Source organism: Pandoraea sp. (genome assembly GCF_004297875.1).
Classification (GTDB): Bacteria; Pseudomonadota; Gammaproteobacteria; order Burkholderiales; family Burkholderiaceae; genus Pandoraea.
Map to the genome: position 1 here is coordinate 115,344 of NZ_SCSK01000035.1, position 114,776 is coordinate 230,119.

General features: G+C 60.9%; 107 protein-coding genes, 2 tRNA genes and 2 pseudogenes (2 of these 111 cut by a window edge). 34 read left to right on the top strand and 77 right to left on the bottom strand.

Going from position 1 to position 114,776, the window contains the following annotated elements:
• Positions 1-31 carry the beginning of a lactate utilization protein B gene (locus EPN80_RS09725; RefSeq protein WP_293026208.1) on the bottom strand. Its footprint begins 1,391 nt before the window's first position, so the window shows 31 of its 1,422 coding nt (coding positions 1-31); the start codon lies at positions 29-31; the stop codon falls past the left edge of the window.
• Positions 32-109: 78 nt separating this feature from the next.
• Positions 110-841: a (Fe-S)-binding protein gene (locus tag EPN80_RS09730; RefSeq protein WP_293026210.1), complete on the bottom strand. Its 732-nt coding sequence runs from the start codon at positions 839-841 to the stop codon at positions 110-112.
• A gap of 186 nt (positions 842-1,027) precedes the next feature.
• Between EPN80_RS09730 and EPN80_RS09735 the strand changes: the two genes are divergently transcribed.
• Complete coding sequence (locus tag EPN80_RS09735) at positions 1,028-1,879, top strand: IclR family transcriptional regulator (protein ID WP_293026212.1); 852 nt, start codon at positions 1,028-1,030, stop codon at positions 1,877-1,879.
• Positions 1,880-1,989: 110 nt separating this feature from the next.
• Here the strand turns inward: EPN80_RS09735 and pbpG are convergent, their stop codons facing one another.
• Together pbpG and EPN80_RS09745 are read right to left on the bottom strand one after the other, a co-directional pair.
• Positions 1,990-3,048 (bottom strand): D-alanyl-D-alanine endopeptidase, encoded by a 1,059-nt coding sequence (gene pbpG, locus EPN80_RS09740; protein ID WP_293026214.1) that lies wholly within the window; start codon positions 3,046-3,048, stop codon positions 1,990-1,992.
• A 306-nt stretch (positions 3,049-3,354) separates the two neighbouring features.
• Positions 3,355-4,059 carry a nitroreductase gene (locus EPN80_RS09745; RefSeq protein ID WP_293026215.1) on the bottom strand — a complete coding sequence of 235 codons (705 nt, stop codon included), beginning with the start codon at positions 4,057-4,059 and terminating at the stop codon, positions 3,355-3,357.
• A gap of 431 nt (positions 4,060-4,490) precedes the next feature.
• On the opposite strand from EPN80_RS09745, the gene EPN80_RS09750 reads away from it, so the two are divergent.
• From EPN80_RS09750 to EPN80_RS09770, 5 genes are all read left to right on the top strand, one after another.
• Positions 4,491-5,048: a phasin family protein gene (locus EPN80_RS09750; RefSeq protein WP_047213000.1), complete on the top strand. Its 558-nt coding sequence runs from the start codon at positions 4,491-4,493 to the stop codon at positions 5,046-5,048.
• Between the two features lie 483 nt (positions 5,049-5,531).
• Positions 5,532-6,224: a DUF1120 domain-containing protein gene (locus tag EPN80_RS09755; RefSeq protein ID WP_293026217.1), complete on the top strand. Its 693-nt coding sequence runs from the start codon at positions 5,532-5,534 to the stop codon at positions 6,222-6,224.
• Between the two features lie 45 nt (positions 6,225-6,269).
• Entirely contained in the window at positions 6,270-6,980 is a 711-nt protein-coding gene (locus EPN80_RS09760) for a fimbria/pilus chaperone family protein (RefSeq protein WP_293026219.1), read from the top strand.
• A gap of 4 nt (positions 6,981-6,984) precedes the next feature.
• Positions 6,985-9,807: a fimbria/pilus outer membrane usher protein gene (locus EPN80_RS09765; RefSeq protein WP_293026221.1), complete on the top strand. Its 2,823-nt coding sequence runs from the start codon at positions 6,985-6,987 to the stop codon at positions 9,805-9,807.
• Positions 9,794-10,390, top strand: coding sequence for a hypothetical protein (locus EPN80_RS09770; RefSeq protein WP_293026223.1), 597 nt, complete (start codon positions 9,794-9,796; stop codon positions 10,388-10,390). The genes EPN80_RS09765 and EPN80_RS09770 overlap by 14 nt, the downstream gene beginning before the upstream one ends.
• A gap of 42 nt (positions 10,391-10,432) precedes the next feature.
• Here EPN80_RS09770 and EPN80_RS09775 read toward each other — a convergent pair whose 3' ends face one another.
• The 6 genes from EPN80_RS09775 to aceE form a co-directional block, all read right to left on the bottom strand.
• The gene (locus EPN80_RS09775; protein ID WP_293026225.1) at positions 10,433-11,140 is read right to left on the bottom strand and encodes a DUF1120 domain-containing protein; all 708 of its coding nucleotides are present in this window, start codon (positions 11,138-11,140) and stop codon (positions 10,433-10,435) included.
• Positions 11,141-11,515: 375 nt separating this feature from the next.
• On the bottom strand, positions 11,516-12,175 hold the full coding sequence (locus EPN80_RS09780) for a DUF1120 domain-containing protein (RefSeq protein ID WP_293026226.1): 660 nt from the start codon (positions 12,173-12,175) through the stop codon (positions 11,516-11,518).
• A gap of 396 nt (positions 12,176-12,571) precedes the next feature.
• Positions 12,572-14,323, bottom strand: coding sequence for a dihydrolipoyl dehydrogenase (gene lpdA / locus EPN80_RS09785; RefSeq protein ID WP_293026228.1), 1,752 nt, complete (start codon positions 14,321-14,323; stop codon positions 12,572-12,574).
• Positions 14,323-14,913, bottom strand: a complete 591-nt coding sequence (locus EPN80_RS09790) for an MFS transporter (RefSeq protein ID WP_293026230.1) — start codon at positions 14,911-14,913, stop codon at positions 14,323-14,325. Before EPN80_RS09790 ends, lpdA begins: the two co-directional genes overlap by 1 nt.
• 76 nt (positions 14,914-14,989) lie before the next feature.
• Entirely contained in the window at positions 14,990-16,636 is a 1,647-nt protein-coding gene (aceF, locus tag EPN80_RS09795; protein ID WP_293026232.1) for a dihydrolipoyllysine-residue acetyltransferase, read from the bottom strand.
• An 81-nt stretch (positions 16,637-16,717) separates the two neighbouring features.
• Positions 16,718-19,405 carry a pyruvate dehydrogenase (acetyl-transferring), homodimeric type gene (gene aceE / locus EPN80_RS09800; RefSeq protein ID WP_293026234.1) on the bottom strand — a complete coding sequence of 896 codons (2,688 nt, stop codon included), beginning with the start codon at positions 19,403-19,405 and terminating at the stop codon, positions 16,718-16,720.
• A gap of 308 nt (positions 19,406-19,713) precedes the next feature.
• Here aceE and EPN80_RS09805 point away from each other — a divergent pair, with 308 nt between their 5' ends.
• The 5 genes from EPN80_RS09805 to EPN80_RS09825 all read left to right on the top strand — a co-directional run bounded on the left by EPN80_RS09805 (position 19,714) and on the right by EPN80_RS09825 (position 26,552).
• Positions 19,714-22,194 (top strand): PAS domain-containing sensor histidine kinase, encoded by a 2,481-nt coding sequence (locus tag EPN80_RS09805; RefSeq protein WP_293026236.1) that lies wholly within the window; start codon positions 19,714-19,716, stop codon positions 22,192-22,194.
• Positions 22,191-22,817 (top strand): response regulator transcription factor, encoded by a 627-nt coding sequence (locus EPN80_RS09810; protein WP_047212993.1) that lies wholly within the window; start codon positions 22,191-22,193, stop codon positions 22,815-22,817. Before EPN80_RS09805 ends, EPN80_RS09810 begins: the two co-directional genes overlap by 4 nt.
• A 100-nt stretch (positions 22,818-22,917) precedes the next feature.
• Positions 22,918-23,769 carry a bifunctional methylenetetrahydrofolate dehydrogenase/methenyltetrahydrofolate cyclohydrolase FolD gene (gene folD, locus EPN80_RS09815; RefSeq protein ID WP_293026239.1) on the top strand — a complete coding sequence of 284 codons (852 nt, stop codon included), beginning with the start codon at positions 22,918-22,920 and terminating at the stop codon, positions 23,767-23,769.
• 165 nt (positions 23,770-23,934) lie between these two features.
• Positions 23,935-26,016, top strand: a complete 2,082-nt coding sequence (locus EPN80_RS09820; protein ID WP_293026241.1) for a M3 family metallopeptidase — start codon at positions 23,935-23,937, stop codon at positions 26,014-26,016.
• Between the two features lie 68 nt (positions 26,017-26,084).
• Positions 26,085-26,552, top strand: a complete 468-nt coding sequence (locus EPN80_RS09825; RefSeq protein WP_293026242.1) for an Rrf2 family transcriptional regulator — start codon at positions 26,085-26,087, stop codon at positions 26,550-26,552.
• 50 nt (positions 26,553-26,602) lie between these two features.
• On the opposite strand, the gene EPN80_RS09830 is transcribed toward EPN80_RS09825, so the two are convergent.
• The 18 genes and pseudogenes from EPN80_RS09830 to ndk form a co-directional block, all read right to left on the bottom strand.
• Complete coding sequence (locus EPN80_RS09830) at positions 26,603-27,916, bottom strand: hypothetical protein (protein ID WP_293026244.1); 1,314 nt, start codon at positions 27,914-27,916, stop codon at positions 26,603-26,605.
• Between the two features lie 122 nt (positions 27,917-28,038).
• A complete protein-coding gene (locus EPN80_RS09835; protein WP_293026246.1) occupies positions 28,039-28,587 on the bottom strand; it encodes a phosphoribosyltransferase in 549 nt (182 codons plus the stop codon).
• A gap of 26 nt (positions 28,588-28,613) precedes the next feature.
• Positions 28,614-29,954 carry an adenylosuccinate synthase gene (locus tag EPN80_RS09840; RefSeq protein WP_293026247.1) on the bottom strand — a complete coding sequence of 447 codons (1,341 nt, stop codon included), beginning with the start codon at positions 29,952-29,954 and terminating at the stop codon, positions 28,614-28,616.
• Between the two features lie 62 nt (positions 29,955-30,016).
• Entirely contained in the window at positions 30,017-31,165 is a 1,149-nt protein-coding gene (locus EPN80_RS09845) for an ATP phosphoribosyltransferase regulatory subunit (protein WP_293026249.1), read from the bottom strand.
• Positions 31,166-31,209: 44 nt separating this feature from the next.
• Complete coding sequence (locus EPN80_RS09850) at positions 31,210-31,398, bottom strand: DUF2065 domain-containing protein (RefSeq protein ID WP_293026251.1); 189 nt, start codon at positions 31,396-31,398, stop codon at positions 31,210-31,212.
• 74 nt (positions 31,399-31,472) lie between these two features.
• Positions 31,473-32,369 (bottom strand): protease modulator HflC, encoded by an 897-nt coding sequence (gene hflC, locus EPN80_RS09855; RefSeq protein WP_293026253.1) that lies wholly within the window; start codon positions 32,367-32,369, stop codon positions 31,473-31,475.
• A complete protein-coding gene (hflK, locus tag EPN80_RS09860; RefSeq protein ID WP_293026574.1) occupies positions 32,366-33,691 on the bottom strand; it encodes an FtsH protease activity modulator HflK in 1,326 nt (441 codons plus the stop codon). Before hflK ends, hflC begins: the two co-directional genes overlap by 4 nt.
• Before the next feature lie 247 nt (positions 33,692-33,938).
• Positions 33,939-35,018, bottom strand: a pseudogene (hflX, locus tag EPN80_RS09865) (GTPase HflX); the annotation flags it as partial.
• 74 nt (positions 35,019-35,092) lie between these two features.
• Positions 35,093-35,329, bottom strand: coding sequence for an RNA chaperone Hfq (gene hfq / locus EPN80_RS09870; RefSeq protein WP_047212979.1), 237 nt, complete (start codon positions 35,327-35,329; stop codon positions 35,093-35,095).
• Positions 35,330-35,455: 126 nt separating this feature from the next.
• Positions 35,456-36,796: a ribosome biogenesis GTPase Der gene (der, locus tag EPN80_RS09875; protein WP_293026256.1), complete on the bottom strand. Its 1,341-nt coding sequence runs from the start codon at positions 36,794-36,796 to the stop codon at positions 35,456-35,458.
• A 66-nt stretch (positions 36,797-36,862) separates the two neighbouring features.
• A complete protein-coding gene (gene bamB, locus EPN80_RS09880; RefSeq protein ID WP_293026258.1) occupies positions 36,863-38,002 on the bottom strand; it encodes an outer membrane protein assembly factor BamB in 1,140 nt (379 codons plus the stop codon).
• A gap of 123 nt (positions 38,003-38,125) precedes the next feature.
• Positions 38,126-38,755, bottom strand: a complete 630-nt coding sequence (locus tag EPN80_RS09885; RefSeq protein WP_293026260.1) for a tetratricopeptide repeat protein — start codon at positions 38,753-38,755, stop codon at positions 38,126-38,128.
• Between the two features lie 15 nt (positions 38,756-38,770).
• On the bottom strand, positions 38,771-40,045 hold the full coding sequence (hisS, locus tag EPN80_RS09890; RefSeq protein ID WP_293026576.1) for a histidine--tRNA ligase: 1,275 nt from the start codon (positions 40,043-40,045) through the stop codon (positions 38,771-38,773).
• Between the two features lie 103 nt (positions 40,046-40,148).
• Positions 40,149-41,420: a flavodoxin-dependent (E)-4-hydroxy-3-methylbut-2-enyl-diphosphate synthase gene (gene ispG, locus EPN80_RS09895; RefSeq protein WP_293026262.1), complete on the bottom strand. Its 1,272-nt coding sequence runs from the start codon at positions 41,418-41,420 to the stop codon at positions 40,149-40,151.
• Between the two features lie 22 nt (positions 41,421-41,442).
• Positions 41,443-42,474: a RodZ domain-containing protein gene (locus EPN80_RS09900; protein WP_293026264.1), complete on the bottom strand. Its 1,032-nt coding sequence runs from the start codon at positions 42,472-42,474 to the stop codon at positions 41,443-41,445.
• Positions 42,467-43,234 (bottom strand): type IV pilus biogenesis/stability protein PilW, encoded by a 768-nt coding sequence (gene pilW / locus EPN80_RS09905; RefSeq protein ID WP_293026266.1) that lies wholly within the window; start codon positions 43,232-43,234, stop codon positions 42,467-42,469. The genes EPN80_RS09900 and pilW overlap by 8 nt, the downstream gene beginning before the upstream one ends.
• Complete coding sequence (gene rlmN, locus EPN80_RS09910) at positions 43,231-44,358, bottom strand: 23S rRNA (adenine(2503)-C(2))-methyltransferase RlmN (RefSeq protein WP_293026268.1); 1,128 nt, start codon at positions 44,356-44,358, stop codon at positions 43,231-43,233. Before rlmN ends, pilW begins: the two co-directional genes overlap by 4 nt.
• A gap of 35 nt (positions 44,359-44,393) precedes the next feature.
• The gene (gene ndk / locus EPN80_RS09915; RefSeq protein WP_293026269.1) at positions 44,394-44,819 is read right to left on the bottom strand and encodes a nucleoside-diphosphate kinase; all 426 of its coding nucleotides are present in this window, start codon (positions 44,817-44,819) and stop codon (positions 44,394-44,396) included.
• A 267-nt stretch (positions 44,820-45,086) separates the two neighbouring features.
• Between ndk and EPN80_RS09920 the strand changes: the two genes are divergently transcribed.
• Positions 45,087-45,788 carry a Bax inhibitor-1 family protein gene (locus tag EPN80_RS09920; RefSeq protein WP_293026271.1) on the top strand — a complete coding sequence of 234 codons (702 nt, stop codon included), beginning with the start codon at positions 45,087-45,089 and terminating at the stop codon, positions 45,786-45,788.
• Positions 45,789-46,063: 275 nt separating this feature from the next.
• Here the strand turns inward: EPN80_RS09920 and EPN80_RS09925 are convergent, their stop codons facing one another.
• The 9 genes from EPN80_RS09925 to EPN80_RS09965 form a co-directional block, all read right to left on the bottom strand.
• Positions 46,064-46,447: a MerR family transcriptional regulator gene (locus tag EPN80_RS09925; protein WP_293026273.1), complete on the bottom strand. Its 384-nt coding sequence runs from the start codon at positions 46,445-46,447 to the stop codon at positions 46,064-46,066.
• Positions 46,448-46,489: 42 nt separating this feature from the next.
• Positions 46,490-46,882, bottom strand: a complete 393-nt coding sequence (locus tag EPN80_RS09930) for an integration host factor subunit alpha (RefSeq protein WP_293026275.1) — start codon at positions 46,880-46,882, stop codon at positions 46,490-46,492.
• Between the two features lie 69 nt (positions 46,883-46,951).
• Entirely contained in the window at positions 46,952-49,390 is a 2,439-nt protein-coding gene (gene pheT, locus EPN80_RS09935) for a phenylalanine--tRNA ligase subunit beta (RefSeq protein WP_293026277.1), read from the bottom strand.
• 17 nt (positions 49,391-49,407) lie between these two features.
• Positions 49,408-50,421: a phenylalanine--tRNA ligase subunit alpha gene (gene pheS, locus EPN80_RS09940; protein WP_293026279.1), complete on the bottom strand. Its 1,014-nt coding sequence runs from the start codon at positions 50,419-50,421 to the stop codon at positions 49,408-49,410.
• Positions 50,422-50,528: 107 nt separating this feature from the next.
• Entirely contained in the window at positions 50,529-50,888 is a 360-nt protein-coding gene (gene rplT / locus EPN80_RS09945) for a 50S ribosomal protein L20 (protein ID WP_047212956.1), read from the bottom strand.
• A 23-nt stretch (positions 50,889-50,911) separates the two neighbouring features.
• Entirely contained in the window at positions 50,912-51,109 is a 198-nt protein-coding gene (rpmI, locus tag EPN80_RS09950; RefSeq protein WP_047212955.1) for a 50S ribosomal protein L35, read from the bottom strand.
• A 127-nt stretch (positions 51,110-51,236) separates the two neighbouring features.
• Entirely contained in the window at positions 51,237-51,758 is a 522-nt protein-coding gene (gene infC, locus EPN80_RS09955; protein ID WP_293026578.1) for a translation initiation factor IF-3, read from the bottom strand.
• Positions 51,759-51,808: 50 nt separating this feature from the next.
• Complete coding sequence (thrS, locus tag EPN80_RS09960; RefSeq protein ID WP_293026281.1) at positions 51,809-53,716, bottom strand: threonine--tRNA ligase; 1,908 nt, start codon at positions 53,714-53,716, stop codon at positions 51,809-51,811.
• Positions 53,717-53,926: 210 nt separating this feature from the next.
• A tRNA-Val gene (locus EPN80_RS09965) sits at positions 53,927-54,003 on the bottom strand.
• Positions 54,004-54,251: 248 nt separating this feature from the next.
• On the opposite strand from EPN80_RS09965, the gene mutS reads away from it, so the two are divergent.
• Positions 54,252-56,909 carry a DNA mismatch repair protein MutS gene (mutS, locus tag EPN80_RS09970; protein ID WP_293026283.1) on the top strand — a complete coding sequence of 886 codons (2,658 nt, stop codon included), beginning with the start codon at positions 54,252-54,254 and terminating at the stop codon, positions 56,907-56,909.
• Between the two features lie 329 nt (positions 56,910-57,238).
• On the opposite strand, the gene EPN80_RS09975 is transcribed toward mutS, so the two are convergent.
• Positions 57,239-57,802, bottom strand: a complete 564-nt coding sequence (locus tag EPN80_RS09975; RefSeq protein WP_293026285.1) for a peptidylprolyl isomerase — start codon at positions 57,800-57,802, stop codon at positions 57,239-57,241.
• A gap of 63 nt (positions 57,803-57,865) precedes the next feature.
• Here EPN80_RS09975 and EPN80_RS09980 point away from each other — a divergent pair, with 63 nt between their 5' ends.
• The gene (locus EPN80_RS09980) at positions 57,866-59,053 is read left to right on the top strand and encodes a cupin domain-containing protein (RefSeq protein WP_293026287.1); all 1,188 of its coding nucleotides are present in this window, start codon (positions 57,866-57,868) and stop codon (positions 59,051-59,053) included.
• 263 nt (positions 59,054-59,316) lie between these two features.
• On the top strand, positions 59,317-59,607 hold the full coding sequence (locus EPN80_RS09985; protein ID WP_293026289.1) for a hypothetical protein: 291 nt from the start codon (positions 59,317-59,319) through the stop codon (positions 59,605-59,607).
• Here EPN80_RS09985 and EPN80_RS09990 read toward each other — a convergent pair.
• The 11 genes and pseudogenes from EPN80_RS09990 to EPN80_RS10040 all read right to left on the bottom strand — a co-directional run bounded on the left by EPN80_RS09990 (position 59,594) and on the right by EPN80_RS10040 (position 69,843).
• Positions 59,594-60,871: pseudogene (locus tag EPN80_RS09990) on the bottom strand (IS4 family transposase). The gene EPN80_RS09985 and the pseudogene EPN80_RS09990 overlap by 14 nt on opposite strands.
• Before the next feature lie 151 nt (positions 60,872-61,022).
• On the bottom strand, positions 61,023-61,793 hold the full coding sequence (locus tag EPN80_RS09995; RefSeq protein WP_293026291.1) for an MBL fold metallo-hydrolase: 771 nt from the start codon (positions 61,791-61,793) through the stop codon (positions 61,023-61,025).
• An 8-nt stretch (positions 61,794-61,801) separates the two neighbouring features.
• Positions 61,802-62,938 carry an outer membrane protein assembly factor BamC gene (gene bamC / locus EPN80_RS10000; RefSeq protein WP_293026293.1) on the bottom strand — a complete coding sequence of 379 codons (1,137 nt, stop codon included), beginning with the start codon at positions 62,936-62,938 and terminating at the stop codon, positions 61,802-61,804.
• 37 nt (positions 62,939-62,975) lie between these two features.
• Entirely contained in the window at positions 62,976-63,875 is a 900-nt protein-coding gene (gene dapA / locus EPN80_RS10005; RefSeq protein WP_293026295.1) for a 4-hydroxy-tetrahydrodipicolinate synthase, read from the bottom strand.
• 44 nt (positions 63,876-63,919) lie between these two features.
• Positions 63,920-64,498, bottom strand: coding sequence for a bifunctional 2-polyprenyl-6-hydroxyphenol methylase/3-demethylubiquinol 3-O-methyltransferase UbiG (locus EPN80_RS10010; RefSeq protein ID WP_293026297.1), 579 nt, complete (start codon positions 64,496-64,498; stop codon positions 63,920-63,922).
• A 1-nt stretch (position 64,499) separates the two neighbouring features.
• Positions 64,500-65,702 (bottom strand): tryptophan--tRNA ligase, encoded by a 1,203-nt coding sequence (locus EPN80_RS10015; protein WP_293026299.1) that lies wholly within the window; start codon positions 65,700-65,702, stop codon positions 64,500-64,502.
• 9 nt (positions 65,703-65,711) lie between these two features.
• Positions 65,712-66,380, bottom strand: a complete 669-nt coding sequence (locus tag EPN80_RS10020) for a site-2 protease family protein (RefSeq protein WP_293026301.1) — start codon at positions 66,378-66,380, stop codon at positions 65,712-65,714.
• Between the two features lie 61 nt (positions 66,381-66,441).
• Positions 66,442-67,071, bottom strand: coding sequence for an L-threonylcarbamoyladenylate synthase (locus tag EPN80_RS10025; protein ID WP_293026303.1), 630 nt, complete (start codon positions 67,069-67,071; stop codon positions 66,442-66,444).
• A gap of 48 nt (positions 67,072-67,119) precedes the next feature.
• The gene (locus EPN80_RS10030; RefSeq protein ID WP_293026305.1) at positions 67,120-67,953 is read right to left on the bottom strand and encodes a 3',5'-nucleoside bisphosphate phosphatase; all 834 of its coding nucleotides are present in this window, start codon (positions 67,951-67,953) and stop codon (positions 67,120-67,122) included.
• A gap of 63 nt (positions 67,954-68,016) precedes the next feature.
• A complete protein-coding gene (locus EPN80_RS10035) occupies positions 68,017-68,904 on the bottom strand; it encodes an alpha/beta hydrolase (RefSeq protein WP_293026307.1) in 888 nt (295 codons plus the stop codon).
• 90 nt (positions 68,905-68,994) lie between these two features.
• Positions 68,995-69,843: a ferritin-like domain-containing protein gene (locus tag EPN80_RS10040; protein WP_293026309.1), complete on the bottom strand. Its 849-nt coding sequence runs from the start codon at positions 69,841-69,843 to the stop codon at positions 68,995-68,997.
• Between the two features lie 41 nt (positions 69,844-69,884).
• Here EPN80_RS10040 and EPN80_RS10045 point away from each other — a divergent pair, with 41 nt between their 5' ends.
• The 3 genes from EPN80_RS10045 to EPN80_RS10055 are packed head-to-tail and all read left to right on the top strand — an operon-like array spanning position 69,885 to position 71,841.
• Positions 69,885-70,409, top strand: coding sequence for a gamma carbonic anhydrase family protein (locus tag EPN80_RS10045; protein ID WP_293026311.1), 525 nt, complete (start codon positions 69,885-69,887; stop codon positions 70,407-70,409).
• 58 nt (positions 70,410-70,467) lie between these two features.
• Positions 70,468-71,409, top strand: a complete 942-nt coding sequence (gene hslO, locus EPN80_RS10050; RefSeq protein WP_293026313.1) for an Hsp33 family molecular chaperone HslO — start codon at positions 70,468-70,470, stop codon at positions 71,407-71,409.
• Positions 71,410-71,460: 51 nt separating this feature from the next.
• Positions 71,461-71,841, top strand: coding sequence for a hypothetical protein (locus EPN80_RS10055; protein ID WP_293026315.1), 381 nt, complete (start codon positions 71,461-71,463; stop codon positions 71,839-71,841).
• A gap of 14 nt (positions 71,842-71,855) precedes the next feature.
• Here EPN80_RS10055 and ftsB read toward each other — a convergent pair whose 3' ends face one another.
• The 9 genes from ftsB to EPN80_RS10100 form a co-directional block, all read right to left on the bottom strand.
• Positions 71,856-72,269, bottom strand: coding sequence for a cell division protein FtsB (gene ftsB / locus EPN80_RS10060; protein ID WP_293026317.1), 414 nt, complete (start codon positions 72,267-72,269; stop codon positions 71,856-71,858).
• Positions 72,270-72,333: 64 nt separating this feature from the next.
• The gene (gene eno / locus EPN80_RS10065) at positions 72,334-73,617 is read right to left on the bottom strand and encodes a phosphopyruvate hydratase (protein WP_293026319.1); all 1,284 of its coding nucleotides are present in this window, start codon (positions 73,615-73,617) and stop codon (positions 72,334-72,336) included.
• Between the two features lie 139 nt (positions 73,618-73,756).
• Entirely contained in the window at positions 73,757-74,611 is an 855-nt protein-coding gene (gene kdsA / locus EPN80_RS10070; RefSeq protein ID WP_293026321.1) for a 3-deoxy-8-phosphooctulonate synthase, read from the bottom strand.
• Positions 74,612-74,633: 22 nt separating this feature from the next.
• A complete protein-coding gene (locus EPN80_RS10075) occupies positions 74,634-76,292 on the bottom strand; it encodes a CTP synthase (RefSeq protein WP_293026323.1) in 1,659 nt (552 codons plus the stop codon).
• 150 nt (positions 76,293-76,442) lie between these two features.
• Positions 76,443-77,270, bottom strand: a complete 828-nt coding sequence (locus EPN80_RS10080) for an alpha/beta hydrolase (RefSeq protein ID WP_293026579.1) — start codon at positions 77,268-77,270, stop codon at positions 76,443-76,445.
• A gap of 100 nt (positions 77,271-77,370) precedes the next feature.
• Complete coding sequence (locus EPN80_RS10085) at positions 77,371-79,689, bottom strand: DNA internalization-related competence protein ComEC/Rec2 (RefSeq protein WP_293026325.1); 2,319 nt, start codon at positions 79,687-79,689, stop codon at positions 77,371-77,373.
• A gap of 108 nt (positions 79,690-79,797) precedes the next feature.
• Positions 79,798-80,601 (bottom strand): TatD family hydrolase, encoded by an 804-nt coding sequence (locus tag EPN80_RS10090; protein WP_293026327.1) that lies wholly within the window; start codon positions 80,599-80,601, stop codon positions 79,798-79,800.
• A 91-nt stretch (positions 80,602-80,692) separates the two neighbouring features.
• Positions 80,693-81,403: a lipoprotein-releasing ABC transporter ATP-binding protein LolD gene (gene lolD, locus EPN80_RS10095; protein ID WP_293026329.1), complete on the bottom strand. Its 711-nt coding sequence runs from the start codon at positions 81,401-81,403 to the stop codon at positions 80,693-80,695.
• Positions 81,396-82,649 (bottom strand): lipoprotein-releasing ABC transporter permease subunit, encoded by a 1,254-nt coding sequence (locus EPN80_RS10100; RefSeq protein WP_293026331.1) that lies wholly within the window; start codon positions 82,647-82,649, stop codon positions 81,396-81,398. The genes lolD and EPN80_RS10100 overlap by 8 nt, the downstream gene beginning before the upstream one ends.
• Before the next feature lie 78 nt (positions 82,650-82,727).
• Here EPN80_RS10100 and EPN80_RS10105 point away from each other — a divergent pair, with 78 nt between their 5' ends.
• The 6 genes from EPN80_RS10105 to EPN80_RS10130 all read left to right on the top strand — a co-directional run bounded on the left by EPN80_RS10105 (position 82,728) and on the right by EPN80_RS10130 (position 89,749).
• Positions 82,728-83,810, top strand: a complete 1,083-nt coding sequence (locus tag EPN80_RS10105) for a regulator (RefSeq protein WP_293026333.1) — start codon at positions 82,728-82,730, stop codon at positions 83,808-83,810.
• A complete protein-coding gene (recJ, locus tag EPN80_RS10110) occupies positions 83,807-85,519 on the top strand; it encodes a single-stranded-DNA-specific exonuclease RecJ (RefSeq protein WP_293026335.1) in 1,713 nt (570 codons plus the stop codon). The genes EPN80_RS10105 and recJ overlap by 4 nt, the downstream gene beginning before the upstream one ends.
• Before the next feature lie 106 nt (positions 85,520-85,625).
• Positions 85,626-86,730, top strand: a protein-coding gene (gene prfB / locus EPN80_RS10115; protein WP_293026337.1) for a peptide chain release factor 2 whose coding sequence is annotated in 2 segments (ribosomal slippage) — positions 85,626-85,706 and positions 85,708-86,730 — 1,104 coding nt in all. Because the reading frame shifts where the segments join, the coding sequence is not laid out codon by codon here.
• Positions 86,727-87,248 carry an Ivy family c-type lysozyme inhibitor gene (locus tag EPN80_RS10120; RefSeq protein WP_293026339.1) on the top strand — a complete coding sequence of 174 codons (522 nt, stop codon included), beginning with the start codon at positions 86,727-86,729 and terminating at the stop codon, positions 87,246-87,248. Before prfB ends, EPN80_RS10120 begins: the two co-directional genes overlap by 4 nt.
• A gap of 17 nt (positions 87,249-87,265) precedes the next feature.
• Entirely contained in the window at positions 87,266-88,798 is a 1,533-nt protein-coding gene (lysS, locus tag EPN80_RS10125) for a lysine--tRNA ligase (protein WP_293026580.1), read from the top strand.
• 354 nt (positions 88,799-89,152) lie between these two features.
• Entirely contained in the window at positions 89,153-89,749 is a 597-nt protein-coding gene (locus EPN80_RS10130; protein WP_293026341.1) for a glycine zipper 2TM domain-containing protein, read from the top strand.
• Between the two features lie 82 nt (positions 89,750-89,831).
• Here EPN80_RS10130 and iscX read toward each other — a convergent pair whose 3' ends face one another.
• The 13 genes from iscX to uvrB all read right to left on the bottom strand — a co-directional run bounded on the left by iscX (position 89,832) and on the right by uvrB (position 101,099).
• Positions 89,832-90,026, bottom strand: coding sequence for a Fe-S cluster assembly protein IscX (gene iscX / locus EPN80_RS10135; RefSeq protein WP_293026343.1), 195 nt, complete (start codon positions 90,024-90,026; stop codon positions 89,832-89,834).
• A gap of 50 nt (positions 90,027-90,076) precedes the next feature.
• Positions 90,077-90,418, bottom strand: a complete 342-nt coding sequence (fdx, locus tag EPN80_RS10140; protein WP_293026344.1) for an ISC system 2Fe-2S type ferredoxin — start codon at positions 90,416-90,418, stop codon at positions 90,077-90,079.
• Between the two features lie 49 nt (positions 90,419-90,467).
• Positions 90,468-92,339, bottom strand: a complete 1,872-nt coding sequence (gene hscA / locus EPN80_RS10145) for a Fe-S protein assembly chaperone HscA (RefSeq protein WP_293026346.1) — start codon at positions 92,337-92,339, stop codon at positions 90,468-90,470.
• Positions 92,340-92,440: 101 nt separating this feature from the next.
• On the bottom strand, positions 92,441-93,007 hold the full coding sequence (gene hscB, locus EPN80_RS10150; protein WP_293026348.1) for a Fe-S protein assembly co-chaperone HscB: 567 nt from the start codon (positions 93,005-93,007) through the stop codon (positions 92,441-92,443).
• A gap of 87 nt (positions 93,008-93,094) precedes the next feature.
• Positions 93,095-93,319, bottom strand: a complete 225-nt coding sequence (locus EPN80_RS10155) for a DUF3565 domain-containing protein (protein ID WP_293026581.1) — start codon at positions 93,317-93,319, stop codon at positions 93,095-93,097.
• A 16-nt stretch (positions 93,320-93,335) separates the two neighbouring features.
• Positions 93,336-93,659 carry an iron-sulfur cluster assembly protein IscA gene (gene iscA / locus EPN80_RS10160; RefSeq protein WP_293026350.1) on the bottom strand — a complete coding sequence of 108 codons (324 nt, stop codon included), beginning with the start codon at positions 93,657-93,659 and terminating at the stop codon, positions 93,336-93,338.
• A gap of 19 nt (positions 93,660-93,678) precedes the next feature.
• A complete protein-coding gene (gene iscU, locus EPN80_RS10165) occupies positions 93,679-94,083 on the bottom strand; it encodes a Fe-S cluster assembly scaffold IscU (RefSeq protein ID WP_293026352.1) in 405 nt (134 codons plus the stop codon).
• A 41-nt stretch (positions 94,084-94,124) separates the two neighbouring features.
• A complete protein-coding gene (locus tag EPN80_RS10170) occupies positions 94,125-95,348 on the bottom strand; it encodes an IscS subfamily cysteine desulfurase (protein WP_293026354.1) in 1,224 nt (407 codons plus the stop codon).
• A 28-nt stretch (positions 95,349-95,376) separates the two neighbouring features.
• On the bottom strand, positions 95,377-95,898 hold the full coding sequence (gene iscR / locus EPN80_RS10175) for a Fe-S cluster assembly transcriptional regulator IscR (RefSeq protein ID WP_293026356.1): 522 nt from the start codon (positions 95,896-95,898) through the stop codon (positions 95,377-95,379).
• 65 nt (positions 95,899-95,963) lie between these two features.
• The gene (locus tag EPN80_RS10180) at positions 95,964-98,072 is read right to left on the bottom strand and encodes a site-specific recombinase (RefSeq protein ID WP_293026358.1); all 2,109 of its coding nucleotides are present in this window, start codon (positions 98,070-98,072) and stop codon (positions 95,964-95,966) included.
• A gap of 19 nt (positions 98,073-98,091) precedes the next feature.
• The gene (locus tag EPN80_RS10185) at positions 98,092-98,580 is read right to left on the bottom strand and encodes a low molecular weight protein-tyrosine-phosphatase (protein WP_293026360.1); all 489 of its coding nucleotides are present in this window, start codon (positions 98,578-98,580) and stop codon (positions 98,092-98,094) included.
• Positions 98,581-98,855: 275 nt separating this feature from the next.
• Positions 98,856-98,931 (bottom strand) — tRNA-Met (locus EPN80_RS10190).
• A gap of 83 nt (positions 98,932-99,014) precedes the next feature.
• The gene (gene uvrB / locus EPN80_RS10195; protein WP_293026362.1) at positions 99,015-101,099 is read right to left on the bottom strand and encodes an excinuclease ABC subunit UvrB; all 2,085 of its coding nucleotides are present in this window, start codon (positions 101,097-101,099) and stop codon (positions 99,015-99,017) included.
• 189 nt (positions 101,100-101,288) lie between these two features.
• On the opposite strand from uvrB, the gene EPN80_RS10200 reads away from it, so the two are divergent.
• Both EPN80_RS10200 and phaZ read left to right on the top strand, forming a co-directional pair.
• Positions 101,289-102,488, top strand: coding sequence for an amino acid aminotransferase (locus EPN80_RS10200; protein WP_293026364.1), 1,200 nt, complete (start codon positions 101,289-101,291; stop codon positions 102,486-102,488).
• A gap of 154 nt (positions 102,489-102,642) precedes the next feature.
• Positions 102,643-103,926, top strand: coding sequence for a polyhydroxyalkanoate depolymerase (gene phaZ / locus EPN80_RS10205; protein WP_293026366.1), 1,284 nt, complete (start codon positions 102,643-102,645; stop codon positions 103,924-103,926).
• On the opposite strand, the gene EPN80_RS10210 is transcribed toward phaZ, so the two are convergent.
• Positions 103,923-104,564 (bottom strand): TetR/AcrR family transcriptional regulator, encoded by a 642-nt coding sequence (locus EPN80_RS10210; protein WP_293026583.1) that lies wholly within the window; start codon positions 104,562-104,564, stop codon positions 103,923-103,925. The two genes, phaZ and EPN80_RS10210, sit on opposite strands and share 4 nt — an antisense overlap.
• A 138-nt stretch (positions 104,565-104,702) precedes the next feature.
• On the opposite strand from EPN80_RS10210, the gene rsxB reads away from it, so the two are divergent.
• Together rsxB and nth are read left to right on the top strand one after the other, a co-directional pair.
• On the top strand, positions 104,703-105,536 hold the full coding sequence (gene rsxB, locus EPN80_RS10215) for an electron transport complex subunit RsxB (RefSeq protein ID WP_293026368.1): 834 nt from the start codon (positions 104,703-104,705) through the stop codon (positions 105,534-105,536).
• Complete coding sequence (nth, locus tag EPN80_RS10220) at positions 105,533-106,180, top strand: endonuclease III (protein WP_293026370.1); 648 nt, start codon at positions 105,533-105,535, stop codon at positions 106,178-106,180. Before rsxB ends, nth begins: the two co-directional genes overlap by 4 nt.
• Before the next feature lie 22 nt (positions 106,181-106,202).
• On the opposite strand, the gene EPN80_RS10225 is transcribed toward nth, so the two are convergent.
• Together EPN80_RS10225 and EPN80_RS10230 are read right to left on the bottom strand one after the other, a co-directional pair.
• Positions 106,203-106,790 (bottom strand): malonic semialdehyde reductase, encoded by a 588-nt coding sequence (locus tag EPN80_RS10225; protein ID WP_293026372.1) that lies wholly within the window; start codon positions 106,788-106,790, stop codon positions 106,203-106,205.
• Positions 106,791-106,850: 60 nt separating this feature from the next.
• Positions 106,851-107,780: a DMT family transporter gene (locus EPN80_RS10230; RefSeq protein ID WP_293026374.1), complete on the bottom strand. Its 930-nt coding sequence runs from the start codon at positions 107,778-107,780 to the stop codon at positions 106,851-106,853.
• A 97-nt stretch (positions 107,781-107,877) separates the two neighbouring features.
• Here EPN80_RS10230 and EPN80_RS10235 point away from each other — a divergent pair, with 97 nt between their 5' ends.
• Positions 107,878-108,309 carry a DUF1841 family protein gene (locus EPN80_RS10235; protein ID WP_293026376.1) on the top strand — a complete coding sequence of 144 codons (432 nt, stop codon included), beginning with the start codon at positions 107,878-107,880 and terminating at the stop codon, positions 108,307-108,309.
• A gap of 65 nt (positions 108,310-108,374) precedes the next feature.
• Here EPN80_RS10235 and EPN80_RS10240 read toward each other — a convergent pair whose 3' ends face one another.
• On the bottom strand, positions 108,375-108,767 hold the full coding sequence (locus EPN80_RS10240; protein WP_293026378.1) for a c-type cytochrome: 393 nt from the start codon (positions 108,765-108,767) through the stop codon (positions 108,375-108,377).
• A gap of 24 nt (positions 108,768-108,791) precedes the next feature.
• Positions 108,792-109,139: a cytochrome c gene (locus EPN80_RS10245; protein WP_047212884.1), complete on the bottom strand. Its 348-nt coding sequence runs from the start codon at positions 109,137-109,139 to the stop codon at positions 108,792-108,794.
• Between the two features lie 259 nt (positions 109,140-109,398).
• Here EPN80_RS10245 and EPN80_RS10250 point away from each other — a divergent pair, with 259 nt between their 5' ends.
• Genes EPN80_RS10250 through EPN80_RS10260 form a run of 3 tightly spaced genes read left to right on the top strand, consistent with a single transcriptional unit; the run spans position 109,399 to position 112,656 of the window.
• Complete coding sequence (locus tag EPN80_RS10250) at positions 109,399-110,241, top strand: MoxR family ATPase (RefSeq protein WP_293026381.1); 843 nt, start codon at positions 109,399-109,401, stop codon at positions 110,239-110,241.
• A 14-nt stretch (positions 110,242-110,255) separates the two neighbouring features.
• Entirely contained in the window at positions 110,256-111,428 is a 1,173-nt protein-coding gene (locus EPN80_RS10255) for a VWA domain-containing protein (RefSeq protein ID WP_293026383.1), read from the top strand.
• Between the two features lie 22 nt (positions 111,429-111,450).
• Entirely contained in the window at positions 111,451-112,656 is a 1,206-nt protein-coding gene (locus EPN80_RS10260; RefSeq protein WP_293026386.1) for a benzoate/H(+) symporter BenE family transporter, read from the top strand.
• A gap of 30 nt (positions 112,657-112,686) precedes the next feature.
• Here EPN80_RS10260 and EPN80_RS10265 read toward each other — a convergent pair whose 3' ends face one another.
• The gene (locus EPN80_RS10265; protein ID WP_293026388.1) at positions 112,687-113,655 is read right to left on the bottom strand and encodes a threo-3-hydroxy-L-aspartate ammonia-lyase; all 969 of its coding nucleotides are present in this window, start codon (positions 113,653-113,655) and stop codon (positions 112,687-112,689) included.
• Positions 113,656-113,817: 162 nt separating this feature from the next.
• On the opposite strand from EPN80_RS10265, the gene EPN80_RS10270 reads away from it, so the two are divergent.
• Both EPN80_RS10270 and EPN80_RS10275 read left to right on the top strand, forming a co-directional pair.
• Positions 113,818-114,468, top strand: coding sequence for an FMN-binding negative transcriptional regulator (locus tag EPN80_RS10270; protein ID WP_293026390.1), 651 nt, complete (start codon positions 113,818-113,820; stop codon positions 114,466-114,468).
• 23 nt (positions 114,469-114,491) lie between these two features.
• Positions 114,492-114,776, top strand: the 5' portion of a protein-coding gene (locus tag EPN80_RS10275; RefSeq protein ID WP_293026392.1) for a DUF2322 family protein. Its footprint extends 48 nt past the window's final position; the window shows 285 of its 333 coding nt (coding positions 1-285); its start codon is at positions 114,492-114,494; its stop codon lies off the right edge, out of view.

The following is a 114,776-nucleotide window of genomic DNA, read 5'->3' on the forward strand; positions in this document are numbered from 1 at the left end:
GGGCCTTGAACTGCATCGACTGTACTTGCATCGCGTTTCACCAAAAAAGGCTATGGGGCTGTTCTGATTTCGTGCGGCGACGTGTGGCGCGCCGACGAATAGCGCTGAGTCATTTGTCCGCTCGGCCGGCGAGCACCTCGGCGATGTGCAGTACCCGCGTGGTACGGTCGCCCGTGCGGCGCAGCCGGCCCTCGATGTTCAGGATGCAGCCGAGATCGCCGAGCACCACGGCCTGGGCTCCGCTCGCTTTGATATTGGCGCATTTCTCGTCGACAATGGCCGTCGAAATATCGCCATACTTAAGCGCGAAAGTACCGCCAAAACCGCAGCATGCCTGGCAATCCTTCATCTCCGTCAAGGTCACCCCTGGCAGCAGGCCGAGCAAGGCGCGCGGTTGCGCCTGCACCCCCAGTTCCCGCAAGCCGGAACAGGAGTCGTGGTAAGTGACTTCGCCGCTGAAGGTACCGGGCACCTTGTCGAGCTTCAGCACATTGACCAGAAAATCCGTCAGCTCATACACGCGGGGTTGCAGCCGTTCGAAGCGCCCCATCAATTCGGGGTCGTCGCGCAGCAGGTCGCCGTAATGCGCCTTGATCATGCCCCCGCAGGAGCCCGAGGGCACCACCACGTAGTCGAATTCCTCAAACTCGTCCAGGAATTTTTGCGCCAGATCACGCGCGATGCTGCGCTCTCCCGAGTTGTAGCCGGGCTGACCGCAGCACGTTTGAGTCTCGGGCACGACCACCTCGCAGCCGGCCGATTCCAGTAAATCCAGCACTGACATGCCGATTTCCGGCCGCATCAGGTCAATCAGGCAGGTAACGAATAAGCCGACACGCATCGCAACATCCCGTGAGGAAAACAATGCGTCATTATAGGCTCCGATCCCCGGTACAAACATGCATTACGGCCGCAGTTTGGCCCGGCCACGGGCGCGCGGAGCCACGGCGGACGATTCCTTGCTTGGGCATTTTTCACAATATGATATAGAATGTCACGCATTATTTCTCGTCCTTCCCGGCTCCCCATGAAAGACGTCAGTCAAGAATCCCGCACATCCATTCAAGTGATCGAACGCATGATGCGACTGCTCGACGCGCTTGCCTCGCATGCGGACCCCGTCAGCCTCAAAGAACTGGCCCTGGCAACCGAGCTGCACCCGTCGACCGCGCATCGGATCCTCAACGATATGGTGACTTGCCGTCTCGTCGACCGTTCCGACCCCGGCACCTACCGGCTCGGCATGCGCCTGCTGGAGCTGGGCAACTTGGTCAAGGAGCGGCTGTCGGTGCGCGATGCCGCACTTCAGCCCATGCGCGGCCTGCATCGGCTGACCGGCCAAACGGTCAACCTTTCGGTACGGCAGGGCGACGAAATCGTCTACATCGAACGCGCATACAGCGAGCGCTCCGGCATGCAGGTGGTACGCGCCATTGGCGGTCACGCGCCGCTGCATCTGACCTCCGTGGGCAAGCTGTTTCTGGCCGCTGACGAAACCGCGAGGGTGCGCGCCTACGCCACGCGCACCGGGCTGTCGGGCCACACCAGCAACAGCATCACCGATCTCGGCAAGCTCGAGCGCGAACTCAGTTCCGTACGTAGCCATGGTTACGCGCGCGACAACGAAGAGCTCGAGTTGGGCGTGCGCTGTATCGCTGCCGGGATTTACGACGACGGCGGCAAGCTCGTCGCCGGCCTCTCGCTGTCGGCACCGGCCGACCGCATGCAGGACGCCTGGCTGGCCAGTCTCAACGAAACCGCCGTGCAGATCTCGCAGGCATTGGGTTTCAAGCGCCCCCCTGCCGGCGACGGCCAGGCAAAAACCGATTTCGCGGGCAGCACCTTGCGAACGGCTGCGGCAGCACAGGCCGGCGAGTAAAGCGCCGGTCGGGAATCTCTTTGCCGCCCGCGCGAAACCGTGCCCCGCGGCAAATGAAAAAACGCTCCCGAGGGAGCGTTTTTTCATGGCATCAGATGCCGGCGGCCGGCTTAGAGCGCGCGTTGCACATTCGCGACTTGAGTGGTCGTGGCGGCCGGCTGGTTGCCAGCGGTGCGCAGTGCCGCGCTGCCACCGCCGTCAAGCAGCCACTGGCGAACTCGCGCAGCGTCGGCAAAACGCGAATATCGGCCGGTCGAGTCAAGCAGCACGATAATGACCGGCCGACCGTGCACGACGGCCTGCATCACAAGGCACTGCCCCGCCTCATTGATGAAGCCGGTTTTCTGCAGGCCGATCTGCCAGCCCGGATGCCCCACCAGATGATCGGTGCTGACGTAGTGGAGGTTTTTCCTGCCGGTGTTGACGTCGTAGCTCTTGTCGGTCGAGAACTCGCGGATCAGCGGGTACTGATATGCGGCCTTGATCATCTTGACCAGATCGCGGGCGCTCGACACGTTCTGGCTCGATAGTCCGGTCGGATCGTTGAAATGGGTATCGTTCATCCCGAGTTCACGCGCCTTGCGGTTCATCGCCGCGATAAAGGCCGGGCGTCCGCCCGGGTAGTAGCGACTCAGCGCCGCCGCTGCTCGGTTTTCAGAGGCCATCAGCGCAATGTGCAGCATATCGGCGCGATTCAGGCGCGACCCGACCGACAGGCGAGAGCCAGTGCCCTTTTCGTAATCACGGTCATCGGCCGTGACTTCCATCGTCTGGGTGAGCGGAATGTGCGCGTCGAGCGACACCATGGCCGTCATCAATTTTGAGATCGATGCGATCGGCCGAACCATGGACGACTGCTTGTCATACAGCACTTCCGCGGTGTTTTCGTCGACTACCAATGCTTCCTGCGAACGCAACGCGAGAGCTTGCGGCAGCCCGTCATGCAAGCCGTAGGCACGGCCCGGCGAGAGGTGTTCCGGCCGGAAATTGACCTTGCGGTAGCTGGTCACGATATGGCGTTGCCCGCCGCGATAGACGACTCGCTTGACGGCCACGCGCTTGACGACGGTGGGGCGGCTCGACAGCGTGCGCTCGACGCGATGCTGTTTGAGCGTCGCGTGCTTGATGGCGGTGTGATGCAAGCAGGCCCGCTTCTGGGCAGGGCTCAAGCGGGATTGCTTGCTCGAGCATGCGACAGGCCGGGCGTACGCCGCGGTGCCGACAGCGAGTGTGGCCGCCACCATGGCAGCCCCCCACAGGGCGCGACGGCACAAACGAGAGAACAGGTCGAATGAAAACATTTTTAGCGGCTTTGGGTTGGCGGCGATACTTTGTTGGAAAGTGTAGTTAATGTCCAAAAAATTAGCAATATGAAATACTTAGATTCAATACTTAAACCCGCCTCTAGAAATTTTTGGCAAAGCGCCATGGCAAGCGGTCATTACGCCAATTCCGCCACAAAACGCCACATCCCGTCACTCCATAAACGTGACCCAGCCGGCCAGCGGCTCTCGTTCGGTCGCCAATTGGTTTTCCACCGCCGTTTTGTCTTCGTAGCCGAGCGACATTCCGCACACGACCATTTGCTCCGGCGGCAGCGCCAGGTATTCAGCGATGATGCGATGAAATTGCGTGAAGGCCGCTTGCGGGCAGGTATCGAGGCCGCGGGCGCGGGCCGCGATCATCAGATTCTGCAAAAACATGCCGTAATCGAGCCAGCTGCCCTGCTCCAGCACGCGATCGATCGTAAAAATCATGCCGACCGGCGCATCGAAGAAGCGATAATTGCGGCCGTGCTGACGATGCATTTGAAGTTTGTCGGCTTTGCCGATGCCGAGCAATCCGTACAAGTCCCAGCCGATCTTGCGCCGTCGCCCCTGATACGGTTCGACCCATTGGCGCGGATAATAGGCGTATTCCTCGACGTGCGACTTGCTCATTTCGGGGTCGTCGTGCGCCGCCTGCAGGCGCTTGACCAGTTCGTCCTTGGCCGCACCCTCGAGCACCGTCACCCGCCACGGTTGAATATTGCTGCCGGATGGCGCCCGGCTCGCCAGTTCCAGAATTTCCATGACCGTCTCGCGCGGCACGGGTGTCGGCAAAAAGGCCCGAACGCTACGGCGCGAACGCAGCGCATCATCCACGATACGGGTCATCTCAGGCGCAGGGATTTGAGTCATGGTCGTCATTGGTGGAAATATTGGAATTTTTGACGCGCCTATGCGGAATTTTCCAGGCGTGGCAGGTTTCGAGCCCGGTCTTCACGACGCTGCGGCCCACTGGCGGTCAGCCGCCAAGTTGCGATGTTATCACCGTCGTGCACCATCGACATGCACAGCACCAAGGATCGGCGTGCCACCGACAAATGCCGCGCTGCCACCGGGGCGCAGCAGCCCATGTTGCAATCAACTGATTATTAATGAATTTTAATCAATGTTGCTCTGCACAAAAAATACTTGACATCAGGAATCTTTACTATAAACTTGCATTTGTGCACTGCACCAATGCAGCACACAGCGAGATGGCCCGAACCGTGTTTTCACCCTTAAGTGAAAACCAAAGACCAGCAAACACGGAGTGGGACACAATTTTTCTGCCTCAGGAGAAAGCAATGTCATTTTTGACCCCGGAACAACTGGCCTCGGCTCACAAAGCCAACCTCGAAACCCTGTTCGGTTTGACCAACAAAGCCTTCGAAGGCATTGAGAAGCTGGTCGAGCTGAATCTACAAGTCGTCAAGACCACGCTGGAAGAAGGTGCGAGCAACGCACAGAAAGCCCTGACGGCGAAGGACCCCCAAGAATTCCTGGCCCTGCAGGCAAATCTGGTGCAGCCGGCTGCCGAGAAGGTTCTCGCGTATGGTCGTCACTTGTATGAGATCGCTTCGAACACTCAAGCCGAATTCAGCAAAGTTGCCGAATCGCAGCTGGCTGAAAACTCGCAGAAGCTGCAGTCGATGGTCGACAACATTGCCAAGAACGCGCCCGCTGGTTCGGAATCCGCCGTGGCCGTCGTGAAGTCCGCCATCAGTGCCGCCAACAGCGCCTATGACAGCGTTCACAAAGCGACCAAGCAAGCCGTCGAACTGGCCGAAACCAATTTCGCCGCAGCCACCAATGTGGCCACCAAGGCCGCCCAGCAAGCTTCTTCGCGCGCTGCCAAAAAATAAGCGCACGCACCCTTGAATTTGCGCTGCGCGCCTTCATCTGGGCGCCAGTCAGAGTTGTCTCCTCGGTACCTCACAGGTACCCTTTGAACCCGGCACATTGCCGGGTTTTTTTATGCCCGGCGTTATCCCGTCAAGTGGGACACAGTCCCGTCCCGCCTGTCCTTGTCATGCCTGCACGCTAATCTGGCCGTCGCACGAAACGCCTCCTCCCGTCTGAATCCGATGTTTGGGAGCAATCCCATATTTCAGCATCAAGCCAAAGAATATTCTTAACTCGCTGCCGGACTTCGGGGCACGAGTACACGAATAAATGACGCTTCGCACCATTCAAGTCTCTTGCGTCTTTTCTGTTTCTCGCGACCTCGATCCGGCACATCAGCCAATCCCCCGGGAGAGCAATACGTTTTCGCGGCATGGCTGAGGGCGCGGCCCCGGTCGATTGGGCGCCGCTTTCCTGGACCGTTGATTCACCCGACTCAACCCATGGCTCGTCTTCATCAAACGATCGCTCTTGCCTTGCTCGCGACAACGTGCGGCAGCCTGCATGCGCGCACCGCTGATTTCGATATCGGCGTTACTGTCGTGCCGTCGGCCTGCAGCATTTTGCTCAACCGCCAGGGAGTCATCAACTACGGTGATATTCCACGACATCGCCTCAACAAGACCCGCGTGACCGCACTGTACCCGCACGTGCTGAACGTGACGATCAGTTGCCAGCAACCGACGCGCTTCGCGGTAAGGCTCAAGGACGAACGGGCTGCTTCAGCGCTGCAATGCAATGCGGGTGACGGCTGCCCGGTTTTGCGCGACGACCAAAATGCAGTGATTCGCGATTACGTGCCATACGGTCTTGGTTTCGCGAACGGCAAGAAGATCGGCGGATTCGTCATGAGCATGGCCAATAACGGTTATCAGCGCACCGACAAACTGTGGGCGCAGATCCTCATGTCCAACAATAACGGCAGAACGTGGAGTGTCCCGCGCTGGGATCAAAAGCCCATGGCGAACGCGGCCGACTGGGTGAGCTGGTCGCTCGGCGCAGATCAGCCCTCGGCACAGCCGGGCGTGTTTCTCACGCTCAAGGTCGAGCCATTGATCAACCCGCTCGACTCCCTGCCTTCCAATCAGGTCATTGAACTCGACGGTTTGGCCAGCTTTACCGTCGAGTATTTGTGAGCCGGACATCAACTTCATTTCTTCTCTTCAAATCACGGCGGCAGCATGAAAAAACGACTTCTTTCTCACAGCATTGCGCTCTCCCTGCTCGCGGCAAATCTCGCGCACGCCTCCGGCATGCTGCCGGAGACCTCTGTCGTGATCGTCAACGAAGCCGATGGTGAAGGTGTGATCAACGTCAAGAACACCGATCCGACGCCATCGTTGCTCTACACGGCGATCGAGGATATTCCCGAAGACACGGCTGACCTGATCGTCGCGTCGCCGCCGGTTGCGCGCGTCGAGAGCGGGCAAAACCAGTTGGTACGCTTTATTTTGCAAAGCGATCAGCCGCTCGAGACCGAGCGCATGAAACGTGTGACGTTCGAGGGCATTCCGCAGAAGCACGAGGGGGCGAGTCAGGTAAAGGTCGTCATCCGGCAGAACCTGCCGCTCATTATCCGCCCCAAACATCTCGCGCCGGATCGCCAGCCCTGGCTGCATCTGCAGTGGGCCGTCGCAGGCGAGCAACTGACCGTGAGCAACCCGAGCCCTTACGTCGTCAGACTTGCCCAGGCCGTGCGCGTCTTGCCGGCGGATCGCGAAGCCGCATTGCCCAAGTCCTATATCCTGCCTGGCGAAAAAATCATGCTCACGACCGATCGAAGCACGGCATCCAAGGCGCTCAAAGTCCGCTTGTTGCCCTCCACCGCGTATGGCTACGCAGCCGGCTCGGTCGAGATGCCCGTGAACCAGACGACCCAGCCCGCCAAGTAAGCTTATGAAACGCGCCATTCGACCCGCGCCGGGGCGCGGGCAGGCCCCCTTTCGCCCAAATTTCGGCACTGCGTCGCTTGCCCGTCGCCTCGGCGTGCTGTTGGTCACGGCCCTGGTCTGTCATGGCACACTGAGCGCCTCACAACCGGAAGCCGGTCACGTCAAGTTCGACAGCGACATGCTCAAGGCGCGCGGCATCGATCCGGCCACTGCCGTCTATTTCAGTCAGGCGGCGCGCTTCAGGCCGGGTACGTCGCCCGTCACCCTGACCGTCAACGGCATGCGCAAGGGGACCGTCGACGCCCGCTTCGGTACCCACGGCGAACTCTGTTTCGATCGCGAATTGCTCGATCGCGCCGGGCTGCGGGTGCCTGGAGAGCTGCCGGCAGCGCCACCCGCGAACGTGCCAGCCGCGCCGGACGCACTGCCGCCCCGACCCGCTCCCAGCGCCGTCGGTTCATCGGTATGGCCGCTCGAACCCAATGCACTGGCTGAGGATGGCGCCAGTGTCGACATTGCCGCCGCCAGTCATCGCGGCGGCGATCGCCAAGGCGATGGCAAAACCATCAAGGCCCCACGCGCCGGCGACGCGCCTGCACGCGGGGATACGCCCGTTGCGCCAGCCGAGATCGATGTTTCGGTGGCGGGCGATGCAACTGCCAATGCACGGCCTGCCTGCTACGACTACCGGCTGGCCTATCCACAAACCGTGGTGACGCTTCACCCCAACGAAGCGGCCATCGAATTGATCGTACCGGGCGAAGCACTGCGCGCGCCCGAGACCACGCTCTCGGGATATACCACCGGAGGCACCGCGGCGTTACTGAACTATGACATCCAGGCGTCGGACAATCGTGCGTGGGGCAAGGTCAATCGCTATGCCGTGGCCGCCACCGATGTGGGCTTCAATAGTGGCGACTGGCTCGTGCGCAGCCGCCAGACCTTCACCCAGCTCAACGGAAAATCGAGCTGGAATTATCTTCACACTTACGTGCAACGCACCTTCGTCGATGCCAGATCGATCATGCAGGCGGGCGAAATCACGCTCGGCAGTTCGCTGTTCGCAGGCATTCCTTTGCACGGCGTTCAGCTCATGCCCGAGCGGGCCTTGACGGAGGCCGCGTCGGCCAGCGCAGGGGCCGTGGTGCGCGGCATTGCGCAAACCCAGGCACGCGTCGAAGTCCATCAAAATGGCTCGCTGGTGTACTCCACGCTGGTGCCGCCCGGCCCTTTCGTGCTGGATCGCCTGCCGCTGCTCAGCGGCACCGGCGACCTGCAGGTCACGGTCATCGAGGCTACTGGCGAGCGACGCCAATTTACCGTACCTGCCGCGTCGTTCATGAATCACGGCATCGGCGCGCCGCAGGGCTTCTCGGTGGCCGTGGGCAAGGTGCGTCGCCCCGGAGGCAAGTCCGTCAGGCGCGGACGCGACATGCCCACGCCCTGGGTACTCAGTGCCAATCGCGGCTGGGCGCTGAGCCGCAACATCAATGCGGCAACCGGCTTATTGGTCACCAACCACTACCAGGCGCTGGGTCTGAGTCTCGACGCCAGGCTAATGGCCAACGCCACCGCGGCGATGCGGGTGTTACTGACGCGCGACAACGAACAGCGAGCTACTGGTACACAGATCACCGGTGGCCTGAATGCACGCTTGAGCGAGAATCTGTCCGCTTCGCTGTCGGCCACCCTGCAAACCTCGGGGTACCGCGGGCCGCTTGAGCAACCTCAGCGCGTCCGCGCGCAATACACGGCATCGCTGGCCTGGAATGCGGCTCGCGCGGGCGGCATGATGCTCAGCTACAGCCGTGCCACCTCCAGCAACGCGGGCCAGACGAGCCGCTTTTTTGGCTCCTGGAGCAACACGTTCGGTCCGGCCAATGTTTCATTCAATGCCGAGCATGAAACCGGCGCACGCCGCCCACGCAGTGCCGTGTATATCAACCTCAGCCTTTCGCTCGGCAAGCGTTACGTCAGTGGGTTTGCCAGTCAAACCGGCGATACAACGCGCTATGGCGCTCGCTTTAGCGAAAACGTCAGTGAAACGTTGAATTACAATGCCTCGGTCACTTCGACCAGCGACGCACGGCGTGCCGCCCTAACGGCGAATCTGAACTACTTGCCGCGCTACACGCAACTCGGCGTCGGCTACGGCTACTTCGGCGCAGGCAGCCATGCCTTCTCGGCCAGCGTGCGCGGCAGCGCCGTGGCGCATCGCGGTGGTGTGACGTTTTCGCCCTACCCGGTGCAAGACACTTTCGGCATCGTCTCGGTGGGCGAGATTGCCGGCGCGAAAATCCACACCCCGAGCGGGCCGGCGTGGACCGATGCCTGGGGCCGTGCCGTGGTTCCCGCGCTGCCGGCATACAGCGAAGCGCAACTGCAGCTGGCGACGACAGGCTTGCCGCGCAATATCGATGTAAAAAATGGTTCGTACACCCTAAAAGCGGGGCATGGATCCGTGAATTTCGTCGATTTCGAAGTCAGCCAGGTGCGACGGCTGTTGCTGAATGTGACTCTGCCCGACGGCCGCATGCCAGCCAAAGGCGCATCGGTCGTCGATAGCCGGGGTAATTTTGTCACCGCGGTGAACGGCAAAGGCAAAATATTTTTGAATCAGGGCAAGCCCAAATCAGCTTTGCGAGTCAAGCTCGATGAACAGCGCCATTGCGAACTGCGCTTCACGGTGCCGGAGAAGTTCGACGCTGGCCGATACTTCGAGGCTGTCGACGCGGTTTGCCAACCGCTGGCGCCGACGGCCGCTGCCGCAGAAGCTGCGGCGTCGGCCGCGACCAATCCCACGGAGCCGCTCCATGAAAATCTTTAACCTTCGCACCGTGCGGTGGCTGGCGCTGCCCACTACCGCAGTCATCACTGCGCTGGTCGCCGTGCCGTCACGTGCCGATCATGCCGAGTGCAAGCTCGTGCTCAACCAGCCTTCGATCGAATACGGCCAATTGACCCGAGGGCAATTGCTCGATTACGCGTCGGCATCGGGCGAGGCATCGCTCGACCCTAGATTCATCACACTGACGGCGACCTGCGGCAAGCCTGCCTCCATGAGCCTTTTTTTGCGCAGCGCAGCGGCCGATACGGAGCGCTTCCGCTTTGCCGAGCATGGCAGCTATACGGTCCGCCTGAGTGAGGCCCGTCTGGATGGTCAGCCAGTGCACTTGAGCGAGGTGAGTGCCGGTGGCCCCGGCCCTCTGATTGTGTCGCGATCCGAAACGACACTCCAGCTCAAACCCGGCTTCGGCGCTGCGCTGACCGCCCTCGACGGACAACCGGCCGTGGGCAGTCATTTGACCGCTCGAGTAGAAGTTCAGACCCGCATACCGGTCGAAGCCACGCGGGTATCCGGCATGCAGCGCTGGCAGGGCCGTGGCACCTTTGAACTGATCACGCGGTAAGGAGCCCGTGAATTCGGGCGCCGCGGCAGGTTGGCGCGCAGCTTAGTTGTAGACCAACTCCAACGTGGACAAGCCGTCCAACGGAATATCCGCACCCAGCGGCAAGTCGGAGAGCCTGTTCGCATAGGCGTCGACCTGGATCTTGCCAACGAGTTTGGTGAATGCGCTCGGATTGGTGCCCACACCTTCGGCCCACGCAAACACATCGCCGCTCTTCATGACGAAGCCGTCGCCGCTTTTCACCCAGTTGCTGCCATCCTGACGCAGCACGGTGGTATTCACGCTGTTCGCATTGCCTTTGAAGGAATCCGGCACCAAGGTCAGCGTATAGCCGCCCACTTTCGCATTGGTCTTGCCGTTGCCGCTGATTTGGCCGAGGCCGAACAACGCCCCTTTTGCCTCGGATGGCAAGCCTGTGCGGCCCATCGAGCTGGTGGCCTTGGTGTCGCTGATCTTCAAACGCACCGCGGCGGCTGTCGGGCACTCGATCGTCAGGTCGGTGCTCTTGGCACCCAAGTGCTTGGGCTCGGTCATCGAAAGATTTTTACCTTCGATGGTCTTATAGTCGACGCCTGCGGCATCGCCAAGCTTCGGCGTGCACGCCGGCGGTTTGATGGTGCCGCTCACTTTCAGAGGTATCGACTGGGCCATCACGGAGCCACACAGAACAGCCAGCAATGAAGCCGCTGCAAATTTCTTCGTGTTTTTCATAAGGTTGGATAGGATCAAAATGTAAAAGAGGTGGATCAAGCCATGCACCGAACAACACCGTCGCCCTCAGATCATCCCGCGCCATCCGGAGCGTGCTCGGTGGGCCGCAGCACAGCATCGCTGGTTCGGGTTCGGCGTTCAGTCACGACACCCCTTTCTGGCCGCTGGACAAACCTCGTCGTACCACAGTCAGGGGCATGAAAATTATGGAAAATTCCCGAAACCGTCGATACGAGATTGTTCTCGGCGCCCCTTCCGCGAGAGGCTTCGCACGATGGGAAAATGTCGCAGCACCAGGTTGCCGACGGCGCACAGTCGCTCGCTCGCGGCGGCGCCTCCAACGACAGAGGCCGCCCCCTGCACATGGGGCGGCCTCGTCAGCGTTCGTCCAGTTGGTCGTTGGTCTGCGCGTATTTATTGATAGATCATCTCCAGCGTCGCCAGGCCGTCGAGCTGAATATCGGAGTCCAGCGGCAAGTCGCTGAGCTTGTTGACGTAGGCATCGACGTGCAGCGTGCCGCTCAGCTTGGTAAATGCACCGGGCGCATCGCTCATGCCTTGCCCCCAGGAAAAAACGTCACCGCTACGCATGACTCTGCCGGTGCCGCCGCCGACCCAGCCGCGCCCCGATTGGCGCAACAATCGCAGCGGCAATCCGTTGCCACTGGCTCGAAATGAATCGGCGTCCAGGGTCAGTGTGTATGCGCCAATCTTGGCATTGCGCTTGCCTGCGCCACTGGCGCGCCCCAGTCCGAACGCGTGCCCCGCAACCGTGCCGGGCAACTCGGCGTTGCTCAATGCGGTAGCCGCTCGGGTATCGCTGACTTTGAGTCTGACGGTCATCGCACTCGGGCAGTCGATCGTCAGCGTGGTACTTCTGCGTCCCAGAAATTTCGCTTCATTGACAGACAAGGTTCTGCCGTCGATCACCCGATAATCGATGCCCGCGGTATCGCCAAGTTTCGGCACGCACGAGTCAGGCTTGATAAAGCCTCTGACCTGAACGCTCATCGACTGCGCCGCGGCCAGCCCGCTCAGCATCAGCAGCAGCGCCGCGGTCGTTGTTCTGGTCATCCTTGTCATGTCATGCGTCATTGGGAAATTGGCCGCGCGTGGCACGCATATGCCACGCGCGGCCAGCGCGAGTCGTTGGGAGGGATCGGGCACCATTGGTTCGCCCAACAGGCCAGCATAGCGCCATCGACCTGCCGTTGACACGTATTTGGAACCCGATCGGCATGACGATTATGCAAACTCCGGACTTGCTCCGACATCAGAATTGTCTCGGCACCCCTTCACTTCATACGCAGTCGAACTCAGATGAGTCTTCGGCGGTCGGGAAGCACGGGCAGGCTTCGCGGTCCCAGGTGCTCTCGCCGATGACGCCAGCGATACGAAATGCAAAGGCCCGCAATGCCGGGCAGCAATGCGGGCCTTCATACCGCCCCTGGGGGCGATGAGCAGCTTCGATTATTTCTTGCGCGCCGGTGGCACGTCGGTGCAAACACCTTCGAAAATTTCCGCCGCCATGCCGATCGACTCGGTCAGTGTCGGATGCGGATGAATCGTCTTGCCGATATCGACCGGGTCGGCCCCCATTTCGATCGCCAGACACAGTTCCCCGATCAGGTCGCCGGCATGCGTGCCGACGATGCCTCCGCCGATCAGGCGATGGGTCTGCTCATCGAACAACAGCTTGGTGAAACCCTCGTCGCGGCCATTGGCGATCGCGCGGCCGGAAGCAGCCCACGGGAACACCGCCTTGCCATATTTGATGCCCTCGGCCTTGCATTGCTCTTCCGTCTTGCCGGCCCAGGCCACCTCGGGATCGGTGTAGGCCACCGACGGAATCTGCAGCGCGTCGAAGTAGGATTTCTCGCCTGCGGCGGCCTCGGCCGCCACGTGCGCCTCGTGCACCGCCTTGTGTGCGAGCATCGGTTGGCCGACGATGTCGCCGATCGCGAAAATATGCGGCACATTGGTACGCATTTGCCTGTCGACGGCAATGAATCCCCGCTCGCTGACCGCCACGCCCGCCTTGTCGGCACCGATCTTGTTGCCGTTCGGGCTGCGCCCCACCGCCACCAGCACCAGGTCATAGCATTGCGCCTCGGCCGGCGCGGCTTCGCCCTCGAACTTCACGTAGATGCCGTCAGGCTTCGCGTCCACGGCGACGGTTTTGGTCTTGAGCATGACCTTGCCGAAGCGGCGGGCGTTGAATTTTTCCCACACCTTGACCAGATCCCGGTCGGCGCCCTGCATCAGGCCGTCGAGCATTTCCACCACGTCGATCTCGGCGCCCAGCGTGCTGTAGACAGTGGCCATCTCCAGCCCGATGATGCCGCCGCCGATCACCAGCATCTTCTTCGGCAGTTGGCGCAGCTCGAGGGCACCGGTCGAATCGACGATACGCGGGTCTTCGGGCACGAACGGCAGCTTGACCGCCTGCGAGCCGGCCGCGATGATCGCCTGCTGGAACTTGATGACCTGCTTGCCGCCGTCCGGCAACACGACTTCGAGATGGTGCGGATCGAGGAACGCGCCGACGCCACGCACCACTTGCACTTTGCGCGCCTTGGCCATGCCGGCCAGGCCGCCGGTGAGCTTGCCAACCACGCTATCCTTGAAGGCACGCAGCTTGTCGAGATCGATTTGCGGCTTGCCGAACGTGATGCCGTGGGCAGCCAGCGCGGCCGCTTCGTCCGTCACGGCAGCGGTGTGCAGCAAGGCCTTGGACGGAATGCAGCCGACGTTCAGGCACACGCCGCCCAGCGTCGCGTAGCGCTCCACCAGCACGGTGTTGCGCCCCAGATCGGCGCTGCGGAAAGCGGCGGAATATCCGCCGGGGCCGGCGCCGAGCACCAGCACATCGCATTCGATGTCCGCGCCGCCGCCGTGCTGCGCGGGTGCCGGCGCGGCAGCCGCCGGCTGAGGCTTCGGCGCCGGCGCGGCGTTTGCGGACGGCGCGGGCGCGGCCTGGGCGGCACCCGCCTCGACCAGCGCAATCACGGTGCCCTGGCTCACTTTGTCGCCGGCCTTGACGCGTATTTCCCTGACGACGCCAGCCTGCTCGCTCGGCACCTCCATGGTGGCCTTGTCGGTTTCGAGTGTGATCAACGATTGCTCTTTCTCAATCGTATCGCCCACTTTGATGAGCACTTCGATTACATCAACATCACTGAAGTCGCCGATATCCGGCACTTTGACTTCGATGAGACTCATTAGCTGTCTCCTGTCGCGTTTGGCGTTGGAATGGGAAAGGCGTGAATCTGGAACGGCCCGCCGGAGCTTTTGTCGAATTCGGCCCCGGCTTTGACGCCCAGCTCGGCGATGGCACTCGCATTCGGGGCCTGATCGTAGGCGGCATACATCGCGCCAAGCGCGAAGCTGCGTCCCGAGCCGATGCCCCAAAAGCGGTCGAAGGCAAACACCTCGCGGTACGAATACACACCGTAAATACCGCTCGGGTTGGCAATCAGGCAAGTAATCTGCGACGACTCGTACGGGTCGTCCTCTTCTTCCTTGGTGTTCAGGAAATATTCTTCCTTGAGCTTCTGATGCGCTTTGCAGAACGTGCGAAAAACTTCGTCACGCGAATGCAGTTTGCACTCGTCGCCCAATCCCGTGAGCAAGGCGCGCATGACCGGAAAATGCGCGGTGGTGCCAGCCAGGCCGATATACGAGTCGCCGATCTGGAAGATTTTGCGATTCGCTTCATAGGCCTGCGATAGGCGCGTCTCGCCAAACGTCACCAGCGAATCCGCGGCGATGGCGATTTCATTATGCTTGCGGACGACAACGACGGTGGTCATGGCGATTTCCCTGCGCGGTCAGAACCCGGCATCGGGGGCCGGCGCCGGCGCAAGCCGGCACCGAAACCCCGAGCCGTCAGAGCATCGCCCGACGGAAGTCATGCAGCAGTTGCGCCAGATAAGTGTTGAAGCGCGCCGCCTCCGCCCCGTCGATCACACGATGATCATACGACAGCGACAACGGCAATATCAGGCGCGGCACGAACTGCTGACTGGCGTCGTCCCACACCGGCTGCTGGCTGGAACGGCACACGCCGAGAATGGCTACCTCCGGCGCGTTGATGATCGGCGTGAAATAGGTCCCGCCGATGCCGCCCAGTGACGAGATCGAGAAGCATCCGCCTTGCATCTGATCGGGTTTGAGTTTGCCGTCACGCGCCGCCTTGGCCAGTTCCGAAGTCTCGCGGGCAATCTCGAACACGCCCTTCTTGTCGGCATCCTTGATGACCGGGACCACCAGCCCATTGGGCGTGTCGGCGGCAAAGCCGATGTTGAAGTATTGCTTGTAGACCAGATTGTCGCCGTCGAGGCTGGCATTGAAGGTCGGGAACTTCTTCAACGCGGCAACGCAAGCCTTGATAAGGAAGGCCAGCAATGTCACCTTGACGCCCGACTTCTCGTTTTCCTTGTTCAACAACACGCGGAACGCTTCGAGATCCGTGATATCGGCGTTGTCGTTGTTGGTGACATGGGGAATCATCACCCAGTTGCGATGCAGATTGGCACCGGAGATTTTCTTGATGCGCGACAGCGGCTTGGGGTCGATCGGGCCGAATTTGGCGAAATCGATTTTCGGCCACGGCAGCAAATCCAGGCCGGCGCCGCCGGCCGTCTGGGCCGGCGCGGCGCCACCCTGGCCGCTCATGGCTCGCTTGATGAACGCGCGCACGTCGTCCAGCGTGATGCGGCCTTTCGGACCGCTGCCCGGCACACGCGCCACGTCGACGCCCAGCTCGCGCGCGAATTTGCGCACCGACGGACTAGCGTGGCTGATCATATGCTCGCCCTCCTGAACCAGCGGCACCAACGGTGCGGCGGGTTCAGCGGCCTTCACCGGCGCGAGCGTCTTGGACGCTTCGACCTGCGGCGCGGCAGCCGCCGGCGCCGCCGGTTGACTTTGCGCCGGCGCGGCACCGCCTTCGAGCAGGATAATCACACTGCCTTCGGATACGGTGTCGCCGACTTTGACCTTGAGTTCCTTGACCACGCCGGCCGACGGACTGGGCACGTCCATGGTGGCCTTGTCGGACTCGAGCGTGATCAGCGATTGCTCGGCCTCGACCTTGTCGCCGGCCTTGACCAGGACTTCGATAACCGGCACATCGTTGTACCCGCCGATATCCGGCACCTTGACCTCGGTCGTGTCGCCAGCGGCTGCGGGGGCCATCGGCGTTGCCGGCGCTGCCGCGGCAGCTGCAGGCGCGGCCGGGGCCGGCGAGCTGGCGGCCGCTTTGCCGTTGACGGGAGCAGGCGCTGCGCCGTTGGCCGACTCCAGCATGATGATGAGCGAGCCCTCGGATACCGTATCACCAACCTTGACCTTGACGTCCTTGACGATGCCGGCCGACGGGCTCGGCACGTCCATGGTCGCCTTGTCGGATTCGAGGGTGACCAGCGAGGTTTCCGCCTCGACCCGGTCGCCCGCCTTCACCAGGACTTCGATAACCGGCACATCGTTGTACCCGCCGATGTCCGGCACCTTGACTTCAATTACTTGACTCATTTCTGACAGTCTCCTCGCGTCTGCCCGCACTGCGAAGGGCGCGCCGATGCACGGGCGCGCCCTTCGCCGCTCAAAGGCAGCTTACACGGTCATCGGGTTGGGTTTTTTCGGATCGAGCCCGTACTTGGCAATTGCTTCGGCGACCTTGGCCGCAGCGATCGTTCCCTCGTCGGCCAGCGCCTTGAGCGCTGCCACGGTGACCCAGTGGCGGTCGACCTCGAAGAAATGACGCAATTTCTCGCGCGTGTCGGAGCGGCCAAAACCATCGGTGCCCAGCACCACGTAGCGCTGCGACAGGAACGGGCGAATCTGGTCGGCGTAGGTGCGCACATAGTCGGTAGAGGCGATGACCGGCCCACGCGCGTCCTTCAAGCATGCTTCGACATGCGATTGACGCGGTGTTTCAGTCGGATGCAGCAGATTGTAGCGCGCCACATCATGGCCTTCGCGCGCCAGTTCGGTGAAGCTCGGGCAGCTCCACAGATCGGCGTCGACACCCCAGTCGTTCTTCAGCAGCGCGGCGGCTTCGACCACTTCGTTGAAGATCGTGCCAGAACCCAGCAGTTGCACGTGCGGGGCCTTCTTGCTCTCCTCACCGCGCTTGAACAGATACATGCCTTTGACGATGTCCTTCTCCACGCCCTCGGGCAAGCCGGGTTGCGCGTAGTTTTCGTTCATCACGGTAATGTAGTAATACACGTCTTCCTGTTCCTGCACCATGCGGCGCAGGCCGTCTTGCACGATCACCGCCAGCTCGTAGCCGTAGGCCGGATCGTACGAGATGCAGTTCGGGATCGCCGATGACCACAGCAATGAGTGGCCGTCCTCGTGCTGCAGGCCCTCGCCGTTGAGCGTCGTGCGCCCGGCCGTGCCACCGATCAGGAAACCGCGGGAGCGCATGTCGCCGGCAGCCCAGGCCAGATCGCCGATACGCTGGAAGCCGAACATCGAGTAGAAGACGTAGAACGGGATCATTTGCTCGCCATGCGTCGAATACGACGTGGCGGCCGCGATCCAGTCGCACATGCCGCCGGCTTCGTTGATCCCCTCCTGCAGGATCTGACCGTTCTCGGATTCCTTGTAGAACATCAACTGGTCCTGGTCCTGCGGGACGTACTTCTGACCTTGCTGGCTCCAGATGCCAATTTGACGGAACAATCCTTCCATGCCGAAGGTGCGCGACTCGTCGGGCACGATCGGTACGATGCGCTGCCCAAGCACCTTGTCCTTGAGCAGAATGTTCAGCACCCGCACGAACGCCATGGTGGTCGAGATTTCACGCCCTTCGGCGGTCGCCTTGAGCACCGGCTCGAATGCCGACAGCGCAGGCACCGGCAACGAGGCCGCCTTGCCGCGCCGGGCGGGCAGATAGCCGCCGAGCTCCATGCGGCGAGCGCGCATATATTCGAGTTCCTTGGAGCCCTCTTCGAATTTCACGTATGGCACGTCGGCGATCTGCTCGTCGGTGATAGGCAGCTTGAACTGGTCACGGAATTTCTTCAGTGCCTCCACCGGCATCTTCTTTTGCTGGTGGGTGATGTTCATCGCCTGGCCAGCTTCGCCCATGCCGTAACCCTTGATGGTCTTGGCCAGGATCACGGTCGGCTGCCCCTTGTGATTGGTCGCCTGCTGGAACGCCGCATAGATCTTGTGCGGGTCGTGGCCGCCGCGATTCAGGTTCCAGATGTCTTCGTCGGAGTAATCGGCCACCATCGCCTTCAACTCCGGCGAGTTGAAGAAGTGCTCGCGCACATAGGCGCCGTCCTTGGACTTGTAGGTTTGGTATTCGCCGTCCACGCACTGCATCATGCGCTTCATCAGCAGGCCCTTCTTGTCGCGCGCGAGCAGGGCATCCCAGCGACTGCCCCAGATGACCTTGATGACATTCCAGCCAGCGCCGCGGAATTCCGATTCCAGTTCCTGGATGATCTTGCCGTTGCCGCGCACCGGACCGTCCAGGCGCTGCAGGTTGCAGTTGACCACGAAAATCAGGTTGTCGAGCTGTTCGCGCCCAGCCATGCCGATGGCGCCGAGCGATTCCGGTTCATCGGTCTCGCCGTCGCCCAGGAAGGCCCACACTTTGCGACCGTCGGTTTTCAGTACGCCCCGGCTTTCCATGTATTTCATGAAGCGGGCTTGATAAATTGCCATGATCGGGCCAAGGCCCATCGAAACGGTCGGAAATTGCCAGAAATCCGGCATCAGCCACGGGTGCGGGTAGGACGGGATGCCGTGGCCATCGACTTCCTGGCGGAAGCTGTCGAGTTGCTTTTCGGTCAGGCGGCCCAGCAGGAATGCGCGGCTGTAGATGCCCGGCGACGAGTGGCCCTGGACGAAAATCAGGTCGCCACCGTGCTTGTCGGACGGCGCATGCCAAAAGTGATTGAACCCGACGTCGTAAAGCGTGGCGGCCGAAGCGAACGAAGCGATATGGCCGCCCACGTTGGTGGTCTTGCCGGCGCGCAGCACCATCGCGATCGCGTTCCAGCGCGTGTAAGAGCGCACCCGGTGCTCGATCTCCTGGTCGCCCGGGATATGGGCTTGCTGATCGAGCGGGATAGTGTTGATGTACGGCGTATTAGCGGAGAACGGCAAGTGTTCGCCATTCACGCGCGCATATTCAATCAGCTTTTCGAGCAGGTAGTGCGCCCGCCCCGGACCTTCGGCGCTAAGAACACCTTCCAGGGATTCAAGCCATTCTTTGGTCTCTTGGGGATCGGCGTCCTGCTCGGACACGTATTTCAAAACTTCATCAGGTACGGCGGACATGGTTGTCTCCTGTCTGTCGTGAGAGTGGGCGACGCGGTCGAGCCTGTTTCGAGCACAGCAGGCTCGCCGACCTTATGCCGCGCCATTGTACGGAGTACGCAGGGCGAAGCGCAAGAAAAATTTCAAATTACGGTATATGTTTTTATAATATGAAATATCGCGCCGCAGTGCAGCAAAAATTGCAGCGCAATTTTTCGACCCCCAATCCCTGCATTGACCTACCGTAGGCGTTTCACCGCGATTTGACAATGGGCGCGCAAAGGGTCAACGGGCGCAGGCAATGACGCCGTCTGAGCTACAATCTTGGGATGTTTCCGCACCGCCTTGCCACTCCCGCCCCCCCCACACGGCCGAATCACGCAGCCGGCCGTTCGAACCGCTGGCTGCAGGGCTTTGCGGAATCGCATTACTACCTGTTGGTGCCGCTCGCCTCCATTGTGATCTTTCTGGTGGTCATGAGCTTGATTCTATGGAGCCTGAATCGCCGCGAGGCCGAGCAGCAGCAAGACACCCTGTATCGGAATGTGGCCTGGGCGCAGCAACAGATCCGCCTGAACATGCTGTCAATCCAGGATCAGATCAGCTCGCTCGCGCGCGACACCGCTGCTGCCCCGCAGAGTCTTGGACATTTCGCCAGTGCGGCCGACGAGATGATGCAGAATCATCCCGACATCGTGTTCATGAACTGGCTCAATGCCGAGCAACGGCCGCAGTGGGCGGTGCCAACCGATTCGCCATTTGCATCGCGACTTCAGGCGAGCAAGGACAGTCCGATGGAGGATGCTTTGCTGGTGGCGTTTCGTGCCGCCCGCGACTCGCGGCGCCCCGCCTATTCGACGCTGCTTTATGACGCTTCGGGCATGTCCTACATTGCGCTCGAAGTGCCCGTGCTGCGCGGCCGCGAATTCCTCGGCACGATCGGCGTGGTGTATTCGGTCGAGGGCATACTGATTCATGAGTTGCCGCAGGAGCTGGGCAACAAGTTCAAGGTCTCGTTCGTCGATACGCACAACAAGGAGCTGGCCACCACATCGACCCGGCCGCCGTCGCCGCGCGACGTTTCCTCCGAACTGCTGCTCGATCCGCCCGGGCATAGCCTGCTGGTGCGGGTCTACTCGTATCCGTCGGTGGGCAACTTTGTCAATAACACCCTGGTTTGGCTGATTGTCGGCCTGTCGTGCTTCGTGCTCTGGAGTCTTTGGAGCCTGTGGCGTCACACACGGCAGCGCTTCGAGGCACAACAGGCCCTGTTCAACGAAACGTCGTTTCGCCGGGCGATGGAAAATTCCATCGTGATCGGCATGCGGGTGCTGGATCTGCAAGGCCACATCACCTACGTCAACCCGGCGTTTTGCCGAATGACGGGCTGGGACGAAGCCGACCTCCTGGGACATGCGCCGCCCTATCCGTACTGGCCGGATGACGATATCTACGAGATGCAGCGTCGCATCGACATGACCTTGCGCGGCAAGGCCCCGTCGCATGGATTCGAAATCCGTGTGCGGCGCAAGAACGGCTCGGTGTTCTATGCGCGCATGTTTGTCTCGCCGCTGGTCGACGCGCATGGCAGGCAAACCGGCTGGATGTCGTCGCTGACCGATATCAGTGAACCCAAGCGCGCTCGCGAGGAACTGGCCGCTGCCCATGAGCGCTTCACCACAGTGCTCGAGAGTCTCGACGCATCGGTCTCGGTGCTGGCGGTCGACAAGGCCGAGTTGCTGTTCGCCAATCGCTATTACCGGCAACTGTTCGGCACGCGTCCGGAGGGGCACCTCGAGCTGTCGGATGGCGCGCTTGAGTCGGCGCAAGTGTCGAGCGATTCGATCGACATGGTGGACGCTTACGCTGGACTGCCGGCCGTAGCGCTGACTGATACGGCTTCCGAAACGCAGGAGATCTATCTGCCCAGCCGTCAGAAATGGTTCGAGGTTCGGCGGCAGTATATCCAATGGGTGGACGGTCACTTGGCACAACTGCAGGTAGCCACTGATATCACCGCGCGGCGTCAGGCCGAGGAGCTGGCGCGCCAGGAAGAAGAGCGCTTGCAATTCACCGGCCGACTGATGACAATGGGCGAGATGGCCTCTTCCTTGGCCCACGAGTTGAATCAGCCATTGGCCGCAATCAATAATTACTGCATGGGAACGGCCGCGTTGGTGCGAGCCGGACGCACCAGCCCCGAGACGTTGCTGCCGGCGCTCGAAAAAACCTCTCAACAGGCGGTGCGGGCGGGCATGATCATCAAGCGTATCCGCTCGTTCGTCAAACGCAGCGAGCCAAAACGCCAACCCACGAGCATTTATGAAATCGTCGCAGATGCGGTGGGACTGGCGGAAATCGAGGCGCGCAAGCGGCGCATCCGCATCGTGACGGAACTCCCGGCGGGTCTGCCGCAAATTTTTGTCGACCCGGTGCTGATCGAGCAGGTTTTGGTGAATCTGCTCAAAAACGCGGCCGAGGCGATGCAAAACCATACGCCGCCCCCAGGCCTGCGACGTGACCTATCGATTCGCCTGCATGTGCGCCGACAGGAGAAAGCCATCGAGTTCACTGTTGTCGACCATGGTCCGGGAGTCGACGAGACCACCATCGAACGCCTGTTCGAACCATTTTTCAGTACGAAATCCGATGGCATGGGCATGGGGTTGAATATCTGCCGCTCAATCATCGAATCCCATCATGGCCGCCTGTGGGTGGAAAACAACTATGCCGGGGACGTGCGCAGCGGCTGCACGTTTTTTATCCTATTACCATTTGACGCCGATACTTCATCCGTGGGGGAAGCATGACTGCCAGCAACAACAACACTGATCAAGAAACCGTCTTTATTGTCGACGACGATGAAGCCGTTCGTGACTCGCTGCGCTGGTTACTCGAAGCCAACGGGTATCACGTGCGCAGCTTCGACAGTGCCGAGCAGTTCCTGGCGCATTACGACCGGCGGCAGGTGGCGTGCCTGATCCTCGACGTACGCATGCCCGGAATGAATGGACTCGAGTTGCAGGAGCATCTGCTGGCCCAGAATATCTCGATCCCGACGATTTTTGTCACCGGACATGGCGATGTACCGATGGCGGTCAACACCATGAAAAAGGGCGCGATGGATTTCATCGAAAAACCGTTCGACGCAGCCGAGTTGCGCGTGCTGGTCGAGCGCATGTTGGGCAAGGCCCGGCTTGACGCCAGCAGTCAGCGCGAACAGCAGGCGGCCGACGAACTGCTGGCGCGCCTGACCGGACGCGAGCAACAGGTGCTCGAACGTATCATCGCCGGCCGGCTGAACAAGCAGATTGCCGACGACCTCGGCATCAGCATCAAGACAGTCGAGGCCCACCGCGCCAATATCATGGAAAAGCTCAACGTCAACACGGTCGCCGACCTGCTGCGTTTGGCCTTGTCCAAGCGCTCCTGAGCGCCGCGCCACCGGCACAACGCAATATTCGATCGACGGTTCGAGACGCCCTGGCGCGGGCGTCGCCGGCCCTGGTTTACTTCTCGTGTGATTCACCACCATGACTGCTACCCTGCTTGACGGCAACGCGCTTGCCAAAAAACTACGTGCCGACGTCGCTGCCCGAGCGGCGAAACTCACCGCCCGCGGCCACCAGCCTGGCCTGGCCGTGATACTGGTCGGCGAAGATCCCGCCAGCCAGGTCTACGTCCGCAACAAGGTCAAGGCGTGCGAAGACAATGGCATTTATTCGGTGTTCGATCGATTCCCTGCCGACTTGCCCGAGGCCAGGCTGCTCGCACGCATTGCCGAACTCAATGCCGATCCGAAGGTGCATGGCATTCTGGTGCAGTTGCCGCTGCCCAAGCACATCGACAGCCATAAGGTGCTGGAGGCGATTGCACCGGAAAAAGACGTCGACGGGTTTCATGTCGCCAACGCCGGCGCGCTGATGACAGGCGCGCCATTGTTTCGGCCTTGCACCCCTTACGGCTGCATGAAAATGCTGGAATCCATCGATTTCCCGCTGCGTGGCGCCCGCGCCGTGGTGGTGGGCGCCTCGAACATCGTCGGCAAGCCGATGGCGATGATGCTGTTGCAGGCCGGCGCGACGGTGACCATTTGCAATAGTAAAACCCGCGATCTGGCCGCGCACACGCGCGAAGCCGACGTCATCGTCGCCGCGGTCGGTCGGCGCAATCTGATTATGGCCGAGATGGTCAAACCGGGTGCCGTGGTAATCGACGTCGGCATGAACCGCGACGATCAAGGCAAGTTGTGCGGCGACGTCGACTTCGCCGCCGTCAAGGAAGTCGCGGGCTGGATCACGCCGGTTCCGGGAGGGGTTGGCCCAATGACGATTACGATGCTGCTGGTCAATACGCTGGAGGCGGCAGAACGAGCCGCGGGCTGATTGGCCAACAGGCATGGCGGTGCAGCCTCGACGGCACCGCCATGCCCCAGACCCGCTGCGTCCCGGTTGAGGCAGGCTATCGGCGCCGCAGATAAAAACGACTGGAAAAATCGGCTGCTTGCCCCCACACTCATCAATAAGTTCGATTTCACGGATATGCAACCCATGAGTGCTCACGATGCCGCCAATCCGCTGTTGGATTTTTCGGATTTACCCCGTTTTGGCTCGATTCGACCGGAACATATCACGCCGGCCATCGATGTTCTGCTGGCCAAAGCGCGCGCGGCGGTCGAGCACGTCGCTGACCCTGCCACACCCGGCACGTGGCGCGACGTTGTCGACGCGTTGGAAGAAGGCACCGAAGGACTCGGTCGAGCCTGGGGCGTCATCAATCACCTCACCGCGGTAGTCGACACGCCGTCGCTGCGCGCGGCCCATGGCGAGAATCTGCCGCGTGTGACTGAATTCTGGTCATCGCTCGGGCAAAATCTGGCCTTGTACGAAAAATACAAGGCGATCGCCAACGGGTCCGAATACGCCGGCCTGTCGGCAGCCCGCAAGAAAATTCTCGAGAACGAGTTGCGCGGATTCCGCCTGGGCGGCGCCGAGTTGCCCGAGTCCGAGAAGCCTCGCTTCGCAGCGATTCAGGAACGGCAGGCCGCCCTTGGCAAAGCCTTTTCCGATCACGTGCTCGATGCCACGAATGCCTTCGCCCGCTATGTCGAGAACGAAGCCGAATTGGCCGGGCTGCCGGACGACGTCAAGGATGCCGCCCGTGAAGCAGCCAGTAAGGACGGGAAACCGGGCTGGAAATTCACACTCCATTTTCCGTCGTATTTCCCCGTGTTGCAGTACGCGGATAACCGTCCATTGCGTGAAGCGATGTACAAAGCCAATGTGACGCGGGCCTCGGAATTGGCGCCCGAGTATGGCGCGGGCGAGGCGACCTGGGACAACACCGCGATCATTACCGAGCAGCTCGCGTTGCGGCGCGAGGAAGCCCAAATGCTCGGGTTTGCCAACTATGCCGACGTATCGCTCGAGCCGAAGATGGCGGAGTCCCCCGCTCAGGTGTTGGGGTTCCTTGAGGATCTGGCACGCCGTGCCCGTCCGTATGCGGAAAAAGACTGGGCCGAGCTGACGGCGTTTGCCGCCCGGGAGTTCGGCCTGACGACGCTCGAGCCGTGGGACGTGACCTACGTCTCCGAAAAGCTGCGCCAACGGCAGTACGCGTTCTCCGAAAACGAGGTACGGCAGTACTTCCCGCAGCCCAAGGTGCTGGAGGGCCTGTTTCGCGTCGCGTCCACCCTGTTCGACGTGACCATTCGCCCGGACAGCGCCGAAGTGTGGCATCCCGACGTGCGCTTTTTCCGCATTGAGAATTCGGCTGGGGAGCTCGTCGCGCAGTTCTACCTCGATCTTTACGCGCGCGAGGGCAAGCGTGGCGGCGCATGGATGGACGATGCGCGCCCCCGCAAGCGGCTCGGCGACGGGCACCTGCAAACGCCGGTGGCCTATCTAACCTGCAACTTCCCGGCCCCAGTCAATGGCAAGCCCGCCCTTTTCACGCACGACGATGTCATTACGCTGTTCCACGAGTTCGGACATGGCTTGCACCATATGCTGACGCAGGTGGAGGATGCCGGAGTGTCGGGCATCAATGGCGTGGAGTGGGACGCGGTCGAGCTGCCATCGCAATTCATGGAAAATTTCTGCTGGGAATGGGACGTGCTGAAGCACATGACCGCCCATGCGGAGACGGGAGCGGCGTTGCCGCGCCCGCTGTTCGACAAAATGGTCGCCGCCCGAAATTTCCAGAGTGGCTTGATGATGCTGCGCCAAATTGTCTTCTCGGATTTCGACATGCGCCTGCATGCCGACTTCGATCCGAATGGGCCGAAAACCGTACTGGCGCTCTCGCGAGAAACCAATGACAGGCTGCACGTGCTGCCGCAAGCGCCCTTCTCGCGGTGGCCCAACACGTTCAGTCATATTTTTGCCGGCGGGTATGCAGCCGGCTACTACAGTTACAAATGGGCGGAAGTGCTGTCGGCCGATGCCTACGCCGCCTTCGAAGAGGCGGCCCGTCGTACCGGTACGGTGCTCGACGCGCAGATCGGCGCTCGCTATCGTGACGAAATTCTGGCGGTCGGTGGCAGCCGCCAGGCAATCGACTCGTTCAAGGCATTCCGCGGGCGAGCGCCGACGGTCGATGCGCTGTTGCGGCACAGCGGCATGGCGGCCTGAGGTGTGCATGCCGAGTATCGTCGCGACGATTCGCGGGTTATGAGGCCCATGCGAGCAGTTTCCATTTCATGCGACTGACCACGTTTACCGATTACTGCTTGCGCACGTTGATGTATGTGGGCGTGCGTACCGACGGCCATGCCACGCGCGCGGAGATCGCCACCGCTTACGGGATTTCGGATAACCATCTGATGAAAGTGATCAACTTCCTCGCGCGCGCCGGTTATCTCGAGACGACCCGAGGTAAAGGGGGAGGCATCCGGCTTGCTCGCGCGGCTGCGGAGATTTCGATCGGCGCCCTGGTACGCACCTCGGAGGCAGACAGTCCGCTGGTTGAATGCCTGGAACAGGGGGGTGGTTCGTGCCGTATCACGCCGGTCTGCAAGTTGCGTGGAGTTCTGGCCGATGCGTCCGAAGCGTTGTTTGCGACGCTCGATCGCTATACGCTGGCTGATTTGCTGGAGCAGCCCGCTGGCATGCAACGCGTGCTGCTGCACCCCCGGCACCCCGCGTCACCCAACGCCAAGACACGCTGACAGGGCAGGCTTCGCCCACCACCGAACAAATTGAAAGGCTTCGCGCCGCTTCATACGGGGACATGTAGAGACAGCAAACGGCCAAACGCATCGATGATCGCCTGCACATAGCGATTCTTATGCGCCAACGGCCCGTTGGTGCGCTCATAATGAACCCGCATAGTCGCGTTGGCTTCGAACAGGAAGATCCGCCCATCGGGCAACAAGGTGAAGTCGATTCCGGCGTAATCGAGGTCAAGCCGGCGCCCGATTGCGGCAAGCGCCGTCATTGCACGTGCGCCCAGCACATCGGTCGGATTCTCCAGAAAGCACCGCTCCTCGTCGATTTTCCAGGGATTGGCGGCCATCTCCGCGGAGAAATAATGGACCATCCAATGCGACGAAATCGCCAGGTGATAGGGCCACGGCTGACGATCGACGAATATCATGCGGTACTTGCGGTACCAGCCATCGGCATTGCGATAGTCGCCAAACGCACTCAAATAATGGGGTGCATCGACGCCGGCCAGATGTCGTTCGAGAGCGGCCAGCGTCTCGCAGCGCACTAATCCTTCACCACCATGCGTAGCGGCGGGTCGGGCCAGAACAGGCAGCGACATGCTTTCGCCTGCCAGCATTGCGGCCAGAGCTTGCGCCCCATTTGGCCCATGCTCGACGCGGATGCACGGCGGGATGACCACGTCGCCGATACCGCTGAGCAGCGTCGCCAGTCGATGGCGCTGAGTACGCGCCACGGCCGCCGGCGCATTGAGCATGGGGCGCTGACAGCGTTCGCCGAAGCGCGCCAGTCTGGCATCCATCGAAGCCGCGACATCCGCATCGCCGATTGCGTTGAATGCCAGGTCAAATGGAGGCAATTGCTGGTCTTCTCCGTCAGCGGCATAGTCGATGACATACTTGATACGCGTATAGGTATCGGTGGGCAGCAGAATTTCGAACGGAATGTTACCCGCCTCTCGCCCCGCACACAGTATGAGAATCGGCCGAGCCTGCTGTGACGCCCGCTCAACGAAAACCCGATGTGCCCGGTAAGCTCGAGCGCGATGAGCGTCGGCCTCGACGCGACGGCCGGCGCTCGCGCAAATGGCAGCAAGATTTTGGTGCGCCAGCGCCAATTCGGGTGCGACTTTCAGCACCAGCCGGTACCAGGACTCGGCTGTCGCATGATCCCCCTTCATGTAATAACCGGTGGCGACATCGCATAGCTCGCTCACGGAGGCATGCTGCGGGTCGGCGGCGAATGACTCGAGAGTTTGAGCGGCGATGAGGTGGGCCAGCGCAGCCAACTCGTCGCCTCGGTGGCGGTGCGCTGAGGCCATGATGCGGTGCGCTGCGGCGTCGTCGGGTTGATCGATTACCGACATCAGCTGACGGTGAGCGCCGCGGCTTGCGTCGCGGTGACGTGGGCGGCTCGGCGGCATCGCCGGGTCATGCTCAGTGGGCCTCGTGCGCTTGCTGCGTCATGGTCCTGCCCGGGCATGACGCGTCAGCAACTTTCGTTGCTACCACGCTTGATCCAGGCCGCAAGGTTATGGGGGCGCAACGTATCGTATCCCTCGAATGGTTGATGGATCCAGGGATTGGTTGGCAGGTATTGCACGTAGAAGTCAGGCTTCACGTGCGAGCATGCCTTGAACCATAATACGGCCGACTTTACTTCCGTCACATCGGGATAACGCTCCTGCAGGTGACGGCCGACCTTCTCCAGCGTCACCCCCGAGTCGACGAGATCGTCGACGAGTAACACGCGACCGCTCAATGAACCGCGTGTGATGGTGATGTATTGGGCAATATCGAGCTCGCCTCGCAGAGTTCCTTCGGCTTCCCGATAGGAGCTGGTGGCCAGGATGCCCAGCGGCACGTCATAAATGCGGGCCAGTTGATCTCCAACTCGCAAGCCGCCCCGCGCCAGGCAAAGAATCTTGTCGAATTGCCAACCCGACTCATACACGGCGAGCGCCAGCTGCTCGATCAATCGGTGGTACTCGTCCCAGGAAACCCACAGATTCTTATCGTCGTTTTGCGGTGTGTTCATGAATGCAGCAGAGAGCCGGGAAACGGTCAACTGTTGAATGGATGACGCAGCAAAATGGTCTCTTCCCGATCGGGTCCGGTCGAAACCATGTCGATCGGCGTGCCGCATACCTGCTCGATACGCTTCAGGTAGCGTCGGGCGCTCTCCGGCAGCTTGTCCCACGACTGCACGCCGACCGTGCTGGTCTGCCAGCCGGGGAAGTCTTCATAGATAGGTTCACAGCGACTGACATCGACCGCGCCGCGCGGCAAGATGTCGACCTGCTTGCCATCGACGAGGTAGCCGACGCAAAGACGAATCGTGTCGAGACCGTCGAGCACGTCGAGCTTGGTCATGCACAGCCCGGAAACGCCATTGATCTGAATCGAACGCTTCAACGCGGCGGCATCCATCCAGCCGGTGCGGCGCGGACGGCCGGTAACCGAGCCGAACTCCTTGCCGACCGTCGCCAGTTGCAAGCCGATCGCCGCCTGGCGGGCGGGATTGTCCGCATCGTACAACTCGCTAGGGAACGGTCCAGCCCCCACCCGCGTGCAGTATGCTTTGGTAATCCCGAGTACGTAATGCAATTGCTGCGGACCGACTCCGGCACCGGCGCTGGCCGCACCGGCCACGCAGTTGCTGCTGGTCACGAACGGATAGGTGCCGTGGTCGATGTCGAGCAAGGTACCCTGCGCGCCCTCGAACAACAGGTTCTGTCCGTCGTTGTTGGCCGCATACAGTAATTGGGATACATCGGCCAGCATCGGTGCCAGGCGTGGCGCGTAACCAAGCATGGTGTCGAGCGTTTGCTGAAAATCAACCGCCGGCGCACCGAGATATTGCGTCAGAACGAAATTGTGATAATCAAGGTTCTCGCGCAGCCGCTCGGCGAAGCGCGGTGCATCGAACAGATCTTGGACGCGCAGCGCGCGGCGGCCAACCTTGTCTTCGTAGGCCGGACCGATGCCGCGGCCGGTGGTGCCGATCTTGTCGGCGCCCCGCTTGGCTTCGCGTGCCTGATCGATCGCTACGTGGTAAGGCAGTATCAGCGTGCAGGCTTCGGAAATACGCAGACGCGATTGAACGTCGAGGCCGGCACTTTCGAGTTCGGCGATTTCCTTGAAGAGGGCTTCCGGCGAGAGGACGACACCGTTGCCAATATAGCAGGTCACGCCCTCATGCATGATGCCTGACGGGATCAGGCGCAGGACTGTTTTCTTGCCGCCAATGATCAGCGTATGTCCGGCATTATGGCCACCCTGGAAACGGACCACGCCTTGCGCATGGGTGGTCAGCCAATCGACGACCTTACCTTTGCCCTCGTCGCCCCACTGTGTGCCGATGACGACGACGTTGCGCCCCTGTTTCAAAGCATTGCCGGACATAACAATAGTTGGTTTGGTTAAAAACGTATTTTACCCGTGTTGCGGGCGAGGTGCCGTTTTTTTCAGCGTTCGATGACCCGCCAGGCACCATCGCGCTCGACAAGAGTTCGATCGCAGGCAAATTCCTCAAGATCAGTCTCATGTCCAGGCAACGCCTGAATCACGACTTCCCCCGCTTGCCGCAAGGCGGCGATCGCCTCGCGCAAGCCCGAGGACTGACTCCATGGAGCGAGGATCGCACTACTGCGAGCCGCGACCGGGGAGACGCTGGCGACCTCTCGCAGATCCATCGAAAACCCGGTAGCCGGGCGCACGCGGCCGAATGCCTGCCCCACTTTGTCATATCGGCCACCCAAGGCGATGGCATTGGGCACGCCGTCGACATAGGCCGAAAACATGACCCCGCTGTGGTACTGGTAGCCACGTAGATCCGCCAAGTCAATAGTGACTGCGGCGTCGCCGCCCTGTCCGGCCAGGAAAGCGAGATCATCGAGCGCGGCGTGCAGTTTCGGGTGCGCCGGCAATCGGCGTCTGGCCTCATCCAATATGCCGACGTCGCCATAGAGGTAAGGTAATGCGCGCAAGGCATCGCGCACCGGCCCTGCGAGCGATGCCGTAATGGCCTCGAGTTGCGGCACATCCTTGGCCGCAAGTACGCCAAACAGGGCAGACTCGAGCGCCTCGGCTTTGGGCACGGCTTCCAGCAGGGCTTCCAGTACGCCTGCGTGGCACAGGTCGAGACGAACTTGCTTCAACCCCGCCTGGTGCAGACAAAAGAGCAGCAGCTCCTGAATCTCGAGATCCGCTTCGATACTGGCATGTCCGAATATTTCAGCCCCGATTTGCAACGGCTCGCGGGTCGTAAGCAGCCCACGCGGTTGCGTCAGCAGCACGCTGCCGGCATAGCACAGCCGGGTCACGCCCCTGCGATTGAGCAGGTGGGCGTCGATGCGCGCGACCTGCGGCGTGATATCAGCGCGCAACCCCATGGTGCGTCCCGACATCTGGTCGACCAATTTAAAGGTGCGCAGGTCCAGATCATGCCCGGTACCGGTGAACAGCGATTCGGTGTACTCGAGCAAAGGCGGCATGACGAGTTCATAGCCGTAGGCGCGAAACCGGTCGAGCATGGCCCGACGCAGTTCTTCGATCTTGCGCGCCTCGGACGGCAATACGTCGGCAATATTTTCGGGGAGCAGCCAGTTCGGCATGGGTGTCAGAGAATCAAAAGTTTCAAATAATGGCGCCAAGCGTGCTAAACATAAGCAACGACCAACAGGATCAGGGCCAGCACCAGCGCCACGAAGCCGAAAAAGCGGATTTGCCCAGTTCGGAATTCCGTTATTTTACGAAAAGTCTGGCGCCATTGATCTGGCCAGAAAAAAGGGAAGGCCCCCTCGACGATCAGCATGATCGCACAAGCGAGAATCAGAACCCTACCCATTTTGCCACTTGTCTTGGAAATATTGCGGCATGCCAGGCTGCCGCCACCTCACGGCGGGCGGCGGCACGCATCGATCAGCGGGCGCCCGGTTTGCCTGCGGCAGCAGCACCAGCGTCGCGCATGAAGCGGAAGAAATCACTGCCTGGATCCGTGACGATAACGTCGCTCTTGCTCGAGAAGGTTTTTCGATAGGCTTCGAGGCTTTGATAGAACCGTGCAAATTTCGGATCCTTGCCGAATGCCTGCGCATAAATCTCGGACGCCTGCGCATCCCCCTCACCTTTGGTCTTTTGTGCCTGGCTGTAAGCCTTTGCGATGATGACTTCGCGCTGACGGTCGGCGTCCGCACGGATCTGCTCGGCCTCGGCAGCACCGGTCGAACGCAGTTCGTTCGCCACGCGCTTGCGCTCCGCGATCATGCGACGAAATACCGAATCGCTGATGCCCGCTTGCAGGTCGACGCGACGCAAGCGCACATCGGTCACCTCGATACCGAGCTGGGCAGCTTCCTCGCTGACCTTTTGCCTGACCGATTGCATTACCTGGTCTCGCTGGCTGGAGACGACTTCGGAGATGGTCCGTTTGGCAAAAGCCTCCTGCAGGGCCGAGCGTACCTGCTGCGTCAGTCGCTCCCGCGCCAACGTGGTATCACCCTTGAAACTGACGTAGAACTTATGCGGGTCGGTAATCCGCCATTTGATGTAGGAATCAACAACCAGATTCTTTTTCTCGGCAGTAATGAATCGCTCGGGTTGCGGATTATCGATGGTCATCAGGCGCTTTTCGAGATACACGACGTTCTCGAAAGGTGGCGGCATCTTGAAATGCAGGCCGGGCTTGCTGATGACTTGCTTGATTTCCCCAAAGGAGAAGACGATCGCATAGCGGCGCTGATCGACTACGAACATCGTCGAAGAAAGTAACAGCAGCAGGACGATCAGCGCGATGAGAGCAGTTCCAATACGGTTCATTGGCTGTCTCCCGAACGCAGCGGATCGCTGTCGCGCAAGGCATTACGCGAGCGGTTCCGGGTTTCGCCCGAGCTGCTCGTGGCAGCGCTGCTGGCGTCGGGCGCAGGCGCGGCGGCATGATTCTGCGGCGCTGTCGGCCCCGCCGCTGCGTCACCGACCTGTTCCTTGCTCTGTTCTATCAATTTATTGAGCGGCAGATAAAGCAGATTTTTGTTGTCGTGCGTATCGACCAGAATCTTGGTCGTATGAGAGTAGATCTGCTCCATGGTGTTCAGATACATGCGTTCACGTGTCACTTCCGGTGCCTTGGCGTAAGCTTGCTCGACCAATTTGAACCGTTCCGCGTCCCCTTGCGCCTGCTCGATGACCCGCGATTTATAACCGGACGCCTCCTCCAGCAAGCGGGCCGCCGTTCCCTTGGCCAGGGGAATCACATTGTTCGCGTAGGCCTGCGCTTCGTTTTTTTGGCGCTCGCGATCTTGCCCAGCCTTGACGGCATCGTCGAACGCCGCCTGCACCTGCTCTGGGGGTTGCACACTCTGCATGGTTACGCTGGTGACCAGGATGCCTGTCTTGTAGCTGTCCAAAATGCGCTGGATTGATTGTACAAGTTCGTTGGCAATTTCCTCCCGCCCGGCATACAGGACATAGTCCATCTTGCTCTTGCCGACGATCTCCCGTACCGCCGTCGCCGCGGCCTGACTGACAGAGGCCTCGGGATCGACGTTGTTGAACAGAAACTCGCTGGCATCCTTGACCCGGTATTGCACGGCAAATCTTACGTCGACGATATTCTCGTCACCTGTGAGCATCGATGAGTCTTTCAAGTCGGTGTTGGGCACCACATTGGAACGCCCGATCTCGACAGACCGAATCTGCGACATGTTGACGACCTCTTCCGACTGAAACGGATATGGCAGCCGCCATTGAATGCCGGAAGTGGTCGTGTACTTGTATTTTCCAAACTGCATCACCACACCGACCTGCCCCTCCTGCACGATGAATACGCCTGTCGCCAGCCAAACCAATACCGCGACGATGATGACCACGCCCACGCCGATGCTGGAGCCTCGACCGGAGGACGGCAATTTGCCGCCGGCGTCGCCGCCATTATTGTTGCGACCGAATAGGCGATTCAGGCGTCGATTGAAATCTCGCCATAATTCGTCCAGATCCGGAGGGCCCTCTGGCGGGCGTTCCTGGTTTTGACGATTGGGCTCATCACGCGCGTTCTTGGCGTCGTTGTCATCGCCCCGCCCCCAGCGCGGATCGTTGAGCGAGAAAATCAATCCAAGTCGTTTTATCAAGGCTTTAGAAAGCATAGGAAGAGGCGATGTGACAGAAGCGCTCACGCGCTCGGGCAACAATGCATTGGTGCCGGTCCTTGGTATTGGTTTGGTCGACGCCATGCTCGATCGAATTAATATCAGCGGTTACCGCGAATCGGCGGTAGCCCGTTAGAAAAAAGCGGGCAACACCGGCTCAGAGGTTTCCCGCCGTATGACAGCCCACAGCCGACTCTGCTGGCAAATGATCTGGCGATTGCCCCGACGATTGTAACGCAGTCGTTGACCGAGCGATCGTTTCAGCGATTGCAGCCCGAAGCAAATCCAGCCCGATGCCGTCCCGGGCACTGACAAACACGCGGGAGACATTACCGGATTCATCGCGCTCGATCCGGGGACCGTCAGCGAGTAATTCAGGCGCGGCATCGATTTTGTTCCATACGAGAATCTGAGGAATGCCGTCTGCACCAATTTCGGCGAGCACAGTATTGACCTGATCGATCTGCTCCTGCCGCACAGCGCTCGACGCGTCCACCACATGCAGCAGTAAATCCGCATGTACGGTTTCCTCGAGCGTGGCGCGAAAAGCGGCAACCAATTGATGAGGCAGCTCACGGATAAAGCCGACCGTGTCGGAAAGCACAACCTGACCGAAGTCGCCCAGGTAAACTCGCCGGGACGTCGTATCGAGGGTGGCGAAGAGTTGATCCGCCGCATAGGCTTGCGCCTTGGTCAATGCATTGAACAGCGTCGACTTGCCAGCATTGGTATATCCGACCAGGGAGATGGAAAAGGTGTCGCTTCGCAACCGCGCACGGCGCTGGGTGGCATGCTGCCGACGGAGCTTGTCAAGCCTGACCTTTAATGATTTGACCCGTTCTCCCAGGAGCCGCCGATCAGTTTCAAGCTGAGTCTCGCCCGGCCCCCGCAAGCCGATACCGCCCTTTTGCCGTTCCAAATGGCTCCACGCTCGCACCAGCCGAGTCGCCAGGTACTGCAATTGAGCCAATTCGACCTGAAGCTTACCTTCGTGGCTCTTTGCGCGTTGGGCAAATATATCCAGAATCAGACTGGTGCGGTCGACGACTCGCCGCTCCAGAAAGCGCTCCAAATTGCGTTGCTGGGCGGGACTGAGCGCGTGATTGAAAATCACCAGCTCGACACGATGCAATGCAATGGCGTCCTTGATTTCCTGGGCTTTGCCACTGCCCACGAACATCGCTGCATCTGGGCTGCCGCGACGGCCAGTCACAGTAACGACGGGATAGGCTCCTGCGCTTCTGGAAAGCAGGTCGAGTTCGTTGAGACTGGCTTCGAAATCGACTTTACCGAAATCGATGCCGACAAGAGCGGCATTAATCAAACGACAGAGACTGGGAGAAACAGCAAAGAGAAAGGGAAACCCGACGGTCGAGAAACCTGCCGGGTACCACCAAATTAAGATTGTTCAGCATCGGGCTGGAAGTTAACCGGGCGAGCCGGCACGACCGTGGAGATAGCGTGCTTGTAGACCATCTGGGTGACCGTGTTGCGCAACAAAACGACGTACTGGTCGAAAGATTCGATGTTGCCCTGCAATTTGATGCCATTGACCAAATAGATGGAAACCGGAACGTGCTCTTTGCGCAGCGCGTTCAGGAACGGGTCTTGTAACAGTTGCCCTTTGTTGCTCATAAGATACTCCATTGTATTTTTAACGATTGACCGTAAATTGGGGTGAAAGTGAGCATCTCAACCCAATTTTCACACTATAGCCGATTTTACTGTGAACACCAGTAAAACCCCGCCCCTGAAGGCGTTTCACTCCGTTTTGGCATAGGGGTTCTTGCCGCTGCGAAGCTCTATGCGTAATGGAGTGCCGGTCAGACCAAAAGTTTCTCGAAAGCGCCTTTCCAGATAGCGCTTATAGGCATCGGTAACACCGCTTAGACCGGTGCCGTGAATGACGATAATTGGCGGATTCGACCCGCCTTGGTGCGCATAGCGCATTTTCGGGCGCGATACGCCAGCGCGTCGCGGTTGCTGGAATTCGACTGCCTCCTGCAATGCGCGGGTCAATTTGGGAGTGGGAATCTTGCTCATGGCTGCGGCATAGGCGGCATCCACCGATTTCATTAACGCGGCGATGCCGGTGCGCTTGGTGGCCGAGATAAAGTGGAAATTTGCGAAATCAAGAAATTTAAGTTTACGTTCAAGGTCATTCTTGATCCTGTCGCGCGCATAATCGTCGAGACCATCCCATTTATTGACGCCCACGACCAACGCCCGGCCCGACTCGACGACGAATCCCGCAATATGCGCATCCTGATCGCTGACATCCTGCTGAGCGTCCAGCAACAAAATGACGACGTTTGCGTCGGCGATCGATTGAAGTGTCTTGACCACCGAGAATTTCTCGATCGCCTCAAACACCTTGCCGCGACGCCTCAGTCCAGCGGTATCGATGAGCGTATAACGCTTGCCCTGCCGCTCAAAATCGATGTAAATGGAATCGCGAGTCGTCCCCGGCATATCGAAGGCGATAACACGCTCCTCCCCAAGCAAAGTGTTGACCAAGGTTGATTTGCCAACATTGGGACGCCCGACGATCGCGATCCGGATCGGCCCCCCCTCCTCCGGATCGACTGTCTCATCATCGGTCTGAGCGCTATAAAAAGGCGTCAGTGCCTCTTCGACCAGGTCCCGCACACCGTCGCCATGCGCTGCCGAAATGGCACGCGGATCGCCGAAGCCGAGTTCATAAAAATCAGCCGCGACGGCTGAATATTTCATGCCTTCCGCTTTGTTGACGACCAGCAATATCTTGCGCCCCGTTTTCCGCAAGTAATCGGCTATCACACTGTCCTGCGGGGTAATTCCCTGGCGCCCGTCGACAATGAATATGACAACGTCCGCCTCGACAACGGCTTGACGGGTCTGTTTGGCCATCTCGTGCAGGATGCCGTCTTTGGCGACGGGTTCAAAACCACCCGTGTCGATCACCAAATGCGGGAAATCGCCGATTCGACCTTCCCCGTAATGCCGGTCGCGGGTCAGGCCAGGCAAATCTGCGACCAGCGCATCGCGCGAACGGGTCATACGGTTGAAGAGTGTCGATTTACCGACATTGGGGCGCCCGACAAGGGCGATCACGGGTTTCATAGTCTTGCCATTAAAACAAATGCGGCCGGCAATGGCGCCGGCCGCGTCTGAGACGAATTGTCTGAATTATTTGGGACGGTAGGCGAACAACTCTCCGTCGCGAGTCTGGACGACCAGCGTATCGCCGACCAACACCGGTTGCGCTCGAATACCGCTGCTGTCAGTCTTGACGCGGGCAATGAAATCGCCCTTGTCTCGGGAAAGGAAATGCAGGTAGCCCTCATCGTCTCCCACCACGACGGTCGGCCCCAATATCAGCGGTGCGCTCAGGCCGCGCCACATTAGCTTGTCATTGTGCCACAGCGTATCACCATTGCTCGAATCGAGCGCGAAGACCTGAGATTGGGTGTTGGTCGAGGCCACAATTTGTCCGTCTTGCGACAGCCCCGCCGACGACGAAAACGCACGCGCCCACAGACCGTTACCGGTAATCGCGTCGACGCAACCGATTCGCCCTTGGAAAGTTACGGCACAAATCTGGCGCCCGAACAGGGTCGGCGTGCCAGTGACATCGTTGATGCGCTCGACTTCAGTCACGCCCTGCGGCAATGACAGCGTCGCGCCCCACAGTACGCTGCCGTTATTGATGTCGAGCGATGCCAATTGCCCGCCTGGGAAACCGGTGACCATCGCATGGTCACCGACAAAAATCATGCTCGAGCCGGTCCGCAACGTAAGCGGAACGTTCGGCTGCTGAAAAATCCATCGTACCGCGCCGGTTTGCGCGTCGAACGCAGTGATTCGATTGTTGATGGCGCGCGCGATGACTAGCCCGTGCCCAACCAAGGGCGCTGTCAGCACTTCGCTGCCGGCATTGCCCTTCCAGATTTCCTTACCGGTGTGATCGAATGCGAGCACCTCGCCTTTCAACGTGCCAACCGCAGTGATTTCCCCGTCGCTACCTGGGCCGGCACTGATGTCAGTACCCGCTTTGGCGGTCCAGGTGACTTTTCCGCTGGCCGCATCGACTCGAATGATCTTGCCATTGACGCCAGCCGCGTAGACGCTATCGCCCACCACAAGCGGCTCGAAATAGTATGAACCAGCTTTACCAACGCTGGCCGTCCAGACTTGCTGAACATTCAGCGACTGCTGGAATGTCGTCAGCGGCGTGGGCACATGTGCCGGTTTGCTGCCGAACAACCCGCAACCGCCGAGCAGCGCGGTCGCCGAGGCAAGCAGCACGCAAGCAGCGGCGCGTTTCATGGAACGGCGGCCCAATGCGTCAGGCAGAGTACGGCTGGAATCACGTAAGCTCATCATGTATTCGGATGGTTTTCTGTCGTTATGGAGTAGTGGTACCGCGTCCGTCGCGCCTGCCGGTTGGCGTCAACCGCCGAGGGCGTCAAGCTTGAACTGAACGAACTGTCGCATATTGCTATCGTTCTTGCTCAACTTTTCAAGCGCGGCGCGATAAGCCTGTTTGGCGTCAGCGATTTTGTCCTGTGCTACCAGCAAGTCGCCCCGGCGATCATCGAAGAGGCCGGCGAACCCTGCGGGCGGACTATTCCCAAGCGCCTTCAGGCCGCCGTCATAGTCCTTTTGGTCAAGCAGCAGACCCGCCAGATGAAGTCTCGCCAACTGACGATACTCATTGTCGCTTGCGTGATCGACGGCCCATTGCAGTCGCGCCTTCGCGTCTTCCGTATCGCCCAGTTCGTATAGCGCCTTGGCTGAAATCAAAGCCGACATCTCAGCATAGGCAGTACGCCCAAATTTGTTACCCATGTCGCCGGAAATGCGAATGATCATCGGCTTGTTCTTGGCAACAATCGATTGCTGCAACTCGCCGTAAAGCACTGACGCTTCAGCAGCCTGCTTGCGTTGATAGTAACGCCAGCCGTTCCAGCCGGCGAAAACCATCAGAGCCACAATCAGAACCCAAATGACCGCGTTGCCGTATTGCTTCCACCACGCCTTGAGTTCCTCGAGCTGCTCTTGTTCCTCGTGATACCCCATCCTTTTTCTCCACCTTTATGCGTCAGCGCCTGCCACCATGGCATCGATTAAATAGTCGGTCAACTGGTCGAAAGCCACACTGACCTGGTTGTCCTGCGAGTCTGGGCTGCGCAAATGCTTGACGATAGCGTGCTGCTGGGCCACTTCGTTATCGCCCACGATCACGGCAAAGGCCGCGCCACTGGCATCGGCACGCTTCAGCTGCGACTTGAAGCTGCTGCCCTTGCCATCGGCAGAGCAATGAAAAATGACGTCCAACCCGACGTCACGCAGGCGCTCCGCCGCCACCAGCGCAGGCGAGAGTGCGGCTTCGCCCTGGTGCACGACGTACACATCGCAGCCTTCGTCCTGCGGCACCAGATCATCTTCGCGCAACAGTTCGAGAATGCGCTCGACCCCCATGGCCCAGCCGCAGGCCGGCGTCGCCTTGCCGCCCAACTGCTCGATCAGCGGATCGTAGCGCCCGCCACCGGCCACTGTCCCCTGCGCGCCCAGCTTATCGGTTATCCACTCGAAAACGGTGAGATTGTAATAGTCGAGACCGCGTACCAAACGCGGATTGATCGTAAACGGAATATTGTTGGCTTTGAGCAGGCGCTGCACCCCATCGAAATGTTCGCGGGATGCATCCCCCAAATAATCGATCAACCGGGGGGCACCCTTGGCCATCTCCTGCAGGGCAGGGTTTTTGGTATCGAGCACGCGCAATGGATTGGTATGGAGTCGACGCTTCGCATCATCGTCAAGAATTGCCGAGTGCCTTTCCAGGTAGGCGATCAGGTCCTGCCGATGTGCGGCACGCTCACTTGCCTGCCCTAGCGAATTGAGCTCCAGACGAATGCCGGTCAGGCCCAGATCGTCCCATAGCCGCTGACACATCAGGATGATCTCGACATCGGCGTCCGGTCCGGCCAGCCCGAGCGCCTCGACACCAACTTGATGGAACTGGCGATACCGGCCCCGCTGCGGCCGCTCGTGGCGAAACATGGGACCAATGTACCAGAGTCGCTTCGGACCGTCGTACAGCAAATTGTGCTCCAGCGTAGCCCGCACGACCGCCGCCGTATTCTCCGGGCGCAGCGTGAGACTTTCGCCGTTGAGCGAGTCCGTAAAACTGTACATCTCTTTCTCGACAATATCGGTCACCTCACCGATACCGCGCGAGAAGAGATTGGTGTGCTCGATGATCGGCGTGCGAATCTGCCGATAGCCGTAGGCCCGCAGCATCGAGCGCGCAGTCTGCTCGAAGAACGTCCAAAGCGCTTCATCTGTCGGCAAAATGTCGTTCATGCCCTTCACGCCAGTGATTTTTCCACTCGCCTTGGGCAGGCCGTCGACACTTGGCCGAGCGCTTTTTCCTTCAGTTTGCGCCATATTTTTCTTTCGATTCCCGTTACACGGCGGCTTGCGCCGGCGCATAACGCGTTTTCACGTAATCATCCACAATCTGCTGAAACTCTTCGGCAATGTGTTCGCCGCGCAACGTTCTGACTTTTTCGCCATCAACAAATACCGGCGCCGCTGGGTTCTCTCCCGACCCCGGCAGGCTGATACCAATGTTGGCTTGCTTCGATTCGCCAGGGCCATTGACGATACAACCCATTACCGCCACATGCATGTTCTCGACGCCCGGATACTGCACTTTCCAAACAGGGATCTGCGCCCGCAGATAATCCTGAATCTGCGCAGCCAGTTCCTGGAATAGTGTGCTGGTGGTTCGTCCGCAACCGGGACATGCGATGACCATCGGAGCAAAAGCCCGCAAACCCATGGTTTGCAGAATTTCTTGCGCAACGATCACTTCCTTGCTGCGTGGCGCGCCAGGTTCCGGTGTCAGCGAGATGCGGATGGTATCGCCGATCCCCTCCTGCAGCAGCACCGACAATGCTGCGGTAGACGCAACGATGCCTTTCGAACCCATGCCCGCTTCGGTGAGGCCAAGATGGAGCGGATAGTCACAGCGGCGCGCCAGTTCTCGATAGACCGCGATCAGGTCCTGCACACCGCTCACCTTGCACGAAAGGATGATCCGATCACCCGGCAAGCCGACTTCTTCGGCACGCTTCGCGGAACTGATTGCAGAAGTAATCAGCGCCTCGTACATGACGCTTTGAGCATCCCAAGGTGTCGGCCGGCGCGCATTCTCGTCCATGATCTGGGCCAACAACCCCTGATCGAGACTCCCCCAGTTCACACCGATGCGAACCGGCTTGTCATAACGGCATGCGGCCTCGATCATCTGCGCGAACTGGCTGTCCCGCTTGGCGCCCTGCCCGACATTACCCGGGTTGATGCGATACTTCGACAATGCCTGCGCGCACGCAGGATAGTCTTTCAGCAACGTATGACCGTTGTAGTGAAAGTCGCCGACGAGCGGCACATCGATGCCCATCCGATCGAGCTGTTCGCGGATTGCCGGCACGGCGGCCGCCGCCTCCGGCGTATTGACGGTGATCCGCACCAATTCAGAACCCGCCAGTGCCAACTCCTTCACTTGGATGGCGGTACCGATCGCGTCGGCCGTATCTGTGTTGGTCATCGATTGCACGCGAACAGGCGCACTGCCGCCCACGGAGATCTTCTTGCCTCCCCAGGCAATCGACACGGTTCGCGTGCGACGGCGCTCGCGCGCTCCGCCAACGATGGGTAAAACTTGTTCTGACATTTCAATTCTCCGGCAAATTGCCTTACGGCAATGTCAACCTTGCCACATTACCATTGCCGCGTGTTTTCACATCCACCGGCTGATTATCGTACTGGAGCGATGCCACGCCGGCCGTGTTTCCGATGACGACCTTCAACGGAGGCGTACCGGCAATGTCTTGTTGGTCACCGGCATGCAGCAAACGGGAGAAGACGACCTTGCCATCGCTTTGGCGTACCTCAACCCAGCTGTCTCCGGACAATTGCAAGCGCAACTGGCCAGTCTGAACTTGTGTTGACGAAGCCGCATCGGGTACGCTGACCGCTGCCGCCGTATCCGCCTGTTTTGTCACCGGCTCGCTTGCCGGTGTTTGAACAACAGAGGCGAGCGCGGGCGAAGCGTTTTGGGTCGACGGCATTACCACGGATGCGACGCTCCCAGCAACTGTCTGCTGTCCAGCCGGGCTATCACTTGCGACACCCTCACTCGCGGCATCCCCCCCCCCCTGAGCGGCGGGTGCGCTCGCCACTGACGCAGAGGCCTCCCGCTCACTGTGGCGTCGACTTCCAAACCATAAAATAGCGACGCCGAGCGCGATAATAATGATGACGACCCAGGCAAGGCGAGGGCCGGCGGCATTACCGACCGGCGAGCGAAAGCGCGCCGGACTGCGCGGAATACTGGGGGCATTCGGCGATGGCGGCGGGATGTCGATAGCCGCGCGTCGGCCAAAGGGGCGCAGCGCCTCGGTCATCGGCGCAGGGTCGACCTCCAACAAACGGGCATACCCCCGCACCAGTCCTTGCACGAAAGGCATCTCGGGAAGATGCTCCCATTGTCCGCCTTCCAAGGCTTTGAGCTTGCTGGCTGACACTTTCAGCCGCGCGCTCACATCCTCGATCAGCAAGCCTCGCTGCTCGCGCGCCTCCTTCAGCTCCCGGCCTATTCTCGATGCAACCTCAAGCAAAGAGCCCGGCTGCGGGGCATTGGCCGGCGCATCACCACCCGAACCGGATTGCAACCGTGATGAGACTTGCGAGACCGAACGTTCGTCCGGCCGATCTTGACTATCCATCGAGACTCCCCCGTTCGAAAGCAGCCGCTTCTGGCGACCGTGGATATTTTTGCAGCAATGCGTCTATCAGCGCGTTGCGTTCCTTCGACAATCCCATGCGATGGGTTATACGTGCTTCCAGCCATAACGATTCCGCAGTCGCACGTGGCGACCGGTTAAGTCCGCCAAGCTGTGCACGCGCCGCGTCGAACTCGTTGCGCCGAAAATGCAGGCGCGCCAATTCAACCGCTGCAAGTACGTTCTCCGGATCCGCCTGGCGAGCACGCTCGAAGAAAGCCTGCGCCTCATCGGCCCGGTTGACACGCATACTGCAAACGCCAGCCCCGATCAGCGGCCGGGTGATTTCCTTGCTTGAGATCACCGAGAGCTCGAAAGCTGCGACGCTTTCCTGATAGCGGTTTCGCTCACACAAAAACCACCCATAATTGTTAAGCAACGCACCGTCCTTCGGACGCGATTGCAATGCACGCTGAAAGTCACTCTCTGCATCTGCTGAATTGCCTAACCCCATATGAACGAGGGCGCGCAAGTGGTAGCCTGCGTCGAATGTCGGGTCCGCTGCCATTGCTTTTTGCACCGCTGCAAGCGCGGTTTGCAATTGTCCGGCACGAAAATACGTGATCGCAAGCTCATAATGCACTTGTGCCCGCTGCTGCACGATTTCGACTCGGTTCGCTGCGGTCTCCAGAGGCTGAAGTGGTTGAGCGCAAGCCGCAATCACCAAGCCAAGCGGAGACAGCAAACCGGCGCGCCACATCATACTTCGCGAACCTCGACCGGGATTTTGCCGAATTTACCCCGTGCCGCCAAGCGTGTCCGGTCGATGACTTCACCGGCCAACTGACCGCATGCGGCGTCGATATCGTCGCCGCGCGTTTTGCGAATCGTTGTAACGACACCCGCATCCATCAAAATCCGCGCGAAACGCTTGATCTGGGCATCGCCCGATCGTCTCAGACCAGAGTCAGGAAACGGATTGAAAGGAATCAGATTAAATTTGCAGGGAACGTCCCGCGTCAACGCCAACAATTCCTGCGCGTGGGACTCACTGTCATTGACCCCATCGAGCATGCAGTACTCGAACGTAATGAAATCGCGCGGCGCAACAGCGAGATAGCGACCGCACGCAGCCATCAGTTCCCGCAAGGGGTGCTTGCGGTTGAGCGGTACCAGCACATCTCGCAGCGCATCGTTGGGTGCGTGCAGGGATACGGCCAGCGCCACCGGCAGTTCCTCTGCCAAACGGTCCATCATTGGCACGACGCCGGAGGTGGAGAGCGTCACGCGCCGACGCGACAAACCGTAGCCATTGTCATCGAGCATCAAGCGCATGGCGCCAACAACGTTGTCGAAATTGAGCAATGGCTCACCCATTCCCATCATGACAACGTTGGTAATCACGCGCTCGCTGGCTGTGCCGACACGCTCCAACGCGCGTCGCAAGGCAAACTCTGCCATCCATAGTTGGCCGATGATTTCACCCTGGGAGAGATTGCGGCTGAAGCCCTGCTTACCCGTCGAACAGAAGCGGCAGTTTACCGCGCATCCCGCCTGCGACGACACGCAAAGCGTTCCCCGAGCATCCTCCGGGATGTACACGGTCTCGATCGCATTGCCATTACCGACGTCCAGCAGCCATTTCCGGGTTCCGTCTGCGGAAATGTGGTCTGTAATCACCGCAGGCGAAGCGACCGTTGCTCGCGAAGCGAGTTTGATGCGCAACGACTTGGCGAGATCGGTCATGCCATCGAAATCGGCAACCCCCATCTGATGAATCCAGCGCTGCAACTGCCGGGCTCGGAAAGGCTTCTCCCCAAGGCTGGCACAATAGGCGACCAAACCACCCGGATCATAGTCGAGCAGATTTGTGAGCGATTCGGTCATGGCCTACCTCCCGGGGCAACGGGGACGAATTCAGTTCAGCGCGAATAGACGTTCATCTCGGGAAAGAAAAATGCAACTTCGACCTGCGCCGTTTCCGGTGCATCTGAGCCATGCACAGCGTTCGCGTCGATGCTGTCGGCGAAGTCGGCACGGATGGTGCCCTTGTCCGCCTTCTTCGGATCCGTCGCCCCCATGAGTTCGCGATTTTTCGCGATCGCGTTTTCGCCTTCCAGCACCTGGATCATGACCGGACCGGAGACCATGAAGTCCACCAGATCCTTGAAGAACGGACGCGCTTTGTGCACGGCATAGAATTTCTCTGCATCCGCGCGCGACAAATGAGCCATTTTCGCGGCGACGATTTTCAAACCAGCGCCTTCGAAACGGCTATAAATCTGACCAATCACATTCTTTGCGACGGCATCGGGCTTGATAATCGACAGGGTGCGCTCTACAGCCATGAAAAACTCCAGAAAAATTAAGCAGTTATATAAATAAAATGAATCTAATATTGTAGCATGAAGGCTGCTATGATTGGCATGGGAACTGGTAGGTTCCCGCCGCGTCCAACTACGGCATGATGCGGCGATCGGGCGCGTATTTTGGGGAGGAATCCGATACACGCCCCCCAGGAAAACTTGGCGGGCTGTCGGATGGATTCGGCGGTACGATAGTCCCGGGAGATTCGCCGGTTTTAGAGCCCTAGCGGCGTTTCACGAGGAGAAAACATGAATCAGGATTTTCAGCGCTACGATTTCGGCCGTGGCGGCGGCGTTACCAGTGTGGCGGTTCGCAATCGCGTGCTGCGCAACACGTATTGGCTGCTCGCCATCTCGATGCTGCCGACAATTGCGGGCGCATGGCTCGGCGTTACCACCGGCTTCACGTTATTCGCCGGTAGCCCTGCGATCAGTCTGATCGCCTTCATGGCCATTGCCTTTGGCTTCATGTTTGCAATCGAACGCTTCAAGAACAGCGGCATCGGCGTCGGCCTGCTGCTCGGCTTCACGTTCTTCATGGGGCTGATGCTGTCTCGGCTGCTCGGTTTCGTCCTGGGCTTCAGCAACGGCGCATCACTGATCATGATGGCGTTTGGGGGCACAGCGGTGATATTCACGGCAATGGCGTCTGTTGCTACGCTCAGCAAGCGCGATTTTGGCGGATTGGGCCGCTGGTTGTTCATGGGCGTGGTGGTCATTCTGCTGGCCTCAGTCGCCAATATCTGGCTGCAACTGCCCGCCCTGATGCTGACCATTTCAGTGCTGGCGATTGCGATTTTTTCGGCCTTTATCCTGTTTGACGTCCAACGCGTCGTCAACGGTGGTGAGACAAATTACGTCACCGCCACGCTTGCAATATACCTCGATCTCTATAACGTATTCGCCAATCTGCTGGCACTCTTGGGAGTGCTCGGCGGCAACAGAAACTGACGTTGCTATCCCACCGGCACGGCTCGGCAGTTTCAATCAGTATCTCGACAAAACCTCCGTCTGCTTGGACGGAGGTTTTTTTGACCTCATCGAGCGGCCCGCCAGACTCTTCAGGCACCTCAGCAGGAATCACCGCAGCGGACGCCGCAACAATCGAATTTGGGATTGGATAGACAGGAGATCAAGGGCTGACAGGAAGTCGCGTTTTGCTCGGTGCGCCCCCGGGTCGATGTACTCGGCGGACCCACGCATCACCGGGGCGTCGCAGACACGATTCAGCGACGAAGCAAATCAATCACAGCCATTAAATCTGCCTGCAATTGCCCGACGTTAATCGATTGGCCGTGGCTCTCTTGCGGTATGGGCGGCCCAGACTCCCCGCCTCCCGGCGCGCCGCGCACGCCGTCCGCGTCCAATCGGTTCCGCGCACCGTTGATTGTGAACCCTTGCTCATAGAGCAGTTCTCTGATACGCCGGATCAGCAACACCTCGTGGTGCTGGTAATACCGCCGATTGCCGCGCCGTTTGACAGGCCGCAGTTGCGTAAATTCTTGCTCCCAATAACGCAGCACATGTGGCTTCACGCCGCATAGATCACTGACCTCACCGATGGTGAAGTAGCGCTTGGCTGGGATCGGAGGCAAGTTCACCTTTTCCATGGCGGCATGGACGCAAACAGCGTCAGCAGATCAGATATGCGTTCAATTATCGAGAGCCTGGGTCTCGACCATTGACTTCAATTTTTGACTGGCATGGAACGTTACGACGCGGCGCGCGGCGATTGGAATAGCTTCGCCGGTCTTGGGATTGCGCCCTGGCCGCTGTGGTTTGTCCCGCAGTTGGAAATTACCGAACCCGGAAAGCTTGACGCTGTCTCCGCCTTCCAGCGCATCGCGAATGACCTCAAAAAAGGCCTCCACCATGTCTTTCGCCTCGCGTTTGTTCAGGCCGACCTGCTCGAATAGGAGTTCGGCAAGTTCCGCCTTGGTCAGAGTCGGGGGCTCGTCTGAGGAACCAGACATTTCGTTACGCTCCAATGCGGAACGTTGCGCTGTCAGCATTGCTTCAAATTCACCCGGATTCATTTCGTTCATATTTCCAACGCTATGACTAAAACAGTGCGGAGCATCGCCTCTCGCATTCCCCAACAGTTGGTATCGCCTTCAGGTTCGCAAACGAGCCTCGAACACGGTTATCACTCGATCGATCAACGCTGCGATCGCACGGTCAACGCTCTCGTCCTGCAAGGTCCCCATCGCGTTTTGCAGGGTAACACGAAACGCCAGGCTTTTTTCCTCGACTGAGAGTCCTCCAGACATACCTGCCTTCGGGCGAAACTCGTCGAACAGCACGATGCTTTGCACGTCCGCGCATGCCTGTTCGCTGCGCACACACGCGAGCATTTCATCGAGCAACGCCTGCGCCGGCTGAGCCTGCGACACCACAACGGCGACATCGCGCACCACCGGCGGGAATTTAGAGATGTCCTGGTAGGCGGGAATCGCACGCCGAAACAAAGCCTCTGCCTCAATCTCGAATAACACCGGCGCATGCGGGAACTCATACTTTTGCAGCCAGCGGGGATGCAATTCGCCTATCCAGCCGACGCTACGCCCGTCGATCTCGATTCGAGCGCTACGCCCCGGATGCAAGCCTGGATGCACATCCGCGACAAACCGCGCTGCGGCTGGCGCAAGCAGCGCTTCAAGATCGCCTTTGACATCGAAATAGTCGACCAGGCGGGTCGGCACCCCCCACTGCTCGTCGAACACGGAGCCATACGCCAACGCGCCGACGGTCAACGGCTGCCGAATTCCTTGCACCGAAAGCGGACCAGTCTCGACCGCGCTATCGCGATGGTAGACACGGCCGATTTCGAACACGCGTGCACGCGACGCCTTGCGATTCAGGTTATAGCGTACGGCCTGCAGCAGCCCACCGATTAGCGTCGAACGCATGACTGCAAGATGGCTGGCGATCGGATTGATCAATTTAATGGGTGTTTCGTTCGCTGCGAAATCGCGCTCCCATTCCGCGTCAACAAAACTGAAATTGACCGTCTCCTGATAACCGCGTCCCGCCAACTCGTGACGTAGCGTATGCAGCGAGCGGCGCGCTTCGTCGGTGCGGCGCATCGCGTTGGCAGCGACCGGCGGTTTGGATGGAATACGCTCGAAACCATGAATTCGCGCGACCTCCTCAATCAGGTCTTCCTCGATCTCAAGGTCGAAACGATAAGATGGCGGCGTCACCTCGAACACGTCAGCATCAATCTGCGCACACGACAGCCCGAGTCGCGCAAAAATCTCGCCGACCTCCGCTGTCGAGACCGGTACCCCAAGAATCTTGGCGGCCCTGGAAACGCGCAAGCGCACCGGATTGCGCAGCGGCAACTGAGCGACGAGGTCAGCTACTGGCCCGGGCTGACCGCCGCATATATCGAGCACCAGCCGCGTGGCGCGCTCAAGCGCGACCACATTGCCCGCGAAGTCGACACCCCGCTCGAAACGATGCGATGCATCGCTCGACAAATTAAAGCGGCGCGAACGGCCTTGAATGGCCGCCGGGAAAAAGAATGCGGATTCCAGGAATATGTCTTCGGTACCCAGCTCAGCCTTGGTGGAATTCCCGCCCATCATGCCGGCCAGGCCAATCGGCCCAGACTCGTCCGTAATCGCCAGGGTGGTCGAATCGAGTTCGACAATCTGATCGTTAAGTAACTTGAGCGTCTCGCCAGATCGACCGAAGCGCACATCGATTCCGCCCTGCAGCTTGTTCAGATCATAAACATGCAGCGGCTGGCCCAACTCCAGCATCACGTAATTGGTGATGTCGACCAGGGCCGAAATACTGCGTTGCCCCGCCCGCTCGAGCCGGGCAATCATCCAACCGGGAGTCGCTGCCTTGGCGTTCACCCCTCGGATGACGCGACCTGCAAAGCGCCCACAGCCACTCGGGTCGCTAATACGGACCGGGAACGTGTCGTTGATCGATGCCTGGACTGGCGTAACGGGCACGCCATTGTTGGTCGCCCCGGTAATGGCTTGAACTTCACGCGCAATGCCAAGCATCGAGAGGCAATCAGCCTTGTTGGGCGTCAATTTGACCGTGAAAAGCTTGTCATCGAGATCAAGATATTCGCGAATATCCTGCCCGATCGGGGCATCATCGGCCAGCAACATCAGGCCGCTGTGGTCCTCCGAGAGCTTGAGTTCCCGCGCGGAGCAAAGCATTCCATGGCTTTCCACGCCACGCAACTTGCCCACCTTGATCTGAAATGGAGCACCGCCAGCCTCCGACGCCGGCAACAGAGCGCCGGGCAATGCACACGGCACCTTGATGCCCGGTGCCACATTCGGCGCACCGCAGACGATGTTCAGAATCTCGCCCGTGCCGGCATCGACCTGACATACGTTCAAACGATCGGCGTTGGGATGCTTCGCGAGCTCCAGCACCTTGGCTACGACAACGCCGGAAGATCGGGGCGCAACCGGTTGGATTTCTTCGACTTCCAGTCCCGCCATCGTCAGCGCGTGCGCCAGTGCCTCGCTCGTCAACGGCGGGTCGATCAGGGTTCTCAGCCAGGATTCGGAGAATTGCATGTTGTAGAAGCAGCCTCTTATGCAAATTGGCGCAGGAAGCGCAAATCGTTTTCGTAGAACAGGCGCAGATCATCGACGCCATAGCGCAACATCGCCAGGCGTTCCAGACCGCTGCCGAAGGCAAAGCCGATATACCGCTCGGGGTCAAGCCCCATATTGCGCACGACATTTGGATGGACCTGGCCGGAACCAGAGATCTCGAGCCATTTCCCCGCATTTTTCCCGCTCTCGAACGCCATATCGATCTCCGCCGACGGCTCGGTAAACGGAAAATAAGAGGGGCGAAATCGGACGCGAATGTCATCTCGCTCGAAAAACTGTCGCAGAAAATCGGTATATACGCCCTTCAGATCGGCGAAGCTGATGTTCTCGTCAATCCACAGCCCCTCGACTTGATGGAACATCGGCGAGTGCGTTGCATCGCTGTCAACGCGATATGTACGCCCCGGCGCAATAACCTTGATCGGCGGACGATGCATGCGCGCATAACGCACCTGCATCGGGCTCGTGTGAGTCCTCAACAGCAATGGCTTGCCCGTTTCGTCGCTGCCGTCGACGTAAAAAGTATCTTGCATCGAGCGAGCCGGATGATTTTCCGGACTGTTCAGCGCCGTAAAGTTATACCAGTCAGTTTCGATCTCCGGGCCATCGGCCACGTCAAAACCGATCGAGTGAAAGATTTTTTCCACCCGTTCCCAAGTAGACAACACCGGGTGAAGCGTGCCGCGCGATTGCCCGCGCCCCGGCAGCGTCACGTCGATTGCTTCGGTGGCCAGGCGAACATTCATCAGCTCATCGTTCAGCGCCTGGCGACGGGCCTGCAAGGCGGTCTCGACCTGCTGCTTGGCCGCGTTGATGCGCGCACCTTCCGCTTTGCGCCGCTCCGCGTCGAGCTTGCCCAGCCCCTTGAGCAGTTCGGTCAGTTGCCCGGATTTTCCGAGAAAACGCGCCTTCTCATTTTCAAGTGACGCGGCATCAAGGGCAGCGGCAAAAGCCCGCTGCGCTTCGCTAACGATATGTTCCAGGTCCATAGGAGCTCGGCGGTTGAGCAAATCGAATATCGAAAACAAAAGGGGGCTCGGTGAGAGCCCCCTTCAGGTGGCGGCGCCAAATTCTGACGCCGCTCAAAATACAGCATTTACGCTGCGACGGCGGCTTTCACCTGATTGACAATCGCTGCAAAAGCAGCCTTATCAGTGACGGCCATATCCGCCAGCACCTTGCGGTCAAGCTCGATCGACGCCTTTTTCAAGCCATTGATGAACACGCTGTAGGTCATGCCATGCTCACGCACACCGGCATTGATCCGCGTAATCCACAGTGCGCGGAAAACGCGTTTCTTGTTACGACGATCGCGATAGGCATATTGCCCTGCGCGCATGACAGCTTGCTTGGCAATGCGGAACACATTGTTGCGGCGACCACGGTAACCCTTGGCGGCTGCGATAATTTTCTTGTGACGGGCCCGCGCTGTGACCCCACGTTTGACTCGAGGCATGTTTTTCTCCTATCGGTCGGGGTTTAAGCGAACGGCATCATCGCGCGCACGGATTTCACGTTGGACTCGTGAACTTCCGCAGAGCCGCGCAGGTGGCGTTTGTTCTTGGTGGTTTTCTTGGTGAGAATGTGGCGCTTGAAGGCCTGACCGCGCTTGACGGTCCCGCCCGGACGCACCACAAAGCGCTTGGACGCGCTTTTCTTGGTTTTCATCTTCGGCATGAAAAACTCCAGTTCTAATATGATCACAGGTGTGCCGCGAACAGCGACCCTTGACTAACCTGCTCTCACTTGTGCGGGGCTAATACCCCTGTTTGTTTCACCGCGGATTCCTCCGCGGTGACACGACTCACTTCTTCTTTTTAGGCGCGAGCACCATGATCATCTGACGCCCTTCCATCTTGGGCATTTGCTCGACCTGACCAATTTCGTCAAGATCCGCACGCAAGCGTTCCAGCACGCGCATGCCAATCTCCTGGTGAGCCATTTCGCGCCCGCGGAAACGTAACGTTATCTTGGTCTTGTCACCCTCATCCAAGAAACGCTGTAGATTGCGCAACTTAACCTGGTAGTCACCCTCGTCTGTCCCAGGGCGGAATTTGACTTCCTTGATCTGGATGACCTTTTGCTTGAGCTTGGCCTCGTGCGCTTTCTTGGATTCCTGGTATTTGAATTTACCGTAATCCATCAGCCGGCACACAGGCGGTTGCGCCTGTGGCGCAATCTCGACCAAGTCCAGATCGCCTTCCTCGGACATCCGGAAGGCCTCAGCCAGTTTAACGACGCCGATCGGTTCCCCGTCGACCCCAACTAGACGCACTTCCGGCGCTGTAATCTCGCCGTTGATGCGATGCGACTTCTCCGTAGCGATGTTACGTTCCCTTTAAAAATACAAAAATTTAGCCGTACCTCTCAGTGGCATTATTGAAAGGCCTCACACTCTTGAGTGAAGCGTTCTGATAGCGCGGATAAGGGTAAAGTCCCCAAGTCCACGCCGCCACGAGCCCGAACGGCTACCACGTTGGCATCACGCTCCTTATCACCAACGACAAGCAAATACGGCACTTTTTGCAGCGCGTGCTCGCGTATTTTATAGCTAATTTTCTCATTGCGCAAATCGGCGCGTACTCTAAACCCTTGTTTTTTCAACGTTTGAGTTACCTGTCGGGCGTATTCGGCTTGATTTTCCGCAATATTCAGCACGATAGCCTGCTCCGGGGCGAGCCAAAGCGGCAATGCACCAGCGTGGTGCTCGATCAAAATGCCGATGAACCGTTCCAACGACCCCAGAATGGCGCGATGCAGCATCACCGGCCGCTTGCGGGCATTGTCTTCAGCCACATATTCGGCGTTCAACCGCTCCGGCATCGAAAAATCGACTTGCATCGTTCCGCATTGCCACTGGCGACCGATGGCATCTTTAAGCGTGTACTCGATCTTCGGTCCGTAGAAGGCCCCGTCACCCTCCGCAATTTCGAATTCGCAGCCCGAGCGACGCAATGATTCCATCAAGGCAAATTCCGCCTTGTCCCAGCCAGCATCGGTTCCTACTCGCTTGGGCGGGCGCGTTGCCACTTTATAAATGATCTCTGAAAAACCGAAATCCTTATAAACGCGCTGTAGCAACGCCGTATAGTTCACGCACTCATCGAGAATTTGATCTTCGGTACAGAAAATATGACCGTCGTCCTGGGTAAAGCCCCGCACCCGCATCAACCCGTGCAACGCGCCGGACGGCTCATTGCGATGGCACTGACCGAACTCGCCATAGCGCAACGGCAAATCCCGATAGCTGTGCAGCGTAGCGTTGAAGATTTGTACATGTCCCGGACAGTTCATCGGCTTGAGCGCGTAGTGGCGGTTTTCCGACTCCGTGGTAAACATGTTCTCCTTGTAGTTCTCCCAGTGCCCGGATTTTTCCCACAAGGCGCGGTCCAGAATTTGTGGCGCCTTGACCTCCTGGTAGCCATTTTCGCGGTAAATGCGCCGCATGTACTGCTCGACTTCCTGCCATAGCGCCCACCCCTTCGGATGCCAGAAGATCAGGCCAGGCGCTTCCTCCTGGAAATGAAACAGATCGAGCGATCGACCGAGCTTGCGGTGATCGCGCTTTTCCGCCTCTTCGAGCATATGCAGGTAGGCATCCTGATCTTCCTTCTTCGCCCATGCCGTGCCATAAATGCGCTGCAGTTGCTCATTATTCGAGTCACCGCGCCAATAAGCACCGGCGACCTTCATCAACTTGAAAACCTTCAACTTGCCGGTGGATGGAACGTGCGGGCCGCGGCACAAATCAACGAACTGCCCCTCTCGATACAACCCGATCTCCTGCTCGGCCGGAATCGACGCGATGATCTCTGCCTTGTATTTCTCACCCATCGAATTGAACAGGGCAACCGCATCGTCACGGCTCCACACCTCGCGCACCACCGGTTCGTCCCGTTTGGCCAATTCGTGCATTTTCTGCTCGATCGCCGCGAGATCTTCCGGTGTGAACGGCCGATGAAAGGAAAAATCGTAGTAAAAGCCATTTTCGATCACCGGCCCGATGGTGACCTGCGCCTCCGGATAGAGCGCCTTCACGGCATAAGCGAGCAGGTGAGCCGTCGAATGGCGAATGATGTCGAGGCCGTCCGCGTCACGCTCGGTCACGATTGCCAGATCGACATCCTGATCAAGCAAGTACGACGTGTCGACCAACCTGCCATCGACCTTGCCGGCCAGGGCAGCCTTGGCCAGCCCAGGGCCAATCGATGCAGCGACTTGAGCCACCGTGACCGGTTGATCGAACTGGCGCTGCGAACCATCAGGCAAACGAACTGAAACCATGCGGCGACCCCTTTTTGCAAAATCCCTCATCGGGCAAATTCAGTGGGCGAAAAAAATGCGGCCTCGACGTATGCCGAGGCCGCATTTGCTTGCTTTTCTTGAGACGAAAAACACCCCCGACTAACGTCGCGCCTTCACCTCGGTAAAAGTTCGCGCTGTCATAAACTGGATGCCCTTCTACGTTCTTGCAGAAAAACGTACGTTGTTCGTTGGTAGGCTCGATTGGACTCGAACCAACGACCCCCACCATGTCAAGGTGGTGCTCTAACCAGCTGAGCTACGAGCCTATTTCAAGAGAACGCGATTGTAGCACGGCATTTTAAAATTCAACAAGCACCAAAACGATCAAAAACCAATCGCGACGCCAGGGCTTCACACAGCATGCGGATGCGCTCATCAGGACACACCCAACGTTTTCATGGCTACCACTACCCGACGCCCGGCTCGCGGGCGAAATCCACCTGCGCATGTGTGCTAAATTTTGCCTGGAAATTGGTATTAAGCGCCCCCCTCGGGGCGCCTCTGAGAGGAATGAATGGCCGCACCACCCAAGGCAACTGGCGATCGCGATAAAGCCTTCGACAATCACACACCAATGATGCAGCAATACCTGCGCATCAAGGCCGATCATCCCGATACGCTCGTGTTTTACCGCATGGGTGATTTCTACGAATTATTCTTCGACGATGCGGAAAAAGCATCTCGCCTGCTCGATCTCACGCTGACTTCACGCGGAGCCTCTGCCGGCACGCCGATCAAGATGGCTGGGGTGCCCCATCATGCGGTTGAGCAATATCTCGCCAAACTCGTAAAACTCGGCGAATCGGTCGCGATCTGCGAACAGATTGGTGACCCGGCCACCACCAAAGGGCCGGTCGAGCGAAAAGTGGTCAGGGTCGTTACGCCGGGTACGCTAACCGACGCGGCACTGCTGTCCGACAAGGTCGATCAGTATCTGCTGGCACTACATGTGCAGCCGGCACGCAAAGCGGCAGCACCCAAAATCGGGCTCGCCTGGCTCAATCTTGCCAGCGGCGAATTGCGCCTGCTCGAAGTTGCGCCGGATCGCCTGGATCGTGAGTTCGAGCGCATTCGCCCCGCCGAAACGCTCGTAGCGGACAGCCAGATCGATGCCGTCGAAGGGCTCGCTCACGGCGCACTCACCCGACTGCCGGATTGGCATTTCGACATTGCCACCGGGACCCAACGTATTCGCGATCAGTTAGGGGTAACGCAGCTAAGCGCCTTCGGGTGCGATGACCTCGCTCCGGCGCTCGGCGCAGTCGGCGCACTGCTCCAATACGCCGCGGCAACCCAGGGGCAGTCGCTGCGCCACGTGCAAAGACTGATCGTCGAGCGGGAGTCCGCGTATATCGGCCTGGACAGCGCCACCCGGCGCAATCTCGAGATCACGGAAACCCTGCGTGGCACGGAGTCTCCAACGCTGCTCTCGCTGCTCGACACCTGCAGCACCACCATGGGCAGCCGATTATTGCGCCACTGGTTGCATCATCCCTGGCGCGATCAGCAAATCCCGCGCGCGCGCCAGCAAGCTATCGGCGTGCTGCTCGACGATGCGTACGGTGCTGCCTGGCAACCGTTGCGCAATGAATTGCGTCGCGTCGCCGATGTCGAGCGCATCACTGCCCGGCTGGCGCTGTTGTCTGCGCGGCCGCGAGATCTATCGAGCTTGCGCGACTCATTGCAGCAGTTACCGCAACTGCAGGCCGCCCTTGCTCCGGCGCAAGGCGGGGCCTCCCTGCTCGATACATTGCATGCAGAACTGACGCCACCCGAGGCCTGCGTCGAAATGCTGGCCCGCAGTATCGCCGCCGAACCGGCTGCGATACTGCGCGACGGTGGCGTCATCGCGCGAGGATTCGACGCTGAACTCGATGAATTGCGAGACATTTCGGAAAACTGCGGGCAGTTTTTGGTCGATCTGGAGGCGCGCGAGCGAGCGCGCACCGGCATCCCCAATCTGCGCGTCGAGTACAACCGGGTTCACGGCTTCTATATCGAAGTCACGCGCGGCCAGACCGACAAAGTACCGGACGATTATCGTCGCCGCCAAACGCTCAAAAACGCGGAGCGCTACATCACACCGGAGCTCAAGACCTTCGAGGACAAGGCGCTGTCGGCCCAGGAGCGCTCGCTCGCTCGCGAGAAAATGTTATACGACACGCTGCTCCAATCCTTGCTGCCGTATATCGCGGATTGCCAGCGCATCGCAGCCGCGCTGGCACAGCTGGATGTGCTGTGCACGCTCGCCGAGCGTGCCGGCACGCTGCGCTGGACAGCGCCCATCTTGAGTGACGAGCCGGCACTCTCGATTATTCAGGGCAGGCACCCGGTGGTGGAAAATCAAGTCGAGCGTTTTATCGCCAATGATTGCCAACTCGACGCAGCGCGCAAATTGCTGCTGATCACTGGCCCCAACATGGGCGGTAAATCGACTTTCATGCGCCAGACTGCGCTGATTGTATTGCTGGCCTATGTCGGTAGCTATGTTCCTGCCGAACAGGCGATCTTCGGCCCGCTCGACGCTATCTATACGCGCATCGGCGCAGCCGACGACCTGGCTGGAGGACGTTCGACCTTCATGGTCGAAATGACGGAGTCGGCAACGATTCTTCACAATGCGACCGAGCAAAGCCTGGTTCTGATGGACGAGATCGGGCGCGGCACATCGACCTTCGACGGTTTGGCGCTGGCCTGGGCGATAGGGCGTCAGCTCTTGACACACAATCGCAGCTTTACGCTCTTTGCCACCCATTATTTCGAACTGACTCAACTGCCCGACGAATTCCCGCAGGCGGCCAATGTACATCTCGATGCCATCGAGCACGGCGACGGCATTGTGTTCCTGCACGCGGTTCAAAGCGGACCGGCCAGCCAAAGCTACGGATTGCAGGTCGCTCAACTGGCCGGAGTCCCTCCTGCCGTGATTCGCGCTGCACGCAAGCATCTGGCCGAACTCGAGCAGCAATCGCTCAACGCCGCAGCGCCGCAGATGGATCTGTTCGCCACGCCGCGCTTCGATGCCATCGAGGCGACGCCAGTCATGCCTTCGCCCAGTGCGGCGCAGCAGGCTATCCTCGATCGCCTCGAGGCAATCGACCCCGATAATCTGCGCCCACGCGATGCGCTCGAGGCGCTCTACGAACTGCGCGGCATGCTGGACAAAACCTGAGGACGGCACGGTAGCGCTCGCTTCGGTGCGCGCCCGGAATGTTCATCCGGCGTCGCCTGGCAACAGCTTTGCCGCGCGCAAAAAAATAGGCCGCCAGGTGCGGGCGGCCCATTCAGCTATCCATTCAGCGCGGTACCAGCCCGCCCTGGACGAGATGCGCGCTCTTTATCTGCAAGAGACGCATCAATGTCGCTCATAGATCTGTCACAGCGCGTCGGGCGATCAAGCCGGCTGCCTCGAGCAGGCGCGCTCCGACGCGTGCCGCAGCTTTTCGGCACGCCCGACATTCCGACGCGCGCTCAGGTTAACGTCGGGCATCGCCCCGAATATCAGTGCAGAATGCGCGGTGCCCCGTGACCGTCATCCTGCTCGCCGCCAGCCTCACCCTGATCGTCCTCGTCGAGAACCTCGAGTCCACTCGCACCATGCGCATGCTCATGCTCGATTTCGTCCTCGGTAGCCTCTCGAACGTCGGTGACCTTGAGAGAAAATCTCAGCGCCATACCTGCCAGCGGATGATTGCCGTCAAGCACCACTTTGTCATCAGCGACGTCGGTCACGGTATAAATCAGGGTTTGGGCCTCATCGTCACCGTCTTCGGGCGATCCCTCGAACTGCATGCCCACTTCCAGCGGCTCGGGAAAGCGGGCGCGTTCCTCGACCTTGATCAGTTCGGGATCATAATCACCAAACGCATCTTCGGGCTCCAGCTGCAACTGCGCTTCAAACCCAATATCCCGCCCATCCAGCGCTTCCTCGATTTTCGGGAACGTGCCATCATAGCCGCCATGCAAATAAACCATCGGCTCGTCGCCACTTTCCTCGATCAGATTGCCTTGGGAATCTGACAGTGTGTACGCGACCGACACGACGGTATTTTTTTCAATCTTCATCAAACTCTCCGGAAAACAGCCCACATTATACGGGAGCCTCTCTGACGGCTCCTTTGTACTCGCATGAAAAGATCCTTGCAACCACCCTCCCTGCTTGGCGACCTCTCGTCAGCCGAATTCATGCGGCGCTACTGGCACCGGCAACCGCTGGTGATTCGCCAGGCGATTCCCGGTTTCACACCATTGCTGGACCGCGCTGCATTGCTCGCGCTGGCCGCTCGAGACGACGTCGAATCCCGTCTGGTTCGGCAGATACGGCAACGCTGGACGCTGTCGAGCGGGCCATTCGAGGCAGCCGATTTGCCAAGTGCGCGCACACGGCAATGGACACTCCTGTTGCAGGGAGTGAACCTGCATCACGACGGCGCGCGAGCACTATTAGACCAGTTTCGCTTCGTGCCGGACGCGCGACTGGATGATCTCATGATCAGCTACGCCACCGATGGTGGCGGCGTCGGGCCGCACTTCGATTCCTATGACGTATTCCTATTGCAGGCCCACGGCACGCGCCGTTGGCGTATTTCCGCACAACAGGATCAAACGCTGATCGACGGCTTGCCGTTGAAAATACTGAAAAACTTCAAGGCCGAGCAGGAATGGGATCTAATCCCTGGCGATATGCTCTACCTGCCGCCTGGCTACGCTCACGACGGCGTCGCGCTGGGTGAATGCATGACATATTCGATCGGCTTTCGGGCGCCAACCAATCGCGAGATCCTACAAAATTTTCTCTATTTCCTGGCTGAAAATAGTGACGAACTGCCACTTGGTCAGGCGTTTGAGGGGCGTTACGCAGATCCCAGGCAACCGTCTGTCGCACATCCGGCACGCCTGCCAAACCAAATGATCGATCGCATCGCAGCACAACTGGCCAAGGTCCGATGGCGTCGGCAGGATATCGTCCGTTTTCTCGGCCAATGGCTGAGCGAGCCCAAACCTCAGGTCTATTTCACGCCGCCGGAGTCGCCGATGACGCGAGGCGCCTTTTTACGTCGCGCTCGCGCCCAGGGCGTCGCGCTGGCGCGTCAAAGTCAATGTCTGTATGAGGCAGGTTATTCGTTTTTCAACGGGGAAATTCAATCGCTGCCCAGCGCCGCGCAAAAATGGTTTCGCCGATTAGCCGACGCTCGGCGACTGAGCCAGGCCGATTGCGCAGAACTGCCGGCGCCACCCGCGCCAGACTGGGACATTCTGTACGAATGGTATCGTGCCGGATGGATCGAACTTACGCCGCCGGGGGCCAGTCGTTGAGCTTTTTCGCGGATCGAGCCGTTGCGCAAGCCTGCGGCGGGTCGCCATCATGCCATAGGTAAAACGAAGAAAAAAAAGCAACGAATGCTGGGAAATATCATCGACTACATATATGAAACCCCCTATAATTTCCCGCCAAGCCACCTGCAGAACTAGGGTAATCCACAATTGCCGACGCGCACGCAGCTGGCCTTACGCTGACCCAGCGTACCCCGATTCATTGCATATTTCTTCGTTTGTCTACACTATAAAAGGACGTGATCATGAAAAAGTCTCTCCTCGTCGCCGCGTTGCTGGCGCTGACCTTGACCGCCTGCGGTAAGAAAGAGGAACAACCGGCGGCCGACAACACCGCTGCCAGCGCAGCCGCTGCTGCCGCCTCTGACGCCAGTTCCGCCGCATCCGCCGCCGGCGCCGCTGCCAGCGATGCCGCTTCGGCCGCTGGCGCTGCTGCCCAGGAAGCCGCTTCGGACGTTAGCGCAGCCGCCTCGTCGGCAGCCTCTGCTGCTGGCGCCGCCGTCGACGCTGCGAAAGACGCCGTCAAGAAGCAGTAATTAGGCTTCTGACGAAAAGCCGGCTCTGGCCGTAATGCCGTTCAGTCAAGGTCTTTTTTAGGTACCGGACGGTGTAGCGGAGTGGTCGCGATTTGACGACCCGATCGCATTTGCGGTCGGGTCGTTTTTCGTTGATGAGCCGCTTGAGGTGCTCCCGCAGACGTTTAAGAACGGCGGGAAGCTTGGCGAGCGCCGGCGGGTGAGCAGCCCACATCATCTCGTGCTGGATGAGATGGAAGGAGCGCACGAAGCTGAGTTCGGTCGGTTCGCACCTGGCCTCGAAGGCCGCGCTGGCCATTTCGCGGCGAATCGGGTTGTAGGCGATCAGCCCGCCCCGGATTTCCTGGTAGACACCTTCGGCGGTTCGGCTACGTAGCGTCAGCTCGCTGCCGAGCATGGATTGTTTGAGTTCGCGGCGGCTGGTTTCGACCTGCCAGCGGCGCTCGTAGCAAGCATCCAGGTCGGCCACCTAGAAGCGGCGTCGGTCGGTCAACGAAGTCAGTAGCACCCGCTCGCGGCTGCCCGCATCCGCCACGCGAATCGCGCGCGCCATCCACCATTCGGGTAGCTCAGGGCACTTCTGCCGTGCCTGTGGTGAGGCGCGCATGCGCACCAAGGCATCTTCGGGCTTACCTGATACCACTTCCCAGCGCGTATTGGCTTTGGCGGGAATCAGGGAGTGGCGATTGCGCATGCCCGCTGTCAGACCGCATAGGATCTCTGCAGACAGAAAGCCCTTGTCGAAGACCGTCAGCGGGTGATCCGGGATCTGCGCCAGCAATTGCTTGGCATAAAGCATCTCATTCGTATCGTAGCGACCGAACGCGATGTTCGAGACCAGGTGGGCCGGCACCGAAGTCAGCGCCACGGCTCGCACCCGCGGATAGCTCGCCACTTTGCCGCTGGCATAGCCCTGCGCACCGAAATGCTCTCGATTCTCGGCACTGTCCGGGGTGCGCAGCGTAGTGCCATCCATGGCCCGCAGACTCAGCCTCTTGAAGACGTGGCGTCCAGCGTCGTGCTGGCGCCAGGCTCGTGCGGTCCGTTCGAACAGCCAAACCATCGGCGCATCGCCCAAGCGTTGCCGAGCCTGGGTCACAGCGCTCTTGCTGACGAACGTCGCTTCGTTGGGTAATACCAGATCAAGGCTGTCGACTACCTCGCTGATCGACCGGCGGCGATAACTCGCCAGCGCGATCACGAGCCAAACCACTTGCACGGCAGGCACCGCATCCAGCAGGAAGCTCAGGTGGTCGCTCAGCATCGCGGCCAAAGTTAACAGCTCGCCGCACCGCTTACAACGCCACCCCCCCCAAAAAATGCCGTTCAGCTCTTAACTGAACGGCATTACGGGTTAGGCCGGCTTTTTTTCTATTGGATCATCGATTCGTTTGCCATGCGGCCCAGCGCTAATTTCACGCTTCCTGCCAGTCGACACCTTCCTCTTGCGAAGCGACGAGAATTTCATCCGGTGCCGTATCCAGCGCCTCGGCCAAGGCCACGCGGGCCAGCATCGGCGAGTTATTTTGTTGGCTCAAGTGAGCAGCAACGATGCGCTTGAGGCGATTACGCTCGACAGACCGCAAAATGTTCGCCGCACTATCATTGGCCAGATGCCCATAGTCCCCACCAATGCGGGCTTTGAGCGACGGCGGGTACTTGCTGCCGGCAAGCATATCTCGATCATGGTTGCACTCGAGCACCAAAGCGCTGCAGCCTCCCAGAACTTCGATCAAATGAGGCGTCGCGCTACCGGCATCGGTCAATACGCCAAGCCGATTACGGCCATCCGAGAACACAAACTGGAGCGGCTCGCGCGCATCGTGCGGAACTGTGTAGGGCAGCGCTTGAAGCGCGCCAACGACCACCGGCTGTTCTGAGCGGCACCAGCAGACTTCCAGATCCGGGGCGAGCGGGCTGGCCTGCCCCGTGCCCCAACTCATATAAATCGGAATATGGTATTTGCGCGCCAGTGCGGTAGCGCCACCGATGTGGTCGGCATGCTCGTGAGTCACGAAAATGGCGTCGAGCGAATCAGCGCTCAACGCCAACCTCGCCAAGCGACGCTCAGTCTCGCGCACGGAAAAGCCACAATCGAGCATAACACGCGTGGTCGAGACGCCATCACACGCCTCGACCACCAGGGCATTCCCTTCACTTCCGCTACCCAGACTGGCGAACCGCACGGTTCGCCTTACTGCAACTGAGCGCTCAGGACGCCAATGATATTTTTCGCGATATCCGACGTGTCGATATTGCCGTTCGGATCGAGCACGTAGACGCGGGTCTGGTCGTTGCTCTCGCCGCGAACATTGACATTGTATTGCCGCGGCTCCTTGCTCGCCTGAATCTGCTTCGAGTGAAACAGACTGTAGAAGAAGCCATTATCCTTGCTCAATGTGGCTGGATCGACATAGCGCACCTGATAAAGCCCCTTCTGACGATCGCTGCTGGTCACAGTGAAATTGGCGCGATCCAGCGCCACGCCGACGCGGACCCATGCGCGGTCGAACGGTTCATTGATATCGAGATAGGTTTTGTCGGCGGCATTGACCACGCGTGTCGCGGGGGCAGCCGGTGCGGCGGCTTGCACCTCGCTCTTGGCGGCTTCCGCGGTCGCACCCAGACGCTGCATCAGCTTGGTCAGGAAAATCGCTTCCAGCCCGGGGTCGCTCGGCGCCGGCTCCCACTTCGTCGTATCTTTCTGGGAGTTTGTGTAAACCTCAACCATTCGGCTGTGGGTAATGAACACATCGGTCGTTCCGTCCGGGCCACGTTCGACGCGCGTACGGAAACGATCGCGCACACCTGTCGAATACAACCCGTCGATCACCTTGCCCAGCAAGTTGCGGATGAAATCCTGAGGAATCTTGGCCCGGTTTTCTTCCCAGCCGGTTTCCATCACACCAGTATCCGGCGAATCGAGCGTCAGCACGAAACCTTGCTCCTGCCAGAACTGGCGAAGCGTCGGCCACAAATCGCCTGGCGCCTGATGGACCACCAGCCAACGCTCGCTGCCGTCGCGCATGACCTTCATACCGGGCACTTCAGGCAATACTTGCACCTTCGGCTGCGCGGCAAGAACCTTTTCCTTTTTCTCATAGCTGGACAGCGAAGTCGCCCCACCAATCGGAGCAGCCGGCGTTGCAGCCAGCGATGACAGATCCGGGGGTACCGCCAGCGACGGACCGGTCTCGGCGGACTTGTACTCGACTCGATCGGACTGCAGTGCGGAGTTCAGCGAACTGCACCCGGCGACAAGCGCTACGGCGGCAAAGGCGGCCCACGTCAATACAGGCCGGACAACGGAAAGACGGACAATTCGTTTCATGAGTCGCTAAGAAAGATTGAGCAAGGCCGCTTATGGATCAGGACAGAACAGCGCTCTCGCGCAGTGCCGTTAGCACCGCGTCGTGATACGGTTTGGCCAGAGGAGTGAGCGGCAACCGGATACCGCCCTGGATTTTACCCATTTGTTGAAGCGCCCATTTCACGGGAATGGGGTTGGGTTCGACAAACATGGCACGATGCAGGTTCAGCAACCTGAAATGCATCTCGCGCGCGGCCTTCGCGTCGCCGCGCATCGCGGCCTCGCATAATTCGTGCATCGCGCGAGGCGCCACATTGGCAGTGACAGAGATATTGCCCTTGCCCCCCATGAGCATCAGCATGACAGCTGTCAAATCATCGCCGCTGTACACGGCGAAATGCTCTGGCGCATCCTTGATCAGTTGGGCGCCACGGTCGACATTGCCGGTAGCGTCCTTGACGCCGATGATGCCCGGCACCTGCGCCAGGCGCAACAGTGTTTCGTTGCTGGCATCGGCGACCGTGCGACCCGGGACGTTGTAAAGAATCACCGGCAGGTCGACGTGCTCCGCGATCGCGCGGAAATGCCGATAAATGCCTTCCTGGGTAGGCTTGTTGTAGTAGGGAACGACCTGCAGGGTGGCATCGGCGCCAACCTTGCGAGCGTATTCGGTCAACTCGATCGCCTCGGCCGTCGAGTTGCCGCCGGTGCCTGCAATGATCGGCACACGCTTGGCGGCCTGGTCCACCGCCAGCTTGACCAGCTCGCAGTGCTCCTCGACGCAGACCGTCGGCGATTCGCCTGACGTGCCGACTATCACGATACCGTCGGTACCTTCGGCGATATGCCAGTCGATCAGTTTTCGCAGCGCGTCACGATCCAGGCTTGCGTCCTGGTCGTCCTTCATCGGCGTGGCGATGGCGACGATGCTTCCTCGAATGGGTCTGGCGGTAGTCATGATTTATCTGAAAAAAACTGGCGAGAAGTGCAGATTGTAGCGGATTACGGACGCAGCTCGTAGCGGCATTCGTCCGCGCTCGATGGATTCACCGCGCAGATGCGCTGCACGCAGGCCTGGCGCGGTGTTTGGAGGTATCCATCCTCGTAGGCGATGACCCGCAGTTTGCCGTCGACCGCCGTGAGCAGTTCGCCGGGGCGCAACAGGAAATCGGGATTGGACGGCCGGCCGAACCGCTCGTTGCCCACCGCGAACGTCTCGTACAGCAGCACGCCGCCAGGGGCGACACAGTCGACCAGACGCGGCAGAAGGGGACGGAACAGATAGTTCGTGACGAGCACTGCGTCGAACTGCATCGCGGGGGCCAGCGGCCAGCCCGCCGACTCGATATCGGCGCAGATGGCCCGGATCGCGGCAGGCAACTCCGCGAGTGCCTCGGCGTCCCGATCGATAGAGGTCACCGCGTGGCCCAGCGCCGCAAAGTACCGCGCGTGACGTCCGCGGCCGCAAGCCACATCCAGGACGTGACTGCCGGCCGGTACCACATGCGCCCATCTCACGACCCACGCCGACGGATCGGCGGTCATCGTGGTCGGCGCAGCAGATGTAACGCTGGCGGACATGTCAGGAATACGACAGGCCCATGGCCTCGCGAACGTCGCGCATGATCTCCTGCGCGGACCGGCGGGCCTTGTCGCAGCCATCGGCGACAATCGCCCGCAACAAAGTCGGGTCGTCCATGTACTTCTGCGCACGCTCGAGCATCGGTTGCTGTTCCCGAAGAATGCCGTCGATCACCGGCTGCTTGCACTCCAGACAGCCGATGCCGGCGCTGCGACAGCCCTTGTCGGCCCAGGCACGCGTCGCTTCATCGGAGTAAACCTGGTGCAGTTGCCACACCGGGCATTTGTCCGGATCCCCCGGATCGGTGCGTCGCACGCGCGCCGGATCGGTCGGCATCGTGCGAACTTTCTTCGTGATGGTTTCCTTGTCCTCGCGCAAGCCGATGGTGTTGCCATACGACTTTGACATTTTCTGCCCGTCCAGTCCCGGCATCCGCGAGGCTTTCGTCAGCAGCGCCTGTGGCTCGGCAAGAATCAGCTTGCGAGCACCTTCCAGGTAGCCGAACAAACGTTCGCGGTCTCCCATGCTCAGCGATTGCGATTCCGACAGCAACGCCTGCGCCTGCTCCAGTGCTTCATCATTGCCTTGCTCCTGATAAGCAGTGCGCAATTCAAGATAGAGCTTGGCACGCTTGCTGCCCAACTTCTTCGCAGCTTCGAGCGACTTCTCCTCGAAACCTTGCTCGCGGCCATACAGGTAATTGAAGCGCCGCGCGATTTCGCGCGTCATCTCGACGTGAGGCACCTGGTCCTCGCCTACCGGCACGTGCACCGCACGATACAGAAGAATGTCGGCGGACATCAGCACTGGATAACCGAGGAAGCCGTAAGTCGACAGGTCCTTGTCCTTGAGCTTCTCGATTTGCTCCTTATAGGTCGGCACTCGCTCGAGCCACCCCAGCGGCGTGCTCATCCCCAGCAGCAACGCCAGTTCGGCGTGCTCGGGCACTTTGCTCTGAATGAACAGGGTCGCCTGATTGGGGTCGATGCCGGCGGCCAACCAATCGGTCAGTACATCCCATACGTTTTTTTCGATGACCTCGGGCGTCTCGTAGTGGGTAGTCAACGCATGCCAGTCGACCACGCAGAAGAAGCAGGGATATTCAGATTGCAGCTTGACCCAGTTCTTCAAGACACCGTGGTAATGACCCAAGTGCAGGCTGCCGGTCGGGCGCATGCCCGAGAAAACGCGTTCGGGGTACATGATTTTGATTTACGAAAGCAGCGTTAAAAGTGGAGAAAGAATCATTCGAATCAGGAAGCGCCCTGTGTTGATCAGCGGCCATAGCCACAAATTACCCAACACACCGCTGACCACCAGTGCCAGCACGATGAAAAATCCGTAGGGCTCCAGGCGGTCGAGATAGTACGCATAGCGTGGCGGCAGCAGGCTCGTCAAAACCCGCCCCCCATCCAGCGGGGGAACGGGGAACAGGTTGAAGGCGCACAGCACCAGGTTGACGATGATGCCGGCCGAAGCCATATCGATGAAGAAGGGTTCGTGCACGCCTGCCGCTTGGATCAGCACGCCGGCAAGCGCCCACAGCACGGCCTGGACGAAATTGCAGGCTGGCCCGGCCAGCGCCACCCACAGCGTATCCCAGCGTGGATTGCGCAGGCCCCGGAAATTGACCGGCACGGGTTTGGCATAACCGAAAAGAAACGTGCCGCCGGTGGCGAAATACAAAAATAGCGGCACGGCGATCGTGCCGAGCGGATCGATATGCTTGAGCGGATTGAGCGTCACCCGCCCCATCAGAAACGCGGTCGGATCACCAAAATGCTTCGCCACGTAACCGTGCGCAGCCTCGTGCAAGGTAATGGCGAACAGGATAGGCAACGCATAAACCGCGATCGCCTGAATCAGGGAAGATGAGTTCATAGCACGCTATTGTAACAAGCCGGCAGCGCGCGCCCCCGGTTATTCGGTCGCATGCGGCGCCTCATGCGCTGATTCCAAAGGGCGCGACCGATCCGCGTCCGGCCCGCACCAGCGCCGGCGTGTCCCCCGTCAGATCGATCACGGTCGACGGCTCAAGCGGACAGGCGCCGCCGTCGATCACCAACTCGACCTGATGCTCCAATCGCGCCCGAATTTCCTCGGCGTCGTTGAGCGGGTCCTGTTCGCCCGGCATGATCAGGGTCGAGGCAAGCAGCGGCTGCCCCAGTTCGGCCAGCAGCGCCAATGTGATCGCGTGGTCCGGCACGCGCAAGCCGATCGTCTTGCGCGACGGGTGCGATAGGCGCCGCGGCACCTCCTTGGTGGCCTCCAGGATAAATACGTAAGGCCCGGGAGTCACCGCCTTGATGAGGCGATACTGCCGATTGTCTACCTGGGCGAAACTGGCAAGCTCCGAGAGATCCCTCACGAGCAGCGAGAGATGATGTTTCTCGTCGATGCCGCGAATCCGCCGCAGGCGATCGGCCGCGGCCTTGTCATCGAGATGGCAAGCCAATGCGTAACTTGAGTCGGTGGGCAATGCCACGACCCCGCCCTGGTCGATAATCTGCGCCGCTTGCCGAATCAGGCGCGTTTGCGGATTGTCCGGGTGAATCTGAAAAAATTGTGACATTCGGCATCAAGGAAAAAGGCGACGCTACCGAGCACACCGGAGCGCCTGCTAGGCCCAGCGCTGCCACACAGGAACGAGCCCTTCGGGCAAGGCAGGCAACCGGCCAAGGCTCGCACGTCCGTCGGAAAGTCCGTGAAAATCCGAGCCGCGCGAAGCCAGCAAATCAAGACGGCGGGCCACATCGGCGTAATACCGGTATTGCTCCGGCGTGTGGCTACCGGTAACGACTTCGATGCCTTCTCCACCCAGCGCCTTGAATTCGTTAAATAGCGCCTCGAACTCCAGCGGAGAATATTTGTAACGTCCAGGGTGGGCGATCACGGCGATGCCGCCCGCACCGCGAATCCACATCACTGCATCCGCCAGCGTCGCCCAGCGATGCGGCACGTAGCCGGGCCGCCCTTCAACCAGGTAATGAGCGAAAACGTCGCGCACCGAATCGCCCTTGCCGATTTCGACCAGATAGCGTGCGAAATGAGTGCGCGAAATCAGGTCCGGGTTGCCAACATAGCGCAACGCGCCGTCATAGGCCGCGGAGATACCCACGGCAGCAAGCCCCTCGCTCATCTGTTCGGCGCGGCGTTGGCGTCCGGCGCGTGTACGTGCCAGACCGTCGATCAGGTCGGTATTCGACGGGTCGATCGCCAGGCCCACGATGTGCACCGTGCGCTCGGCCCATGTCACTGAAATTTCAACGCCCTCGATGTAGCGCATGCCCAGCGCCTGCGCCGCAGCGCGTGCCCGGGCCTGCCCGCCAATCTCGTCATGATCGGTCAGGGACCACAATTCGACACCGCCATTCGCAGCATGGCGCGCGACCTCCTCCGGCGACAGAGTGCCGTCGGACACGGTCGAATGGCAATGAAGATCAGCGTTGAGCATGAGGCGTGCGGGAAAAGAGTATTTCATTTTACCGCAGACGCCCATCCTGCGACGGCGGCCGTCTCAGCGACGGCAAAAGTCGTCAATCAGTCGTGCCAGTGCTTCGGGTTGGTCGTGGTGCACCATGTGCCCTGCATCGTCGAGGAACACTTCGCGAAAATCAGGAAAGGCCTGGAAACGGGCGCGAAACGATTCAATCGACTCCCGTCGCGCCAGAAAGCGTAACGTCTCCGAATCGCGCGCCTCGACATGCAGCACCGGCGCCGTGACGTTGCGCCAGACCGCCATGATCTCGTCAAGCCGGTACAGGAAAGGATTGGCAATTTTGTGAGCCGGATCACCGAGTATTTCCCAGTCACCCGCCTCGGTCTGGCGCGACCAGTGGGGCGCCAGAAACTCCGCGCGCGCCTGCGATAGACGCGGGTTATTCTTGCACAAGCGCGCAACCACGTCGGCCAGCGAAGCATAGCGCTTCAATTGCGGCGGCTCTCGCATTTCATCCAGCCACCGGGAAAATTGCCCAGCCGCCTGCTCAGGAAGCGTTGCCGGCAGGCCAAAGCCTTCCAGGTCGACGGCACGCCGCACCCGCGCAGGGCGGATGCCGGCGTACAGACAAACCACGTTAGCACCCATACTGTGTCCCACCAGATCGACCGACTCTCCCGGGGCGTAATGATCCAGCAGCACCTCGAGATCGGCGAGATAATCGGGAAACCAGTAACAACCGGCGTTACCGTGCGCCGCAGGCCAATCGGTCTGTCCGAAGCCTCGCCAATCGGGCGCGATCAATTGCCAGTCGTCGGGCAGCGCGTCCGCCAAAAATTGAAACGAGGCCGCCACGTCCATCCAGCCGTGCAGCAGGAACAGCTTGGATCCGGTCGACGGTCCCCAGCGTCGCACGTGATAGCGCAGACCGCGCACGTCGACGAACTCAGAGCAGGAAGTTTTCATCGCAAAGAAAAAAGAATGACCGTTCGATTATATCGGAGATGGCACGTCCACGCTGCGGATTGACCGCTGTCATCGGCGGTATTGAATACTTCAGGCCGCAGGGGACTGAGTGGCCTGCATCAGCGCGGCCAACTCGGCCTCGTCGAAGCCTGCGGCGCGGCGTGCATCCAGATTGAACGGTCCTTTGAGGTGCGGTGCCTGATAACGCTGCGCCAGTTCGCGATAAGCCTCCAGCGGGTCGAGCGCCTGCTGCGCGCAACACCAGCGATACCAGCGGTTGCCGACGGCCACATGGCCAATTTCGTCGCGCAGAATGATGTCGAGGATGTGCGCCGCACGCCGATCGCCGGCTTGCCACAGCTTGGCGCGGATCGGCGGGCTTGCATCGAGTCCCCGCGCTTCGAGGGTGCGCGGCACCAGGGCCAATCGCGCCAGCAGATCACCCGACGTCTTTTGCGCCATTTCCCACAGGCCGTTATGAGCCGGGAAATCGCCATACCGGAACCCCATGCCCGTCAAATGATCTGCCAGCAAGGTGAAGTGATAGGCCTCTTCGGCCGCAACGCCCAGCCAATCAGCGTAAAAGGCCTCGGGAAGCCCGGCAAAGCGCCAAACGGCGTCGAGTGCCAGATTGATCGCGTTGAATTCAATATGAGCCAGCGCGTGGATCAGCGCCGCCCGCCCAGCGTCGGTATGCATCGCGCGCCGCTCGAGCGAGCGCGGCGGCACCAGTTCCGGCTGCGGCGGCCGCCCAGGAATGCCGGGCGGCTCTGCCAACTCAAGCGCGGCGCCAAACTCGATCCGGCCGCCACGCGCCAGAGCGCCGAGTTCGCGCGCCAGGCGCGCCTTATCGAACGGGTCGGTCGTCAGCAAAATATCAAGCGCGGCGCGGCGCGCGCGCAAGGGTGTCACGCTCGAGGCAGAAGTCTTTGGGTTCATGACGGTACAATGGCATATTGAAACATTTTAGCGGGCCTCATATGCCAATTTACAAACTCGGAGACAACGTGCCGCAAATTCACGAAAGTGCATTTGTGGCGGACACTGCCACCATCATCGGCAAAGTGACGCTGGCCGAAAATACCAGCATCTGGCCCAGCGCGGTCGCGCGCGGCGACAACGAACCGATTTCGATCGGCGCGGGCAGCAACGTTCAGGATGGCAGCGTCCTGCACACCGATCCCGGCTTTGCACTGACCATTGGCGAAAACGTGACGGTCGGCCATCAAGTCATGCTGCATGGTTGCACGATCGGCGACGGTGCGCTGATCGGCATTCAGGCCGTTGTCTTGAACGGCGCAGTCATCGGGAAAAACTGCTTGGTCGGCGCCGGCGCGCTGGTGACCGAGGGCAAGATCTTTCCCGACAACTCGCTGATTCTGGGTTCGCCCGCCAAAGTGGTGCGACAACTGACCGAAGATGACCGGCAACGCATGATGGCAGCCACCCAGAGTTACTCCACGCGGCGTCAGTTTTTCAAGGAAAATCTGGTCAGAATCGGCTGATCGTTTTCGCATCGACGCCGAGCGGGGGCAACCCCCTTTATCGCAGGAATCCCTTTCAGTGTCCGACCAACTCAAGAAATTCGTCTTCGACGCCGCGCCGGTGCGCGGCGAAATCGTGAATCTGCGCACGACGTGGCAAACGGTACTGCAGAATCACGACTACCCGGCACCCGTGCGCACGCTCCTGGGCGAAATGATGGCGGCCGCAGCACTTCTGTCGGCCAATCTCAAATTCGATGGCGCGCTGATCATGCAGATTCATGGCGACGGTCCGGTACAAATGCTGGTGGTCGAGTGCAACTCCGACCTCATGATGCGTGCCACAGCCAAATATTCGCCTGACTTGCCGGCCAATCCGACTCTGGCGCAAATGGTCAATGCCAATGGCAACGGCCGTTTCGCCATCACGCTCGACCCACACGACAGACGCCCCGGCCAGCAAGCGTACCAAGGCATCGTCCCGCTGGCCGACGAGAATGGCCCGCTCGATGACATGGCCGCGGTCCTGCGTCATTACATGTTGCATTCCGAGCAGCTCGATACCCATCTTTGGCTGGCGGCCGATGAGCAGCAGGCAGTGGGCGTAATGTTGCAGCGCCTTCCCCGCGAGGGCGGCGGCGACGCACGCGCTGTTGCCCAGGAAGCCGAGGATACCTGGGAGCGCGCATGCCACCTGGGTGCCACGCTCAAGCGCGAAGAAATGCTCTCGGTATCTGCCGATGACCTGTTGCATCGACTCTTCTGGCAGGAGGACGTGCGCGTGTTCGAGCCGCAGCCGACCCACTTTCGCTGCACATGCTCACGCCGCGGCGTGGGCAATATGTTGCGCATGCTGGGTTGGGAGGAAGTCAAGAGCATTCTGGACGAGCGCGAGAAGATCGATATCGACTGCGAGTTTTGCCGCCAGCACTATACGTTCGATGCCGTCGATGCGACGCAACTTTTCGCAGGTGACAGGCTCTCAGCCGATGTGACCGTCGCCTCATCGCAGCGGCACTGAGCAAACGCCGGTACCTGGCTGATGCTCCAGAAGATACCTCTCGGAAATTCGATGAATGCCATCCAGACTTTCGTGACGGTTGGCCCTCGACGGCTGGCGCTGATGAGCCTTTGCGCCGCGGTGCTCGGCGGATGCGCGGCGCTGCCGCCGCGCGGCGCGCCGATTCAGCGGTTGCCTGAAGGCGCTGCAGCCCGCCTGGCGCCGAAGTTGACGCCAGAACAAAGCAAAAAACTGACGGAGCTCGATGCTCGCCTGCTGCAGGAGCAGGAAGATGACATCCGCAACCGACACGCCTGGGCTGCTTACAATGCCGCCCTGCGCGACGCATGGAACGCAAATACCTATTACTACGGCGGTTACGGGCCGTGGTTCGGACCTCGTTACGGGTTCGGTTACTACTATGGACCGAGCCCCTGGGGATGGGGCTGGTGAGTGCTTTTTCGAGGCTAGCGCTTGGCGTGCTCGCGATGGGGGTGCGTATGATTCGGTGCGGCTGCCTGATGCATCGACTGGGCAATTGCGTGAGGCGGTGATTGCCCCGCGGCGGCAGCCCCACTCGCCCCCCAGCGGAATGGATCGGCAGTACCGTCAGGCGCGACGAATTGCACAAAGACCTCGCCATCCTTGATCATGCCAAGTTCATAGCGCGCCCGCTCCTCGATCGCTGCGGTACCGTCCTTCAAATTCTGTACTTCGCCGGCCAGCCGGTCGTTGCGTTCCTTCAGCTGTTCGTTTTTCTGTTGTTGAAGAGCGAGCTGCTGCCGTAATTCACGGACGTGCAGCCACCCGCCGCTGCCGAACCAGAGCGGGTACTGGATCAGCGCCAGCAACAGAACCAGCACCAGGGTCACGAATCGCATCGTGTTTGCTCTCGGGCAATCCACCCGCCCGGCCAAGGGGCAGGGCGGGTGCTAGGCACGCGTATCAGCGCAGATTGTAGAACGTAGCCTTGCCCGGATAACTGGCGACGTCGCCGAGATCTTCCTCGATACGCAACAGTTGGTTGTATTTGGCCATGCGGTCAGTCCGCGAGAGCGAGCCGGTCTTGATCTGCCCGGCATTGGTGCCCACCGCGATGTCCGCGATCGTCGAATCCTCGGTCTCGCCGGAGCGGTGCGATACGACCGCCGTATAGCCGGCGCGCTTGGCCATTTCGATGGCCGCGAATGTTTCGGTCAGCGTGCCGATCTGATTGATTTTGATCAGAATCGAGTTGGCCACGCCCTGCTCGATACCTTCCTTGAGGATCTTCGTGTTGGTCACGAACAGATCGTCGCCGACCAGTTGAACCTTCTTGCCCAACTTCTCGGTCAAGACTTTCCACCCATCCCAATCGTTCTCGGCCATGCCATCTTCGATCGACACGATCGGAAATTTATCGGCCAGTACCGACAGATAGTCGGCGAACTCCGTCGACGTCAGTTGCAGCCCTTCGCCCGACAGGTGGTATTTGCCGTCCTTGTAGAACTCGCTCGAGGCGCAGTCGAGGGCCAGCACCACGTCATCGCCAGCACGGTAGCCGGCTTTGTCGATGGCCTGCAGGATCGTGTTCAGACATTCTTCGTTGCTGGCGAAATTCGGCGCGAAACCGCCTTCGTCACCCACCGAGGTGCTCATGCCCTTGTCGGAGAGGATTTTCTTGAGCGCATGGAAGATTTCCGCGCCGCAGCGCAGTGCTTCGCGAAAGCTCTCCTGCCCGACCGGCATCACCATGAATTCCTGGATGTCCAGGCTGTTATTGGCGTGCGCGCCGCCGTTGACGATATTCATCATCGGCACCGGCATCTGCATCGCGCCGGATCCGCCAAAGTAACGATACAGCGGCAGACCGGCTTCCTCCGCCGCAGCCTTGGCCACTGCCATCGACACGGCCAACGTCGCATTGGCGCCCAGACGGGACTTGTTGTCGGTGCCATCCAGTTCGATCAGCGTCTTGTCGAGAAAGGCCTGCTCAGCGGCATCCAGCCCCATGATCGCTTCGGAAATCTCGGTGTTGATATGTTCCACCGCCTGGAGCACACCCTTGCCGAGATACCGGCTGCCATCACCGTCACGCAACTCGATCGCCTCGCGCGAACCGGTCGATGCGCCCGACGGCACGGCGGCTCGTCCCATCACGCCGGATTCCAGCAACACGTCGCACTCGACTGTCGGGTTGCCGCGCGAATCCAGTATCTCGCGGCCGATGATGTCTACGATTGCACTCATGAGTTCCTCGATGGAAAAAACAATTCAAATCGGCAAGATTAGCGAGTGACGCAAAATTTGCCAATCCCTGAGCCGCTATACCTGGTTTCGCTATCCGACCATGTTTCCGGTCGTAGCCGCTTCACGCATTAACCGCTTATCAGTTGAAATCCCGTTCCAGAAATACGCCGCGCTTGACGACCTTATCGAGGTCCTTGAGCGACTCCAGCAAATCCTTCATGCGATGCAACGGCACGGCATTCGGGCCGTCGGATCTGGCTTGCGCCGGATCCGGATGAGTTTCCATGAAAACTCCGGCCACGCCCACAGCAACTGCGGCGCGCGCCAGCACGGGCACGAATTCGCGCTGCCCCCCCGAACTTGTGCCCTGGCCGCCCGGCAATTGCACCGAATGCGTTGCGTCGAACACCACGGGCGCGCCAGTCTCGCGCATGATCGCCAGCGAACGCATGTCGGACACCAGGTTGTTGTAACCGAACGAGGCGCCGCGCTCGCACGCCATGAAATTGTCTTCCGGCAGCCCGGCCTCGCGCGCCGCATCGCGCGCCTTGGCGATCACGTTGACCATATCGTGAGGCGCGAGAAACTGCCCCTTCTTGATGTTGACCGGCTTGCCCGACTGCGCGCAAGCCCAGATGAAATCGGTTTGGCGACACAGAAACGCCGGTGTCTGCAATACGTCGACCACCGCCGCCACCTCGGGCACTTCCTCCTCGGTGTGGACGTCGGTAAGCACCGGCACGCCAATTTGCCGGCGTACTTCGTCCAGAACCTTCAAACCAGCGGCGCGGCCCGGCCCGCGAAACGACTTCCCGGAACTGCGGTTCGCCTTGTCGTAGGAAGACTTGTAAATAAAGGGGATATCCAGCGCCGCGCAGATTTCCTTCAGGGTCCCTGCTGTGTCGAGCGCCAATTGCTGAGACTCGACGACACAGGTCCCGGCAATCAGGAAAAAGGGACGCTCCAGCCCGACATCGAAACCGCATAATTTCATGATCCGTCTCCCGGGTCGTATCTCAGGCCGCCTTCTTGCGAGCCGCCTGGCCCGTCAGCGCCGCCTCGACATAGGCCTTGAACAACGGATGGCCATCGCGCGGCGTCGAGGTGAACTCCGGATGGAACTGCACGCCGACGAACCACGGGTGAATCTGCTGCGGCAATTCCATGATTTCAGGCAGATTTTCGCTCGGTGTGCGAGCCGAAATCACCAGCCCGCCCGCTTCCAGTTGGGGAACGTAGTGGTTGTTGACTTCATAGCGATGGCGATGGCGCTCGTTGACGTAGTCGCCGTAGATGCGCGAGGCCAAGGTACCCGGGGTAATCGGTACGCGCTGCGCGCCCAATCGCATGGTGCCCCCGAGTTCGGAGTCTTCGGAGCGCTGTTCGATACGCCCGTCGCGATCCATCCACTCTGTGATGAGTGCGACGACCGGATGCTCGGTACTCGGGTCGAACTCCGTGCTATTGGCCCCAGCCAGGTGCGCCACATCACGCGCGAATTCGATAACTGCCAACTGCATGCCCAGGCAGATGCCCAAATATGGCACGCGATTCTCCCGCGCATAGCGAATCGCTTTTATCTTGCCCTCGGTGCCACGCCGACCAAAGCCGCCGGGTACCAGAATCGCATCCAATTGCTTGAGACAGTCGGTGCCCTCCTTCTCGATTTGCTCGGAGTCGAGGTATTCGATGTTCACGCGCGTCGCCGTGTGGATCGACGCATGCTTGAGCGCTTCGATCAGCGACTTGTACGATTCGGTCAGATCGACGTATTTGCCGACCATGCCGATCGTCACCTCATGTTTCGGATGCTCGATCGCCTCGACCAACTTGGCCCACATCGAGAGATCGGCAGGCTGCGGCGTCAGCTTGAGCTCCTCGCAGATGATCGTGTCCATGCCCTGGTCATGCAGCATCTGCGGAATCTTGTAGATCGTATCGACGTCCCACACCGAAATCACCGCATCCTGCGGGACGTTGGAGAACAGCGAAATCTTGGCCCGCTCGTCGTCCGGAATCGGGCGATCCGCCCGGCACAGCAGCACGTCCGGAGAGATGCCGATTTCGCGCAATTTCTGCACGCTATGCTGGGTCGGTTTGGTTTTCAATTCGCCGGCCGTGGCGATATAGGGCACCAGCGTCAAGTGCACGAAGGCCGCCTGGTTCCGCCCCAGCCGCAGGCTCATTTGCCGGGCCGCCTCCAGGAACGGCAGCGACTCGATATCGCCGACGGTGCCGCCGATCTCCACGATAGCGACATCGGGGTGGCCGTCCCACGTGGAACGCGCGCCGCGCTCGACGAACGCCTGAATTTCATTGGTGATGTGAGGAATGACCTGAACCGTCTTGCCCAGATACTCGCCACGCCGCTCTTTGCGAATCACCGACTCATAGATTTGGCCGGTGGTGAAGTTGTTGGCCTTGCGCATCTTGGCGCTGATGAAGCGCTCATAGTGCCCCAGGTCGAGATCGGTTTCCGCGCCGTCCTCGGTGACGAACACCTCGCCATGCTGGAACGGGCTCATCGTGCCAGGATCGACGTTGATGTAGGGATCGAGTTTGAGGAGGGTGACTTTGAGGCCGCGCGATTCGAGAATCGCGGCGAGAGAAGCAGCTGCAATCCCCTTGCCGAGAGAGGACACTACGCCGCCGGTGACAAAAACGAACTTAGTCATCGCATTAATTGCTCGCGGGAAAGCCGGATTATACCGTAAAGCCCCGGCCACGCCGCGACGCGGCGCCGCAAATTTTGCGCTTGACAGCCTGCCCTGGCTTCGACTATCCGGGCTGGCGCGGGCACATCAAAAGAGCCGTTCAAGCGACCGTCAGGCCGCCTCTGGCAAGTCGCGCGCGCCCCGCAACGCCTGCAACACCTCGCGCAAGCGCTCGGCGGTTTGCCCCGGTTGCTCCATCGGAAACAGATGGGTGCCGGGCACATAGCGCAGCCTCTCGCCGACCAGTTGCCGGGTCGCCGCCAGCCCCACTTGACGCAGCTCTTTGGAACGGGTGCCAGCCAGGAATCCGACCGGTACCGGTACACCCCGCTGCACCCGTGCACCCAGCCGGCGCGGCAGCGTGCGGTAAATCCTGTATTCGATCTCGCGCTGAAACGCCAACGCCCGCTGTGCCCCCGAGCCGGTCGGCACCGTCCCGAAGGTAATGTAGTCGGCCAGCATATCTTCGTCCCAACGGGCGAAAACCGGCTTGGATTTGAAGTGCTGCCAGGCCGATTCCCAGTCATCCCAATGGGTGCGGCGCGTGCGCGTGGCCCGCGCTGGCGACAAGCGATCGTAGAGGCCCGTCAATTGGCTCAAGCGAAGCAGGTGAACGCGCCACCCCGGCGCGACGATCGGCGAGTCGAGCATGACGACGCCGCGCACCCGTTGCGGCGCCCGCATGGCGGCCATCAGGCTGAGAAAACCGCCGAGCGAATGTCCGACCAACCAGACCGGCTCGGTATATTCCCGCGCGAGTGTATCGACCAGCTCATCGCGCAAAAGCGTCCACTCCGGGGTTACCGGATAACGCTTGTCATGACCGATGCGCTCGATCGCATGAACTTCGTAATCGTCCTCCAGCAAACGCCACAATTTCCGATACACGGACGACGGAAAGCCGTTGGCGTGTGAAAAATGAATGATCTCCCGGGGCATGACGATAAGATGTTCCACAAAACGTCATTCTAGCGGCGCGAGCCCTTTGCGCGCCCCTTCTATCATAGAAGAAAGCATCCAATGTCATGGCGCCGGCGACTCAGCGTCCCATCCAGTACCTTCTCGCCTCCACGCGCCAGGCAGACGCCCGCAGCAAATCCCCCGCCGTCCTGAATTCGACGGCGCCATGACGGGCGGTTTGAAAGGCCGTCGCACCGTGCGCGGCGTAGCGGGCGGTGACCGCCTCGCGCGGATGCCCGAAACGGTTGAGATAGCCCGCCTGGTAGATCACATAGCCAGGCGACACGGCTGCGACAAACGCGGACGTCGAGGAGGTCAGGCTGCCGTGATGGGGCGCGACGACAATATCCGCCGCCAGCTGCTCGGCCGGCAGTCGAGCCAGCAGTTCGGCTTCCTGCGCACGCTCGATATCGCCGGGCAAAAGCGCCGCGTGCCGGTCGTTCGACACGCGCAACACGCAGCTGCGCCCATTGGGCCGGATCTTGCTCGAAGCCAGCGTCGCCGTGTCCGGATGCAGCATCTCGAAACGCACGCCGTCCCACACCCACGACTGGCCGTCGCGACAGGCACGATGACGGGACGAGCCGGCCACGATCGGATGCTCGGCCGCCAGCGAAGAGCGGGTCTCACTCACCCGCACGCCGGCCAGCACCGAGCCAGCGCCGCCGGCATGGTCGTCGTCCTGGTGACTGACCACCAGCATATCCAGGCGCTGGATACCATGCGCATACAGATACGGCACGATGACACGGGCACCCGCATCGACAGCTGCGGACAGGCGCGGCCCGGTGTCGTACAACAGGCGGTGACCCGCCGTTTCGATCAGTACCGCCGTGCCCTGCCCGACGTCGAACGCCAGCAGGCGGAATTCACCGTCGGGGAGACGTTCGGGCGTACGAAGCAGCAGCGGCACCAGCAGCCCCGCCCCTGCCCAACGCATCGGCCAGCCACGCGGCGCCAGCAGCCACGCTACGCCAGCGAGCGCCATCAGCGTCAGCCACAGCGGCGGGCGCGGCGCGCGCCAGACCGCCAGCGGCAGGCCATCGAGCCAGGCCAGCCACACCGTCAGCCACTCGATCAGAAGATGCGCGCCTTGCAGCAGCCAGGCGCCCAACGGCGCTGGCATCAACACGCCAGACAGCGCCATTGGCGTCACCAGCACGCTGACCATTGGGATTGCCAGCGCATTGGCCAACGGTCCTACCACCGAGACCTGCGCGAACAACGCCAGCGTCAGCGGCACCATGCCAAGCGTGACGGCATATTGGACATGAGCCGCCTGTTGCAGGGTCCGCCAGCGTCCGCCAACGGAATCGCCCGCCAGCCGTACCGCATAAAGGATGGTCGATACGACACCGAACGAAAGCCAGAAGCCCGGCGCCAGGACCGCCCACGGATCGATAATCACCACCACCGCCAACGCCCAGCACATCACATGCGACGAGCCGCTGCGGCGACCGGCGCAGTATGCCAGCGCCACCACGCTCAGCATGTAGAGAGAACGCTGCGCCGGAATGCCGAAACCGGCCAAGGCGGCATAGCCCAATGCAGCCAGCAATCCCGCCAGCGCCGCCACGCGCCGGGCCGGCACCAGCAAGGGCCAAGCCGCTCCGGCGCGCGCCCGATAACGCCACAGCCAGCTGGCAGCGGCGGCGGCCAGCCCGCCGACCAGAGCGATATGCAGACCGGATATTGCCAGGAGATGGCTCACGCCAGTGCGCTGGAACAGTTGCCAGTCGGACTGAGCTATCTCGCGCTGATCGCCGATCGTCAGTGCGCTGAGCACGCCCCCATAGCGGGCATCGGGCGGCAAGGCTTCGTGAATATGACGACGCAACTGATCGCGCCAGCGGGCCAGCGCATAGCGTACCGAAGGCACCGGCTCGGCCAGCAGCACGGGCGCCCGTCCCTTGCCGGTCCGCACGTAGCCGGTGGCGCGAATGCGCTTGGCCAGCAGCCAGGCCTCGTAATCGAATCCTTGGGGATTGGCGGTGCCGTGCGGCCGCTTGAGTCGTATCGTCAGGTGCCAGCGCTGCCCTGGTCGCACTTCGGGAAGGGCCGTCGCCGCACCTCGCCGCTCCGCATACCATGACAACTGCACATGACGCGGCACGACGTTCTCGGGCTGGCTGGTCTCGATATCGAAACCGAATCGCACCCCCTGCGCCAGTCGCGCCGGCAGCGATGACACGACGCCTACCACGGTCACATCTCGCCGCTCCCAGTCAGGGTCGAGCCCATCGGCCAAACGCCACTCCGCACGCAGAGCCGCCCAGGAAAAACCCAGCGCGGCGGCACACAGGACCAATACCCCGCGACAGACGTACCAGCCGAGGCGGCGGCACGCTCCAGGGTGCCAGCCCAGCGCGGCCAATCCAGCCACGACAGCCATCGCCATGCAAGCGAGAACGCCGTGCCGCGAGGGCAATTGGGCGCATTGCTGCAACGCCCAAACGCCGGCGGCGCCACCCAGCAAAACAAGTCGCATCGATCCCGGGCAGTTGCGTCAGCAGGCGTTGGCGCCGGCAAGCACGGCGCGCAGACGCGGCAGTGCGGCATAGGCATTTTGCGTGGTCGCAGCCGCAAGGGCCTCGGGCGCGACGTCACGCAATCCGGCCAGAATCGCCGCCATGCGAGGCAACTCCCCGGGATCGTTGCGTTGCTTGTAGCGCCAGGCAGGAGGGATGTCCGGCGCGTCGGTCTCCATGACGAGCGACTCGAGCGGCAGTTCGGTCGCCAGGCGTCGAATTTGCAGCGCCCGTTCGAAGGTCAGCGCACCGCCGAAACCGAGCTTGAAGCCGCGCTCGATGAATGCCCCTGCCTGCTGGAAACTGCCATTGAACGCGTGGGCGATGCCGCCGCGCACGTCGAAGCGCCGCAATTGCTTGAGCAATGCATCCTGCGAACGCCGTACGTGAAGAATGACCGGCAAGTCGAGCTCGCGCGCGATTTTCAATTGCTCGACGTAAAAGAAGTGCTGACGCTCGGCGTCGAGCCCTTCGACGAAGAAATCGAGACCGATCTCGCCGATCGCGACGAAGCGCGCATCCCCCAGCGCGGCTTGCGCGGCGTCGCGCAGCACTGCCAGGTCGGCCTCGGCCGCATGCGGCGTGTACATCGGATGAATTCCCAGCGCAAAGGCCCCACCGGCAAAGTGATGAGCGGTGTCGCGCGCGGCGCCGAAATTGTCGCGCGACACGGCTGGCACGACGATGCCCCGAACGCCCGCGCGTTCGGCAGCACTCAGTACCGCGTCGCGATCATCGTCGAATTCCCTGGCATCCAGGTGACAGTGCGTGTCGATCCACATGCGTCAAACTCCCATCGAAAACATTGTACGAGCGTGCGCCTTGCAGCGCACGCCGAATTCGGGGGGGAGAGGCCACGGCGCAAGCGTGGCTTCAGGCAGACAGCACGCCGTCCTTCAAACGCAAAATGCGGTCGCAGCGATGCGCCAGATCAATATCGTGCGTGACGATGACGAAGCTGGTATTGAGCCGCGTGCTCAAATCCAGCATCAGGGCAAAGACCGTGTCGGCGCTGCCTCCGTCGAGATTGCCGGTCGGTTCGTCGGCCAGCACGCATGCCGGGTGAGTCACCAGCGCTCGCGCCACCGCGACCCGTTGCCGCTCGCCGCCCGAAAGCTCGCTGGGCCGATGTTTGACGCGGCTGCCCAGACCGACTCGCTCGAGCATCGCCTGTGCCGCCGCGTGTGCCTCGGCAGTGTCCTGCCGGCGTATCAGCAGCGGCATCGCCACGTTGTCGAGCGCGTTGAACTCAGGCAGCAAATGGTGGAACTGATAGATGAAACCGAGCGAGCGATTGCGCAGGTCGGTTTTTTCCCGCTCACGCAAGGCCGTGAACGGCTGCCCGAGCAGCGACACATTGCCGCTCGTGGGTTCGTCCAGGCCACCCAGCACATGCAGCAGCGTGCTCTTGCCGGAGCCGGAGGAACCGACGATCGCGACTTTCTCTCCATGCTTGATGTCGAGGTTGACGCCATGCAGTACGTTGACATTGAGTTGGCCCTGCTGAAAGGTCTTGTGCACGTCGCGCGCTTGCAACACGATGTCGCCGCCCTCGCTGCCGGCCATCGGCTTGACATTATTCATAGCGCAGAGCCTCCGCCGGCTTGACACGCGCAGCATGCCAGCTCGGGTAAATAGTCGCCAGCGAAGCGAGGATGAAGGAAATCACGCCGATACGGATGACATCGCCCGAGCGCAGGTCGGACGGCAGCTCGCTGATGAAATACACGCTTTGCGGCAAGAAATGGACATCGAACAGGCGCTCGATAAACGGCACGATGGTGCTGATATTGGCGGCAATCAGGCTACCGAAGCCGACGCCGAGCAGCGTCCCGATAAACCCGATCGTGACGCCCTGCACAATGAATATCTTCATGATCGACGACGGCTGCGCGCCCAGGGTGCGCAAAATCGCGATGTCGGCCTGCTTGTCGGTCACGGTCATGACCAACGACGACACCAGATTGAACGCCGCCACAGCGATGATCAGCGTCAGGATGATGAACATCATGCGCTTCTCGGTCTGCACCGCGACGAACCAGTTCTTGTTTTGCTGGGTCCAGTCTCGCACCCACAGATCGCCGGTGAGCGTGTGAGCCAACTGGCGTGCCACGATAGGCGCACGCTCCATGTCGTGGAGCTTGAGTCGTACGCCGGTCGGCCCACTCAACCGGTATAGCACCTCGGCATCCTTGATGTTGATAAGCGCCAGCGTGCTGTCGAACTCGTAGTGACCGGCCATGAAAATCCCGGCGACCGTGAATTGTTTGACACGCGGCAACATGCCGGCCGGTGTAATGGTTCCCTCTGGCGCCACCAGCGTTACTTTATCGCCCACCTGAACACCCAGCGCCTCGGCCAGCTCCCGGCCCAGCACGATGCCGAAGCTGCCCGGTGTGAGCGAGCTCAGCGACCCCTGCTTCATATCCTTCGCGATCCCCGAGACGTTGGCCTCCGCGCTCGGCTCGACACCGCGCAGCACCACGCCACGCACGACATCGTCACGCGTGAGCATCGCCTGCTCGCCAACGTACGGCGCGGCGGCCATCACCTCCTTGTTGGTCAGCGCCTGGCTAGCCGTCAGGCGCCAATCGGGAATGCTGCCGTCAACGGAAAAGATCTCGATATGCGCGAGCACCGAAAGCATGCGATCACGCACTTCCTTTTGAAAGCCGTTCATCACTGAAAGCACGATGATCAGCGCCGCCACGCCAAGCGCGATACCCGACATGGAAATCAGCGAAATGAAGGAAATGAAACTGTTGTTGGAAGATCGCTTGCCCGTGCGGGTGTAGCGCCAACCTATTTGCCATTCGTAGGGAAATTTCAAGCTTAACCTTGTTTTCTAGTAACTTGACGGTAGGGTATCGGCCTGCCAGGGCGCAGTTTGCCATACAATTCGCACACTATGGATACACCCGCCCTACATCTGTTGGTGCCCTTCGCGCTGCCGCCGGCAGCCGAGGCGGCCGCGCTCGTTGCCGGATTGGAGTTGCCCGCACTGGAAAAGTTGCTGGCGCGCGCCAGTTTGGCCGACCATCATGCGCCGGCCGACCCGTTTCAGCACACGCTGCCGCACGAGCGCTGGCTGGCCCGTACTTTTGGCCTGGCCGGGTCCGACGATCAGACGCCGCTGGCGCCATATATGTTGCTCGCCGATGGAGGCGTCCCCGGTGAGCGCATGTGGTTTTGCGCGCAGCCGGTGCACATTCACATCGCGCGCGATCATCTGGTATTGACCGATCCGTCGGATCTCGAACTCACCGCCCCGGATGCCGCCGCCCTGCACGCGGCAGCGCTGCCGCTGATGGCCGGTGACGCCACCTTGATCGCCCCGCCCGACACCCGCCCGGCACGCTGGTATCTGGCCGACGACGCGCTCGGCGTCCTGCATACGACTTCGTTGATGCGCGCCTGCGGCCATAATATCGACATCTGGATGCCCACCGGCGACGGCGCCCGTGCCTGGCTAAAATTACAGAACGAAATCCAGATGACCTGGTTCGACCATCCGGTCAACGCGCACCGCGAAGCAATCGGTCTGCCGCCGGTGAATTCCCTCTGGCTGTACGGCGGCGGCGCGCTCGCCCCGGCCGGCGCGCCTGGCCGACATCTTGCGGCGGTGCACAGCGACAACCCGGCAACGCGAGGACTGGCGTTGCACCGCGGCATTCCCGTCAGCCCGCCGGCCGACGACTGCCTGGTACCGGCGGCGTTGCCGGCAGGCACCACGCTGGTCGAACTGAGCGAGCTTGCCGGCCACTTTATACGCCAGGATTGGGCGCGCTGGCGTGACGCACTGGTACGCCTGGAAAACGCCTGGTTCGCCCCGGCGCTGGCGCAATTGGAGCAAGGTGATCTGACGGGCCTGAGCCTGACGCTGTGTGGCGACACCCAGGAAGTGACCCTGCTGGCCCGACGCGGCGATCTGCGCAAATTCTGGCGCCGCGGCCCCCTGGCGAGCCGGCTGGCCGGCCTGAGCGCGATATGACGCAACTCGCCACACGCACCTACCCCACCGCTGCTGCCGAGGCGCTGACCAACGCCGGTTTGCACCCGGTGCTGGCCCGCCTGTACGCAGCGCGCGGCATCACACAGGCCGTCGAAACCGAGAGCGGGCTGTCGCGCCTGCTACCGCCCTCCCAACTCAAAGGCATCGACCAGACCGCCGCCTTTTTGGCCGACGCGATCACCGCGCGGCGACGCATGCTGGTGGTGGCCGACTACGACTGCGACGGCGCCACGGCATGCGCGGTCGCGGTACGCGGACTGCGCGCGATGGGCGCGGACGTCGATTACCTGGTGCCCAACCGCTTCGAATACGGCTATGGCCTGACGCCTGAAATCGTCGCGCTGGCCGCGCGCCGGCCCGGCGGCGCGCCGGACGTGCTGATCACCGTCGACAACGGCATTGCCAGTCTCGACGGCGTCGCTGCGGCGCGGGCGCTGAGCATCGACGTCGTCGTCACCGACCATCACCTGCCCGGAGATGCGCTGCCGCCGGCGCGCTGCATCGTCAATCCCAATCAACCAGGCTGCACGTTCCCGAGCAAGCACCTTGCCGGCGTCGGCGTGATGTTCTATGTACTGCTGGCGTTGCGCGCGGAATTTCGCCAGCGCGGCCATTTCGATGCCGCCAGTCAGCCGCGTCTGGACGCCCTGCTCGACCTCGTCGCGCTGGGCACGGTCGCCGACGTGGTCAAGCTCGACAGCAACAACCGCATCCTGGTAGCGCAGGGCCTTTCCCGCATTCGCGCCGGACGAATGCAACCGGGCATCGCCGCACTGTTTCGGGCTGCCGGGCGCAACGCTCGCAACGCTGGCGGCTTCGATCTCGGCTTCGGCCTCGGGCCGCGCCTGAATGCGGCAGGCCGACTCGCCGATATGTCGCTGGGCATCGAATGCCTGCTCACCGACGACAGCGAACGTGCCTGGCAACTGGCGCAGGAACTCGACGGCATGAACCGCGAGCGGCGCGAGATCGAGACCGGCATGCAGCAAGAGGCGCTGGCCGACCTGGCCCGCTTCGATCCCCGGCAGGCATCGACCCTGTGCGTGTTCAACGACACCTGGCACCAGGGCGTGATCGGCATCGTCGCGGCGCGCCTGAAAGAGAAATTCTATCGACCGACGATCGTTTTCGCACCGGGCGACGATGGTCTGGTCAAGGGCTCGGGTCGCTCGATTCCCGGCTTTCATCTGCGCGACGCGCTCGACCTGGTAACCAAGCGCGATCCGGGGCTCGTCCGCAAATTCGGCGGCCACGCGATGGCGGCCGGGCTGACCCTTCACGCCGGCGACGTCGACCGCTTCGCCACTGCATTCGAGGCAGTGGGTAGCGAGTGGCTGGATGAAAAAGCCCTCTCGCGAGTGATCGAAACCGACGGTGACCTCGACGACGAGACCTGCTTCTCGCCGTCCTTTGTCGAACTGCTCGACAGCCAGGTGTGGGGCCAGGGATTTCCGCCGCCTGTGTTCTGCGGCGAATTCCAGGTGCTTTCGCAGACGTTGCTCAAGGACAAGCATCTGAAACTGCAACTGAGCCGCCCCAGCCAGCCGCGCCAGCGCTACAACGCCATCTGGTTCAACCACAACTCACTGCTGCCCGAGCGCGCGCAGGTCGCTTATCGCCTGGCCAGCGATACCTTTAACGGCGCGGCGCGCGTGCAACTGATCGTCGAGTACGCGGCGGGCGCATAAAAAGGCTTATTTGCAAGGGTTTCGCGCATCATTTCCCGCTTCGCGGGCGAAACCGGCTCGCATCGATCGGCTATAATTTCTGTTTTTCCCGAACTGACAGCTGCTCATGGAAGCCGAACGCCTCAACGCCATCGAAACTTTGCTCGCCGACCTGCGCACCCGCGCCGGCGAGCTACGGGGGTATCTTTGACTACGATGCCAAGGAACAGCGTCTAGACTCCGTCAACCGGGAGCTCGAGGATCCGAACGTCTGGAACGATACCAAGCGCGCCCAGGAACTCGGCAAGGAAAAGAAGCAACTCGAAGGCGTCGTGCTCGCCTTGACCTCGCTCGACGAGGACCTGCGCAACACGCAGGACCTGTTCGATTTGGCGCGCGAGGAAGCTGACGAGGAAACGCTGCTCGCAGTCGAGGCCGACACCGCCGCGATTGCCCGCCGCGTCGGCGACATGGAGTTTCGCCGGATGTTCAACAATCCGGTCGACCCCAACAATTGCTTTCTGGACATCCAGGCCGGCGCTGGCGGCACCGAAGCCTGCGACTGGGCCGCCATGCTGCTGCGCCAGTACTTGCGATACTGCGAACGCAAGGGCTTCAAGACCGAGATCCTCGAGGAATCGGCCGGCGACGTAGCCGGCATCAAGAGCGCGACGATCAAGGTCAACGGCGAATATGCGTACGGCTTCTTGCGTACCGAAACCGGCGTTCACCGGCTGGTGCGCAAGTCACCGTTCGATTCGTCGGGCGGCCGTCATACTTCGTTCTCGAGCGTGTTCGTTTACCCGGAGGTGGACGATTCGATCGAAATCGAAATCAATCCGGCCGATCTGCGCATCGACACGTTCCGTGCCTCCGGCGCGGGCGGGCAGCACATCAACAAGACCGACTCGGCGGTGCGCATCACCCACTTGCCGACCGGCATCGTCGTGCAGTGCCAGAACGATCGCTCGCAGCACCGCAATCGCGCCGAGGCCATGGCGATGCTCAAATCGCGCCTGTTCGAGTTCGAACTGCGCAAGCGCCAGGCCGAGCAGGACAAACTCGAGTCGAGCAAGACCGACGTGGGCTGGGGTCATCAGATCCGCTCATACGTGCTCGATCAGTCGCGCATCAAGGATTTGCGCACCAACGTCGAGCTCAGCAATACGCGCGCAGTGCTCGACGGCGACCTGGATGACTTCATCGTCGCCAGCCTGAAGCAAGGGGTATGACGATGCGGCGGCTGTTATGCGTACTGGCATTGGCAGGGCTGGGCATCGCCAGCGCGCATGCCAGCCGCATGAGCCTGCCGGCCTCGGCCACGTCGTCGGACTGCGCCGGGCTGGCGCATGATGACGGCAAACTCGCTGGCGAGGCATCCGGCCCGTACTTGCACGACTTGCTGAAAATGCCAATATTCGCCGACGCGTACCGACAACTGATCGCTGGGGCGGCCCTGCCCGAGTGGGTCAGGACAGGCGGCACGTCGACGCCGGCGCAGCGGGTACAGGTCAACGGCAAGCCATGGCTGTTGACCGAAAGCTGCAAGCCTCACGATTGCCCGAGCGAGCACGTCCACGTCCTGTTCGAGCCACGCTCGAACACCATGGTGGGCATGTTCGTTCGCGATCCTGGCGCCGCGCCGCAAGCCTCGATGCATCATGAGGACAAGACTGAACTGATCTGGCTGGGTGCGCCCGACGGCCAGATGAAAAACGCGCTACTGCACGCGCTTCGCTTTACCGAATAAAACTCTCCATGCCGCCCATGACCGACTCCCGCAACACCCCCCCAGATGCCCCAGAGGCGCTAGACGAAAACCAGATCATCGCCGAGCGCCGCGAGAAGCTGCAAGCGATTCGGGCCGCTGGCGTAGCCTACCCCAACGACTTTCGGCCCACCGACCATGCCGGCGACCTGCATGCGCGTTTTGGCTCGGTCACCAAGGAAGAGCTCGAGGCGCAGCAGCATGCTGTCGCAGTGGCCGGCCGCATGATGCTCAAGCGAGTCATGGGCAAGGCCAGCTTCGCCACCGTGCAGGATGCCACGGGTCAGATTCAGTTCTTCATCAGCGCCGAGGATGTCGGAGCGCAAACCCAGACGGCCTTCAAGCACTGGGACATGGGCGACATCATTGCCGCGCGCGGCGTGCTGTTCCGCACCAACAAGGGCGAACTGTCGGTGCGCGTCAAGGAACTGCGCCTGCTGTCGAAGGCATTGCGCCCGTTGCCGGACAAATTCCACGGGCTGGCAGATCAGGAAACGCGTTATCGCCAGCGCTATGTCGACCTGATCGTATCGCCCGAGACGCGAGCGACGTTCGCCGCGCGCACCAGGGCGATCGCCTCGATCCGCAAATACATGGCCGACGCCGACTTCATGGAAGTCGAAACGCCGATGCTGCACGTGATTCCCGGCGGTGCCGCGGCCAAGCCGTTCATTACCCACCACAATGCGCTGGACATGGATATGTACCTGCGCATCGCGCCGGAACTGTATCTCAAGCGGCTGATCGTCGGTGGATTTGAACGCGTATTCGAGATCAATCGCAATTTCCGCAATGAGGGCGTATCGCCGCGCCACAATCCGGAATTCACGATGATGGAGTTCTATGCAGCCTATACCGATTACACATGGCTGATGGATTTCACTGAAAACCTGATCCGCCAGGCTGCGACCGACGCACACGGCTCGGCGAGCATCGAATACCAAGGCCGCGCACTGGATTTCTCCCAACCGTTTCACCGCCTGACCATTTGCGCCGCGATCCAGAAGTACGCGCCGCACTACACGGACGCGCAATTGCAGGATGCCGCATTCCTGCGCACCGAACTCAAGAAATTCGGTGTCGATACGCAAGCCGCCAATTTTCTCAATGCCGGGCTCGGCGCGCTCCAGTTGGCGCTGTTCGAGGAGACGGCGGAGAGTCAGTTGTGGGAACCCACCTTCATCGTCGATTACCCGGTCGAAGTATCGCCGCTGGCGCGCGCCTCGGATCGAATCCCCGGCGTCACCGAACGCTTCGAACTGTTCATTACCGGACGTGAAATCGCCAACGGGTTCTCCGAGCTCAACGATCCGGAAGACCAGGCCGCACGGTTTCGCAAACAGGTCGAGCAGAAGGATGCGGGCGACGAGGAGGCGATGTTCTATGACGCCGACTACATCCGTGCACTCGAATATGGCATGCCGCCGACCGGTGGTTGCGGCATCGGCATCGACCGCCTGGTCATGCTGCTGACCAACAGTCCAAACATTCGTGACGTGATTCTGTTTCCTCACATGCGCAGGGAAGACTGAGCCCCATCTCGGCAACTCCGTCAGGGCGGCCCCGGCCGCCCTTTTTATTCTTGCGCGCCAGTCCTCGCGGCACGGCCTGTCCGGCAAGCGTCCGACGGGCGCCGCGCCCGCGAGACCGGCGTCGAATTTGTAACCGTTTCTGAGCGGCCATCGGGGCCGCCCCGTCGCGTCCATTGTGTAGCCCTTGTCGCTTCGCCCGTCATGGCGCTTGGCTGATACCGCACGGCCGGCAGGCTTACAACCCGTTACAAATTGAAACCATCGGCGTTCCGCAATTCACCGACACTTACGCCAAGCCAGCCCTCCCAATCAGGCTGGTACCAAAAGAATATGGAATACGCGGGAGAATCTATTATGGATACCAACAACTCATCACGCCGCCTGCACCCGCTGGTGGCGACCGCGGCCGGCGCGGTATTGGTCGCAAGTCTGGTCGCGGTGGCCGCCATCACCGGCGTGCTGCCCAAAGCACTGGGCACGAACGGTCCCACGCCTACGGTGACACAGGCAGGGAGCACGCCGCAACCGACTTCGCCGCGCACCGCAGAGCAGAACGCTGCCCAGGCGCGTGCGCGCGAAGTCCAGGAGGCCCGCGCCCATCAGCGAGCCAGCGTCTGCAGCGTCTGCGGCACCGTTGCCTCGGTCACCCCGGTGCGCACGCAAGGCACCAGTACGGGTATCGGGGCCATCGGCGGGGCACTGGCTGGCGGTCTGCTCGGCAATCAGTTCGGCGCCGGCAACGGTCGCGCGGCCATGACGGTCGTGGGCGCCGTGGGCGGCGGCCTGGCCGGTAACGAAGTCGAAAAGAATATGCGGTCGGAAACCTATTATCGAGTCAGCGTCCACATGGACAATGGCACCTGGCGCAGCTTCAACTACCGCAGTGCTCCCGGCGTGCAGCCGGGCACCCGCGTGCGACTGGAGAATGGCAGGCTGGTGCTGGCCGGATAATGTCCGGCGGGCTCGCGGTAATAAAAAGGCGATCCTGCGGGATCGCCTTTTTATTATCCAACGCCGCGGCTGCGGAAGAAGCTCAGCGCGCTTCGTCGATCCAGGCCATTTGAATCGCCTCGAGAATCTTCTCCCCTGAGTGCTTCGGATCGTCGTCGAAGCCCTCCAGCGATATCACCCAGTTATGCAAATCGGTGAATCGCACATAACGTGGATCGACGTCGGGATGGGTCTCGTACAGCGCAATCGCAATGTCCAACGTATCGGTCCATTTCATCGTAATTTCTCCTCAAGCTGCCACATCCGCGGGAATTCCCGCGGCAACGATCAATGATTTTCCTTGGCGTGGTTGATCGAGTATTTCGGAATCTCGATGACCAGCTCGGCATCCTCAGGCACGATCGCCTGGCACGACAGGCGGGAGGTGGGTTCCAGACCCCAGGCGCGGTCAAGCAGATCTTCCTCGTCATCCTCGGCGGGCTCCAGGGTATCGAACCCTTCGCGCACGACCACGTGACAGGTAGTGCAGGCACACGATTTCTCGCATGCGTGTTCGATTTCGATGCCGTTCTCGAGCAACGTATCGCAAATGCTCTTGCCCGGCTGAACTTCCAACACGGCGCCTTCCGGGCAGAGTTCGACGTGGGGTAATACAACGATTTGTGACATTTTTAGGGGTCCGCAGTTTCTTACACTCGAATCGGCGAGAATCGGCCGTCTACGTATCCAGGTCGTTCACCTTGCGTCCGGCCAGCGCGGCCCGGATGCTCTTGTCCATTCGGCGCGCCGCAAAATCCTCTGTGGCTCGGGCAAGCGCGTCGATGCCATCCTTGATCGCCAGATGATCGGTGCCGGTCGCCAGCGCCCGCAAGGCAGCGATTTGCGCGTCGATGCGTGCGCGCTCAGCCGCATCGAGTAGATCATGATCGGCGTCCAACGCGCTCTCGGTCGCGGCGATCAAGCGCTCGGCCTCGACCTGCTCTTCTCTCAGGGCGCGTGCGCGCATGTCGACCTCGGCAGCACTGAAACTGTCCTGCAGCATGCGCGCGATATCATCGTCGGCCAGCCCGTAGGACGGCTTGACCACGATCGACGCTTCCACGCCCGAGTGAATTTCCTGAGCCACCACCGAGAGCAGGCCGTCAGCGTCGACCTGGTAGGTCACGCGAATCCGGGCCGCGCCGGCAGCCATGGGCGGGATGCCGCGTAACTCGAACCGCGCCAGCGAGCGGCAGTCGTCGGCAAGTTCGCGCTCGCCTTGCAGCACGTGGATGGCCATTGCCGTCTGGCCGTCCTTGAAGGTGGTGAATTCCTGGGCGCGCGCGACCGGAATGGTCGAGTTGCGGGGAATGATCTTTTCCACCAGGCCACCCATCGTTTCCACGCCGAGCGACAGCGGAATCACATCGAGCAGCAGCCAATCGTCACCGGGCGCGCGATTACCCGCCAGCAGATTGGCCTGAATCGCCGCGCCCAGCGCGACCACCTGATCAGGGTCGAGATCGGTCAACGGCGGCTGGCCGAAGAACTCGCCGACTGCGGCACGCACATGCGGCATGCGCGTCGCGCCGCCCACCAGCACGACGCCCTTGACCTCTTGCGCGCCAATGCCGGCATCGCGCAGCGCCTTGCGCATCGGTCCGATGGTTTTCTGCACCAAAGGCCTGGTCAACTCGACGAATTGCGCAGCGCTGATCGTCAGACTCACAGTCCGACCGTCACTGAGCGTCGCCGCGACGCTGGTCTGCTCTTTTGAAGACAGTGCCTCCTTGGCCGTGCGCGCCTGGTTCAACAGTTGGCGCACGTCCTGCGGCGCGAGCACTGCCGGCAAACCAGCCTCGGCAAGAATCCAGCGATAGAGTGCCTGATCGAAATCGTCGCCGCCAAGCGCGGAGTCGCCGCCCGCGGCCAGCACTTCGAACACCCCCTTGGTCAGACGCAGGATGGAAATGTCAAACGTGCCGCCGCCCAGGTCGTATACCGCATAGAGACCTTCGACACCGTTGTCGAGTCCATACGCAAGCGCCGCGGCCGTCGGCTCGTTGAGCAGGCGCAGCACATTCAGCCCCGCCAGTTGCGCGGCATCCTTGGTAGCCTGGCGTTGGGCGTCATCGAAATACGCGGGCACCGTGATTACCGCGCCCAACAGTTCGTCGCCGAGCGAATCCTCCGCGCGCTGGCGCAATGTGGCGAGGATTTCCGCCGACACTTCGACCGGGCTCTTGACGCCACCGGCTGTGCGCAACTGCACCATGCCGGGAGCGTCGACGAAATCATAAGGCGCGTTGTCGGCGTCGACGACATCGGCCAGGCCGCGCCCCATGAAGCGCTTGACCGAGACGATCGTATTGCGCGGATCTTCAACCGCGGCGTCCTTCGCCGCATGTCCGATATGCGTGCGGCCGCCAGCCAGATAGCGCACCACCGAGGGCAACAGGACCCTGCCCGCTTCGTCGGGCAGAACTTCGGCCACGCCATTGCGCACCGTCGCCACCAGCGAGTGCGTAGTTCCCAGATCGATGCCCACCGCCAGACGCCGTTGATGCGGCGCGGGGGACATCCCCGGTTCGGAAATTTGTAATAACGCCATAATTCACTTGCTTCGGGCCGGCGGCATGTTTCAGCCGGTCTCGTTAATCGGTCCGCGTCACGATAGCGCCAAGCCCGCCGCTGCGAGCCCATACACCATCGTCACGCCAAATCTTCCAGACGCTCTATGCGCTGCACAATTTCCTGCTCGGCCCGCTCGATAAACATCAACTGCCGCACCGCCTCGGCCGCCGGCTGATACGCCTTGCTGTCGAGCCACTCGCCAAGCTTCTGGTACCGTGCGCGCTTTTCGTCGCGCAACTCGTCCAGCAATCGCTCCAGCGCACCGGGATTGCCCGCGGAAACCGCATCGTCGATGGTCTCGCGCCATTCCATTTGCTGCATCAGAAACGCCGGCGCCATCGCGGTATTGCTCTCGGCCGCCACGTCGACGCCGTGCAAGCCAAGCATATATACCGCCCGCTTGAGCGGCTGGCGCAAGGTCTGGAACGCCTCGTTGGCCTGTGCCGCCCACTGCATGGCCGCGCGCCGCTGCGCCGCGCCGGCATTGGCAAAACGGTCAGGGTGGACTTGCCCCTGCACGGCACGGTAAGCACTTTCCAGCGCCGCCACATCGACCGCGAAGCACTGCGGTAAGCCGAACAGTTCAAAGTAATCGCCCTTGAGCGCGTTCGTCGTTCCTGAAGTCGTTCCTGAATTTTGTGCCATGCCACCCCACTGTCGTTACTGCATACGCCCCAGAAAAAAAGCGGCTGTCGCCGCCTTGATTCGTTGCCTGGCACCTGCGTGGCGCCGTCATTCCTCGCCCCGCACCTGCCATGTGTCGGCCGGCTCGCCAAGTTCGCATTTCCGGCAGTACAGCACACTGCCGATGCGGGCCTCGCGCGCCTGCGCCGATTGGGTCCACGGGCGATTTTGCCAGGGTGGATCATGACGCACATGCTGGCCATGTCCGCAGGCCAACTCGGCCACCCAGTGCCCTTCGTCGTCAAGGTGAAAGCCGATGATCCGGCGCGGCACGCCGGTCGGTGACGGGTCAGACGCGGAACGACTCACCGCAACCGCACTCATCCTTGACGTTGGGATTGTTGAAGCGAAAACCTTCGTTCAATCCCTCGCGCGCAAAGTCGAGTTCCGTGCCATCGATATAAGGCAGGCTTTTCGGATCGACGATGACCTTCACGCCGTGGCATTCGAACACTTCGTCATGCGGCTCGATGTCATCGGCATACTCCAGCTTATATGCCAGGCCGGAGCATCCTGTCGTTTTCACGCCCAGTCGCAGGCCCACGCCCTTGCCACGCCGCGTCAGATAGCGCGATACATGCTGCGCGGCCTTCTCGGTCAATGTAATTGCCATATCGAATCCGCCAGTTCGATCAGGCCGCTGCCTGATCCGCTGCCGCCTCGTGCTTTTGCTTGTAATCGGCCACGGCCGCCTTGATCGCGTCCTCGGCCAGAATCGAGCAATGAATCTTCACCGGCGGCAACGCCAATTCCTCGGCGATCTGCGTGTTCTTGATCGTCAGTGCCTGATCGAGCGTCTTGCCCTTGACCCATTCGGTCACCAGCGACGATGACGCAATCGCCGAGCCGCAGCCATAGGTTTTGAACTTGGCATCCTCGATCACGCCCTGCTCATTGACCCGAATCTGTAGTTTCATCACGTCGCCGCAAGCCGGCGCGCCGACCATACCGGTGCCGACCGCATCGTCACCCTTGTCGAACGAGCCCACGTTACGTGGGTTTTCATAATGATCCAGAACTTTGCTGCTGTAAGACATAACGTACTCCTAGAATTCCGTGGAATCTATCCGGCGATCGCTCAGTGCGCCGCCCATTGAATCGAGTTCAGGTCGATGCCGTCCTTGTACATCTCCCACAGCGGCGAGAGATCGCGCAGCTTGGCGATCTTGCCCTGCAGCAGCTTGACGACATAATCGACGTCCTGCTCCGTGGTAAACCGGCCAACCGTGAAACGGATCGAGCTGTGTGCCAGCTCGTCGTTGCGCCCCAGTGCGCGCAACACGTATGAAGGCTCCAGCGAAGCCGACGTGCAGGCCGACCCCGAGGAGACTGCCACGTCCTTGATCGCCATGATGAGCGACTCGCCTTCGACGAAATTGAAACTGATGTTCAGGTTGTGCGGCACGCGGTGCTCCATGTCACCGTTGATGTACACCTCTTCCATCTGGGTCAGGCCATGCAGCAGCTTGTCGCGCAACATCCGGATGCGTTCGTTCTCGACCGCCATTTCTTCCCGCGCCAGGCGAAACGCCTCGCCCATGCCGACGATTTGATGCGTGGGCAACGTGCCGGAGCGCATTCCGCGCTCATGACCGCCGCCGTGAATCTGCGCCTCGATGCGCACGCGAGGCTTGCGCCGCACATACAGCGCGCCGATGCCTTTGGGGCCATAAGTCTTGTGCGCCGAGAAAGCCATCAGGTCGACCTTCCAGTCGGCCAGATCAATCGCCATCTTGCCGGTCGCCTGGGCCGCATCGACGTGAAAAATGATGCCTTTGTCGCGACAGATTTCACCGATCTGCGGAATGTCCTGGATCACCCCGATTTCGTTATTGACCAGCATCACCGACACCAGAATGGTATCGGGGCGCAGCGCCTGCTTGAACGCTTCGATATCGAGCAGACCGTCTTCCTTGACGTCCATGTAGGTGACTTCAAACCCTTCGCGCTCGAGCTCGCGGCAGGTATCTAGCACGGCCTTGTGCTCGGTCTTGAGCGTGATGATGTGCTTGCCCTTGCCACGGTAAAAATGCGCTGCCCCCTTGAGGGCCAGGTTATCGGACTCGGTCGCGCCGGAAGTCCAGATGATTTCCCGCGGGTCCGCATTGACCAGCGCCGCCACCTGCTCCCGAGCCTCTTCCACGGCGCGCTCCGCTGCCCAGCCGAACGAATGGCTGCGCGATGCCGGGTTGCCGAACTGTTCGCGCAAATAGGGCAGCATTTTGTCCACAACGCGCGGGTCGACCGGCGTGGTCGCACTGTAGTCCATGTAAATCGGGAGTTGCAGGGTGTCGTTTTTCATGAATGCTCCAAAAGCTCTCTTGCTCGCGCTATGAACGAGCCATATCGAATACGGAATTGGGGATCCTGGCACCCACACTGCGCGGCGGCGCCGACTCGCGCGAATCATGCAGCACCGAGGACTGTGCCTGCTTGTTGCGCTGCTGCTCGACCAGATCCTTCAGGGATACCGAATCCAGGTACTCGACCATTTTCTGGTTCAATGTCGCCCATAATTCGTGCGTCATGCATTGGCGCTTGGCGCCCTCCTGCCCTTCGCAATTGCCCTTGCTGCCGCATTGCGTCGCATCCAGGGGCTCGTCGACCGCGATGATGATATCGGCCACCGTGACATCTTCGGCGCGGCGTGCCAGGCTATAGCCGCCGCCGGGACCGCGCACGCTCTCCACGATCTCATGGCGGCGCAGCTTGCCGAACAGTTGCTCGAGATAGGATAGGGAAATGTGCTGACGCTGACTGATGCCCGCGAGCGTCACGGGCCCACCGTCCTGGCGCATGGCCAGGTCGATCATCGCCGTGACGGCGAAACGTCCTTTCGTGGTGAGTCTCATGATCGTGCAGGGATTTAATCTCGACTATTTCGGTCAAGTATAAATACCCTACAGATTTAGTCAAGTTATTCAGGATTGATTTTTGCTTTTGGCGCAATAGGAAAAATCAAACAAAGCGGATTTCGCCAAATCGCGCGCCAGATGGCCCGGTGGATCAGACGCCGATCGACGGGTCGCAGGGGGCGAGAACGCAGGGCCATCTGAAAGGCTAGCATAAAACTTACCGCCACGTTCAGGACGGCCATGCTGGCGATTCCCGAGACCGCCAGCCAAAGCATCCGCATATCCAGCGCGTGCGGCCCCAGCACTCCCAGCGCCGTGGCGATCGCTCCGGTGCTCAGCGTTACGTGACGTACTTCGAACGGCAACGCAAAGGCGGTAAGAATTGCCGGCACCAGGCCCAACATCAACCCCAAACCGGCATTGCCCACCACTCCCGATACGTGTTCGCGACAAAACGCCGCGAGACGGGCCGCGCCGCGGTCGCCGAAAACGAAACGCAAACGGCGGTTATAGGCCAGCACGTCGCCCAACCGATGAAACGCGAACCAATTGTCGGCCCACCCCGATAACACACTGGAAAACCACAGCAAGACGCCGGTCAGGGCGGCATAGATCGGCGTCCAGCCAAAGAGCGAAAAGGACGTCAGCGTCGCGTTGGCCTTGGCCGGGGAAATCAGGTCGACGCCCAGCGCGCTGGCGGCAAGCCACTGGAGCAACAAGCAGCCCGGAAAAACCAGCGCAAGATTACCGAAAATGGCCGCCGCCTGGGTGCGCACCAGTGCGATCACCTCATCGACGAAGGCGGCCATGCCCTCCGGCGTATGCACGCCATCGAGCTTGCCGGCGATCGCCGGTGCCGTCATCGCCGGCTGCTTGGTTGCCAGCGTGAAATGGCAAAAATGCATCAACAGAAAGCTTGCCGCATAATTCAAGCCGGCCAGAAAACCCTCTACCATGGGTTGCAGATGTGCCCCGACGATAAAAAACTTGAAATAGACGGTGGCTACCGTCACCAACCCGCCGCCGGCAGCCATCTTCAGCATCGACAGATAGGCCGAACGATCTCTGGCGATGTAGTGCTCGCCGGTCTCGGCGCTGCGCTCGACCACCTTGCGCGCGAGCAGGCCGAATGAGGTCCTCGCCAGCGATGCGACGCTCTGACTGGCACGGTTGGCCCGGATCAGTTCTCCCAGCAGGCTGATGCGCGCCTGGAGGGCATCGCTGCCGGTCGCCAGCCACGCCTCGAGCAGTCGCTCCAGCCAGCGAATGCGCGTGCGCATGCGCTCGACCTGAAAGACGATTTCGACGCTGACGCCATTGTCGTCCAAATGCGCATACACTTCACCGATCGCACGTCGGCAATTGTCCAGCACCAGCCGGAAATAATTCACTTGCTGAAGCAGGCGCTGGCTGGGCGGCGCGCCGCTGCCGAAGTCCTGCGCGGCATCTTCGACCGCCTGCATGGCGCGACTCAGGCGATAAAAGGGTAACTCTGTCGAGCGCACTTCGGCCAGCCGGGTGCGCACCACGTAAGACAAGCCGGTCGAGCCGATCTGGCTCACCAGATTGTGCATCGCCGCCATCAGATCCTGCGCAAAGCGATTCCAGTCGCGTTCATCGTCGGCCACTTCGAATTGCAGCAGATCGGCCAGCGCGATGCGCAGGTCATCCGGCAATTCGACGACCCACTCGGCATCATCGGCCGAGTTGAACATCAACGTGAAGAGCGCGCCAAGGTCGCGACGCGTTGGCGGGGGCGGAATCAAGTGCGCTTCGAGGCGTTCGACCAGCGCTCCCCAGAATCCGGAACGCACTGGCATACCGGTATCGCAAAGCAATGACATGGCATCGCTCTCATGAATGATCGATCGCAGCGTGCGCGCCACCGCAAGCCGCCATGCGGGATTGCGCTCCAGCATTTGCAGCAGGTAGCGCAGGCGCGTATGAGGCGGGAACGCCGCGCCTTTGCCGGGCACCTCGCCCGCGTCGCACCGCAACTCTTCAGGCAGCGAACCACCGCGATGCAACCAATGCGCGACCTCGATCAGCCACTGGTTACGCACCCCCAGCGGCGCGGCAGGGTCGGCGTGCGCGAGCAGCGCGTCGAGTTGCTGTCCGGCGTGGCGGGAGACTCGCCACTTCCTCCAATACGTGCGCAAGGTCAGCAGCATGACATTTAATAAAGATCCGTCAGGAATCGGCGCGCAAGCGTTCGCGTAAATGCGACAGCAGCCCGGCGCAAGCGTCTTCGACATAATCGAGCACCTGCTCGAAACCTTGCGCCGCGCCGTAATACGGGTCGGGCACATGCTCGGCTGCATGTTTGCTCGCGAATCGCATCAGCAAAGCCAGCTTGTAGTGTTGCGCGGCGGGGCAGCGCGCGCGCAATTCGGCAAGATTGTCGGCGTCCATCGCCAGGAGCCAATCGAAGCGCTGAAAGTCTTCGTTCGTCACCAGGCGCGAGCGCAGTGCCGCCAGATCATAGCCGCGCGCGGCGGCTGCGGCCTGGCTGCGTCGGTCGGGAGCATGGCCCAGATGATAGCCGTGGGTGCCGGCCGAATCGATCACGATCTCATCGCCCAAACCCGCCTCGATGACCAGGCGCCGCATCACGCTCTCGGCGGTTGGCGAGCGACAGATGTTGCCCATGCAAACGAACAGGACAGAGACTTTCCGCATTTCGTCGAATCCAAAGGGAAAGCGCCGCCGGTGTGGCGCGATGACGAATTATAGGACGGCATCGATGCCGCGGAATGCCTCGGCTGGCATGGTGCCTTATCCACAGAAAAAGTGCACAAGCTTGTTGATAACATGTTCAAGCTTGCGCTAACACCTTGAAGCAAAAGCTATTGCCTTGCGTGATTCGTGGCCCGCCGATGCACGCCGAATCGACCGCGGCGACCGCTTAAAACGCCAAGGCCCGCGCGGTGGCGGGCCTTGGTGATGATTCGGACTGGTTGCGGGGGCTGGACTCGAACCAGCGACCTTCGGGTTATGAGCCCGACGAGCTGCCAACTGCTCCACCCCGCGTCAGAGGGAGTGAAGTATATAGCGTCGAGAAAAATAAGCAAACAGAAATTCGCGCGGCGGGGCAAATTTTATTGGACCGCATTTCAGAGCGCCGCCATCTCTCCCGCACCATCCGCGCCGAAGACCTGCTGCTTGACATGCAACAACTGGTCTCGCACCTGGGCAGCCTGCTCGAACTCGAGATTGCGCGCGTGCTCCTGCATCAATTTTTCCAGTCGTTTGATCTCCTTCGACAACTGCTTTTCGCTCATCTCTTGATAGCGCGCCTGCTCCTCGGCGACCTTCAATTCCGCGCGCGCCTCGTCCGGATCGTACACGCCGTCGATGATGTCCTTGATGCGCTTGGTCACGGAGGTCGGCGTAATTCCCAGCGCCAGGTTGTGCGCAGTCTGCTTGGCGCGCCGACGATTGGTCTCGTCGATCGCCCGGCGCATCGAGTCGGTGACCTTGTCGCCGTAGAGAATCGCCAGCCCATGAATGTTGCGCGCGGCCCGGCCGATGGTCTGGATCAGCGAACGCTCGGCCCGCAGGAAGCCTTCCTTGTCGGCGTCGAGAATCGCCACCAGCGACACCTCGGGAATGTCGAGGCCCTCGCGCAGCAAATTGATGCCGACCAGCACATCGAACGCACCCAGCCGCAGATCGCGAATGATTTCAACCCGCTCGACCGTGTCGACATCGCTGTGCAGGTAGCGCACCTTGATGCCATTGTCGGCCAGATATTCGGTCAGTTGCTCGGCCATGCGCTTGGTCAGTGTCGTCACCAGTACACGTTCGTTGACCTTGACCCGTTGATGGATTTCCGACAGGACGTCATCCACCTGATTGTGCGCTGGACGCACCAGGATCTCCGGATCGATCAGGCCCGTCGGGCGCACGACTTGCTCGACCACCTGGCCGGCTTGACGATTTTCATAATCAGCGGGTGTGGCCGAAACGAAAATCACCTGCCGCATCTTGCGCTCGAATTCGGCGAATTTGAGCGGCCGGTTATCCAGTGCGGAGGGCAGGCGGAATCCGTAATTCACCAGATTTTCCTTGCGCGCGCGGTCGCCGTTGTACATGCCGTTGAATTGCCCGATCAGCACATGCGACTCGTCCAGAAACATCAGCGCATCGCTGGGCAAATAATCGACCAGGGTCGGTGGCGGCTCGCCCGGTTGTGCGCCGGACAGGTGGCGCGAGTAATTCTCGATGCCCTTGCAGAAGCCGAGCTCCTGCAGCATTTCGAGATCGAAGCGGGTGCGCTGTTCGAGCCGCTGCGCCTCGACCAGCTTGTTTTCACGGTAGAAGAAATCGAGCCGTTCCCGCAGTTCTTCCTTGATTGCCTCGATCGCGCGCATGACCGTCTCGCGCGGCGTGACGTAGTGCGACGATGGGTACACCGTGAAGCGTGGAATTTTCTGCCGTATGCGCCCGGTAAGCGGATCGAACAATTGCAGCGACTCGATCTCATCGTCGAACAGTTCGATCCGCACGGCCAGTTCCGCATGCTCGGCAGGGAAAATATCGATGGTGTCGCCGCGCACCCGAAACGTGCCGCGCGCGAAATCCATGTCGTTGCGCGTGTACTGCATCGCGATCAGCCGCGCGATGACCTCGCGCTGGCCGATCCTGTCGCCCTGGCGCAGCACCAGGATCATCCGGTGATATTCGTTTGGATTACCGATACCGTATATCGCCGAGACGGTCGCCACAATCACGGTGTCGCGCCGCTCCAGCAGGCTCTTGGTGGCCGACAGGCGCATCTGCTCGATATGCTCGTTGATCGACGAGTCTTTCTCGATATACAGGTCGCGTTGCGGAACATATGCTTCGGGCTGGTAGTAGTCGTAATACGAGACGAAGTATTCCACCGCGTTATGGGGGAAAAATTCGCGAAATTCGGAGTAAAGCTGGGCCGCGAGCGTTTTGTTCGGCGCGAACACAATGGCGGGACGCCCAAGGCGGGCAATGACGTTGGCCATCGTGAAGGTCTTGCCTGAGCCCGTCACGCCCAGCAGCGTCTGATATGACAGCCCGTCGGCAATGCCCTCGACCAACTGACGGATCGCCTCGGGCTGGTCGCCAGCTGGCGCAAACGGCTGATACAGGCGGTAAGGGGAGCCCTCGAAGCTGATGAACTTGCTCTCGTCGAGCGCGTCGGAAACTTTGTGCAAATCTGGCATGGCGTTTGGCAGGGCCCTGCGCCCGGGACGGCAAAAGAGCATTCTACCGTCTTCGTCACCGGCGAGCCCGGCCCGCGCACCGCCGCCCTGCCCGGCGCCGCCGGAGGTGGTATTTCTCCGCTACAATGCATGTTTGCGCCCCCGGGGCGCTCGCCCGACCCACGTTTCCTCTCTCAAAGCCGATCTATCATGACGCTCTTCTCCGCCGTCGAACTGGCCCCTCGCGACCCCATTCTTGGCCTGACCGAAGCTTTCAATGCCGACACCCGCTCCACCAAAGTCAACCTTGGCGTGGGGGTCTACTACAATGATCAAGGACGCATTCCGCTGTTGCGCGCCGTGCAGGAAGCAGAGAAGGCGCGGGTCGCCGCTGCCGCGCCGCGCGGCTATCTGCCGATCGAAGGTATTGCCGCCTACGACCAGGCGGTGCAGAAAATGCTGTTCGGCGCCGAGTCGCGATTGATTGCCGAGGGTCGCGTGGTAACGGCGCAAGCGTTGGGCGGCACGGGCGCGCTCAAGATCGGCGCCGATTTCCTGCACCAGCTCAACCCCTCCGCCAAGGTCGCCATCAGCGATCCGAGCTGGGAAAATCACCGCGCGCTTTTCTCCGCCGCCGGATTCGAGGTGGTGGCCTATCCGTACTACGACGCCGCCACGCACGGCGTGAACCTGAACGGCATGCTCGACGCGCTCGGCAAGTTGCCGGCCGGCTCCATCGTCGTACTGCATGCCTGCTGCCACAACCCGACCGGCGTCGATCTCTCTTCGGCACAGTGGCAACAGGTAGTCGACGCGGTTCGCGCGCGCGACCTGGTGCCGTTCCTCGATATCGCCTACCAGGGATTCGGCGAGGGCATTGAACCGGATGCGGCAGCCGTGCGTATGTTCGCCGACGCCGGCCTGAGCTTTTTTGTCTCCAGCTCGTTCTCCAAGTCCTTCTCCCTGTATGGCGAGCGAGTCGGCGCGTTGTCGATCGTTACCGCCAGCAAGGATGAAAGCACCCGCGTGCTGTCGCAAATCAAGCGGGTGATTCGCACCAACTACTCGAATCCGCCCACGCATGGCGGCTCGATCGTCTCGGCGGTGCTCAATAGCACGGAACTGCGCGCGCTGTGGGAACAGGAGCTTGGCGAAATGCGCGAGCGCATCCGCACGATGCGCCATGCGCTGGTGACCAAGCTCAAGGCGCAAGGGGTCGCGCGCGACTTCTCCTTTGTCGCGCAGCAGCGCGGCATGTTCTCCTACTCGGGGTTGAGCGCCGAGCAGGTCGAGCGACTGAAGACGGAATTCGGCATCTACGCGGTCAGTACCGGTCGAATTTGCGTTGCGGCGCTCAATAACGCCAATATCGACCCGGTCGTCGCTGCGATCGCCCAGGTGCTGCGCTAACGCCTATTTGGCCCTCCTTGGCCGAACCGGAACGGCCCGCCTCGGCGGGCCGTTCCGTCTGGAAATGAAAAATCCAAGCCATTGATTTTGTTGCGTTGCACACAAAATCAATGTACTGCATAATCAAATCATTCTCATCGTTCCAAGGCATGCCATGCTGTATCAAATTCATGAATATCAGCGCGCCTGGTTAAATCCGATGACGGCGTGGGCCGAGGCCGCGGCGAAGTCGTTTGCCGACCCCGCCAGCCCGTTTGCCCTGATTCCTGGCGCCGCCCGGGTCGCCGCCGGTTATGAACTGCTTTACCGCCTGGGCAAAGCCTACGAAAAACCGGAATTCGGCATTCGCCAGATCGAAAAAGACGGCCGCAAGTGTCCGATCATCGAACAGACCATCATTGAAAAGCCCTTTTGCAGCCTGTTGCGCTTCAAGCGCTACTCGGACGATACCAGCACCGTCCGGGACATGAAGGAAGAGCCGACGGTGCTGGTTTGCGCGCCGCTGTCCGGCCATCACGCCACGCTGCTGCGCGACACCGTGCGCACGCTGCTGCAGGACCACAAGGTATACATTACCGACTGGAACGACGCACGCATGGTGCCGGTCTCCGAAGGGCCGTTCCATCTCGACGACTATGTCGCCTACATCCAGGATTTCATTCGTCACATCGGCGCCGAAAATCTGCACGTGATTTCGGTCTGCCAGCCCACCGTTCCCGTGCTCGCGGCGATTTCGCTGATGGCCAGCAACGACGAGCCCACGCCCAAGACCATGACCATGATGGGCGGGCCGATCGATGCGCGCAAATGTCCGACGTCGGTCAACTCGCTGGCCACCAACAAGTCCTTCGAATGGTTCCGCGATAACGTCATCTATGCCGTGCCGAGCAACTATCCGGGCGCCGGCCGGATGGTATACCCCGGTTTCCTGCAACATGCCGGCTTCGTCGCGATGAACCCCGACCGGCACGTCACCTCGCACTGGGACTACTATCTCGACCTGTTGCGTGGCGACAACGACGACGCCGAAGCGCATCGGCGCTTTTATGACGAATACAACGCCGTACTCGACATGGCGGCCGAGTATTACCTCGAGACCATTCGCACGGTGTTCCAGGAATTTCGCCTGGCCAAGGGCACGTGGGACGTGCGTGGCGAGCGCGTGCGCCCGCAGGACATCACCGGCACGGCGTTGTTCACGATCGAGGGCGAACTCGACGACATTTCGGGCAGCGGGCAGACCGAAGCCGCGCATGATTTATGCACCGGCATTCCGGCGAGCCATCGCCAGCATTTCACCGCACCCGGCTGCGGGCATTACGGCATCTTCTCCGGAAGCCGGTGGCGCACGGTGATTTACCCGAAAATCAGGGATTTCATTCGCGCTTACGACAATCCCATGCCCAAGGCCGTCGCCAAGACGGCCTCCGCTCGCTAACGAACCGATTGAGCGCCCGCGCGCAGGTAATTCAGCAGCATGTCAGTGTGGAATGCCATCGCGCGGGCCCGCTCCTCGGGTGCGAGGGGGTCGCGCCCCATCACGGTGGTCAGTGTGTGCCGGTTGGAGAGCACGTAATAGCCGAGGCCAGAGATCGTTACATAGCACTGCACCGGATCTACGCCGGGTCGGATCGTGCCGTCGGCCTCGCCTCGCTTGAGCACCGACGCCAGCATTGCGACGATCGGTGAGACGAACGCCTGGACCCGGGTCGATTCGCGCATATGGCGCGCCTCGTGGAGGTTTTCGTTATTGATCAGCCGAATCAGCTCCGGATGCTGCTGATAATAGTTCCAGATGAAATGCGCCAGCTCCCGGACCGCGTCGAGCGGGGCGAGTGCCTCGAGCCGCAGCGCGTGCTCGGCGTCGTTGAAATCGCCGTAGACCTTCTCCAGCACGGCAAGATAAAGCTGGTCCTTATTGCCGAAGTAGTAATACAGCATGCGCTCGTTGACGTCGGCGCGACGGGCGATGCTATCGACCCGGGCACCGCTCAAGCCGCGCTCGGAGAACTCCTCGGTCGCGGCCTCGAGAATGCGCTTGCGCGTACGCTCCGGGTCCCGCTTGAGTTTGTTCAGATCGTGAGTCATGGGCCTGTCATTCGTGGAAGTCCAGCCTGTGCCGACTTTGCGGCCGGCGCGCGCATTATGGCACAGTGATCCGGCAGGCCTCAAAATCGACGATAATTTCCGATTACCCTTAACCCATGTGCTGAAGTGACCGAATCCCGTTCCCTTGCCGACCACCTCGAAGACGCCTTGCCGCAGACGCAGTGCACAAAATGCGGCTACGACGGTTGCAGGCCCTATGCCGAAGCGATGGCGCGCGGCCAGGCACAACACAATCAGTGTCCGCCGGGCGGCGCGCAGGGCGTGGCGCGACTTGCCAACTTGCTCGGCAAACCGCCGCTGCCGCTCAATCCGGCCAATGGCGTGGAACGCCCGCGCCCGCGTGCGCTCATCGATGAATCGTTGTGCATCGGTTGCACCCTTTGCATGCAGGCGTGCCCGGTCGATGCGATCGTGGGCGCGGCCAAGCAAATGCACACGGTCGTCGAAGCCCTTTGTACCGGCTGCGACCTGTGCGTGCCGCCGTGCCCAGTCGATTGCATCGCCATGGTGCCAGTCACCGGCGACCTGACCGGCTGGGATGCCTGGTCGCAGGCGCAGGCCGACGCCGCTCGCGAGCGCTATGAGCAACATCAGGCTCGCCGACGGCGCGAGCAGGCAGCTCAGGAAGCCCGCCTGGCGGCCAAGGCGGCGCGCCTGGCAGCCGCCCAGGCGCAACCGCCCGACGGCAACACCCCGCCCGCCATCGACGCCGCCGCCGCACGCAAGCAGGCAATCATCCAGGCGGCGCTGGAGCGCGCCCGGCAAAAGAAGGAGACTCTGCGCCAACAAGGACTCGGCCCCAAAAACATCGATAATCCGAGCGCACAAACCCAGGCCCAGATCGATCAGGTCGAAGCGCGGCGCCGCCGTCTTGGCCTGAACGATGATGATCTGCCCGGGCCGGGCAAGCCCAACGACCAACCAGGAACGCCGTCATGAACGACGCCAAGCGTCGCGCAATTTTCGAGACGTTGCGCGAGCTCAACCCGCACCCCACGACCGAGCTGGCCTACACCACGCCGTTCGAACTGCTGATCGCCGTGATGCTCTCGGCGCAGGCAACCGACGTGTCGGTCAACAAGGCCACCCGCCGCCTGTTTCTGGTGGCCAATACGCCGCAGACGATGCTGGCGCTGGGCGAGCCGGGCCTGACCGAATACATCAAGACCATTGGCCTGTTTCGCAACAAGGCCAAGAACGTCATTGCCACCTGCCGTCTGCTGCTCGAACGGCATGGCGGCCAGGTGCCCGCCTCGCGAGAGGCGCTCGAAGCCTTGCCCGGGGTCGGTCGCAAAACCGCCAACGTCGTGCTCAACACCGCATTCAGTCAGCCGACCATCGCTGTGGACACGCACATTTTCCGGGTCGCCAACCGCACTGGTCTGGCCCCCGGCAAGGACCCGCTGGCCGTCGAGCTAGCGCTCGAGCGCACCACCCCCAAGGAATTCCTGCACGACGCGCATCATTGGCTGATTCTGCACGGACGCTACGTCTGCAAGGCGCGCAAACCGGAGTGCTGGCACTGCGTAATCGAACCCCTGTGCGAGTATCGCGACAAAACGCCAGCGCCTGACGCCGCCTGAGCGGCATTGGCGAAGCTGTCGCTCAGACGATCCGGCAAGCCTCGTCGAACGACAGGCGCGGGCCACGGGGGTGCAGGCCCGCTGCATCGCCATATCCGAGATTGCAGATGAAATTCACGCGCCAGGTACTCTCGGCGAAGAACGCGGCATTGACCTTCTCGGCGTCGAACCCGCCCATCGGGCCGCAATCCAGCCCCAGCGCACGGGCCGCGAGAATGAAATAACCGCCTTGCAGCGACCCGTTCATTAGCGCAGCGCGCGCAGCCCGTTCAGGGTTCGCGGCAAATCCGCCGCGCATGTCGGCATGCGGGAACAGGCGCGGCAAATGTTCGAAAAATGCCAGATCATAGGCCACGATTGCCGTGACCGGCGCCGCGCGGGTCTTCTCGACGTTGCCCGGCGCCATGCATTCGAGCAGCGCGGCCTTTTGCGCCGGACTGCGCACGAAGACCACGCGCGCTGGCGTACTGTTGCCGGAGGTCGGTCCCCATTTCATCAGATCATACAAATCCTTGAGAACACTGTCGGGCACCGCCTTGTCCCGCCACGCGGCATACGTGCGGGCTTGCGTGAAGAGTTGCGCGATGGCGGTTTGGTCGATTTGATTCATTGCCAGTTCCACGGTGAGAGTGCATTCAGTCTTGATTCTACTGGCGGTAGCCGAATCCCGTCAGGCTGGCGTCGGCGGCTCGGGCACATGGCTCTGGCGATCGCGCGCCGACAACCAGAGCACGCCAGCCAAAATCAATAAGCCGCCGGCCAACTGTCCGGGATTGAGTTTCTCACCCAAGGTCAGCGCCGCCAATGCCACCGTCACGACCGGCTCGAGTGTCGAGAGCATCGATGCGCGTGCCGCGCCCAACCGCTGCAAGCCGGCAAAGAACGTCAGGATCGCAACCACGGTCGAGAGCACCGCAATCGCGACCAGCGCCAACCATCCGCCGGCGTGGGCCGGCCAATGCGGCGCGGCGCCCGCATGCCCGCGGACCAAGGCGACGCAACCCAGCACCAGCGTCGCGGCGCCGCACACCACCAGCGTGGTCGCCCGCGGGTCGACGCCTGCGCTCACGCGCGCCCCAACCACGATGTATATCGAATAGATCATCGCCGCCCCGATCGCCAAGCCGATGCCGAGCGGCTGGCCGACGCCGCCGCCCACCGTCAGCGCACAACCCGCGGAGCACAGCAGCAGTGCGCCGGTCTTCACGCGCGTGAGCCGTTCGTGCAGAAACAAGGCCGCCAACAGTGTCACGAAAAACGGGTAGAGATAAAGCAGCAACGCCACCAGGCTGGCCTGCGCGAATTGCAACGCCTCGAAATAGCAGAGCGACTGGCCCACGTAGCCGATCCCGCCCATCAACGCCAGCGCCGCGACGCGCCGCCACGACGGTAGCGCGACGCGCCGGGACCACGCGAACCATCCCAGCGAAACGAAAGCAATGCCGAAACGCGTCAGCAGCAAGCCAAACACATCCGTGCCATCGGCATATGCGACACGGGCGAAAATCGGCATCGCGCCGAACGCCGAGGCCGACAGAGCGATCAGCGCCACACCGTGCCAGGCGCCGGCCGGCCGGCGCAGTCCCATTGCATGCGTCATAATATTCAGTTAAGCATTATTGTTGTTGATGTCGTGCCTCGCGCCGCGCCATTGTAGCGCCCGGGGACACTTATTGGGCGCGCGCGCCGGAGGTTTCATGTTCAATCCAAGCCGTGATGAAGTACGGCAATTCTTCTGTCAAACCTGGCGCAAGCAGCGCGAAGGCGGCGTGCTGACGCCGCTCGAGAGTATTGCGGCCGAGTGGATTATCGAGCATCCGGAATATCACGACGACCTGCGCGATGCGGGCGACAGCATTGGCCAAGACTACACGCCGGAACAAGGCAAAACCAACCCTTTCCTGCATCTGTCGATGCACCTTGCCATCAGCGAACAGATTTCCATCGACCAGCCGCCAGGGATCCGGGCCGCCTACGAGCGCCTGACCCAACGCCTGGACTCGCCGCATGAAGCGCAACATCAGATCATGGAATGCCTGGGCCAGACGCTCTGGGAAGCGCAGCGCGCAGGCACGCCGCCAGACTCCGCGGCTTACCTGGAGCGCATCGAGCAGTTGGCGTCGCGCTAGCGCCGCAGATGCAAAAAAGCCTCGGCGCAGCGCCGAGGCTTTTGTAGCGGCAAACCACTGCCCGCTTACTTGTTCGTCACCAGATCGCCGGGCAGCGATGCGACGTAAGCGGCGATGTCATGCAATTCGGCCGACGTAAATGGGCGCGGCTTGCCGTCCTTGCCGGTCACCGCCGGGCTTTGCAGCACCTGGGCCTTCATGATGGGGTTATCGCGCCCGAACACTGGGCTGTTGCTGTTCTGATAGGCGCGCAACGCATTGTAGACATAGTCGGCATACTGTCCGGCGAGCTTCGGATAAGCCGGGGTAATCGGGTGGTTCAAGCCCGCGCCATGACAGGCGGCGCAATTGGCTTTTTCCACCAGTGCCTTGCCGAGCGCGACATCAGCAGCCTGTGCGACCGGCAAAGCAAGCACGGATACGGCAACCGCGGTCAATACTGCGTACAGTGATTTCATGGGTTCTCCTATACCGCGTTTCTATTATTTGTCGGGGTTCGGCGGCGTGGCGGCCGTCTGCTGCGAGTAGTAGGCCGCAATGTCGGCAATATCCTGATCGCTCAGCGACGCCGCGATGCCATGCATCGTCTGGAACTTTCGGTTGCCCTTGGCATACTCTTTCAACGCGTTCTCGATGTACTGCGCGTTCTGGCCGCCCAGCTTGGGGACGTGGTAGACCTCGGGAAACGCCGTACGATAGCCCGGAATACCATGGCAGCCGATGCACATCGCGACCTTGTCTCTGGCCGCCAGGGCATTACCTTTCAGATCAGCCGCATGCAGTGTCGTCATGCCGGCCGCCAGCGTCAACATCGTGAGAAACTTTTTCATGGTTTTTTCGAGAACGATGAGTTGAGAAGTTTGGCGCGCCATTCACCGACCGCCACCGTGCTCCACCGGACGGCCAGCCGAAAAAATCGGTCAATTGTACCCCAGTCCCCTTACGCCAGTCCATCGGGCTCCGGAGCTCGCCGCACGACTTGTCCCGATCGGTGCGCAAGCCTTTGGCAGCAAAGGCTTGCGCTGATTTTCGGGAGGGAATATGCGCTTTGACTTATACTGACTTTTTTGCCATTTCCCCCGGTCCGCCATGCGCTTCGAAGGCTCCTCCCAATACGTCGCCACCGACGACCTCAAGCTTGCCGTCAACGCGGCAATGACCTTGCAACGCCCGCTGCTTATCAAAGGCGAACCCGGTACCGGCAAGACCATGCTGGCCGAGGAAGTCGCCGCGGCGCTGGACATGCCGCTGCTGCAATGGCACGTCAAGTCGACCACCAAGGCGCAGCAGGGACTTTACGAGTATGACGCGGTGTCTCGCCTGCGCGACTCGCAACTGGGCGATGAGCGCGTCAAGGACATCCGCAACTACATCGTCAAGGGTGTGCTGTGGCAAGCCTTCGAGTCCGACCAGAAAAGCGTGCTGCTGATCGACGAAATCGACAAGGCCGATATCGAGTTCCCCAACGACTTGCTGCGGGAACTCGACCGCATGGAATTCTACGTATACGAGACCCGCGAGCTGGTGCGCGCGCGTCATCGCCCGTTGGTCGTAATTACTTCGAACAACGAAAAGGAACTGCCCGACGCCTTCCTGCGGCGCTGCTTTTTCCATTACATCAAATTCCCGGACGCGGCGACCATGCAACAAATCGTCGACGTTCACTATCCCGGCATCAAGCAGGAATTGGTCAGCGCGGCACTGGCCTGCTTCTTCGAGATCCGCGACATCCCCGGCCTGAAGAAAAAGCCTTCGACCTCGGAGCTGCTCGACTGGCTCAAGCTGCTGATGGCCGAGGACATCGGCCCGCAAGCGCTGCGCAGCAAGGACCACAAGCTGGCGATCCCGCCGCTGCACGGCGCCCTGCTGAAAAACGAGCAGGACGTGCATCTGTTCGAGCGCCTGGTGTTCATGAACCGCGCCAATCGCTGACACGGTCCCCGGCCATGCTCATCGATTTCTTTTTCACGCTGCGCGAGGCCCGGCTGCCGGTCTCGGTCAAGGAATACCTGGCGCTGCTCGAAGCACTGCAAAAGCAGGTGATCGGACCGTCGCTCGACGAGTTCTATTACCTGGCGCGCATGACGCTGGTCAAGGACGAAAAACATTTCGACAAGTTCGATCAGGCCTTCGGCGCTTACTTCAACGGCATCAGCCAGGCGCTCGAGAACCATCCCGAGATTCCGCGCGACTGGCTCGAACAGCGCCTGCGGCGCGAGCTCACGCCCGAGGAAAAGGCCAAGATCGAAGCGATGGGCGGGCTCGACAAACTGATGGAGCGCCTCAAGCAGTTGCTCGACGAGCAGAAGGAGCGGCACCAGGGCGGCAACAAATGGATCGGCACGGGCGGCACGTCGCCTTTCGGCAATGGCGGCTACAACCCGGAAGGCATTCGCATCGGCGGCGACGGCGGCAATCGCAGCGCGGTGAAGGTCTGGGATGCGCGCGCCTATCGCGACTACGACGATGAAGTCGAACTCGGCACGCGCAACATCAAAGTGGCGTTGCGGCGCCTGCGCAAATTCGCCCGGCAAGGCGCGGCCGAAGAACTCGATCTGGACGACACCATCCGCAGCACTGCCGCCAATGCGGGCTGGCTCGACCTGAAACTGGTGCCGGAGCGGCACAACAACGTGAAAGTGCTGATGCTGCTCGACGTCGGCGGTTCGATGGACGATCACATCAAGCGCACCGAAGAGCTGTTCTCGGCAGCCAAGTCCGAGTTCAAGCACCTCGAGTTCTATTATTTCCACAACTGCGTCTACGACTGGCTGTGGCAGGAAAACCGGCGGCGTCACGCCGAGCGCTTTCCGACCTGGGACGTCATCCGCAAATATCCGCCCGACTACAAAGTGATTTTCGTCGGCGATGCGACCATGAGCCCGTATGAAATACTGCAACCCGGCGGCTCGGTCGAATACAACAATGCCGAGGCCGGCGCCCTGTGGCTGCGCCGCTTCACCGATCATTTCCCGCATCACGTATGGCTCAATCCGGAGCCCGAAGGGCTGTGGCAATATCGCCAGTCGGTCGGGATCATCCGGCAATTGCTGGGACAGCGCATGTTCCCCGTCACGCTCGCCGGCCTCGAGAGCGCCATGCGCCTGCTCAGCAAATAAGCCACCCGACAATCAGAAAAACATGACCTCTTCGCAACCCGGCTCCTCCCTCCTGCGGCCGTTGACCGACACCTCGCCATCGGCTGTGGTCGCCGGCTTCGTCGCGATGATGACCGGTTACACCAGTTCGCTCGTGCTGATGTTCCAGGCCGGCCAGGCTGCCCATTTATCGGCCGCGCAAATCTCCTCATGGATTTGGGCGCTATCGATCGGCATGGGCATCTGCACCATCGGTCTATCACTGCGCTACCGCATGCCGATCGTGATCGCCTGGTCGACGCCGGGCGCCGCGCTATTGATCACCAGCTTGCCGGGCGTGCCTTATAGCGACGCGATCGGTGCGTTTGTCGTCTGCGCCGTATTGCTGGCTGCATGCGGCCTGACCGGCGGTTTCGAGAAACTGATGCGCCACGTGCCCGGTTCGCTAGCCGCGGCGCTGCTGGCCGGCATCCTGTTCGAAATAGGGCTGGAGATTTTCGTCGCCGCGCAGCATCAGACGGAACTGGTGCTGAGCATGTTCGCGGCCTATCTGATTACCAAGCGATTCGTGCCGCGCTATGCGATTCTGTTATCGCTGCTGGCCGGCATTCTGGTCGCCGGCGCCCTTGGACAGCTTGACTTCAGCCACTTTCACGTCGCACTGGCCAAACCCGTCTGGACCACGCCGACCTTCTCGCTGGCATCGATCGTCAGTATCGGCATCCCGCTGTTCGTGGTCGCCATGGCCTCCCAGAACGTGCCGGGCATGGCGGTACTGCGCGCCGACAACTACAACGTACCGGCTTCGCCGCTGATCTCGGTCACCGGGCTGGCGTCGCTGGTGCTGGCGCCGTTCGGATCGCACGGCCTTAACATGGCGGCCATTACCGCTGCCATCTGCACCGGTCACGAAGCGCACGAAAATCACGCAAAACGCTATACGGCCGCCCTCTGGTGCGGGCTCTTCTATCTGATCGCCGGCATCTTCGGCGCCACCATCGCCGCGCTGTTCGCAGCCTTCCCTGCCGCCCTGGTCGCGGCCATCGCAGCGCTGGCGCTGTTCGGCTCAATCATGAACGGGTTGACCAATGCGATGAGCGATACCCGGCAGCGCGAGGCCGCCCTGGTGACTTTCATGGTGACGGCTTCGGGCCTGACGCTGCTGTCGATCGGCTCGGCTTTCTGGGGCTTGATCGCCGGCGCGCTGACGCTGTTCGTGCTGAACTGGCGCAAACCGGCGGCATCCTAGGCGGGCGGCGCAGCAGCGCCCGCGTCTGGATCAGCGATCCTCGTCGCCCAGAATTCCGGCCAGCACAGACAGATCGACGTTGCCGCCGCTGATCAGTACGCCCACCTTTTTCCCGGCCGTCGGAATGACCCCCGACAGCACGGCCGCGGCGGCCAGGCAACCGGTCGGCTCGACCACCATCTTCATCCGTTCGGCGAAAAAGCGCATGGCTTGCCGCAACTGCTCATCCGATACCGTCACGATATCGGCCACGTGCCGCTGGATGATCGGAAAGGTCCAATCGCCCAGATGCGTAGTGGCAGCGCCATCAGCTAGCGTCTTCGGGGCCGCGATGTGAACGATCTCGCCCTTGCGTAGTGACTGCTGGCCGTCGTTGCCGGCCTCGGGCTCGACGCCAATCACGCGACATCGCGGCGCCAGTGCCGCCGCTGCCAGCGCGCTACCCGAGAGCAAGCCGCCACCGCCCAGGCACACCACCAGTGCATCGAGCTCCCCGCTTGCTTCGATCAACTCCTTGGCTGCGGTGCCCTGTCCGGCGATCACGTGTGGATGATCGTAGGGCGGAATCAGCGTCATGCCACGTTCCCTGGCCAGCGCACGGCCGATGGCATCGCGGTCTTCCGTATACCGATTGTAGGTAACGATTTCGCCGCCATAGCCCCGCGTGGCCGCAACCTTCGCCTTGGGCGCGTCCTCGGGCATCAGGATCGTCGCCTTGATGCCGCTCAGTTGCGCCGCCAGCGCGATCGCCTGGGCATGGTTGCCAGAGGAAAACGTCACCACGCCGGCCTCGCGCTGCGCCGACGTGAATTGCGCGATCGCGTTGTAGGCGCCACGAAACTTGAAAGCACCCATGCGCTGGAAATTCTCGCACTTGAAAAACAACTGCGCCCCGGTCCGCCGGTTCGCCTCGCTCGAGGTCAGCACGGGGGTGTGATGCGCAACACCCTTCAAGCGGGCTGCGGCGGCTTCGATATCGCGGTACTCGGGTTTTTCCATTGTTGAGGTCCTTCTGGCCAAAGAGGGGGCGTCGCTATTGCACACTGGCACGCCTGTGCCGCATTATCTTACGCTTACGGCAATCACGCCGGTTCAACTCAGTTCAACAACGGCACCGCATGCGGTACCGGGGCAGCCAACGTCAGAATTCTGGAGCCAGCCATGTATATGCCCCCGCATTTCGAGGAAACCCGGGTCGAAGTCATGCATCGCCTGATCGAGGAATACCCCCTCGGCATGCTGGTGAGCGCTGCGGACGGCCAGTTGGACGCCAACCACCTGCCGTTCCTGCTCGATCCCACGCGCGGCCAATTCGGCACGCTGCTGTTCCACGTCGCGCGCGGCAACCCGGTATGGGCCCAATGCGACGAACCGATCGCGCCGATGGTGGTTTTCCAGGGGCCGCAAGCCTATATCTCGCCAAACTGGTATCCGTCCAAGGGGGAACACCACCAGGCGGTACCCACATACAACTATGCGGTCGTGCACGCACACGGGCGGCTGCGTGTGATGGATGATGAAAAGCAATTGCGCTCGCTGCTCGCACGCCTGACCCGCAAGATGGAGGCCGACCAACCCAAGCCTTGGCGCATGGGCGACGCGCCTGCCGAATTCATCGCCGACATGCTGACCAAGATCGTCGGGCTCGAGCTGGAAATCACCCGCCTGAGCGGCAAATGGAAGGCCAGCCAGAACCGCTCGGACCCCGACAAAATCGGCGCGGTCGCGGGCCTTCGGCAGGTCGGCACGCATGAGACAATCGCGATGGCCGACACCATGGTGGCAGCCAATCCCGCGACTTTTTCCAAATAAACCCGGCTTTGTGGAGTTTTTCAGTGATCGAACCGAGCGCCAATTTCAAGGAAAACCTGGCACGCCTGCCATCCATCGACGGCATCCTGCGCATCGAGCTGCGCCGCGCCGATGAACAACTCGACAGCGTGATCGAGAACCAGCCCGGCAAGCAGGGCTCGCTGGCGGTCTATCACTATCTGCAGCAGCAATTCGGCGCGCTCGATGCGCGCGCCGCCGAGCATGGCCTGGCGGTGTTCGGCGAACATACTGCCGACGCTCTCGCCCACCCCGGCAAGCACCCGAATGTCGACCGGCTGCTGGCCGTG

Excerpts from the sequence above, each read along its gene's own strand:
- iscR (WP_293026356.1), bottom strand. The coding sequence starts at position 95,898 with ATGAGACTCACCACGAAAGGACGTTTCGCCGTCACGGCGATGATCGAC.
- EPN80_RS09770 (WP_293026223.1), top strand. The coding sequence starts at position 9,794 with ATGAAAATCTTTAACCTTCGCACCGTGCGGTGGCTGGCGCTGCCCACT.
- EPN80_RS10045 (WP_293026311.1), top strand. The coding sequence starts at position 69,885 with ATGCCAATTTACAAACTCGGAGACAACGTGCCGCAAATTCACGAAAGT.
- EPN80_RS10130 (WP_293026341.1), top strand. The coding sequence starts at position 89,153 with ATGGATACCAACAACTCATCACGCCGCCTGCACCCGCTGGTGGCGACC.
- EPN80_RS10010 (WP_293026297.1), bottom strand. The coding sequence starts at position 64,498 with ATGTCCGCCAGCGTTACATCTGCTGCGCCGACCACGATGACCGCCGAT.
- EPN80_RS09735 (WP_293026212.1), top strand. The coding sequence starts at position 1,028 with ATGAAAGACGTCAGTCAAGAATCCCGCACATCCATTCAAGTGATCGAA.
- hfq (WP_047212979.1), bottom strand. The coding sequence starts at position 35,329 with ATGAGCAACAAAGGGCAACTGTTACAAGACCCGTTCCTGAACGCGCTG.
- mutS (WP_293026283.1), top strand. The coding sequence starts at position 54,252 with ATGGCCGCACCACCCAAGGCAACTGGCGATCGCGATAAAGCCTTCGAC.
- dapA (WP_293026295.1), bottom strand. The coding sequence starts at position 63,875 with ATGACTACCGCCAGACCCATTCGAGGAAGCATCGTCGCCATCGCCACG.
- EPN80_RS10235 (WP_293026376.1), top strand. The coding sequence starts at position 107,878 with ATGTTCAATCCAAGCCGTGATGAAGTACGGCAATTCTTCTGTCAAACC.
- EPN80_RS10180 (WP_293026358.1), bottom strand. The coding sequence starts at position 98,072 with ATGCTGCTGACCTTGCGCACGTATTGGAGGAAGTGGCGAGTCTCCCGC.
- hflC (WP_293026253.1), bottom strand. The coding sequence starts at position 32,369 with ATGAACCGTATTGGAACTGCTCTCATCGCGCTGATCGTCCTGCTGCTG.
- EPN80_RS09805 (WP_293026236.1), top strand. The coding sequence starts at position 19,714 with ATGTTTCCGCACCGCCTTGCCACTCCCGCCCCCCCCACACGGCCGAAT.
- EPN80_RS10085 (WP_293026325.1), bottom strand. The coding sequence starts at position 79,689 with ATGGCGATGGCTGTCGTGGCTGGATTGGCCGCGCTGGGCTGGCACCCT.
- pilW (WP_293026266.1), bottom strand. The coding sequence starts at position 43,234 with ATGATGTGGCGCGCCGGTTTGCTGTCTCCGCTTGGCTTGGTGATTGCG.
- EPN80_RS09760 (WP_293026219.1), top strand. The coding sequence starts at position 6,270 with ATGAAAAAACGACTTCTTTCTCACAGCATTGCGCTCTCCCTGCTCGCG.
- EPN80_RS10075 (WP_293026323.1), bottom strand. The coding sequence starts at position 76,292 with ATGACTAAGTTCGTTTTTGTCACCGGCGGCGTAGTGTCCTCTCTCGGC.
- der (WP_293026256.1), bottom strand. The coding sequence starts at position 36,796 with ATGAAACCCGTGATCGCCCTTGTCGGGCGCCCCAATGTCGGTAAATCG.
- bamB (WP_293026258.1), bottom strand. The coding sequence starts at position 38,002 with ATGAAACGCGCCGCTGCTTGCGTGCTGCTTGCCTCGGCGACCGCGCTG.
- eno (WP_293026319.1), bottom strand. The coding sequence starts at position 73,617 with ATGAGTGCAATCGTAGACATCATCGGCCGCGAGATACTGGATTCGCGC.
- recJ (WP_293026335.1), top strand. The coding sequence starts at position 83,807 with ATGACGCAACTCGCCACACGCACCTACCCCACCGCTGCTGCCGAGGCG.
- EPN80_RS10080 (WP_293026579.1), bottom strand. The coding sequence starts at position 77,270 with ATGCCCCGGGAGATCATTCATTTTTCACACGCCAACGGCTTTCCGTCG.
- EPN80_RS09840 (WP_293026247.1), bottom strand. The coding sequence starts at position 29,954 with ATGTCCGGCAATGCTTTGAAACAGGGGCGCAACGTCGTCGTCATCGGC.
- hisS (WP_293026576.1), bottom strand. The coding sequence starts at position 40,045 with ATGAACGACATTTTGCCGACAGATGAAGCGCTTTGGACGTTCTTCGAG.
- EPN80_RS09835 (WP_293026246.1), bottom strand. The coding sequence starts at position 28,587 with ATGAACACACCGCAAAACGACGATAAGAATCTGTGGGTTTCCTGGGAC.
- EPN80_RS09750 (WP_047213000.1), top strand. The coding sequence starts at position 4,491 with ATGTCATTTTTGACCCCGGAACAACTGGCCTCGGCTCACAAAGCCAAC.
- EPN80_RS09885 (WP_293026260.1), bottom strand. The coding sequence starts at position 38,755 with ATGGGGTATCACGAGGAACAAGAGCAGCTCGAGGAACTCAAGGCGTGG.
- bamC (WP_293026293.1), bottom strand. The coding sequence starts at position 62,938 with ATGAAACGAATTGTCCGTCTTTCCGTTGTCCGGCCTGTATTGACGTGG.
- EPN80_RS09975 (WP_293026285.1), bottom strand. The coding sequence starts at position 57,802 with ATGAAGATTGAAAAAAATACCGTCGTGTCGGTCGCGTACACACTGTCA.
- lolD (WP_293026329.1), bottom strand. The coding sequence starts at position 81,403 with ATGAATAATGTCAAGCCGATGGCCGGCAGCGAGGGCGGCGACATCGTG.
- fdx (WP_293026344.1), bottom strand. The coding sequence starts at position 90,418 with ATGTCACAAATCGTTGTATTACCCCACGTCGAACTCTGCCCGGAAGGC.
- hscA (WP_293026346.1), bottom strand. The coding sequence starts at position 92,339 with ATGGCGTTATTACAAATTTCCGAACCGGGGATGTCCCCCGCGCCGCAT.
- EPN80_RS09925 (WP_293026273.1), bottom strand. The coding sequence starts at position 46,447 with ATGGAAAAGGTGAACTTGCCTCCGATCCCAGCCAAGCGCTACTTCACC.
- EPN80_RS09930 (WP_293026275.1), bottom strand. The coding sequence starts at position 46,882 with ATGAACGAAATGAATCCGGGTGAATTTGAAGCAATGCTGACAGCGCAA.
- lysS (WP_293026580.1), top strand. The coding sequence starts at position 87,266 with ATGACCGACTCCCGCAACACCCCCCCAGATGCCCCAGAGGCGCTAGAC.
- aceE (WP_293026234.1), bottom strand. The coding sequence starts at position 19,405 with ATGTCCGCCGTACCTGATGAAGTTTTGAAATACGTGTCCGAGCAGGAC.
- EPN80_RS09730 (WP_293026210.1), bottom strand. The coding sequence starts at position 841 with ATGCGTGTCGGCTTATTCGTTACCTGCCTGATTGACCTGATGCGGCCG.
- EPN80_RS10245 (WP_047212884.1), bottom strand. The coding sequence starts at position 109,139 with ATGAAAAAGTTTCTCACGATGTTGACGCTGGCGGCCGGCATGACGACA.
- EPN80_RS09825 (WP_293026242.1), top strand. The coding sequence starts at position 26,085 with ATGCGACTGACCACGTTTACCGATTACTGCTTGCGCACGTTGATGTAT.
- EPN80_RS10120 (WP_293026339.1), top strand. The coding sequence starts at position 86,727 with ATGACGATGCGGCGGCTGTTATGCGTACTGGCATTGGCAGGGCTGGGC.
- EPN80_RS10020 (WP_293026301.1), bottom strand. The coding sequence starts at position 66,380 with ATGAACTCATCTTCCCTGATTCAGGCGATCGCGGTTTATGCGTTGCCT.
- pheT (WP_293026277.1), bottom strand. The coding sequence starts at position 49,390 with ATGCAATTCTCCGAATCCTGGCTGAGAACCCTGATCGACCCGCCGTTG.
- EPN80_RS10250 (WP_293026381.1), top strand. The coding sequence starts at position 109,399 with ATGCGCTTCGAAGGCTCCTCCCAATACGTCGCCACCGACGACCTCAAG.
- pheS (WP_293026279.1), bottom strand. The coding sequence starts at position 50,421 with ATGGACCTGGAACATATCGTTAGCGAAGCGCAGCGGGCTTTTGCCGCT.
- EPN80_RS10265 (WP_293026388.1), bottom strand. The coding sequence starts at position 113,655 with ATGGAAAAACCCGAGTACCGCGATATCGAAGCCGCCGCAGCCCGCTTG.
- EPN80_RS09820 (WP_293026241.1), top strand. The coding sequence starts at position 23,935 with ATGAGTGCTCACGATGCCGCCAATCCGCTGTTGGATTTTTCGGATTTA.
- nth (WP_293026370.1), top strand. The coding sequence starts at position 105,533 with ATGAACGACGCCAAGCGTCGCGCAATTTTCGAGACGTTGCGCGAGCTC.
- EPN80_RS09845 (WP_293026249.1), bottom strand. The coding sequence starts at position 31,165 with ATGCCGAACTGGCTGCTCCCCGAAAATATTGCCGACGTATTGCCGTCC.
- ispG (WP_293026262.1), bottom strand. The coding sequence starts at position 41,420 with ATGTCAGAACAAGTTTTACCCATCGTTGGCGGAGCGCGCGAGCGCCGT.
- EPN80_RS10255 (WP_293026383.1), top strand. The coding sequence starts at position 110,256 with ATGCTCATCGATTTCTTTTTCACGCTGCGCGAGGCCCGGCTGCCGGTC.
- EPN80_RS09780 (WP_293026226.1), bottom strand. The coding sequence starts at position 12,175 with ATGACCAGAACAACGACCGCGGCGCTGCTGCTGATGCTGAGCGGGCTG.
- EPN80_RS10030 (WP_293026305.1), bottom strand. The coding sequence starts at position 67,953 with ATGCTCAACGCTGATCTTCATTGCCATTCGACCGTGTCCGACGGCACT.
- kdsA (WP_293026321.1), bottom strand. The coding sequence starts at position 74,611 with ATGAAATTATGCGGTTTCGATGTCGGGCTGGAGCGTCCCTTTTTCCTG.
- iscX (WP_293026343.1), bottom strand. The coding sequence starts at position 90,026 with ATGAAATGGACCGATACGTTGGACATTGCGATTGCGCTGTACGAGACC.
- EPN80_RS10040 (WP_293026309.1), bottom strand. The coding sequence starts at position 69,843 with ATGAACCCAAAGACTTCTGCCTCGAGCGTGACACCCTTGCGCGCGCGC.
- phaZ (WP_293026366.1), top strand. The coding sequence starts at position 102,643 with ATGCTGTATCAAATTCATGAATATCAGCGCGCCTGGTTAAATCCGATG.
- EPN80_RS09745 (WP_293026215.1), bottom strand. The coding sequence starts at position 4,059 with ATGACTCAAATCCCTGCGCCTGAGATGACCCGTATCGTGGATGATGCG.
- rpmI (WP_047212955.1), bottom strand. The coding sequence starts at position 51,109 with ATGCCGAAGATGAAAACCAAGAAAAGCGCGTCCAAGCGCTTTGTGGTG.
- EPN80_RS10200 (WP_293026364.1), top strand. The coding sequence starts at position 101,289 with ATGACGCTCTTCTCCGCCGTCGAACTGGCCCCTCGCGACCCCATTCTT.
- hscB (WP_293026348.1), bottom strand. The coding sequence starts at position 93,007 with ATGGCACAAAATTCAGGAACGACTTCAGGAACGACGAACGCGCTCAAG.
- EPN80_RS10055 (WP_293026315.1), top strand. The coding sequence starts at position 71,461 with ATGAATGCCATCCAGACTTTCGTGACGGTTGGCCCTCGACGGCTGGCG.
- thrS (WP_293026281.1), bottom strand. The coding sequence starts at position 53,716 with ATGGTTTCAGTTCGTTTGCCTGATGGTTCGCAGCGCCAGTTCGATCAA.
- EPN80_RS10025 (WP_293026303.1), bottom strand. The coding sequence starts at position 67,071 with ATGTCACAATTTTTTCAGATTCACCCGGACAATCCGCAAACGCGCCTG.
- EPN80_RS09830 (WP_293026244.1), bottom strand. The coding sequence starts at position 27,916 with ATGTCGGTAATCGATCAACCCGACGACGCCGCAGCGCACCGCATCATG.
- iscU (WP_293026352.1), bottom strand. The coding sequence starts at position 94,083 with ATGTCTTACAGCAGCAAAGTTCTGGATCATTATGAAAACCCACGTAAC.
- EPN80_RS10015 (WP_293026299.1), bottom strand. The coding sequence starts at position 65,702 with ATGTACCCCGAACGCGTTTTCTCGGGCATGCGCCCGACCGGCAGCCTG.
- EPN80_RS10170 (WP_293026354.1), bottom strand. The coding sequence starts at position 95,348 with ATGAAAAACGACACCCTGCAACTCCCGATTTACATGGACTACAGTGCG.
- EPN80_RS10230 (WP_293026374.1), bottom strand. The coding sequence starts at position 107,780 with ATGACGCATGCAATGGGACTGCGCCGGCCGGCCGGCGCCTGGCACGGT.
- ftsB (WP_293026317.1), bottom strand. The coding sequence starts at position 72,269 with ATGCGATTCGTGACCCTGGTGCTGGTTCTGTTGCTGGCGCTGATCCAG.
- folD (WP_293026239.1), top strand. The coding sequence starts at position 22,918 with ATGACTGCTACCCTGCTTGACGGCAACGCGCTTGCCAAAAAACTACGT.
- rplT (WP_047212956.1), bottom strand. The coding sequence starts at position 50,888 with ATGCCTCGAGTCAAACGTGGGGTCACAGCGCGGGCCCGTCACAAGAAA.
- EPN80_RS09900 (WP_293026264.1), bottom strand. The coding sequence starts at position 42,474 with ATGGATAGTCAAGATCGGCCGGACGAACGTTCGGTCTCGCAAGTCTCA.
- EPN80_RS10225 (WP_293026372.1), bottom strand. The coding sequence starts at position 106,790 with ATGAATCAAATCGACCAAACCGCCATCGCGCAACTCTTCACGCAAGCC.
- uvrB (WP_293026362.1), bottom strand. The coding sequence starts at position 101,099 with ATGCCAGATTTGCACAAAGTTTCCGACGCGCTCGACGAGAGCAAGTTC.
- EPN80_RS09985 (WP_293026289.1), top strand. The coding sequence starts at position 59,317 with ATGAAAAAGTCTCTCCTCGTCGCCGCGTTGCTGGCGCTGACCTTGACC.
- iscA (WP_293026350.1), bottom strand. The coding sequence starts at position 93,659 with ATGGCAATTACATTGACCGAGAAGGCCGCGCAGCATGTATCGCGCTAT.
- EPN80_RS09755 (WP_293026217.1), top strand. The coding sequence starts at position 5,532 with ATGGCTCGTCTTCATCAAACGATCGCTCTTGCCTTGCTCGCGACAACG.
- EPN80_RS09920 (WP_293026271.1), top strand. The coding sequence starts at position 45,087 with ATGAATCAGGATTTTCAGCGCTACGATTTCGGCCGTGGCGGCGGCGTT.
- EPN80_RS09850 (WP_293026251.1), bottom strand. The coding sequence starts at position 31,398 with ATGGGTAGGGTTCTGATTCTCGCTTGTGCGATCATGCTGATCGTCGAG.
- ndk (WP_293026269.1), bottom strand. The coding sequence starts at position 44,819 with ATGGCTGTAGAGCGCACCCTGTCGATTATCAAGCCCGATGCCGTCGCA.
- EPN80_RS10090 (WP_293026327.1), bottom strand. The coding sequence starts at position 80,601 with ATGTGGATCGACACGCACTGTCACCTGGATGCCAGGGAATTCGACGAT.
- EPN80_RS10035 (WP_293026307.1), bottom strand. The coding sequence starts at position 68,904 with ATGAAAACTTCCTGCTCTGAGTTCGTCGACGTGCGCGGTCTGCGCTAT.
- rlmN (WP_293026268.1), bottom strand. The coding sequence starts at position 44,358 with ATGACCGAATCGCTCACAAATCTGCTCGACTATGATCCGGGTGGTTTG.
- EPN80_RS09790 (WP_293026230.1), bottom strand. The coding sequence starts at position 14,913 with ATGACCACCGTCGTTGTCGTCCGCAAGCATAATGAAATCGCCATCGCC.
- hflK (WP_293026574.1), bottom strand. The coding sequence starts at position 33,691 with ATGCTTTCTAAAGCCTTGATAAAACGACTTGGATTGATTTTCTCGCTC.
- EPN80_RS10240 (WP_293026378.1), bottom strand. The coding sequence starts at position 108,767 with ATGAAATCACTGTACGCAGTATTGACCGCGGTTGCCGTATCCGTGCTT.
- aceF (WP_293026232.1), bottom strand. The coding sequence starts at position 16,636 with ATGAGTCAAGTAATTGAAGTCAAGGTGCCGGACATCGGCGGGTACAAC.
- EPN80_RS10270 (WP_293026390.1), top strand. The coding sequence starts at position 113,818 with ATGTATATGCCCCCGCATTTCGAGGAAACCCGGGTCGAAGTCATGCAT.
- EPN80_RS10260 (WP_293026386.1), top strand. The coding sequence starts at position 111,451 with ATGACCTCTTCGCAACCCGGCTCCTCCCTCCTGCGGCCGTTGACCGAC.
- EPN80_RS09980 (WP_293026287.1), top strand. The coding sequence starts at position 57,866 with ATGAAAAGATCCTTGCAACCACCCTCCCTGCTTGGCGACCTCTCGTCA.
- EPN80_RS09765 (WP_293026221.1), top strand. The coding sequence starts at position 6,985 with ATGAAACGCGCCATTCGACCCGCGCCGGGGCGCGGGCAGGCCCCCTTT.
- EPN80_RS10105 (WP_293026333.1), top strand. The coding sequence starts at position 82,728 with ATGGATACACCCGCCCTACATCTGTTGGTGCCCTTCGCGCTGCCGCCG.
- EPN80_RS10185 (WP_293026360.1), bottom strand. The coding sequence starts at position 98,580 with ATGCGGAAAGTCTCTGTCCTGTTCGTTTGCATGGGCAACATCTGTCGC.
- lpdA (WP_293026228.1), bottom strand. The coding sequence starts at position 14,323 with ATGAGTCTCATCGAAGTCAAAGTGCCGGATATCGGCGACTTCAGTGAT.
- EPN80_RS09810 (WP_047212993.1), top strand. The coding sequence starts at position 22,191 with ATGACTGCCAGCAACAACAACACTGATCAAGAAACCGTCTTTATTGTC.